Origin of the sequence: Bradyrhizobium quebecense, assembly GCF_013373795.3 — a bacterium.
Taxonomy (GTDB): domain Bacteria; phylum Pseudomonadota; class Alphaproteobacteria; order Rhizobiales; family Xanthobacteraceae; genus Bradyrhizobium; species Bradyrhizobium quebecense.
The window spans coordinates 7,202,015-7,317,094 of record NZ_CP088022.1 but is presented as its reverse complement, the minus strand read 5'-3'; the positions used below and the strand labels follow the sequence as shown (position 1 = coordinate 7,317,094).

Sequence of the window (115,080 nt, the reverse complement as noted above, 5' to 3'; positions counted from 1 at the left end):
TCGCGATGGTCAACGCAACGCCATCGTTGCGGCTCTCCAGCGCGATCACCTTGTTGCGCCAGCGCAGATCGATTTCAGGCAGCTGCTCGACCCGGTCGACCAGATAGGCCTCGGCATAGAACTGCTGCAGGTTGATGAAGGCGGGCCGCTTGTGACCTTCCTCGGGAAGCAAATTGAACTGGTAGAGCTGCGAGGCGCCGTGGAAGATCTTGCCGACGCTCCACACCACGCCCTTCTCGACCATGCGGTCGCCGACACCGAGGCGATCCCAGAATTCCAGCGAGCGTTTCGAGAAGCAGATCGCGCGGGAACCCTCGCCGATCCGGTCGGCATCGTCGAGCAGCAGCACGCGCTGGCCGCGCTGCGCGAGATCGATCGCGAGCGACAATCCCACCGGTCCGGCGCCGACCACCACGACCGGATGCTCCGCGACGTTGGTGCCCGACCGCTCCTGGTCGAGATGACGGCGATAGCCGAACTGGGTTTTGGCCTGTGCCGTATTGGCTTGTGCCATTGCGTGACCCTGATTGCGTGACCCTGGATGTTCCCTGGTGCCGTCGGCTTTTGGCTGCGGCTTGTGCAGCTGGTTTGCGACCAGGACCTTTTGCGACAAAACCTTGCGAGCCGGCCGCGACCTTGCTAAATTAGTCTCACTTGCAACTATCTTAAACTCCCAGTCGGGCCCGCCGTCAACTCAAATTGGAGGAATTTTTGGCCAGGACCTCTGCAAGCCAGCCTCCGATGCGGCCACGCGGCGCCGTGGAAGCGGACGCGCGCGACAATGTCGCGCCAACCAAGAAGCGCCTCGATCTCTTCCACTTCATGCCGTTCCGCCTGAACCGGCTGGCGGCCGAGGTGTCCTCGGCGCTGTCGAGCGAATACCAGGAGCGGTACGGCCTCGACATTCCGGAATGGCGCGTGCTCGCGACGCTGGGCTTCCGCAGCGATCCCTGCAGCGCGCAATACATCGCGCATTGCACCCGCACGCACAAATCCACCATCAGCCGCGCGGTCTCGGCGCTGATGGAGCGCGAGATCGTCGAGCGCGTCGAGAACGCCGACGACCGCCGCGAATTCCGCCTGCGCCTGACGAAGAAGGGCCAGGTACTCTACGAAGAGCTGATCCCGCGCCTGCTGCGCAAGGAGCAGGAGATCCTGTCTTGCCTGTCCGCACAGGAGCGCCGCGATCTCGCCCGCCTGCTCGGCAAGGTCGAGACCAGCCTCGAGCTGGTGCAGACCAGCGAAGAGGCCGACGCCAAGGACGTGTACTAAACCCTGCCGTCGTCCTGGCGAAAGCCAGGACCCATACGCCGCGGCCGGTGTTGTGAACGGGACTCGTCGTTCCTGCAAAGCACAACAAACGATATTTGTGGTTATGGGTCCTGGCTTTCGCCAGGACGACGCTGGGGGTTGGCTGGCGTCCCAACACGAGCACAGTCGCGTAGGGCGGATCCGCCCTACGCAGTTCATGCGGCGCGAGAGCTACGCCCGATCGATATGTTTCGCGATCACCGGGAAATAATTATCCTTCGATCCCTTGTCGATCGCCTCCTGCAGCACCGTGCCGATCAGCTCCGCGCCGCGGATCCTGATGCCGGCGTCGGCGGCGAGTTCCAGCGCGTAGGACAGATCCTTCAACGCATATTCGGTCGAGAACGCGCGCTCCGGAAACAGGCCGGGCACGATCGCCTTCATGCCGTGGTTGCGCAGCGCAAAGCTGTCGGCCGAGCCCTTCGACAGGGTTTCCAGCAACAGCTTTGGATCGACGCCATTGTGCTTCGCCACCGCGACAGCCTCGGCCAGCGCGTTCACGGTCTCGAACAGCACCATGTTGTTGAGGATCTTGGTCACCTGCCCCGCGCCGACGTCGCCGCAATTGGTGACGTCGGTGGCAAAGCAGCGGATCAAGGGCTCGATCGCGGCGTAGAGCACGGGCACCGCACCGACCATCACGCTGAGCGTGCCGTCCTGCGCCGCTTGCCGGGTGCGTGCGATCGGCGCGTCGGCCCAGGCCGCACCCTTCGCCTGCAACTGGCCGGCAAAGTCGCGGGTCTGGCTGACCGAGGACGTGCCGAGATCGACCACGACCTGGCCGCTTCTGACGTTCTTCAGAATGCCGTCGCCCTCGAACACCGCGCGCACGTGTTTGGCGCTCGGCAGGCAGAGGAACAGCACATCGCTCTGCTTGATGACGTCGGCGACCGTTTCAGCCACATCGGCGCCATCAGCGCGTAGCCGTTGCAGCGGCTCAGTCGCGAGGTCGAACACCACGACGCGCTTGCCGCTCTTCTTGACTAGGTTGCGGCAAATCGGCTCACCCATCACGCCGAGGCCGATGAATCCGAGGGTCTTGTATTCAGTCATATCGCTTCTTCTTTTTGACGTTTCTTGACGTGTTGCAGATGCGATGGCGCCAGATGCAATGCGAACGCATCGACCTTGTCGCTGGCGCGCGGATAGATCTCGCTGACGATCGGATCGTGGCCCGGGATGAAGCGGTCGGGATGACCGGCAAGCCGCTCGACGGTCTCCCAGCCCTGCGCCATGTCGCCGACATTGTAGACGATCGGGAACGGGCTCCGCTTGTGCAGGTTCGCATAATAATGCGCGGCGTCCGACGCCAGCACGACCGGGCCGCGCGCGGTCTCGACCCGCACCACCTGCAGGCCGTCGGAATGACCGCCGACGCGATGCACGGTGACGCCGGGCGCGATCTCCCCGTCGCCGGAATGGAAGGTGACGCGCTCGCCGTAGACATGGCGTACCATCTGCGTGACATGTTCAATGGAGAACGGATGGCGCAGCATGCCGTTGCACATGCAGCGGCCGGTCGCGTAGCTCATCTCGCGTTCCTGCAGATGGAATTTGGCATTCGGGAAGCGATCCAGATTGCCGGCGTGGTCATAATGCAGATGGGTGACGATGACGTCGCGGATCGCATCGGCGCTGACACCGAAGCCGGCCAGCGCATCGACCGGGTTGAGCGTCAGCTTGCGGGCGCGCGCCTTGGCCTCCTCGGCGTTGAAGCCGGTGTCGACCAGGATGTCGCGGCCGTGGCCGCGGATCAGCCAGACGAAATAATCGAGATCCTGCGCCGTGGTGTCGTGCGGATCGGGCACCAGGAAATTGAGGTGGGGCGTGCGCGGCGACATCGTCGCATAGCGCAGGGCGTAGATTTCGTAGGCGTTTCCCATCGGTATCGCTCTTGTTGGCTGTTCTTGAATGGCTCGGCGTCCCGACCACAAAGCCATCGCCTCGCGCAAAGGTCAAACCGCGCAAAGTGCGACGAGCGCATGACAGGACGGCCGCAGCCTCTGTGAATGCAATCACACTATCCAGTCGCAGGAACCTGCACCATGCCACGGAGGCGATGGCGCCATGATCGCGGCTGTTGCACTGCGGCCTCGTTACCGCCGCCGCGATTAGCGATGGTGCCGCAGGCCGTTGACGGGGGTTTGACCGTGGTTTGATAATGGATTTTCGCTAGAGTAAGGTCCCCGGGGCGCAGGCTGAAAGCGGCGCCATTTCATTGCAATGCCGCGATCTGGATTAGCCGCGATTATGAAAATCCGCCTTGCCTTGCTCGCCACGCTGATTTTTTCAATCGCGTCGCCCACCCTGTCCGTCGCTGCCGGCGATCGTTTCGCGCTGGTCATCGGCAACGCCAAATATCCCGACGCCGACGCACCGCTGAAGGAGCCGGTCAACGACGCGCGTGACGTCGCCGATGAGCTCAAGCGCGACGGCTTCACCGTCGAGGTCGGCGAGAACCTGACGGGCGACGGCATGCGGCGCGCCTTCGATCGGCTCTATGGCAAGATCAAGCCGGGCTCGGTCGCGCTGATCTTCTTCTCGGGTTACGGCATCCAGTCGAACCGGCAGAGCTACATGATCCCGATCGATGCCCAGATCTGGGCCGAGGCCGACGTCCGCCGCGACGGCTTCAGCCTCGAGACCGTGCTCGGCGAGATCAACAGCCGCGGTGCCGGGGTCAAGATCGCCCTGGTCGACGCCTCGCGGCGCAACCCGTTCGAGCGCCGTTTCCGCAGCTTCTCGGCGGGGCTCGCCCCGGTGATCGCACCCAACGGGACGTTGGTGATGTATTCGGCCGCGCTCTCGTCGGTGGTCTCGGACAATGGCAGCGACCGCAGCCTGTTCGTGCGGGAACTGCTGAAGGAGATCCGCACCCCCGACCTGATGGCTGAGGAAACGCTGAACCGCACCCGCGTCGGCGTCACCCGCGCCTCACGGCAGGAACAGGTGCCGTGGATCTCGTCGTCGCTGGCCGAGGATTTCTCGTTCAGTCCAGCCGGCGGAGCCGTTCCAGGCGGCGCAACGGGACCGTCGAACGCCGCGCCCGCGCCTGCCGCATCACCGTCGCTCGAGGTGGCAACGGCACCGCCGGTCTCGCCTCCACCGGCTCCGCCAGCCGCGCCCGTTGCAACGCCGAAGCCGACACCAACGCCCCCAGCCGCGGCGGCGCCGACGCCACCGCCGGCGCCGCCGAAGCCAGCCGTCGCGACAGCGCCCGCCGCACCCCCACCTCCCCCAAAAGCGCCCGAGATCGCGCTGCCGCCACCCGCGCCTCCGCCGCCGGTGGTGATCCAGCCCACGCCGGCCCCGAGCAATTCGCCCGTGCTCGCGGATGATCCGACGATCAAGGGCCTGAACGAAAGGCTCGACAAGAACCCGGATGACGCGGCTGCGCTGTATCGCCGCGGCCAGGTCTTTGCCAGCAAGGGCGCCTACGACCTCGCGGTGAAGGATTTCACCGATTCGCTGCGGCTGAACCCGAAGGATGTCGAGGCCTATAACAATCGCTGCTGGGTCCGCACCGTGATCGGCGACCTGCAGGCGGCCCTGAAGGACTGCAACGAGGCGCTGCGGCTGCGCCCGAATTTCGTCGATGCGCTCGACAGCCGCGGGCTGATGAACCTGAAGGGCGGGCAGAACAAGAACGCCATCGCCGATTTCGACGCCGCACTGAAGATCAACCCGCGGCTGACCTCGTCGCTGTACGGGCGCGGCCTTGCCAAGAAGCGCAATGGCGCGGTCGCGGAAGGCGATCTCGACATCGCCAACGCCAAGGCGATGGACCCGAACATCGTCAAGGAATTCGCCGACTACGGCGTACAGTGACAAAAGAACGAGGCCTGCCCGCGGCTCGAACCGCGGGCGAAATTGCGCGACTAATCAGAGGGTGCGTGCCGGGCAGCGATGCCCGCGATCAATCCGAAGAGTTGTATGGAACCGCGCCAGCCGGCGCAGGAGGGACCGAAATGTTCAAACCGTCGGCAAGGGCCGCGCTCCTTTCAATCGTGACCGTCGGCGCCGTGCTGTCGTTCGGCATGGCGGCCGCCCGCGCTGGTGACGTCACCGAGGATCAGATCATCAAGGCACTGACGCCCGAGAAGAAGCCGCTGACCCGCGGCCTCTCGGCCGGCCCGCAGACCTCGCCCGGACTGAGCGCCGACCAGGCCAAATTCGTACAGAGCGTCCGTGGCCGCGCCACCCGCTCGCTGTCTTCGACCGAGCGCGAGGAAATCGCGACCATCGTCCAGGACAAGCCGAAGATCGATCTCGAGATCAACTTCGACTACAACTCCGCCGACATCAGCGCGAAGTCGCTGGCCTCGGTGCAGGCGCTCGGCCGCGCTTTGACCAATCAGGACCTGAAGGGCTCGACCTTCGTGGTCGCCGGCCACACCGACGCCGCAGGCGGCGAGGACTACAATCAGGGCCTCTCGGAGCGCCGCGCCGACGCCATCAAACGCTATCTGGTCGACAAATATGGCATCAACGGCACCGATCTCGTCACCGTCGGCTATGGCAAGAGCAAGCTGAAGGACCCGAGCCACCCGATGGCGGACGTCAACCGGCGCGTGCAGGTTGTGAACATGGAAAACAAGGACACCGCCGCCAAGTGATCCAGAGGCGATGGGCGGTGGCGTGGCCGCTTTTTGAGGTTACAATGCGTCCCGCACCCCGGCGGGGCGCATTTGCTTTGGGGCGTACGACCAAAGCGGCCCACAGGTGACCCGCCTCACATGACGTCAGGGCACGATCCGGAACAATGGACCCCGGCCTTTCCGATGCCCACACGATACGACGGCGAGATGAGACTTCGACGAGCGCCTAAGACAATCACTGTCGATACGCGCCAAGTTCTGGATTGATCAGGCGATGAATTTCTCCCAGTACCTCAAGCCTGCGCTCGGCACGGTGGTGTTCCTCGCGCTGGCGATCGCCTATTACGCGTTCGAGCACCGCTCCCATCCGGAGGAGAAGGAGACGCCGGGCCAGGCGCTGGTCGTGGTGACGAAGTCGACCAATGCCTGCTTCTCCGACATGGTCCGCGTCACCGGCTTCATCGTGCCGCGCCGCGAGGCGCAGGTGAATGTCGACCAGGACGGCTCCAAGGTCTCCGACGTGCTGGTCCGCGAGGGTGACACCGTGACCGAGAACCAGGAACTGGCGCGGTTGACCCCGCCGCCGCAGCAGGCGGCGCAGGGCAATGCCAAGCCGATCGTGCTGCGCGCGCCGGCGGCCGGCCTCGTCACCGAGGTGCGCACCGCGCCCGGCGCTCCGGCCTCGCCGCAGGCTCCGCCGATGTTCAAGATCTCCGTCAACAACGAGATCGAGCTCGACGCCGAGGTGCCGGGCTTCCAGCTCCTAAAGCTCAATCCCGGCGCCAATGTCCGGATCAGCCGCGACGACGCGCCCGACATCGTCGGCAAGGTCCGCCAGATCTCGCCGCAGATCGATCGCGCCACCCAGCTCGGGCATGTCCGCATCACCATCAACAACAATCCGACGCTGAAGGTCGGCATGTTCGCGCGCGCCAATATCGACGCCAAGCGCTCCTGCGGCGTTGCCGTGCCGCGCACCGCGATCGACCGCCTGACCCTGCAGGTCGTGAAGGGCAACACGGTCGAGACCCGCAGGGTGCGCGTCGGGCTGACCTCCGACACTTCGACCGAAATCCTTGAAGGCCTCGACGTCGGCGAAATCGTCGTGGCCGATGCTGGCACCTCGCTGCATGACGGCGACCAGATCAAGACCATGTTCGCCGACGAACTCGATCGCACGCGATCACGCTAATTCGGGCACGCTAATGGCTTTGAACATCTCGGCATGGTCGATCCGGAACCCGCTTCCCTCGATCGTCTTCTCGATCATCCTGCTGGTCCTGGGCTGGGTCTCCTTCACCAAGCTCGCCGTGACGCGGCTGCCGAGCGCCGACATTCCGGTGATCTCGGTCGCGGTGTCGCAGTTCGGCGCCGCGCCCTCGGAACTTGAGTCGCAGGTCACCAAAACGATCGAGGACGGCGTCTCCGGCGTCGAGGGCGTGCGCCACATCTCGTCCTCCATCACCGACGGCCTGTCGGTGACCACGATCCAGTTCGCGCTGGAGACCAACACCGACCGCGCACTCAACGACGTCAAGGACGCGGTGACGCGGGTGCGCGCCAACCTGCCGCAGAACGTCACCGAGCCCTTGATCCAGCGCGTCGACGTGATCGGCCTGCCGATCGTGACGTACGCTGCGATCTCGCCCGGCAAGACGCCGGAGCAGCTCTCTTACTTCGTCGACGACGTGGTCAAGCGCGCGCTGCAGGGCGTGCGCGGCGTCGCCCAGGTCGAACGCATCGGCGGTGTCGAGCGCGAGATCCTGGTCTCGCTCGATCCCGACAAGCTGCAGGCTGTGGGGCTGACCGCGGTCAATGTCAGCCAGATCCTGCGCGGCACCAATGTCGACGTCGCCGGCGGCCGCGCCGAGATCGGCAAGAACGACCAGGCGATCCGCACCCTGGCCGGCGCCAAGACGCTGAACGAGCTCGCCGGCACCATGATTCCGCTGTTCGGCGGCGGCGAGATCCGGCTCGACGATCTCGGCACCGTCACCGACACGATCGCCGACCGGCGCACCTTCGCCCGCTTCAACGGCGAGCCGGTGGTCGCGCTCGGCATCAAGCGCTCCAAGGGCGCCAGCGACGTCGTCGTCGCGGCCGCGGTGCAGAAGCGGATCGACGCCCTGAAAGTTGCCTATCCCGACGTCGACCTCAAGCTGATCGACACCTCGGTCGAATTCACCAAGGGCAATTACGAGGCCGCGATCTCGACCTTGTTCGAGGGCGCGATCCTCGCCGTCATCATCGTGCTGCTGTTCCTGCGCGACATGCGCGCCACCATCATCGCGGCGGTTTCGCTGCCGCTGTCGATCTTCCCGGCGTTCTGGGCGATGGACCTGCTCGGCTTCTCGCTCAACCTCGTCTCCTTCCTCGCCATCACGCTGTCGACCGGCATTCTGGTCGACGACGCCATCGTCGAGATCGAGAACATCGTCCGCCACATGCGGATGGGCAAGACGCCCTACCGGGCCGCGCTTGAAGCCGCGGACGAGATCGGGCTTGCGGTGATCGCGATCTCGCTCACCATCATCGCGATCTTCGCGCCGGCGAGCTTCATGTCCGGGATCGCCGGGCAATTCTTCAAGCAGTTCGGCATTACGGTGTCGGTGCAGGTGTTCTTCTCGCTGCTCGCCGCGCGCTTCGTGACGCCGATGCTGGCCGCCTATTTTCTCAAGCATCATGACCACGACGACCCGCCGCCCGGCCGCATCCTGCGCAGCTATCACGGCCTCGTCACCTGGTCGGTGAAGCACCATTATATCACCGTGCTGATCGGCTTTGCGGTGTTCGCCGCATCGATCTGGAGCATCACGCTGCTGCCGCAGGGTTTCCTGCCGGCGCAGGACACCGCGCGCTCGCTGCTCGCGATGGAGCTGCCGCCCGGCTCGCAGCTTGCCTATACCGAGAAGGTCACCGAGGAGATCGTTGCGCGCCTGCGCAAGCGGCCCGAGGTGCGCAGCGTGTTCGTCGACGGCGGCCGCGTGCCGCCGGGTATCCAGGAAGTCCGCCGCGCCGCGCTGATCATCAACTACACGCCGAAGGCGGATCGCAGGATCACCCAGCGCGAGCTGGAGCTGTCGATCGGCAAGGAGCTCGATAACGTCCCCGATATCCGGTTCTGGTTCCTCGACGAGAACGGCCTGCGCGCCATCTCGCTGGTCGTCACCGGCACCGACAGCAACATCGTCAATAACGTCGCCAGCGAGCTGGCGACGCAGATGAAGCGGATCCCGATCATCGCCAACGTGATCTCGGAGACCGCGCTCGACCGGCCCGAACTGCGCATCCGTCCGCGCGCCGAGCTCGCGGCTCGGCTCGGCGTCTCGACCGAGAGCCTGTCGCAGACCATCCGCGTCGCCACCATCGGCGACGTCGGCCCGGCGCTGGCGAAGTTCGACGCCGGCGACCGCCAGGTCCCGATCCGCGTCCAGCTCGAGGACAATGCGCGCAGCGACCTTCAGATGCTCGAGCAACTGCGCGTGCCGCTCGGTCAGCGCGGCGAACGCGGTGGCGTGCCGCTCTCCGTCGTCGCCGACATCCAGCTCGACCAGGGCCCGACCAGCATCAACCGCTACGACCGAGAGCGGCAGGCCACCGTCGCGGCCGACCTCGTCGGCAATGCCGCGCTCGGCGATGCCACCAAGCTGATCTACGACCTCCCGGTCATGAAGAGCCTGCCGAAGGGCGTGAAGGTCAGCCCGTCCGGCGACGCCGAGAGCCTCGCTGAACTGTCCGACGGCTTCGCCACCGCGATCACCGCCGGCCTGATGATGGTCTACGCCGTGCTGGTGCTGCTGTTCGGCACCTTCCTGCAGCCGATCACCATCCTGTTCTCGCTGCCGCTCTCGATCGGAGGTGCGATCGGCGCGCTGCTTTTGACCGGCAAGCAGCTCACCACGCCGGTGTGGATCGGCATCCTGATGCTGATGGGCATCGTCACCAAGAACGCCATCATGCTGGTGGAATTCGCGGTGGAGGCGATCCGCGACGGCAAGGCGCGCGAGGAAGCCATGATCGACGCCGGAATGAAGCGCGCCCGCCCGATCGTGATGACCACGATCGCAATGGCCGCCGGCATGATGCCGTCGGCCCTAGCATTTGGCGCCGGCGGCGAATTCCGCTCGCCGATGGCGCTCGCGGTGATCGGCGGCCTGATCTTCTCGACCGTGCTGTCGCTGGTGTTCGTGCCGGCGATGTTCATGGTGATGGACGATATCGGCGGCTTGATCTGGCGCTTCGGCAAGCGGCTCGTGGTCTCGCATGCCGACCACGAGCTAACCCCGAGCGAGCGCCAGACCGACCAGACCAAGCGGCCGCCCGGCCCGCCAAGCGTGATCTCGCCTGCCGCGGAATGAACCGAGGCCTCCCAAAAGTTGTCGATCCTATCGTGTTCGCGATGTGGTAGATTACCTGCCTTTCAGACCGAAGAGAGGGGCTCCCTATGGCAGATCGGGACGCAATACATCGCTTGGTCACCCAGGCCTACGACGCTCGCGGCAAGGGTCATATTAATTCGTTGATGGACGCATTTGCTCCCGATGCCAGTTTCGAACTGGTCGGTGACAAGGAGGCCTTTCATTTGACGGGGGCCTTTGAGGGGCACGCCAACGTCAGGCAGGCGCTGGAGGAGTTTATCAAGGCCTTTGAGTTCATCGATCGCAAGATCACGAGCTTCCTCGTCGACGGCGATCGCGCTGCCGTGCATTCGACCATCACGGTCCGCTTCATTCCGAGGGATCTGACCGTCACCACGAAGGTCGTCGATCTCTTCAGGTTCGAAAATGGCAAGATCGCCGAACTCGTCGAATTCGGCGATACGGCGCTCCTGAAGCAAATCACGTCAGCCCAGCTCGGCCGTCAGTAGAGCCTGGTGCGATAGGCCTCTTCCATCGTCTTCTCGGCGACCTCGACCTCGACGGCGGCGGTCTGCTCGGCGATGATCCGGCCAAGCGTCGGAAAACTGTGGCGCTCGACCTGCGCGGCTGGATTCCAGAGCTTTGAGCGCATCAGCGCCTTGCCGCAATGGAAGTAGGTCTCATCGACATGCACCTTCATGCCGATGATCGGCGTGACGTTCTGCACCGTCAGCGGCGTCAGGAGATCCGGCTCCTGCGAGATCTCGGCTCGCCCGTTGATGCGCAACGTCTCGTTGATACCCGGCACCATGAAAATCAGGCCGACCCCGGGCGAGGCCAGGATATTGCCGAACGTATCGACCCGGTTGTTGCCGCGGCGGTCCGGGATCAGCAGCGTCTTGTCATCGAGCACCGAGACGAAGCCCGGCGCATCGCCGCGCGGACTGGCGTCGGCCTGGCCCTTGCCGTCGCTGGAGGCGATGACCAGGAACGGCGACAGCGCGATGAAGTCGCGGCAGAACTTGTCGAGATGGTTGAGCACCTTCTTCTCGGCGAGTGGGCTCAACTGCCCGAAATGCGCGCGAAGATCCTCCTGCGACTTGACCGGCGGCTTGCCGCCTGCGCCCTTGTGACCCATAGCGAACCTCCCTTTGTTGTTAGTTTATACCGCGTCGATGCCGGAATCGATCCTCGCCGTCTGGCGTGCGCCGTCCGCGGCCGCAAAGCCCGGCTGGTCGAAGAAATCGCGGCCGGGAATGGCATCGAGCAGGTCGCGGGTGTAGGCCTGACGCGGCGCGGTGAAGACCTCGGCCGTGGTGCCCTCCTCGACGATACGCCCTTTCTGCAGGACGATGACGCGGTCGGCGATCTCGGCGGCGATCCGCAAATCATGGGTGATGAAGATCATCGCAAGCCGCATTTCCTGGCGCAGCTCGGCGAGCAGTCCCAGCACCTGGGCCTGCACCGAGACGTCGAGCGCCGACACCGCCTCGTCGGCGATCAAGACCCGCGGTTTCAGCGCGAGCGCCCGCGCGATGCAGATGCGCTGGCGCTGGCCGCCGGAGAATTCGTGCGGATAGCGACCCGCGGCGGCCTCCGACAATCCGACCCGGACCAGCAATTTCCTCGCCTGCGCCATCGCCTCGGCGCGCGAGGTGCCGTAGGCCATCGGCCCGCGCGCGATGGCATCGCCGACCTTCTGGCGCGGATCGAGACTGGCAAACGGATCCTGGAACACGATCTGAAGCTGCCGCCGCGCCTGGCGCAACGCTTCACCACGCAACTGCCGGAGATCGGCGCCGCCGAAACGGATGGCGCCGGCATCCGGCTCGGTGAGCCGCATGATCATGCGCCCGAGCGTCGATTTTCCGGAACCGGATTCCCCGACGATCGCCAGCGTCTCGCCCTCGTGCAGCGTCAGCGAGATGCCCTCCGCGGCGACCACCTCACGCGGCGGCTGCAACCAGCCGCGCTTGACCCGAAAGGTCTTCTGCAGGCCGACGACGTCCAGTAGCGGCTCCGGTCGCACGATCGTGTCATGGATGTCGGCGAGCCGCGCCTTCGGCACCGCGTCGATCAATTCGCGCGTGTAGGCGGCCTGTGGATTGCGCAGCACCTCACTGGCCGTGCCCTGCTCGACCACCTTGCCATGGCGCAACACCACGACGCGGTCGGCGACGTCGGCGACGACGCCGAAATCATGGGTGATCAGCAGCACGCCCATGCCGCGCTCGCGCCGGAGATCGTCGATCAGGCGCAGGATCTGGCGCTGGGTCGTGACATCGAGCGCGGTCGTCGGCTCATCCGCGATCAGCAGCGCGGGCCGGTTGGCCATCGCCATCGCGATCATCACGCGCTGGCGCTGACCGCCGGACAGCTCGAACGGATAGCTCTTTTCCAGCAGTTGAGGACTCGGCAGCCCGACCTGCGTCAGCAGCGTCTGCACCCGCTCGCGGACTTCCGCCATCGATGGCACAGGCCGCTGGTGCGCCAGAATCATCTCCTCGATCTGCTTGCCGACGCGTTTGAGCGGATTGAGCGAGGACAATGGCTCCTGAAAGATCATCGCGGCATTGCCGCCGCGCAAGTTCCGAAGGCCACGGCCGTCGAGCTTCGACGGATCCTGCCCCGCGACCGTCACGGCGCCCGACACGATGTCGACGCCCCGCGGCAACAGCTGCAGCACCGCATGGGCGATCATCGACTTGCCGGAGCCGGATTCGCCGACCAGGCAAACGACCTCGTTCGGCTTGATCTCAAAGGAGACGTTCTCGACTGCAAGGGGCCGGTCACCGCCCTTCGGGAGCGCGATCGAGAGGCGATCGACGGCGAGAACCGGCGCGCTGGCCTGCATGGCTTCGCTCATGACCGGCGCCTCGAGACGCGCGGGTTGAGGACATCGGACAGGCCCTCGCCGAACAGGTTGATCGCCAGCACGGTGACGAGAATGGCAAGGCCGGGAAACACGCTCATCCACCACGCATTGCGGATTGCAGTGCGCCCCGCGCCGATCATGAAGCCCCACGACATCAAATTGGGATCGCCGAGCCCCATGAAGGACAGCGCGCTCTCCAACAGGATCGCGGTCGCCACCGTCAGCGACGTCACGACCAGGATCGGTGAGATCGCGTTCGGCAGGATGTGGCCGAGCACGATGCGCCAGGTGCGCTCGCCCTGGCACAACGCGGCCTCGACGAACTCACGATGGCGCAGGCGCAGGAACTCGGCGCGCGTCAACCGCGCCAGCGGCGGCCAGCTCACCGCCCCAATGGTCAGGATGATCGTCAGGAGCGACGGATTGAAGGTCGCGACCAGCAGGATGGCCAGCACGAAGGCCGGGATGGTCTGGAACAGTTCCGTCATCCGCATCAACACCAGATCGACCTTGCCGCCGAAATAGCCTGAGATCGCGCCGACCACGACGCCGATCGCCATCGCCGCGAGCGCGGACGCGATGCCGATCAGCAGCGAGACGCGCGCGCCATAGGCGACGCCGGCCGCGACATCGCGGCCGAGCGTATCGCCGCCGAGCCACAGCCCGTCCTCGCCGGGCGGCGTGAACGGCGCACCGACCATCTCCCAGGGCGAGACCGGAAACACGATCGGCGCGATGATCGCGACGACAACGACGACGAGCAGCAGGACAAGCCCGATCATGCCGCTGGGATGACGCAAGAAGGCGCGCACCGTCTCCATCACGCCGCTCCCGTGGTCATGCGCGGATCGATCAGCCGGTAGACCAGGTCGGTCAAAAGGTTGAGCGCGATCACGACGATCGAGAGGATCAGGAAGATGCCGAGCAGGACGGGATAGTCGCGTTGCAGCAGGGCCTCGAAGGTCAGGCGGCCGAGGCCGGGCCAGGCAAACACCGTCTCGATCACCACGGCGCCGCCGACCAGCGCGCCGGCCTGCATGCCGGCGACGGTGACGACCGGCACCAGCGCATTGCGCAGCATGTGGCCGACGACGATCCGCGTTCCGGACAGGCCCTTGGCGCGCGCCGTCTTGATGAAATCCTGTTGCGCGACCTCGATGATCGAGGACCGCATCAGTCGCGCATAGATCGCGAGATAAATCGCCGCCAGCGAGGTCACCGGCATGATCATGTGCTTCATGATGTCGAGCGCGTGCTCGATCGGCGAGAGCTGGACGTTGATGGTCTCGTAGCCGAACGGCGGCAGCCAGCCGAGCGTCACCGAGAACACCAGCACCAGCATCAGGCCGAGCCAGAACACCGGCGTCGCATAGAGCACGAGCGAGAGCACGGTGAACACCGTGTCGAGAACGCTGCCGGCCGCGAGCCCCGCCAGCGCGCCGAGCGCGGTGCCGATCAGGAGCGCGAGACAGAACGCCGTGACCGTCAGCAAGAGCGTCGCCGGAAGCCGTTCGAGGATCAGATCGACGACCGGACGGCGCTGGCGATAGGAATAGCCGAGATCGAGCCTGACGACGCGGCCGAGGTGGCTCACGAGTTGCACGAAGTACGGCTTGTCGAGCCCGTACTCCTTGCGCAGATCGTCGAGCAGTTTTGGATCGGACGCGCCGGACTGCCCGGCCATCACCTGGGCCGGGTCGCCGGGGGCGGCCCGCACCAACACGAAGTTGAACGTCGCGATGACGAGGATCACCGCGACGAGCTGGGCGATGCGGCTGATCGCCTGGAGCCCGATCGCCGCTGCGCTCCCGAGCCGGGTCACGATTTGTAGACCGACCCGAAGGTTTCGTGCGAGCCAATGCCCGTCGTCACGATGTTCTTGAACGCCTTGTCGTAGATGATGGGATATTCGATCTCGAGCGTCCAGGCCACCGGTACATCCTCGACCAGGATCTGCTGCACCTTGCTGTAGAGCTCCTGGCGCTTGGCTTCGTCGAGCGTGATGGCGGCCTCGTCGAACAGTTTGTCGACCTCGGGATTCGAGTAGCCTTGCGTGTTCGAGAACAGGATGCCCTTCTTGATGTTCGACGAAATATAGGTGCGTGCCACGCCGAGCGCGGGATCGCCAAGCTGGTAGAGCAGGTTCTGGGTCATCTCGTAATCCCAGTTGCCGACCTTCTCGGCCCAGCCGGCCATGTCGGTGCCGACCAGCACGAGGTCGATGCCGACGCGTGCAAAGCTCTGGCGAAAGAATTCACCGGCGCGCTGATAGGACTCGCCATAGGGCGGCACGATGTATTTGATCTCGGCCCGCTTGCCGTTGGCGCCAACCTTCAGTCCCATGTCGTCAAGCAGCGCCTTGGCCTTGTCGACCGAGAACTCGTAGCGCTTCACGTTCGGATCGTAGAACCGCGTCTTCGATGAGACCGGGCCGGTCGCAACCTTGGCATTGCCGAAATACACGCGCTTGCTGAACGCCTCGCGGTCGATCAGGTGCATCACCGCCTGCCGGAACCGCTTGTCGTTCATCGGCGCGATGCGGTTGTTCATTTCGAGCCACTGGTGCGGCGCGAAATACTCGTAGCCCTTGGTGGTGAATTCGAGGTTCTTCTGCGCCTTGAAGCGCTGCACGTCATAGAATTCGACGTCGGACCATTGCACCAGCTGCACGGTGCCGTTCTCGAGCGCGAGCGCACGCGACGCCGCATCGGGAATCACGCGGTAGACGATCTCGTCGAGATAGGGCTCGTCCTTCAGATAGTAGCCGTCGTGGCGGACGAGGTGAACATGCGAGCCGCGCACCCATTCCTTCAGCTTGAAGGGGCCGGTGCCGATCGCCTTGTCGTTCTCCGGGTTCTTGCGATAGTCGGTGCCTTCGTAGATATGCTTGGGCACGATCGGCGCGGACGTGCAGTCGAAACAGCCGATGAACGGCGCGAACGGCTGCTTCAGCTTGAACACGACGGTGAGCGGATCGGGCGCTTCGGCCGATGCCACGCGTGCGAAGTTCTGCCGCGCGCGCGGATGCGTCTCCACCAGCAGCTTCATGCAGCTGAAGACCACGTCCTCCGAGGTCATCGGCTTGCCGTCGTGGAAGGTGATCCCCGGAAACAGCTTGAATGTGTAGGTCAGGCCGTCGGGCGAGATCTCCCAGGACTGCGCCATGCCGGGCATCGGCTTGAGGTCGGCGCCGTATTTCAGCAGGCCTTCATAGATCTTGCCGCCGAGCGTCAGGGTCGGCTGCTGCTGGTTCAGCGCCGTCACCAGAACCGGCGGCTCCGGCTGGATGATGGTGTTGAGCGTTCCACCGCGGGTCTGGCCCGCCGCCCGCGTGATGCCGAACGGGATGGCTGCACCGCAGGCCAGCATCGCCTTGGTGAATTCGCGTCTGTTCATCGGACCTCTCCGTCGCCGCGCGTCAGGCATTCGATTTCGGCGAATGTCGCGGGGTGAGGCATTGTTGCCAAACGCCGTATCCCGCGCTACCTGATTGGGGACAACAACCATCGCGATCGGGCCAATTGGCCCGGAAGATGCATGAGCACCCTGCGAAAACGACGATCGATCAGGAGCTCACGACACTTGAAAGTCGCAGCGCGACGAAATGACACCGCCGGTTTGCGCGTGTGCCGCAAGCAAGCCGGTCCCGTAGCCGCCGCGCATTATGCCGGACAATTGCAACAGGTCGAACGGCCGCTCGCCGCCATGGCGGCCTCTTATCCAAACGAAAGCACGAGCGCGCGACACGCGCATCGACGCGATCAATTCATCCTGCAGACCGCAGGCGTGACCTCGATGATGACCGAGCGCGGCCATTTCGTCGTGCCGCCCGGCCATGGTCTATGGATTCCGGCCGGCGTCGCGCACCAGTCGCGAGCATGGGGCGAGGTCGAGATCCAGACCATCTATGTCACGCCGGATCGCGTGCGGAATGCGCCGGCAACCTGCCGCCTGATCAGGGTCTCCGCACTGGTCGAAGCGCTGATGGAAGAAGCGGTGCATATGCCGACCCGTTACGACCCGGAAGGGCGCGACGGCCGGCTGGTCGATTTCCTGCTCGATGAGATCGGCAGGATGCCCGAAGTGTCGCTGCATGTGCAGGTGCCGCCCGATCCACGGCTCGCCGCGATCTGCGAAGCGGTGCTGGTCGACCCGAGTTCCGATCTGACGCTCGACCAATGGGCCGATCGTAGCCAGCTCAGCCGGCGGACCTTGACGCGCCTGTTCCGCCGCGAGACCGGACAGAGCTTTGCGGCCTGGCGCCAGCGGGTGCGGCTGCTCGAAGCGCTGGCGCGGCTCGGCGCCGGCGAAGCCGTCACCTGCGTCGCGCTCGACGTCGGCTATGACAGCCCGAGTGCTTTCGCAGCGATGTTCAAGCGCGAGCTCGGCGCCGCGCCGCGCCAGTATCTGCGCTGGGCCAATCCCGAAGTGGTGATGAGGTAGGCGAATTCGCCTCACGCACCCGCGGAACGCAAAACCCCTGCGGTCAACGGGAAAGACCGCAGGGGTTTGCAGGTGGATGGCGTGAGGCCAGCAAGGCTGGGTGTCACCCCAAGGACCGGCACGCGGATGAAAGCGATACCCGCCTCGTCATGCAAGCAAGTCTTTTAGGCAGGAGTGCGTCAACATTCGCAAGCAAGGCGCGCGAGAGGACGGCGATCCTCGCGCGCGCGTTGCATGCAATCGTTTAGTCGTTGCGTGTTAGTCGTTGCGTGCGACCGCCGTCAGCTTGGTCATGTTGTGCAGCATGATCCGACCGCGCTGCAGGTCGACGATGCCGTCCTTGCGCCAGGTCTGCAGCTGCCGGTTGACGCTCTCGCGCGCCGCGCCGACGAAGATGCCGAGCTGTTCCTGCGAGATATGCACCTCGGAACCGAAATCCTCAGCCAGCGCGCACAGCCGGCGTGCGAGCCGGACCGGCAACGGTTGCAGCACGGATTCTTCCATCCGCTCGCTCTGCCAGCGGATGCGCTGGCACAGCAATTCGATCAGGCGGACCGCGACCTTCGGCTCGCGCTCGAGGAAGCCCAGGAAATCTTCCCGCCGCAGGACGAACAATTCGGTGGGCTCGCCCGCGGTCGCATCCGCGGTGCGCTCCTGACCGTCGAGGACGGCGACTTCGCCGAACAGGTCGCCGGATCCCATGAAGTTCAGGGTGAGCCGGCTGCCGTCGGAGGCACCGGTTTCGATGCGCATCTGGCCGCGGCGCACCCCAAACAGGGCGTCGCCGGGATCGCCTTTCTGGAACAGCACTTCGCCGGTGGCGAGCTGCTGGGTGTGGCAGAGGCCCGAAAGGCGCGCCAATTCGTCCGCACCGAGATCGGCGAACATCGGGTTCATTTTCAGAATGACCGCAAATTCGGCCTGTTTGCTCATTGTATTGCCTTCCAAATCCATCCGAGCGGTCCCCTCCGCCCGGTTAGCAACAATCACCCTCATAAGAGTGTGTGAGAGGTCACATAAGTTCATGCTGGTAACGGATTATTTTTCCAACCGTTGGAGCGAGGTCCCGTTTGCGGGATAATCTCCTGCGATCGGCCGTGCCTTTCCGCGGCGGAACCCTGTCTGCCCGGCTTGGAATATCGAGATGAGAGCACTGAAATTCGCCGGGGCCGCCATCGCTGCCGTGATCGTGATCATCGCGCTGGTGGCCGCGGTCGGGATCCCGTCCTCGTTCCTCACATCGGCCATCACCGAGCGGGTCGAGCGGGAGACCGGCTACACACTCAGCATCAATGGCGGCGCCAGGATTGGCCTCTGGCCGACCGCCAATCTGACGCTGCGCGAGGTCGTGTTGCAGGATCCGCGGGAGCGCGAGGCCAACAACCGGTTCGCAGCTGATCGGGTCGAGGTCGAGATGACGCTGTCGAGCCTGTGGTCGGGCCAGCCCGACATCACCGACCTCGTGATCGTCAAGCCGGTGATCAATCTGCCGCTGCAGCGCGAGCGCACCCGCGACCACAATCCGCCGGCGAAGTCTTCTGCGTCCGACAGCGGCGGCCTCACGATCCGGCATGTCAGCGTCAGCGGCGCCACCATCGTGTTCTCCAATGTGCGCGACCGGGTCGAGAACCGGATCGAGACGCTCAATGCCGATGCGACCATCGGCAACGACCGCAAGATCGTCGTCACGGGGAGTGCGAGCACCAGTGACAAGCCGCTGAAGTTCGAGATCCGCGCGACCGCGCCGCAGGCACCGCTGGAACGCCAAAACGTGCCGGCCGAATTCAACATCGACGCACCTGGCCTGTTGCCCGCGGCGATCAAGGCGAATGCGGAAGTGCGCCTGAACGGCACGGTGGTGATGTTCAACGGCGTGTCGGGCACGCTCGGCGATGGCGGCTTCACCGGTTGGGCCTCGGTCGACTTCGCCAGCAACAAGCCGCTGGTGAAGCTCGATCTCGACTTCCAGCGCATCTCGATGGCGCTGACGCCGAGCCAGCCCGATGCCGCGCAGGCGCTGGGCACCAACATTTGGAGCAACGCAACGATCGATCTTGGCGGGCTCAATTATGTGGACGCGCAGGTGCGCATCTCGACGGCGGAGCTCGTGATCGGCGACGGCCGCTTTGCGCAGGCGTCGATCGATGCATCTGTTGACAGCGGCGTGCTGAAGGCCCGCCTCGCCGATCTCGGCGCCTATGAGGGCACCGCCAATGGCGACGTCACGATCGATGCGAGAACCACCACTCCGACCTACGCGTTGCGACTCGACCTCGCCGGCGTGCGCGCGCTGCCGGTGCTGAAGAGCCTCGCCGAGTTCGACAAGCTCGACGGCACGATGCAGGCGAAGATCGCGCTGACCTCGCAGGGCAGCAGTGCACGCGCGATCGTCGGCAATCTCGGCGGCACGGCCTTCGTCGTGTTCCAGGACGGCAAGATCCTCGGCCTCAACGTCGCGCAGATGATCCGCAACCTCACCACCGGCACCTTGTCGGGCTGGCAGCAGGGCCAGGAGCTGTCGACCGATCTCAGCCAGCTCTCGGCTTCGTTCAAGCTTGACAAGGGTCAGGCCGTCACCACCGACCTCAATTTGATCGGCCCGCTGGTGAAGATGACCGGGGTCGGCACCGTCGATCTCAACACCCGCCAGATCGGGTTCCGCGTCGAGCCGCAGCTCGTGATGACCACCGAAGGCCAGGGCCGCACCGGCAATCCGGTCGGCCTCGGCATCCCCGTGATGATCGAGGGGCCCTGGGTGTCCCCGCGGATCTATCCGGAGATGCAGGGCATCCTCGACAATCCCCAGGCCGCCTATGCCAAGCTCAAGGAGATGGGCAAGGGTTTGTTCGGCGCGAACGGCCAGGGGCTGAGCCAAGGTCTGAATGGACTGACCAACCTCCTCAACGGCCTGCAGGGCGGTGGGACCGCCACACAGCCCGGCACGGGCCAGGCGCCTGGCGGTGCGACCGCCGGCCAGAACAACCCGCTCGGCGGGCAGCTCGGCGACACCATCGGTAACCTGCTGCAGCAGGGCCTCTCCACCCTGAATCAGGGCAACTCCTCCCGGCCGAGCCGCAGCCTCGCCCAACCCACTCCGGACGCGCCGCCGGCCGCCACGCCACCGCCCTCCCCTCCGCCGGCCGACACCGCCGAGCAGCACGACAATCCCGCGATGAACGACGTGCTGCGACAGCTGTTCAACCGCTGAATATTCCCGCATATCCCCCGCCGGAATGCAGGGCTAACCATGCGGCCCGAGGGGCCGCCTCGCCCCGTCGATCCGTGCTAAACAGCAGCGGATACAGTGGCGCACCCGACTGATTGGAGGGGGACGGACGAGGCTGGATGAACGGGGCACCGGACAAGGGCAAGAACTGGTTCCTGCGCGGCGGCCTGTTCGCCAAATACGTCCTCGCGCTGGTCGGCCTCGTCGTGTTCGTGCTGGCGGTCAACGGCGCCCTCGAGACCTGGATCAGCTACCGCGGCATCAAGAGCACGCTGACGGATGCGATGAGCGAGAAGGCGGACGCCACCGCCAAGCACATCGCGCAATCGATTTCCGATCTCGAGCGGCAGATCTCCTGGGTGACCCGCGCGTCTTCCAACACCATCGAGCTGCGCCGCGCCGATTATGCCCAGCTGCTCGGCCAGGTGCCGGCGGTGAACCAGCTCACCCTGATCAACGGCCAGGGCCGCGAGGTGCTGCGGCTGTCGCGCCAGACCTACACGCTGAATTCCAACGCCGACTTCTCTCGCGACCTCCGCTTCACCGAAGCTGTCGAGCGCGGCACCGCCTACGCGCCGGCGTACTTTCGCGACGAGCGGCCGTATATGTCGATCGGCGAGCAGCATTCCGGCTTCAACGCCGGCGTCACCGTCGCCGAGATCGACCTGCGCTTCCTTAACGACTATTTCGGCGATTCCCAGGTCGGCCGCACCGCCTATGCCTATCTCGTCGACGCCAAGGGCCGCGTGCTGGCGAGCTCGTCGAAGGGCCCCGAGGTCGGCAAGGACCTTGCCGCGCTGCCGCAGGTCGCGGCGGTGCTGTCGGCGAGCGGCAGACGGATCGCCTCCGGCAAGGATGTCGACGGCAACGCGGTGCTGACGACTGCGACAGCAGCGCCGGACCTCGGCTGGCACGTCTTTGTCGAGCAGCCGACCGCGCAGGCGCTCTCCCCGATCCGCGACCAGCTGGTGCGCATTGCGCTCTTGATCGCGCTCGGCCTCGTGGTCGCGATCATCGCCGGCACGATCCTCGCGCGGCGCATGCTGGTGCCGATCACCGCCCTGCGCACCGGCGCGCGGCGATTAGGGGCCGGCGATTTCGGCCACCGCATCGAGGTGAAGACCGCGGATGAGCTAGAGGAACTCGCCGGGCAATTCAACAGCATGGCCTCGCAGCTTGCCGAGACCTATTCCGACCTCGAAGGCAAGGTGAGGGAGCGCACGCGCGATCTCGCGCAATCGATCAACGAGCTGAAGGTGCTGGAGGAGGTCGGCCGCGCGGTGGCGTCCTCGCTCGACCTCAACGCCGTGCTGCCGACGATCGCCGCCCGCGCGCTCGAGATCACCCATGCCGACGCCGTGCTGATCTATGGCTATGACGCGACGAGCCGCAGCTTCAACCTGACGCAATCGATCGGCATCGACGCCGAGGCCGAGGGCCATCACCGCGCGATCGACGCCGCGAACAGCCCGCTCGCCGAGGCCGCGACGAAGGGCGAGCCGCTGGCGTTTCCCGATCTCGCCACTAGAGCGTTTTCGAGCGAAGTGGATACCGGTTCGCGTGAAGAAAACGCGTCAGAACAAGAATCCAGTGCCGATCATCCGCTGCGCGATGTCGTGGTCGGCGCCGGCTTCCACTCCGTGCTGGTGGTGCCGCTGGTCGATCAACAGGGCGTGCTCGGTTCGCTGGTGGTGCTGCGCAAGTCGGCCGGCGATTTCCCCGCGAGCCTGATCGGCCTGATGAAGACTTTTGCGCACCAGGCGGTGCTGGCGATGCGCAATGCGCGGCTGTTCACTGAAGTGGACCAGAAGAGCCACGCGCTGGAGCAGGCCAACGCCACCGTGCGCGAGCAGGCGGACAAGCTCAGGCAGCAGACCGAAGAGCTCACCGACTGGAACAAGTCGCTGGAGGCACGCGTCGAGACCCAGCTCACGGAGATCGAACGCATCCGCAAGCTCGAGCGATTCCTGGCGCCGCAGGTGGCGCAGCTGATCGCCTCCTCCGATGGCCATGAGGGGCTGCTCGACAGCCACCGCCGCGAGGTCACGGTCGTGTTCTGCGACCTGCGCGGCTTCACCGCCTTCACCGAGGCGACCGAACCGGAAGAGGCGATGAACGTGCTGCGCGAATACCACGCAGCGCTCGGCAAGCTGATCTTCAAGTACGAGGGCACGCTCGACCGCTATGCCGGCGACGGCGTGATGATCCTGTTCAACGCGCCGATCCAACTCGCCGACCATACGCTGCGCGCGGTGAAGATGGCGGTCGAGATGCGCGACACCATCGGCGCGCTGACCGAGAAGTGGCGCAACCGCGGGCACAGCCTCGGCTTCGGCATCGGCATCGCGCTCGGCTATGCCACGCTCGGCCAGGTCGGTTTCGAGCAGCGGCTGGAATATGCCGCGATCGGCAGCGTCACCAACCTCGCCTCCCGCCTGTGCGGCGAGGCCAAGGCCGGCCAGATCGTGGTGAGCCGCCGCGTCTACGGCATGGTCGAACCGCACGTCGAAGGCCGCGCCATCGACGACCTCGTGCTGAAGGGTTTCAATCACCCGATCCTCGCCGCGGAGATTTTGCGCTGGAAGGGCGAGCCGTCAGCGGAAGCGGCAGCGGAGTAGGCGACGCTTTCTCCACTCGTCGTTGCGAAGAGCGAAGCAATGACGGGCCCCGCCGGCCTCATTTTCGAGCGGGAACCCACTACCGTCGGAACCTTGCATTCGCGCGGAAAGTGTGTATAGTACCCGCCATTCGATTAGCCGTTGCGCCTTGTTGAATGGTCAGAACGGCCCTCCTCCAAAGACATCGTCAGTTGAATGGATGGCGCGCGATTCTGCGCAACACATGCGCAGATGCGCATTTTGGAGAAGAGAAGATGGCGACAGGTACTGTGAAGTGGTTCAACGGTCAGAAGGGCTTTGGTTTCATCGAGCCGAGCGATGGCAGCAAGGATGTGTTCGTTCACATCAGCGCAGTCGAGCGTGCCGGTCTGACTGGCCTGGCTGAAGGCCAGAAGGTCTCGTTCGAGCTGAAGACCGACAAGATGCGCGGCAAGACCAGCGCCGAGAATCTTCAGATCGTCTGAGCTTTTTGCTTCGGCGTGATTTCCGCGCAAACGCGTTCCGCGTTTGTCGCGATCATGCCGGTTCGTCATTCCACGGATGTACTGGGATGACGTTGCTGCCCGCTCGATCCACCCGGATTGGGCGGGTTTTAGCATGTCTTGCTGCGCGTGATCCCAAAGCACGCTGCATCGCGCCGCTCCGTGCAACAGACGCGAAGCCTTCGCAGAGGGATGATGCCTTGGAGAGAATGCCGATGACCGCCAGGAAGCCCACGCCATCGCCCGCGAGCCTCGCCAGGGCCGACCGCCAGCGCCTGGCTGCCGAGGAAGGCGCGCGCGCCATCGCCGAGGTCGAGCGCGACGCAGCCTCGATCCGCAAGAACATGGAGCGGCTGCGGGCGCTCCGCGAAGCGCGCGAGGCCAAGGCTGCGGCCGAAGCCGAGCTGGCGCCGGCACCCATCGCCAAGAAGAAAGCGCGCGTGAAGCGCATCGTGCGCTGACGCTGCGATGTTGCTGCTGCAATGACTGCCGTCATTGCGAGCGAAGCGAAGCAATCGATCCCACCTCGCACACGGAACGATGGATTGCTTCGTCGCTATCGCTCCTCGCAATGACGGTATCAATTCCGTCATCCCCGCGCAAAGGCTTCGCCTTTGTCGCTGGAGGTGCGAGCGCAGCGAGCCTCGAAGGATGCACGGCCCCGCTGGTGGCCGTCGTGCTTCGAGACGGCCGCGATACGGCCTCCTCAACATGACTGAGCGGCAGCATGACCGAATCGCATTAGGTCCCGATCAACATTGTCAAACAGCAAACAGGATATGCGTTCGCGCTCTCGCGGCGCGTTGCGCCCGAGGGATGCGATCAACTCACCCTCATTGATCGTGAGAGGGCCTAGGGAAGGCCGGGCGCCGAGTTGGGATGTCAGGGAAAATTCTGATACTCAGAATAATGTAAGCAGCTAGAAGATAGCAACTGTTGCGATATTGCTTGCATTTCCGCGAACTCCCACGAGCCTCAAATCACCATCCAGTGAATCTGGTTGTCCCCGTGATCACGATCGCGACCTCTGCCTTCGTTTCCAGGAATAACCCCTCCCCCACCTCGCTCGCGTCATGACGGGCGCGCGGAACCGCGCGTTCGCCGAGAACAAGAACACGCGAGGACTGGGTTTGATGACAGGTTTGGACGGGACGCACGCGGCGGCGTCGGTGGTGGCGTTGCACTGCTCGCTGGGATCGGGACGGCAATGGACGAAGCTTGCGGGCGCGCTCGGGGGCACGCCGTTCATGGCGCCGGATATTTCCGGCTATGGCGTCGCCGCCTGCGGGCGCGACTGGCCGCGGACGCTGGATGGCGAGATCGCGCGGCTCGAGCCCTGGCTCGCCAAGGCCAACGCGCCGATCCATCTGATCGGGCATTCCTATGGCGGGGCGATCGCGTTTCGGCTGGCGACGGCATCGCCTTATGCGCAGCGCATCCGCAGCCTGACGCTGATCGAGCCGATCCTTCCGACATTGCTGCGCGACGGCTCCGCAGACGTGCGGCTGTACGACCGCTTCGCGCGGATCGCGCAGGTGGTGTCGCAGGATATTTTCGACGGCGCGGCGCTGGAGGCGGTCGAGGCGTTCACCGCGTTCTGGGCCGGCTCCGGCCCGCGCGAGCAGTTCTCGCCGAGCGGGCGGCTGCGGATGATCGAGCAGGCCGACAAGCTGCCCTACGATTTCAACGCCGCGCTCGATCTCGACGGCGTGGCGGCGGCCGCGCGTGCCTTGCGGGTGCCGACGCTGCTGGTGTCGGGCGGGCTGTCGCCCTATGTGACGCAGCGCATCGTCGCAAAACTCGCCGCGATCATTGACGGCGCCGAGATGCGGCATCTGCCGGCGGCCGGCCACATGCTGCCGGTGACGCATGCCGAGCGGGTCAATCCGGAGATCCTGCGGCACATCTGGCGTGCCGAGGAGCTGGCGAAGCTGGAGCTGGCGGCGTGTGCCGGGCCAACTGAGGCGGCTGCCACGACGGCGCAGCCGGCTGGCTCGGCGAGGCCGCATCTGATATTCAGGAGGCCCTCATTTTGGGAATAGTTTGCAGATGAGTTTGAGGCTCGAGCGATTCATGGGTTTCGCGGAGTTTATCATCGGGCCGCGCGTTGCGCGGACCCGTTGGCTCTACCCATCCTACGGACCGTCGATTGTCGTCGCGCTGCTTCTGCTCGCGGCTTCTCCCGCGCTTGCCGCGGGCGAGGCCGACGCGGTGCCGAAGGGCGCGGCGGTGACGGTGTTGAAGGCCTCGAAATTCTGCTTCGGCAATATCGTCGAGGTCTCGGGCATCGTGCTGCCGCGCGACGAGCAGCAGATCCGGCCCGATCGGTTCGGGCTGAAGGTGGCGGAGGTGAAGGCCGATCCCGGCGACACCGTCACCGCGGGCCAGGTGCTGGCGCGGCTGACCGACGGCACCAACGCGATCAACCTCACGGCGCCGGTGGCGGGCACGATCTCGGCGTCCTCGGCGATCGTCGGCGCGCCGGCCTCCGGCAAGGACGCGCTGTTCTCGATCATCGCCAGAAACGAATACGACCTGGTCGGCATGGTGCCGACCCGCGACATCGCCAAGCTGAAGACCGAGCAGACCGCGCGGCTGAAGATCATCGGCGCCGGCGAGATGGACGGCAAGGTGCGGACGATCGCGCCGACCATCGAGCCGAACAGCCAGCTCGGACAGGTGTTCGTCGGCATCGCCTCCAACAAGCGCCTGCTGGTGAATTCGAGCGGGCGGGCGCAGATCAAGACCGGGCAGAGCTGCGGCGTCGCGGTGCCGCTGACCGCGATCCTCTATTCCACCGCCGGCACTGTGGTGCAGGTGGTGCGCGGCGGCCGCGTCGAGACGCGGCGGGTCGAGACCGGGTTGATGTCGGCCGGCCAGGTCGAGATCCGCGACGGCATCCAGGAAGGCGACATCGTCGTCGCCCGCGCCGGCGCGCTGCTGCGCGAGGGCGATCCGGTGCGGCCGGTGGGTGCCAGCGCGGACGCGAAGTAGACGAAGTAGGCGCCGCCACACTCAGTGTCGTCCCGGCCTGCGCCGGGACGACGTGGGGATAGAGCTGGGGCCTCAGCCGCCGAGCTTGATGTCTTCCAGCAGCGAGGACGATACGCTCGGCACCTGCTCGCCTTCGCTTGCGCGGGAGATCGCGACGCGGGTCTTGTTGAAGGCGGTCTCGGCGCCGGCCTGGGCGTTGAGGTTGTTGATGAGCTCGGAGACCAGCACGCTGTTCGGCGCCTTGGAATCGTCGGCGACCTTGCCCGGCGTCGCCGAAGTCAGCACGATCGTATTCTCCGGCGGGCTGATCGGGGCGAGGCCGTGCGAGAACGCACGGAAGCGGCGCTCATAGGGATTGCGGCGCGAGGCATCGAGCACGACGAGCTTGGCCTTGGCGCCACGCTCTTTCATCGCATCGAGCACGGACTCGACGCTGACGCCGGTGCGCTTGACGTCGGCTTCCTTCCAGATCGTGGCATCGACCGGGATCATGTAGCTCTCGCGGCCGACCTGCACGCCGTAGCCGCCGAAGAACAGCATCACGACGGTGTCGGGCCGGATCTTGGCCTTCATGCGCTCGACCGCGCGGAACATGTCGTCCTTGGTCGCGTCCTCGACCACGTCGACGTCAAAGCCCTCGCGGCGCAGCGCCGACGACAGGGTGCGGGCATCGTTGATCGGCTGGGCCAAAGGCGCCGCAGCGTCCGGGTAATGGCCGTTGCCGATGACCAGCGCGAGGCGGGAGGAGCCGCCCGCAATGCTGCCGGTCTGCCCGGCGGTGACGGCGCCTGCGACAGTCTCCCTGGCAACATCCGGTGTTCGCTTGTTGAGCGCGGCATGGGCGCCAATCGCCAGCGACACCGTGCCGGCCACCGCCACGCAGACGGCGATGGTGCGACGGGAAATATGAAGCTGCCTAAGGTTCATAACGTTCTAGTCCCAATCTCTATCCCGATGGCGTTCGAGCGAAATCGCGCCAGTTAGTCGCGTCAGTGACGATCAGGTTTAATGGGGTTGAGGTGTGTGTGCCGTTGAATTCAGCTCAATTTGCGGCGCCGCAACAAACACTCCCTTAACCCGGCTGGACCGCCGGAGCAACCCGGTTTGCAGCATGCTGCCGCCCGGCACAGGCCATTGACGCCGTTAAGATCCCGTTACGTGACTTCGGTCACATTTGTATTCTGTACGGATTCATGTAGCTTTCCAACGGCTTGCGAGTTTGGGGGAGGACCGGAGGAAACACCGCCGGGGGCGGCGGCGTTAACCGGTTCCTCGAGAAAGGGATTCATGAGCCTTCACGAGATCGCTGGCGCGGTATGCCGGGCGCTGACCGCCAAGAAGGACGGCCCGTCGCTTTACGACGTCTGCGACCCCGTGCTGCAGGCCTATCGCGGCGGCGATGCCCATCTCGGGAAGTTCTACCGGACCGCGCTCGGCAATCCGGCGCTGCGCGCGCTGCTCCGCCGCACCGGCCTGCCCGCCCTCAACGACGCCGACCGCCTGGCGGGCCTGCGCGCGGCGTTGACCGAGGCGCGCGACGCCGCGGCGCCTGACTGGGCCGCGATCGGCGCCCCGGTCGCCGACCTGATGGACGGCATCGGCGTGCACCACCCCGCCCCGCCGGCCGCGACGACGGCTTGCCATCCGCCGGCGACGGCCGAGATCGACCGCGTGATCCGCTTAACCGGCGCGCATCTGCTCGGCTCGTTCGGCCGATGCGGCTTCATCCCGACCTATGCCGCCTTCAACCTGATCGGCGATGCCGACATCGGAGGGCGCGAGATGCTGATGGCACTGACCGGGCTGAACGCGCGCGGCTACAAGAACTCGACCTTGCTGTTCAGCCTGGCGCGGGTCTTCATCGCGCATTCGCCGGCGCGCGGGCTGATCAACCCGCCATGGCGCGGCATCGCCGAGCCGATGTGGGAGCCGGTGCAGATCCGCCATCGCTCGGCCTATTACGATGCCTTCTTCACCGAGGCGCTGCTGAGCTATGTCGAGACCGGGCTCGCGTCACCGGATGAGGCAGGCGCGGCGCGGCGCGCGGTCGCCGAGATGGTGGAGTTCTGCCTGAAGACCAGCGCCGAGGAGGTGCCCTCGCATGACGGCTCGGTCGTGAAGGTGATCACCGCGCTGGCGCCGGGACGGCATCCGCGTTTCTCGCGCTTCTTCGCCCAGATCAAGCAGGACCTCGGCTTCGGCGTCTATGTGCCCGACTGCGACACCACGGCGTGCGCGTTCTCGGCCGCGACGCAAGCCGGCTCCGACGATCCGATCCTGCAGCAGCCGCTGCTGGATTTCTACCGCGGCTACCAGGTGCGATCGGGCGCCAACGAGCCGCGCGTCACCGTGCCGCTCAACGATAACATCGACTATGAGGGCGGTGTCGTCACCTGGATCGACAATCTCGCCGGCGAGCGGCCTTATGGCAACGACCTCGATCCGACGCTGAACCTCGACATCCTCGAGGTCTCGTTCCGCAACCTCGCCCGCTGGCGGATCATCGAGACGCCGCAACGGCTCGAGACGGTGCATCGCATCATCGCCTTCCAGAAGAGGTTGGTCGAAAGCGGCGCGTTCAGGAATCCGCGCTCGCATATCTATTATCTGCCGGAGCTCTATTCGGCCTATTTCGGCCGCTGCTACGCCGCCTTCATCGCGCTGCCGCTGGCGGCGCAGCGCGTCATCGACCCCGGCAATGTGTTCGCGCTGATCCGCGCCCGCGTGCTCGGCTACGTCCAGGGCGAGCTGATCGCGCATGAGATGAACCCGTTCGACGCCGCGCTCGCGCTGATGGCGCTGGCGCATCTTGGCGCCGAGGTCTCGACCTTCACGCCGGCGCTGCACTGCATCGTGCAAGGCCTCGGCGAAGGCGGCCGCAAGGGACCCTACAGGGCATATGAATGGAATAAGATGAAGACGCCGACGCGGATCCTGGTCGGCGGGCCCGAGGTGACGTCGGCCTTCGTGCTGATGGCCCTTGCGCTGGCCAGGAAGCGGATGCTTGCGGCGTAGGATGGTAGAGCGCAGTCGCCCGGTTCACCCTCCCCTGGAGGGGGAGGGTCGTATAGCATCGCGCGAAGCAAGATGCGATACGGGGTGGGGTGATCCCTCCACACGGGCACCGTTTCTGCGGAGAGCTGTCACCCCACCTCGGTTCGCATTGCGCTTCGCTTCATACGAACCGATCCTCCCCCTCCAGGGGAGGATGACATCGCGGAGCGGGATGACGCGAAGTTGAAACTGGCGGAAACGCAACACCACTGGCAGGGTTGCCCAATTGCCCGCACAATCCTCGCCGATCCTTTGGGCCCGGAACGCTGAACGAAAGACTGGCCGGAAACGCCGATGCTCAAGACGCTGCTCACTGCTGGCCTGCTGCTGTCGCTGCCGACGCTGGCTGTCGCCGCCGACGTCACCGGCGTGCCGAAGATCCGCGACGGCGACCAGCTCATGATCGGCAGCGTCAAGATCCGGCTCGGCGGGATCGACGCGCCGTCGACCGACCAGCTCTGCCTCAACACCAAGGGCGAGCGCTGGACCTGCGGCGTCGCCGCGCGCGACGAGCTGATCAAGCATGCCGGCAACAAGAGCTGGACCTGTCACGCGCGTTCGGTCGATCGCCGCGGCCGCACCATTGCGCGCTGCGAGGTCGACGGCGAGGACATCCAGAAATGGATGGTCAGCAATGGCTGGGCGCTGGCCTACACCCGCATCTCGCATGACTACGAGCCGGACGAGAAGGCGGCGCGCGAGGCCAAGGCAGGGATGTGGCAGGGCGCATTCATCGCGCCGTGGGACTGGCGCGTGCGCAACAAGAAGACCACCGTGCTCGGCACCGTGAAAGTGCCGGAGAGTGCACACTCGATCCTGCTCGCCTCGGCCTCCGGCCCGGTGGCGCCCTCGCCCGACTGCACCATCAAGGGCAACGTCAACCGCTCCGGCGAATGCATCTTTCACCAGCCGACCAGCCGCTGGTACGCCAAGATCGAGATGAAGATCAGCAAGGGCACGCGCTGGTTCTGCTCGGTCGAGGAAGCCGAAGCCGCCGGCTGCCGTGAGACGCGGCGCTAAGGCGCGCGACGCACTGATCCGGAAGCGTGTGCCGTGACTGACATCGAAATCAACCCGCCTGCGGCGCGCCGTCGCAAACGCGTGCGCTATCTGCAGCTGCTGCTGTTCGTCCTGGTCACCTATCTGATCGCGGCCTATCTGGTGCTGCCGGCGCTGTGGACGCATTACGAGCACCAGAAGGGCCTCGCCAATCTGCCGATGGTGACCCGCACAGCGCAGGGCATTCCCGGCGACCCCATGAATGTCGGGCTGATCGGCGACACCAAGGACGTGGTCTGCGCGATGCACGAGGCCGGCTGGTTCCCGGCCGATCCGGTCACGCTGAAATCCTCGATCGAAATCGTAGGCAGCGTGCTGCTCGACCGTCCCTACAAGGATGCGCCGGTGAGCAACCTGTTCTATCTCGGCCGCCGCGAGGACCTCGCCTTCGAACGGCCGGTCGGATCGAGCGCGGATCGCCGCAACCATGTCCGTTTCTGGCGGGTGCTCGATCAGGGTCAGGAGAAGCGCCCGGTGTGGCTTGGCGCTGCGACGCTCGACCGCAGTGTCGGCATCAGTCGCTACACCGGCGCGGTGACGCATCATATCGCCGCCGACCTCGACGCCGAGCGCGCGCTGCTCGCGACCGATCTCGAATCCGCCGGCATGGTCACCGCGAAATACCAGGTCACCGGCATCGGCCCGACCTTCGACGGGCATAATGGCGGCGGCGACCTCTATTACACCGACGGTGAAATCTGGGTGATGCGGCTGGTCGAGGCCTGCCGCAAGAACGACGGGACCGTCGAGCAGATTCCAAGCCCCGCCGCGACCGAGTTCAAGGACCAGATCTGGCGTGCTGTGGTCGAGACCATCGACAAATAAGGCTGTGTCCCGCGCTTTTGGAAACGCTGGATTGCTTCGTCCGGCTCGCAATCGCGGCCACGATGGCATATCCTCCACGCTTGACCCCTCAGACGCATGATTTGCGTAGCTTTACCCAAAAGGAACAGGACGATGACCGTTCGCGCGGGCCGGGAATTTCTGGCCATCCCCGGGCCCACCACGATGCCTGATCAGGTGCTGCAGGCGATGCATCGCCCGGCGCTCGATATCTACTCCGCCGAGATGTTCGAACTGACCGAAAGCCTGCTGCGCGATCTCTCGAAGCTGTTCGCCACCATGGGCAAATCCTACATCTACATCGCCAACGGCCACGGCGCCTGGGAGGCGACGCTCTCCAACGTGTTGTCGCGCGGCGACAAGGTGCTGGTGCTGGAGAGCGGGCGCTTCGCGATCGGCTGGGGCCAGGCGGCGGCCGCGATGGGCGCCGATGTCGAGGTGCTGAAGGGCGACTGGCGCCGCGCGATCCGCCCGGCTGAGGTCGAGGAGCGGCTGCGCCGCGACAAGGAGCACAAGATCAAGGCGATCCTCGCGGTGCAGGTCGACACCGCGTCCGGCGCCTATAACGACATCGAGGCGATCGGCAAGGCGATCAAGGCCGCGGGCCATCCCGCGCTGTTCATGGTCGATACCGTCGCCTCGCTCGGCTGCATGCCGTTCGAGATGGACAAATGGTATGTCGACGTTGCGATGTCCGGCTCGCAGAAGGGCCTGATGACGCCGCCCGGCCTCGGCTTCGTCGCCGCCAATGACCGCGCCTGGGACGCGCACAAGAAGGCCGACCTGCGCACGCCGTATTGGGACTGGACCGAACGCGAGGGCTCTGAGCACTACCGCAAATATGCCGGCACCGCGCCGGTGCATCTGTTGTTCGCGCTGCGCGAGGCGATCAACATGCTGCACGCCGAGGGCCTGGAGAATGCCTTCGAACGGCACCGGCTGCTCGGCGAAGCCGTGCGCCGCGCCGTCGCCGTCTGGGGCGAGGGCCAGGTGCTCGGCTTCAACATCGCCGAGCCCGCCGAGCGCTCCAACACGGTGACGACCGTGACCGTGAAGGGCGCCGATCCCGCCGCGATCCAGCGCTATGCCAAGGAGAAGTGCGGCGTGGTGCTCGGCACCGGCATCGGCGACCTGCAGGGTCAGGCCTTCCGCATCGCGCATATGGGCCACGTCAACGCGCCGATGATCCTCGGCACGCTCGGCGTCGTCGAAGTCGCGCTCACCGCGCTGAATATCCCGCACGGCAAGGCCGGCGCCGACGCCGCCATCCAGTGGCTCGGCGAGAACGTGAAGGCGTAACGGGCGAGCAGAAGATCGAACCGCCGCCGAATCCGTCACCCTGAGGAGCCGCGCTTCGCGCGGCGTCTCGACGGGTCGACGGCCGAGCTGCCGCCGCGAAGCTGACACAGGCGCGCGGAGATATCCGGGCCGTCGATCCTTCGAGGCTCGCTCCGCTCGCACCTCAGGATGACGGGACACTGGTCACGGGGTCATCACAATGGGCATCTACGTCTACATGCTTCGCTGCGCCGACAACTCGTACTATGTCGGCAGCGCAACGGGCGATGACCTTGCACCGCGCATCGAGCAGCACAACGCGGGCACCTTCCCCGGCTACACCTACAATCGGCGACCAGTCGTCCTCGTCTGGTCGGAGTACTTCGAGCGCATCACCGACGGCATCGCGGCAGAACGGCAGATCAAGGGCTGGGGCCGGGCGAAGAAGGAAGCGCTGATCCGATCGGATTGGGTTACGATCAGCCAACTGGCCCATCGACGCGGAGCAACTCCTTCCCCGTCATCCTGAGGAGGCCGCGCAGCGGCCGTCTCGAAGGATCGACGGCCAAGCTGCCGCCGCGCGGCAAGATGAGCGCGCCGAGAAATCCGGGCCGTCCATCCTTCGAGACGCGCGCAAGAGCGCGCTCCTCAGGATGACGGGAAGGGAATTGCGCGAGGCGCATTGCTAGAGATGCATCAACACTATTCGCCGTCATCATTTTCCGCTTTACTGCCGGCAACAGCCGGGCGCGGATCCCTGCAACTTAACAAGATGGAGGGATCGCTTGGCATCGGTGGAGCTGCGTGGCCTGGTCAAGCGGTTTGGATCGTTTGTCGCGGTTGATGATGTCTCGCTCACGATCGATCACGGCCGGCTGGTCTGCCTGCTCGGGCCGTCCGGCTGCGGCAAGACCACGACGCTGCGGCTGATCGCAGGCTTCCTCGAACCATCCGGCGGCGAGATCCGTGTCGGCGACCGCGTGGTGTCATCGAAGGCGCGCACGCTGCCGCCCGAGCAGCGCAACATGTCGATGATCTTCCAGAGCTACGCGTTGTGGCCGCATATGACGGTGGCCGAGAACATCGTCTATGGGCTGCGCTTGCGCAAAATGGATCGCGACGCCATCGCCAAGAAGCTCGCCGCGATCCTGGCGACCACCAAGCTGGAACCGCTGGCGCAGCGCTATCCGGGCGAGCTCTCCGGCGGCCAGCAGCAGCGCGTCGCGCTGGCACGCGCGCTGATCGTCGGCCCCGAGACGCTGCTGCTCGACGAGCCGCTGTCCAATCTCGACGCCAATCTGCGCGAGGAGATGCGGTTCGAAATCCGCCGCCTGCACGACGAATATCGCTACACCACCGTCTACGTCACCCACGATCAATCCGAGGCGATGACGACCGCCGACCTGATCGCGGTAATGAATGCCGGCAAGATCGACCAGCTCGGCAGCCCTGAAGACATCTATGCCCGGCCGGAATCCGAATTCGTCGCGCGCTTCATCGGCGCGGCCAACGTGATCAAGGGCACCGCGCGCGATGCGACCCATGTCGAGTTCGCCGGCGCGACGCTCGCGGTGGTCGGCGCCAGGCTCACGGCCGGCCAGAGCGCGCCGGTCGCGATCCGCCAGCACGAGATCCAGCTCTCGACGCAAGCCCCCGCCGCAGCGCAGAACACGCTCAAGGCCATCGTGACGCGACAGGTCTATCTCGGCATGAACCGCGACTACATGGTGGAAACCTCTGACGGCACCTCGCTGCGGGTGACCACGCCGACCGAGACCGCGGTCGAGAAGGGCAGCGAGGTCTGGCTGACACTGCCGGCGGAACGCTGCCGGGCCCTCAGCCGATAACGAACAAGAAACGGAGGGACGCGATGCGGAAACAAATCTCCAGACGCCACGTCCTGAAAGGCTCTGCGGCGCTTGCGCTCGGCAATGTATTCGCGTCGCCCGTGCGCGCCGCGCCACCCGAGCCGGCCGCGATCACGCCCGATCTGGTGGCGGCCGCGACCAAAGAAGGCAAGCTCGTGTTCTATTCGTCGATGGACCTGCCGGTCGGCGAAAAGCTTGGCAAGGCGTTCGAGACCGCCTATCCCGGCATCAGCGTACAGATCGAGCGTTCCGGCTCGGAGCGGCTGTTCCAGCGCGTGGCGCAGGAATTCGACGCCAACATCCACGCCGCCGACGTCGTCAACAGCGCCGATGCCTCGCACTTCATCCCGTGGAAAAAGAGCGGCTGGCTGATGCCGTTCGTCCCCGAGGACGTCGCCAGGCACTTCCCCGACGGATATCGCGACCCGGACGGCATGGCCGTGACCACGCGGCTGTGGCTGTCGTCGATCGCCTACAACACCAATCTGGTGAAGGCGGAGGATGCGCCGAAGAGCTTTGCCGATCTGCTCGACCCGAAATGGGCCGGCAAGATGGTGAAGGGCCATCCGGCCTATAGCGGGACCATCATGACCACCACGTTCCAGATCGTCCGCGAGCTCGGCTGGCCCTACCTGGAGAAGCTTTCGAAGCAGCGCGTGATGCAGGTGCAGTCCTCGACCGATCCGCCGAAGAAGCTCTCGCTCGGCGAGCGCGCCGTGATGGCCGACGGCAATGAATACGGCATCGTGCTCTTGAAGGAAGCCGGACAGCCCGTCGAGCCGGTCTACCCGACCGAGGGCACGCCGACGATCTCGGGTCCGACAGGCATCTTCGCCGGCGCGCCGCACCCGAACGCCGCAAGACTGTTCCAGGCCTGGCTGCACACCCGCGAGACCCAGCAATTCTTCGTCGACTTCACCGGGCAGTATTCGGTGCACGCGCAGGTGCAGCCGAAGGCCGGCCGGCGCAAGCTCGCCGACATCAAGCTGATGAAGGAAGGTCCGGCGGGGGTCGAGGCGATGACCGAAGAGATCAAGACGCGCTATGCGCGGCTGTTCAGGGTTTAGATGGTACGGCCCTCACAACAATCGTCATTCCGGAATGCGCCTCTTGGCGCAGGCCCGGAATCCATAACCACGATCGTGAGTATGGATTCCGGGCTCGCGCTTTGCGTGCCCTCAGGTGCGCAATTGCGCACCGCGAATGACGAGGAGAGATGTCTCGCATGATCCTCACGCCCACCATCTCCCCCACCACCCGCGCCCGCATCGACTGGACGCGCCCCGTGTTGTGGCTGTTCGCGGCGGTGCTCGTGCTGTTGATCCTGCTGCCGCTGTCGTGGCTCGCGGTCTACGCTTTCACCGACAAGAACCGCCATCCGACGCTGCAGAACTTCGTTACGCTGTTCAGCAATCCCGATTTCCTCGATCCGCTGCTGACCACCGCGATCATCGCGACAACGTCGGCGCTGATCTGCTGCATCGTCGCGGCGCCGCTCAGCTGGCTGGTGTCGCGCACCGACATGCCGGGCCGACAGACCATCCGCGCGCTGGTGACGGCCTCGTTCGTGACGCCGCCGTTCCTCGGCGCGGTCGCCTGGGAACTGCTGGCGGCGCCGAATTCCGGGCTGCTCAACCAGCTCTACCGGCTGTTCGCGGGCGAGGATGCCGACGCGCTGTTCAACATCTATTCGATGACCGGGATCATCTTCGTGATCTCCTGCTACACGTTCCCGTTCGTGTTCGTGCTGGTGGCCAATGCGCTCGACACTATGCCGGGCGAGCTGGAGGACGCCTCCGCGATCCTCGGCGGCAATGCCTGGACCACGGCGCGGCGGGTCACCATCCCGCTGGCGCTGCCCGCTTTGGTCGCGGGCGCCTTGATCGCATTCCTGCAGGCGATGACGCTGTTCGGCTCGCCGGCGATCCTGGCACTGCCGGCCGGCTTCCACACGATGACGACCAAGATCTGGAGCCTATTCTCAGTATCCGCCGAAGCTCGAGCTCGCGGCCGCCGCCGCGGTACCGCTGCTGGTGCTGACCATCCTGCTGCTGCAGGGCCAGAAGGCGCTGCTCGGTCGCCGCGGCTATTCAGTGATCGGGGGCAAATATGGCGCGCCGCGCCGGGTCGAGCTGCGCGGCTGGCGCTGGGCCGCCCTCGGCTTCTGCCTTTTGGTCTTGCTCAATCCCGTGTTCCTGCCTTACCTCGCGCTGCTCAACGCCGCGTTCTCGCCGAACGCCACCACGCTGGTGACGCCGTCGACGGCAACGTTGCACAACATCGTCTTCGTGTTCACCGAGCTGTCGTCGACCCAGCTCGCGCTCAAGAACACCGTGATCCTCGGCACCGCCACCGCGACGATCGGCACCCTCCTCGCGCTGGTCATCGCCTATGTCACGACGCGGAAGGTGATCGCGGGCCACCGCATCCTCGGGTTCCTCGCCACGGCGCCGGTGGCCGTCCCCGGCATCGTGCTCGGCGTCGGCCTTTTTCTAAGCTACACGCGGCCGCCCTTCGTGCTCTACGGCACGCTCTGGATCCTGCTGCTGGCGTTCCTCACCATCAATTTGCCGTCGGCCTATCAGCAGCTGCAGGCGGCATTCACGACCATTCATCCCGAGCTCGAGGAGGCGAGCCGCATCCTCGGCGCGACGCGGCTGCAGGCGCTGCGCCAGATCACCGCGCCGCTGCTGCGCACCGGCGTGATCGCAACCTGGTGCTTCATCTTCATCGGCGTGATGCGGGAACTGTCGGCGGCGATCGTGCTGTTCACCTCGCAGACCAAGGTGCTGTCGGTCCTGATCTACGACCTCAACGAAGGCGGCGACCTCGCCGCGATCGCCGTGCTCGGCATTGCGATGCTGGTGATCACATTCGCCGTGGTGCTGGCGGTGAACCAGATCCCGATGTCCGGCGGCAATGCAGGTGCGAAGCTGCGGAACGGGTAGCTCGACCTCTCAGCGCAATGCCGTCGGGCGCGCGGGAATGCGCGCCCCATCTGGCAATCGCCACATTCATCCCGATATAAGGCGGAACCCCGCACCATGAGGATCGTGTGACCAAATCCGCCACCACAACACCGCCCCCTGTCGCGCCGCGCCGGCCGCATTCCTTCACCACCCATGGCATCACGGTGACCGACGACTATGCCTGGATCAAGGATCCGAAATGGCAGGAGGTGCTGCGCGATCCCTCGATCCTCGATCCCGACATCCGCAGCTATCTCGAAGCCGAGAACGGCTACACCGAGAGCCTGCTCGGCCATACCGACGGCTTGCAGAAGCGGCTGGTCAAGGAGATGCGTGGGCGGATCAAGGAGGATGATTCCAGCGTGCCGTCGCCGGACGGCCCGTTCGCCTATTTCCGCAAGTTCCGCGAAGGCGGCCAGCACGAGCTGTACTGCCGGACGCCGCGCGATGGCGGCGACGCGCATGTCGTGCTCGACGGCGACGCGCTCGCGAAGGACCACGAATATTTCAAGTTCGGCGGCAGCCGGCATTCCAACGACCACCGCCTGCACGCCTGGAGCGCCGACACCAAGGGCTCCGAATATTTCTCGATCCGCATGCGCGACTGGGCAACCGGCGGCGACCTCGACGACCTCGTCGAGGAGACCGACGGCGGCGTGGTCTGGGCCGCGGATTCCAAGAGCTTCTTCTACGTCAAGCTCGACGACAATCACCGCCCGATGCAGGTGTGGCGGCACAGGCTCGGCACCCGGCAGGCCGACGACATCCTGATCTATGAGGAGCAGGATTCTGGCTGGTTCACCCATCTGCACGAGAGCGCCAGCGGCCGCTTCTGCGTGATCGCCGGTGGCGATCACGAGACTTCCGAACAGCGGCTGATCGATCTCGCCGATCCCGAAGCGCCGCCGCGGCTGGTCGCGGCGCGCGAGGAAGGCGTGCAATATTCGATCGCCGACCGCGGCGACGAGCTCTTCATCCTGACCAATGCCGACAACGCGATCGACTTCAAGGTGGTCACCGCGCCGCTCGCCGCGCCCGAGCGCGCCAACTGGCGCGACCTGATACCGTATCGCGAGGGCGTCTATGTGCTCGACGTCGAGCTTTATGCCGGCCACATGGTGCGGCTGGAGCGCGCCAACGCGCTGCCGGCGATCATCATCCGTGACCTCAAGAGCGGCGAGGAGCACGCGATCTCCTTCGACGAGGCAGCCTATTCGCTCGACACGATGGGCGGCTACGAATTCGACACCACCAATCTGCGTTTTGCCTATTCGTCGATGACGACGCCGTCGGAGGTCTATGACTACGACATGGCGACGCGGACGCGTGTCCTGCGCAAGCGGCAGGAGATTCCGTCCGGCCACAACCCGGCCGATTACGTCACCACGCGCATCATGGCGACCTCGCATGACGGCGCGCAGGTGCCGGTCTCGATCCTGCACCGCAAGGATTTTGTTCGCGACGGCAAGGCGCCGCTCTTGCTCTACGGCTACGGCTCCTACGGCATGGCGATGCCGGCGTCGTTTGCGGCGAACCGGCTGTCGCTGGTCGACCGCGGCTTCGTCTACGCGATCGCGCATATCCGCGGCGGCGCCGACAAGGGCTGGGGCTGGTACCTCGACGGCAAGCGCGAGAAGAAGACCAACACGTTCGACGATTTCGCTGCCGCCGGGCGCGCGCTGATCGAGGCGAAATACACGGGTGAAAAACGCATCGTCGGTCATGGCGGCTCGGCCGGCGGCATGCTGATGGGCGCGGTCGCCAACCGCGCCGGCGAGCTGTTCGCCGGCATCGTCGCCGAGGTGCCGTTCGTCGATGTGCTCAACACCATGCTCGACGACACGCTGCCGCTGACGCCGCCGGAATGGCCCGAATGGGGCAATCCGATCGAGAGCGAAAAGGATTTCCGCACCATCCTGTCCTATTCGCCCTACGACAATGTCGCGGCAAAGGACTATCCGGCGATCCTGGCGATGGGCGGGCTCACCGATCCGCGCGTCACTTACTGGGAGCCGGCGAAATGGATCGCCCGGCTGCGCGCCACCATGCGCGGCGGCGGCCCGGTGCTGCTGCGCACCAACATGGGCGCCGGCCACGGCGGCGCCTCCGGCCGCTTCAACCGCCTCGACGAAGTCGCGATCGTCTACGCCTTCGCGCTGTGGGCGGTGGGCATGGCAGAGAGAGCGGAGACGTAAGGTGCCGGTTGGCTTGCGCGGTCCCCTCCCCATCGTCGTCCCCGCGAAGGCCGGGACCCATACCGCGTGATCTATCGAGCAAGGAAGTCGCAGTAACCGCGGCACTGCCAGTCTTCGCCAAACTCCTCCCTGTGGTTATGGGTCCCGGCCTTCGCCGGGACGACGGCAGAGTGTGGGGTGATCGCTTATCAATGACGACGACGGAATGTTGGCGCGGACTACCGCCCCTTCGCCTTCCGCCAGGCCGCGAAATCCTTCAGCGTCTGCTCGTCGGTCGCGGGATAGAGGCCGAAGATGCCGCGGCCGTTCTGGACCTGTTCGGTGACGAAATCCTCGAACGCGGTCATCTCGAAAGTCTCGTTCGCGATCTCGTCTGCGAGATGCGCCGGGATCACGATGACGCCGTCGCTGTCGCCAAGGATCACGTCGCCGGGAAACACCGGCGCGTCGCCGCAGCCGATCGGCACGTTGATCTCGATCGCCTGATGCAGCGTCAGATTGGTCGGTGCGCTCGGGCGATGATGAAACGCCGGGAAGCCGAGCTGCGCGATCTCGGCCGAATCGCGGAAGCCGCCGTCGGTGACGACGCCGGCGCAGCCGCGCTTCATCAGCCGCGTCACCAGGATCGCGCCGGCCGACGCCGCGCGCGCATCCTTGCGGCTATCCATCACCAGCACCGCACCTGGCGGGCAATCCTCGATCGCCTTGCGCTGCGGATGCGCGCGGTCGCGGAACACCTCGATCGTGTTGAGATCCTCGCGCGCAGGCATGTAGCGCAGCGTGAAGGCCTCGCCGACCATGGTCGGCTGATCCGGGCTCAAGGGGTGAACATCCTGGATCATCTGGATGCGCAAGCCGCGCTTGAACAGCGCGGTCGCGACAGTGGCGGTGGAAACGGATTTCAGCCTGTTGCGGGTGGCGTCGCTGAGTTTTGACATGACTTGCTTGCTCTTTCCATTCGTCATTCCGGGATGCGCCGAAGGCGCAGGCCCGGAATCCATTTCACCACAGCGCATGCGGCCCGATGGATTCCGGGCTCACCGCTACGCGGTGCTCTCAGGTGCGCAATTGCGCACCGGGGAATGACAGCATCAATAGATCGACGGCTCGCCCACCGGTTTGCCAAAACCGGTCTCGAGGAAATCGAAGTCGCAGCCTTCATTGGCTTGCTTGATGTGCTTCGAGAACATCCAGCCATAGCCGCGCTCAAAGCGTTTCTCAGGCTGCTTCCATTCCGCGCGGCGCTTGGCCAGCTCCGCCTCCGGCACATCGAGATCGATGGTGCGCGCGGCGACGTCGAGCGTGATGCGATCGCCGTTCCTCACCAGCGCCAGCGGGCCGCCGATATAGGATTCCGGTGAAACATGCAGGATGCAGGCGCCGTAGCTGGTGCCGCTCATCCGCGCGTCCGACAGCCGTACCATGTCGCGCACGCCCTGCTTCACGAGCTTGGTCGGGATCGGCAGCATGCCCCATTCCGGCATGCCGGGCCCACCCTGCGGGCCGGCATTGCGCAGGATCAGCACGTGATCGGCCGTGACGTCGAGATCGGGGTCATCGACCGCCATCTTCATCGAGGGATAGTCGTCGAACACCAGCGCAGGTCCGGTGTGCTTCAGGAAACGCGGATCGCAAGCGGACGGCTTGATGACGCAGCCGTCGGGCGCGAGATTGCCTTTCAGCACCGCCAGCGCGCCCTCCTTGTAGATCGGGTTATCGACGGTGCGGATCACGTCGTCGTTGTGGACCTCCGCGCCTGCGATGTTCTCGCCGAGCGTCTTGCCCGTGACGGTCATGCAGTCGAGATGCAGATGCTGCTTGATCCGGTTCATCAGGCCGGGCAGCCCGCCGGCATAGAAGAAATCCTCCATCAGATAGAGGTCGCCGCTCGGCCGCACATTGGCGATCACAGGCACCTTGCGGCTCGCAACTTCGAAATCGTCGAGCGAGATGTCCTGGCCGGCGCGGCGCGCCTGCGCAATGAGGTGAATGATGGCGTTGGTCGAGCAGCCCATCGCCATCGCGACCGTGATCGCGTTCTCGAACGCACTTCGCGTCTGGATCTTATGCGGGGTGAGGTCCTCCCACACCATCTCGACGATGCGGCGGCCGGCTTCCGAGCTCATCCGGATATGGTTGGCGTCGGCCGCGGGAATCGACGAAGCGCCGGGCAGTGTCATGCCGATGGCTTCCGCGATCGCGGTCATGGTCGAGGCCGTGCCCATGGTCATGCAGGTGCCATAGCTGCGGGCGATGCCGGCCTCCATGTCGACCCAGTCCTTGTCGGAAATCTTGCCGGCGCGGCGCTCGTCCCAGTATTTCCAGGCATCCGAGCCGGAGCCGAGCGTCTTGCCTTTCCAATTGCCGCGCAGCATCGGTCCGGCCGGCAGATAGATCGCCGGCAGGTTCATGCTGGTGGCCCCGAGCAGCAGGCCGGGCGTGGTCTTGTCGCAACCGCCCATCAGCACCACGCCATCGACCGGATGACCGCGCAACAGCTCCTCGGCATCCATCGCGAGCATGTTGCGGTAGAGCATCGTGGTCGGTTTCAGCAGCGATTCCGACAGCGACAGCGCCGGCAGCTCGAGAGGAAAGCCGCCGGCCATCAGCACGCCGCGCTTGACGTCGTCGACCCGGCTCTTGAAGTGCATGTGGCAGGGCTGCGCATCCGACCAGGTGTTGATGATCGCGATCACCGGCCGGTCGCGCCATTCCTCCGGCGCGTAGCCCATCTGCATCGCGCGCGAGCGATGGCCGAAGGCTCTGAGATCATCTGGCGCAAACCAGCGCGCGCTGCGCAGTTGATCCGGGGTCTTGTTCTTCTTGGTCATCTTGGCGCCATATGCTTCGATATTGCGTGTTTCGATATCGCGTGTCTCGACATTGCTCGCACACGCATGGTCTCGGCACGCATGCCCTGCGCCACGCATATACAGGATTTCCGGACGTCTCGTCCCGCGCGCGGCGCAGACGTGCCGTTCGCCGCCCGTGTGCCGCACAAACCCCGCGATGTGCAAATCGGAGCGTAAACCGGGCTTGGCCGGCGCTGGCTTACTTCTGCTGCGCCGTCATCACGATGCGGACGAGATCGGCGGCGTTGCGCGCGCCGAGCTTCTTCATGATGTTGGCGCGGTGATCCTCGATCGTGCGCGGGCTGATCCCGAGGTGACGCCCGGCCTCCTTGTTGGAGGCGCCCGCGGTGAACTGCTCGAGCACCTCGCGTTCGCGGCGGGTGAGCGGCTCGCGCCCCGGAAAGTGCAGCGAGGCGATGCGCGATGCCGAGGTCTCGGCCTGGCGCCTGGTATAGGCGTCGATCGCCTCATTGAGGCGGCTGACGATCTCGTTGCCACGGAACGGCTTCTCGATGAAGTCGAGCGCGCCGTTCTTGATGGCGCTGACCGCCATCGTGATGTCGCCCTGGCCGGAGATCATGAAGATCGGCGCCGGATAATCCTCGCCGTGCAGCTCCTTCAGGATATCGAGGCCGGATTTGCCCGGGATATGCACGTCGAGCAGGATACAGGCCGGCGTCCGGCTGCGCGCCACCGCGAGCAGCGCGGCGCCGTCCGCAAAGCAGATCACCTTGTAGCCGGCGGTCGACAGGACGACGGACAGCGTCTCGCGAACGGCGGGGTCGTCGTCAACTACAAAGATTTCCCCGCGAGGAGCGCCATTCTCAACCATATGTCTCGTCCATCAGTGGTGAAGCGTGCTGCCCAGACTGCACAAGAAGTAACTCGACCATCTCGATCAATGGACCCGTATTTGTACGGGACGTCCGCTTAACGCACAAGTAGCACCGCGGTCCCTAAAAGTGGGGACAGTGGAGAAACATGCATGGAAAATGCAGCGGCGGACGGCGTTGCGGTGTGCCTGGACGAGGGCAGCGATCCCTACAGCCTGATCGTGACGGACCTGGTCGCGCTGATCGGCCATGTCCAGGCGAGCCTGCGGCTGATCGAGGCGGCGATTGCACGCGAGGCATTTCTGGCCGAGCAGGACGCCGCCGCCGACATCTTCGTGCTTGACGACGTCACCCCGCGCTATGCCGTGGCGTCCACGGCCCTGAAAGCCTGCGACGCCGGCCTCGGCACGGCGCTCGATTGGCTGCGCGATTCAGGGGCACCGGCCCGCCTCCTGAACTGACCAGCCGGACCGGCCGCCACCGAATTCGGCGCCATCACGCAGATTGTGCCGACGACGCCCCAACCCTCGAGGCGACGATCCGTTCCACGTTCGGATTGGCGGCAGGCATCGACCGTCCAGCCGGGTCAGGCCTTCTTCACGTCAGGCCTTCTTGAAATCAGGCTCTGGCCCGCTCTTCGTCGGAGCCGGACCGCCGCTTGCTCGGCTTGCCCTTGAGGAAGCTGACGTCCATTTCGGTGCCATTGACGCGGACCAGCTCGCAGCGGCGATAGGCGAGCCCGGTCGACGACAGCAAGAGGAAAAACTCCTTCAGGTTGAGCCCCTGAATGGAACCCTCGACGGTCAGCGCCGCGTCATTGTCGGAGATGGCATTGAGCTGGCAGTCGCGCCGCCAGGTGCCGTCGATAGCCATGATGCAGACATCGACGCCCCGGCTGAACGTGACACGCTCAATGGATTTGCCGTTCTCCGTCATCGCTCAATATCCGACCGCCATGGCAGGCCTCGGCATCGCAAGCGCTGGCCGCACACCGCTCGGCCGGTACAGGCCGCGCCGTTCGGGAATCGGCTTGAACGTGTCGGTCAGGCCGACCACGGTTTCGGCGGCGCCGAGCACCAGGAAGCCGTCGGCCTCCATCAACCGGGCGAGCCGATTGAAGATGTTGATCTTGGTGTCCTGATCGAAATAGATCAGCACGTTGCGGCAGAAGATCACATCGAACGTGCCGAGCTGGGCGAAATCGTGCAGCAAATTGAGCTGACGATGCTGCACCATCGCGCGCAACTCGGGATTGATCTGCCAGTATTCACCCGACTGCTTGAAATACTTCACCAGCAGCTGGATCGGCAGCCCGCGCTGCACCTCGAACTGGCTGTAGATGCCGGCCTTCGACTTCTCCAGCACCTCCTGCGACAGGTCGGTCGCTGTGACCTCGACCCGCCATCCCGCAAGCGCCGCGCCCATCTCCTTGAGGCACATCGCCAGCGAATAGGGCTCCTGACCGGTCGAGCCGGCGGCGCACCAGATCCGGATGCTGCGGCGCGCGGCACGTGCCTTCAGGACCTCGGGGATGATGGTGTCCCGGAAATGGTCGAACGGCACCTTGTCGCGGAAGAAGAACGTCTCGTTGGTGGTCATGGCCTCGACCACCTGGACGGTGTGCGTCGATGAGCCGGCCCTGATCTTGGCGATCAGGTCGGGAATGCCGGACAGACCGCATTTGCGGGCCAGCGGCAGCAGGCGGCTCTCGATCAGATATTGCTTGTCCGCGGACAGATCGAGACCGGAATGGTCCTTCAGAAGCTTACGCAAATACTCGTAGTCGGGGGGCGTCACGGGAGCCTCGCAAAGGCAAAGGGTGAAACTGGGTATTAGGCTTCGGCCGACGCATCGAGCGCCAGCAAACCCACTTCCTGGAATTTCGCGATCACGATGTCCTTGTCGAACGGCTTCATGATGTACTCGTTGGCGCCGGCATGCAGCGCCCGCGAGATGTGGTCGATGCCGTTCTCGGTGGTGCAGAACACCACCTTCGGCACGTCCCCGCCCGCCATGCGCCGGAGCTGCACGAGGAATTCGAAGCCGTCCATCACAGGCATGTTCCAGTCGAGCAGCACCGCGTCCGGCAGCGCCTGCTTGCAGGCTTCGAGCGCGACCGCGCCGTCCTCGGCTTCGATGACGGTGAATTCCATTCCTTCGAGGATGCGGCGTGCGATCTTTCGCACCACACCGGAATCGTCGACGACAAGACATGTCTTCATATGTTGGCCTCCTTGTAGAGTCCGCCGTCTCCGCGGCGGAGCGTTACGCTGCAGCGAGTGTCTTTGGCACCAGTTCGAGCACGCGATCGACATCGAGGACGACCATGAGCTGTCCGTCGAGGCGGTGAACACCGCCGGCGAGCCTGGCCATGCGGGGATCGAGGTTGACCGGATTGTCCTGGCGGCTGTCGTCGGGCAGCCGCAGCACCTCGCCGATCTGGTCGATCAGCAGGCCATAGGATTCGCCGCGCTGGTCGACGCCGACCGCCATCGGCGGCTTGCCGTCGTCGGCCTTCGGCAGGCCGAGCCGGGCCCGCATGTCAACCACGGTGACGATGCGGCCACGCAGGTTGAGCACACCGGCGATCTCGCTGGAGGCCAGCGGCACCCGCGTCAGCCGCTCCGGCATGAACACGTCCTGCACCCGCGAGATCGGCAGGCCGAACAGCTGCCCGCCGATCACGGCGGTGACGTATTCGGCCATTGCGCCTTCACTGGTCTCGGTCTTGCTGGTCATTACTCTCGTTTCCTTTAAGCGGCGCGGCGCAGCTCGGCGGTCTGCTCTTTCAGCGCCGCGATCAGCCCGGGACGATCAAACTTGGCGACATAGTCATGGAAGCCGGCCTGGCGGCCGCGCTCGATCGCCGCCGGCGACACCATCGCCGACAGCGCGATGATCGGCAGCCCGACGAGGTTGTGGTCGCTTCGGATGTTCTCGGCGAACTCAAAGCCGTTCATCTCGGGCATCTCGATGTCGGTCAGCACGACGTCGAAGGCCTGCCCCGAGCGCAACGCCGCGAGCCCTTCCTGCGCGCCTCCCGCGGTCCGCACCTTGTAGCCGGCAGCCTTCAAGACCGGGGCCAGCATGTTGCGGAAGAACGCCGAGTCGTCGACCAGCAGCACCGACTGCGCCGAGGCCGACGGGCGCATCTCCTTGCGCGAGAACCAGTCGGCGAACGCCATGGGGAGGAAGTGGCCGACGTCGATCACCTCGGTGGCCTGGCCCTTGATCACGGCCGAACCCAGAATGCCGTCCTGGCTGCCCGCGACCTCGATGTTGAGCCGCTCCTCGACGATGTCGATGATCTCGTCGACCACGAGCCCCATCGAGCGGCCGTCGTCGGCGAACACCAGGATCGGCTGCGCCCCCTGGGTCTGCACCTCGACCCCGGCCATCTGCACCAGCGGCATCAGCTGCTCGCGGTACTGCACCATGTAGCGGCCGTTCGAGAGCTCGATCTTGTCGGTTGCGATCTCCTCCAGCCGGGTGACGAGGCCGAGCGGCACCGCCTTGGGCTGGCTCGAACCGGCGCGGAACACCAGCAGCGAGGTGAGCTGCTCGCCGCTCGAGGCATGCGCGGCGGCATTGTCATCGGCCATGTCATGGGCCGCCGCGCTGGAGGCGCCGAGCGCCTTGGCAATCCCATTGGGGTCGATGATCATGATCACCGCGCCATCGCCCAGAATGGTGTTGCCGGAGAACATGTCGATGTGCCGCAGCTTGGTCGACATCGGCTTGACCACGATCTCCTCGGTGTGGAACACGCCGTCGACCACGATGCCGAAGGTCTGGCTGCCCACCTGGGTCACCACGATGAAGCCGTTCTCGGCATCGCTGGTGGCGCCGTCGTCGATCTTCAGCAGCTTCTTCAGATGGATCAGCGGCAGCAGCTTGTTGCGCAGCCGCAGCACTGCCGTATCCTTGATCCGCTCGATGCGGTGCTCGGAGTTGGCGCGCGCCCGCACCAGCTCGACCACCGAGAGCTGCGGAATGGCAAACCGGTCGCCGCCGGCTTCCACGATCAGAGCGGAGACGATCGCCAGGGTCAGCGGGATCTTGATGGTGACCGAGGCGCCCTCGCCGGCCACGCTCTTGATATCGATGGTGCCGCCGATCTGGTCGATATTGGTGCGCACCACGTCCATGCCGACGCCGCGGCCGGACACCGAGGTCACCTGCGCGGCGGTCGAGAAGCCCGGCGCGAAGATGAACTTGTGGATCTGGGCTTCGGTCATCTTCTCCAGTTCGGCCTCGGTGACGAGACCGTTCTGGAGCGCCTTGGCCTTGATCCGCTCGGTGTTGAGCCCGCGGCCATTGTCGGCGATGCAGATGATGATGTGGCCGCCCTCGTGATAGGCGCTGAGGCGAATGGTGCCCTGCTCGGGCTTGCCGCTGGCGACCCGCTCGGCGGTGGTCTCCAGGCCGTGATCGGCGGAGTTGCGCACCATGTGCGTCAACGGATCCTTGATCAGGTCGAGCACCTGGCGGTCGAGCTCGGTGTCGGCGCCGTGCATCTCCAGCTCGATCTGCTTGCCGAGTTCGCCGGAGAGATCGCGGACGATGCGCGGCAGCTTCTGCCAGGCATTGCCGATCGGCTGCATGCGCGTCTTCATGACGCCCTCCTGCAGCTCGGCGGTGACGTTGGAGAGCCGCTGCAGCGGCACCTTGAACTCGGTGTCCTCGTTGCGGCGACTGATCTCGAGCAGCTGGTTGCGGGTCAGCACCAGCTCGGAGACCATGGTCATGAGGTGTTCGAGGGTATCGACATTGACCCGGATCGACTGGTTGGCGATCTTGTCGCCTTCCTGGACATCCTCGGTGGCGGCCTTGCGGGCCGGCTTCTTTGCAGCTTCAGCCGGCTCGGCTGCGGGCGCTGCGGGCTTCGCGACCGGGACAGGCGCGGGTGCTGGGACTTCGATCTCGGTCTCGCGGAAGGCGCGCGCGAGTTCGTCGAGCGAGACCTCACCCGGGCGCAGCGGGCGCTCCAGCGTCTGCACCACCAGCGTGCCTTCGGTCATGGCCGGTTGCACCGACGGGGCGTCAACGACAGGCACCGCTTCTTCGCCAGCTGCCATAGCGGCCATGCCGTGCTCGACCATCGCTTCGAGCTGATCGATCAGGTCGCGGTCGTTGCCCTCGGGCTCGGCCTCGGTCGCCTCGAGCCCGCCAAGGATCTCCTTGATGCGGTCGATCGAGGACAGGATCAGCGTCACGGCTTCCGCCTTCACCGGCATGCCGTCACGGAATTTGCCCATCAGGGTCTCGCCGGCATGCGCCAGCGCTTCCAGCCGCGGCAGCCCGAGGAAGCCGCAGGTCCCCTTGATCGTGTGCACAAGCCGGAAAATGTTATCCAGGATCTTCGCGTTGTTCGGATCCTGCTCGAACTGCACCAGCTGGTTGTCGACCGTATCCAGGCTCTCGCTGCTCTCCGTCAGGAACTCGCGCAACAGATCGTCCATGAAACGGTCCCCTCAAGGTGCTACGGAACGCACGCCTCGCATCGATAACTTGGCCGGCTTCACGGCGACGTTAATTTCGTCGTCCGTGCAAATACGGACGATGAAGCCGTTCAAGGACGATGCATCACGACATCGCGGCCAGTTTCACAAGAACAGCCCTTACCACCCGGACGGGAAAGAGCCCGTTCCACCTGTCGTCGCAATTTGAACGAAATGAGATCGAGGGGTCGTCAAATCCAGCGAAACGCTGGCGGCCACGACATCCACCTGCATCAAGACGTGATCGCCTATGGGTTGAAACCGGTCGCATGGTTAAGCGAACCCAAAAACAAAGGCGGCGGAGTTTCCTCCGCCGCCTCGATAGTCGTTGTCTGTCGCGCCTACGCTTAGCGGAGCAGCTGCAGAACGCTCTGCTGCGACTGGTTGGCCAGAGCCAGCGCGGAGACCGCGATCGACTGGCGGGTCGACAGCGCCTGGCTGTTGGCCGCTTCCTCGTTGGTGTCGGCCAGCGTCAGGTTGGACGAGCCGGTCTGCAGCACGTTGATCAGGTTCTTCGAGAAATCCTGGCGGATCTGCACGATCGACAGGTTCGAACCGAGAGTCGAAGCCTGGGTGCGCAGCAGGCCGCTCGCGCTGTTGAGCGTCTTCAGCGTAGCGTTGGCCGAAGCGTTGTCGATGAAGTCCGTGCCGGCGGTCAGCTTGGAGAGGTTGAGACCGGCGGCATTGAAGGTCACGCCCTGGATCTTCAGCGTCGAGGAGCCCGTCTCGTTGAAGGTCAGCTTGAGCTGATCGCCGTTGAGCAGGTTGATGCCGTTGTACGACGCGTCCTGGGCGGTCGTGGTGATCTGGTCCAGGATGTTGTTGTACTGATTGACCAGGTTGGCGCGGTTCGCCAGCCCATTCGGGTCCTGCACCGGGGCGCTGCCCGCGAGGCCGTTGAACAGCTTGCCTGCGCCGGCTGCCGTGCCACCGATCGTGCCGATGGTCGCGGACGCCGCATCGTTGGTGGTGCTGATGGTGAGCGCACCGCTCGCGCTGAGCGACGCCTGCAGGTTGTTGGCCGACAGGGCGTTGTTCAGGTCGTTGAGGGACTTGACCTGGCCTGCGCCGCTACCAAACGTGATGTTGGTGGCAATGCCGTTGCCGGTCGCGCCGATCGTCAGCGTCAAGCCATCCAGCGGTGAAGGCGTTGCAACGGTGCGCGCCTTGGTTCCGGCGGTAAGGCCGAAAGCGCCCAGCGCCGAGCCGGAGATGTTGAGATCCTGGTTGGTGCCGGTGCTGATCTGGAGCGCGCCAGCCGACACGGTGGAGGCCGTGGTCGCGCCGGTGATGCCGTCGATCGCCGAGAGCAGGTCGCCGACGGTCAGGTTGCTGCCCGCGCCCGTGCCGAGGGTCACGTTGCCGGACGAATCGCTCGTCGAAGTGGTCTGCGAGGTCGAGAACGTGATCGTCTTGCCGTTGACGCTGATCGTACCGGACGGGGTCGTCGCCAGGGTATCAGAGTTGCTCGCACTGACGAGCTTGGTGGCGGCCGTGATCGGCGCCGGCACCGTGAGATTGTTGTTGACGACCGTACCGGCGAGGGTGGCGTTGCTGTAGGTGGCGGTGCCGCGGATATCGTCGGTGGTCGCGCCGGTGACCACGGCGGTCGTCACTTGCGATTTCTGGGAATAGCCGACCGCGGCCTGCAGGGCCTGGTTCGCGACCGACTTGGCGCTGTCAACGAGCTTCTGCAGCGAGGTGATGCCGGTGTTGGCGGCCTGCAGCACCTGCACGCCGTTGCCGATTCCGTCCAGCAGGTTGTTGATGTCGCTGGCGCGGTTGTCGAGCGACTGCGCCGTGAAGAAGTTGGTCGGATTGTCGAGAGCGGTGTTGACCTTCTTGCCGGTGGACAAGCGGTTCTGCGTGGTGGCGAGCAGGTCGGCCGTCGACTGCAGCGAAAGCAGGTTTTGACGGACCGATGCCGAGAGGACGATGCCGGACATACTGATACCCTTCTGGATGAACACGATTGACGCGACGCCGTAAATTTCGCACGGCGACCGATGCCACACTGGTCCGTCCGCGCTACCCGTTCGTTAAAGGGCTGCTCCGTACAAATACCCAAGATGGCTTTGCCGGTAATTCTACGGCCGCCGCGCAGACGCCCGGCTGAACGGCGCGTACCCGCCGCCGGATCAATCTCGTGACAACGAATTTGTCCTCGCATTTGCAGGGACTTGCCGCATGCTCGCGCTGCCGACGGGGGGCTTCGACATCCGCAATGGCCATCGCGACGGCGCACGCTTGGGTACGCATCAGAGTTAATGGAAATCAATAAATGCGAGACAATGTCGCAACCGTCTCATCCCGGATGCGCGGCATTCGAATCGCCGCGCACGCCGATGCGATTTGCGGACCGTCTGCCCCCTAGAGGGTATAAGGTTCGCACCACAACCCTTGTGCTATTGGACAGGCAAGCTATGTTCGCTCTCCACACGCCAAGAGTAGGTGATGCGAGACCGTAGTGCTCCCGCCCTCGGCAGGAGCTCCAATGTCTGCGGTATCGCGTCCGCCCAATCGTCTGTTGCAAGCACTTCCCTCCACGGAATACGCGCAACTTCATCCCCTTCTGGAAACCGTCGACCTGACCAAGGAAACGGTGCTCGCCGATGCCGGCGCGCCGGTGCAGCGGGTCTATTTCCCGCACGGCGGCGTGGTCTCGATGATGGTCAATCTGACCGACGGGCAATCTGTCGAGATTGCAACCATCGGTCGTGACGGCATCGTCGGCGCATCCGCCGCCCTGCATGAGCGGCCGCTGCTCGCCGACGCGATTGTCGTGGTGCCGGGCACGGCATCGATGGTGCGGGCGGAAGATTTCCGCGAGGCCGCCAATCGCAGCGCGGAGTTCCGGACCCTGGTTGCTCTCTATGAGCAGGCGCTGATGGCGCAGACCCAGCAATCCGTCGCCTGCAACGTGTCGCATCCGGTGGAGGCGCGGCTGTCGCGCTGGCTGCTGCGCGCGCGCGACCTGTGCGGCAGCGAAGCCTTGCCGCTGACCCAGGAGATGCTGGCGCAAATGATCGGTGTGCGGCGCAATGCGGTTTCGATCGTCGCGCATGGGTTTCAGCAGGCCGGTATCCTGCGCTACAGTCGCGGCCATATCGAAATCACCGATATCGACGGTCTGCGGAAGGCGGCGTGTGAATGCTATGCGACCGTCAAGGCGCACGCCGAACAATTGATCGGGCCGGAAGATTGATCGGGGCGGCGCGCACGCTCAACTGATTGCCAGGCAACACAAACGCGATCACGGGGCGATATGTATTCCTAATGGAACCAAGATATGTTTCCATTGGAACCAAGACGTGCCAGAATAAGTTGCATAACGGCTCAACTGCACGCGTCAGTCCTGATGACCAGAGACAAGCTTTGCCGGGAGGCAGGAGGTTGCTTTGGATACGGTTCCGCGATCGCCCAACGGATTTCTGTCTTCGCTCTCGGAGAGCGATTTTGGGCTGATCCGGCCCTATTTGCGGACGATCGACCTCGCCGCCGAGTCGGTCCTGATCGAGACCGACGAGATGCTCAAGCGGACATACATGCCGCACAAGGGGGTGATCTCGCTGGTGGTCAAGCTGGCAAGAGGCGTGTGCGTGCAGATCGCGATGGTCGGCCGCGGCAGCATCTATGGTGCGTTCGCGGGGCTTGGTGAAGCCCCCACGCTGGACAGCGCCGTGGTGCTGGTGCCTGGCGTCGCTTCGACGATCGAGGTCGAAGCCTTGCGGGCGGCCGCCGGCCAGAGCCCGACTCTGCGAGCGAAGCTGATTCGGCACGGTCTCGCCGTCTATGCCCAGATCCAGCAGACGGCCGGCTGCAACGCCGCGCACACCGTGGAGTCGCGGCTGGCGCGATGCCTGCTGCAGACACGCGATCTCTCCGGCAGCAACAAGATCGCCCTGACGCAGGAGGCGATGGCCCAGATGATCGGCGCACGCCGCAATAGCGTGTCGCTGGTCGCGCATACGTTGCAACAGGCGAATTTCATCCACTACAGCCGCGGCCACATCGAGATCACCAATGCGGATGGACTGATCAGGACCGCGTGCGAATGCTATGCCACGGTCAAGGCGCAGTATGCGGGGCTGCTGAGCTGCCAGGAAACCGGTGGCTAAAGCGCGATGAGATCAGGTTGAAGCGTCATCGCGCTTTAGCTCTTTGTTTGAGCATGATCTTTTCGGAAAACCGCTTCGCACTTTTCCGGATCATGCTTTAGAGCTGCCATTCTTGACGCGTCTTCTGCACGCGAACCGCGATCCGCTTTGCGCGAAAACGCTCCAGTCGGCGCACAAGCCGTACTTCTACGGCGTACGATTTTCACCGTCGGATAACGCTGCATCCGCAAAGTCGCGTGGACGCACGGGGGAGCCGATGTTCACGTACGAGACCACCGACCGGAAGGAAGCCCGGCGCTTCCGCATGGCCCAATTCAACGGCCGGACCGCCACCATCAGGTCCGCCGGCGCGACGGTCACGGGACGTGTGCGTGCGATCGTCGAAAGCAAATCCGGCGCGACGGCGGCATGGGTGGTCACGATCGTTCCGGACGAGCCGAAGACAGCCGCCTCCGCCGCGCGGCTCGCGCCGCGCCTGTGCTTCGCCGCGGAAGACGATTTCTGAGAACCGCGAACCGATTCACTGCTCAGAGCCCGCTCCAATCGAATCGGAATAGGGCTCTGGACTTTTGTTTTGACGCGTTTTCTTTGCGCGAACCGGTACCACCCCGCATCAAGTGCGAGGCAGGCTTCGCTTGAAAACGCTTTATGCGGAATGCAACAAGGCCTTGCGGACGAGATCTGCGGTGTTGCGCGCACCCAGTTTGCGCATGGCCTCGGCGCGATGGCTCTCGAACGTGCGCGGGCTGATGTTCATCCGCAACGCGCCCTGCTTGTTGGAATAGCCGTCGCTGATCAGGCTGAGCACCTCACGCTCGCGCTTGGTCAACGGCTTGCGCCCTGCCTCCGGCGTGAACATGACATCGGGTGACCGGGCGCCTGCCGGCTTGTCGTCAAGCGGTGGCCTGAGATCGGTGGCCGGTATCGCATTCGGGTAGAGATCGGAGATCTGCTTCAGCATCGCGGACACCCGTTCGGTCTGCTCGAGCGCGTTCTCGATCACCTGCCGCAGATAGACGCCGTTGCCCGGCGCATGCGCGAACTGCTGACTGTGCTGTTTGAGCTCGTTCATGTAGAGCAGCAGCGCCGTCACCGGCCCGTTGAACTGCCGGACGATCGCCGCCCCGGCGTCCGCGGTCACCTGCGGTCGCGGCACGGCGGCTCCCTGAATCTCGGGCGGATGCGCCTCGAGCGTCGCGGTTCCGCCCATCCATGGCGGAAGGCGCGCCTCGGCTCGATTGTCATGTTGCGTCATAAGTATGGTTTACCGAAGGTGAACTTGTGGCCGCGTTAACACGGGACTCCGTAAAACTACGGGTGATGCAACTGTGACCTCGGGCCCCGATCGGCCAAGCAGGCGCAGATTACCGCTGATTTGGCAACGAATCTCGCTTGTTTGAGCCGAAGGACAGTAGTCTTACGGGACATCGAGGCGCTTTAGCTCGATGGTCCCACAGGTGGATATTTACCTTCCTGACGCGCTCCCGGCAGCATTCGCTCGCCCCTGGCTTCAGGTTGAAATGGGCGGGATGCGCGCCGCCCGTCCGACATCAAGGACGCCGGAGCCGAAAGAATTTCTGCAGGAACCGTCCCGAAAGGACGAACCTGAACCACCAATACGCCATTCGCCGGGTCGTCATCGACCACCCCTCCGGGCATCGGGATCGCATCGGATTACCGGACGCCGGGCGCCGCGCGTATGAGACGGATCACATTGGCCCGAGTTCGCGTCGATCGACGTCGGGGCCAGCCGAATGTCAATTTACAGCCCCGGCATGCGCCGCGATGATCGCCGCCTCTCGATCAACAACAAAAGGGCGCGACAATGAAGCGAGGGCGGAACGGGCGGAATGGATCCTGGATGACGATTGCGGCACTCGCCGCAGCACTGTTGGTCGGTACCGGTGCGCAGGCCCAGACCACGCCCCCGACCGGCGATGCAGCGCCGACGTCAGACAGCGCGATCATGGTCACCATCTTCTTCAAGCATGATCAGTCACGCCCGCTCAGTGAGTTGAATGCGCAACTCGAGCGGCAGGGCTTCTACAAGGCGTTTCCGCCCGAAGGTGTCGAGGTCGTGAGCTGGTACGTGATGATGGGGGTCGGCCAGGTGGTGACCCTGCGGCTGCCGGCCTCGCGATTGCGCGAGGTCAACCGCGTCATCGAGAACAGTGCCTGGGGCGCCTACCACACCGAGTTCTATCCGACCTACGATTACAAGGCAGTCGGAGTCGACAAGCATGAAAAGGCAAAACAATAGCCGGTCGCGAGAGTAGAGCTGAAGCCATGCGCCGGACTTACCGCTTCTGAATCTGTCAGAACCGGCTCACCTTTGGCCCGATGCACTGCCTATGCGTGGGCCCGCGTGCGCTGGCTCAGCCGCTTCGCCAGTGTCCGCAGATCCTGGCGGCGCCCGCTGCAAAGCAGGCGGCTGAATTCGTCGGGATCGATAGAGGCAGGTGGAAGATCGGCTGGGCTGCGTGTGACGCGACGTAGCCAGGTCAATCGGAAGAGACGCTTGAGCATCTTCATGGTTGTTAGCCCCGATGAGCGTCTTTGTTAAATCGCGGCAATGAAATTTGGTTCCGCTCCCTATGGTCGCGCGGCAGAGAATTTGGTTCAATGCCGTCAGACGAGCAGTGCCTTGCGCTGTTGCACCCGCGCAATGGAGCGCTGCACCGCGGCCTGATCCAGCGATCCGTCGTGCGCTGCACCCGCGACCGCGGTGGCGATGCCGGCCATCGCCTGCTCTTGGTCGAGCAGATTGTTGCCGATGCAGATCATGTCGATGCCGGCGGCGATCGCCTGCAAGCTGGCCGCGCTGGTGCCGAGCGCCTTCTGCAGCCCCTGCATCTGCATGTCGTCGGTGATCAGCAGCGTCGCGGGCAGCCGGTGGCGCAGCCGGCCAATTCCCGCCGGCGACAGGGTCATCGGATGCTGCGCGTCCCACTGGCGGACAATGGCGTGGCTGACCAGCACCGCATCGCCGAAGATCTGCGGCGCCAGCGCGTAGAACAGCTCTTCCTGCTCCGGTCGTAGCACATCGGAGATGTCCATGAACTCCAGATGTGAATCGACGTGCGCGCCGCCGATGCCCGGATAATGCTTCAGGCAAAGACCCACGCCTGCCTGCCGCGCCGCAGCGTCGACCAGGCGCGCATTGGCCTCGACCTCACCGATCTCGGACGAATAAGACCGCTTGATCCTGCCGATGTTGGGATTGTCGGGATTGTAATCGACGTCGATGACGGGCGCGAAGTTGTAGCGGATGCCGAGCCGACGCAGTTCGCCATAGCTTGCAGCCAGGATCGCCTGCTTTTCCGCATGGCCGAGCCGGTTGAAATCCTTCGCGCTCGGCAACGGCTGGAAACCCAGCCCGTCCTTGAGCCGGCGCACCAGACCGCCCTCCTGGTCGATGAAGACCAGCGGCTGTGACGGCAGAGCCGCGATCTCGGCGCACAGCGACTGCAGCTGCACGGGCGATGCGATGTTGTTGTCGTATTGCCGGGTCTGGCACGAGTAATCGAACAGGATCACCCCGCCGAGCCCAAACTGCGCGGCAAATTCGGTCAGCCAGGGCGGGATGACCTTGCCATGGAAGCCGAGGATGAAAAGTTCGCCGACGGTCATCGCCGCTCGCTCGTTGGATACACATGGAATCAGCCCGCACCCCTACGGAATAGCACGCTGCGACGGCGGTAAGAATATGACGCAAGCCGCTGCGCGACTGCGTTCCCCGCGTTCGCATCACTATGTTAAGACACGCCGGCACGCCTCGATCGCGGCTGCCACACCACAAGATATTTCGGAAACGCCCATGACAGCACCTTACGTCCCGCAAATGGCCCTTTACCGGCAATGGCTGAAGGACACGCGCGGCCTCGCGTTTGCGGATTTCGAGGCGATGCGGCGCTGGTCGGTCACCGATATCGACGGCTTCTGGCAGAGTGTCTGGGATTATTTCGATCTGCGCTCGCCGACGCCGCATTCGGCGGTGCTGGCCGAGCGCAAGATGCCGGGCGCGGTGTGGTTTCCCGGCGCTTCGGTGAATTACGCGCGCCAGGTTTTCCGGCACGTCGCGCCGGCGCATGCCGCCGGCCTGCCGGCCCTGATCTCGAGCGGCGAGGACGGCAAGCTTTCGGAGACGAGCTGGCCGGAGCTGCAGCGCAAATCGGCGGCGCTGGCGCTGCATCTGAAGGCCAAGGGCGTCCGCGCCGGCGATCGCGTCGCGGCCTATCTGCCGAACATCCCCGAGACGATCATCGCGTTTCTTGCGACCGCGAGTATCGGTGCGATCTGGAGCGTCTGCGCGCCCGACATGGCCGCACCCGCGGTGATCGACCGCTTCAAGCAGATCGAGCCGAAGGTATTGATCGCCTGCGACGCGGTGACCTATGCCGGCAAGCGCCATGACCGGAAGTCGGTGATCGAGGAATTGCGGCGCGCGCTGCCGACAGTGCAGCATGTCATCCTGCACAGCGATGCCGCACCGTCAGAGACACGATTGTCGTCCATCCTTGCGGGCCAGAGCGCGGAGATCGACGCCTTCGAGCCGGAATGGCTCCCGTTCGATCATCCGCTCTGGATTGTCTATTCCTCGGGCACCACGGGATTGCCGAAGCCGATCCTGCACAGCCATGGCGGCGTGATCGTCGTGGCGCTCCCGCTCTCGACCCTGCACAACGACATCGGCTGCAGCTACCAGCCGAACTCGTTCGGCGAACGCTTCCACTGGTACTCGTCGACCGGCTGGATCATGTGGAACTGTCAGACCAACGGCCTGCTCAACGGCACGACCTGCTGCATCTTCGACGGCAGTCCCGGCGGCACCAAGGACAAGCCGGACTGGACCACGCTATGGCGCTTCGTCGCCGACGCCAAAGCGACCTTCTTCGGCGCGGGCGCGGCGTTCTTCGCCAATTGCACCAAGGCGGAGATCGATCTCGCAGGGGTCGGCGACCTCTCCGGCCTGCGCACGCTCGGCTCGACCGGCTCGCCGCTGAGCGCCGACACGCAAGCCTGGTTCAACGAGCGCTTCGCCGCGCTTTCGAAGCGCAACGGCAACGCAGCGCAGGCCGACATGTGGTGGGCCAATATCTCCGGCGGCACCGATTTTGCCGGCGCCTTCATCGGCGGCAATCGCGAACTGCCGCAGACCCCGGGCATCATGCAATGCCGGCTGCTCGGCTGTGCTGTGGAAGCATTCGACGAGCAGGGCCGTGCCGTGATCGACGAGGTCGGTGAGCTCGTCTGCACCGAGCCGCTGCCCTCGATGCCGTTGCGCTTCTGGAACGATCCAGGCAATGCGCGCTATCTGTCGAGCTATTTCGAGACCTATCCCGACAATTTCGACGGCACCGGCCGCGGCCCGGTGTGGCGGCATGGCGACTGGCTCAAGATCAACGCCGACGGATCCTGCGTGATCTACGGCCGCAGCGACGCCACCATCAACCGCCATGGCTTGCGGATGGGCACCAGCGAGCTCTATTCGGCGATCGAGGCGCTGCCGGAGGTGCTGGATTCGATGGTCGTCGACCTCGAATATCTCGGCCGCGACAGCTACATGCCGCTGTTCGTGGTGCTGCGCGAAGGCGTTGCGCTGGATGCCGCGATGAAGGCGAAGATCAACAAGGCCGTGGAAGCCGGCCTGTCGCGCCGCTTCCTGCCCAACGACATCTTCGTGGTAGCGGAAATTCCGCGCACGCTGTCCGGCAAGAAGCAGGAGTTGCCGGTCAAGAAGCTGTTGCTCGGCCACCCCGTCGAGAAGGTCATCAACCGCGATGCGATGGCCAATCCCGGCTGCCTCGACTGGTATCTCGACTTTGCCAGGAGCTATCTGAGCAGGCAGGCCGGCGCGGCGTAAGCGATCGCGCCGCCTGTCAGCGCGGCCTGCTGCGCCAGGGCGGCGGCGCGAGGGCGGTGCGCAGATGCTCGACGAAGGCCTGCGTGCGCCTGGCCCGGCCACCGCGGCCCGGATTGAGCAGCGCGACGATGTCGGCCGGCGGCAGGCGGAAGTTCGGCAGGACGCGCACCAGCCGACCACCGGCGAGATCCTCGGCGACATCCCACTCCGACCTGACGATCAGGCCGTGATCCGCCAGCGCCCAGGCCTTCACGACCTCGCCGTCATTGCTCGACAGCATCGGCTCGATCCTGACGACATCAGGTACCGCCGGCGCGCGCCTGCGCGAGAAGCGCCAGAGCGTCACGTCCTCCTCGTTCTCGCGCAGCGCGATGCATTGATGCCCGCGCAGCTCCTGCGGGCTCGCCGGCGTTCCCTGGCGCTTCAGATAGGCCGGCGAGGCGCAGAGAAAGCGTTCATTGGGCGCAAGGCGCAGCAAGCGAAGCGTGGAATCCTTCAACGCACCGATATGGATCATGACATCCCAGGCGCTCGCGGCGGCACGCCCCGGCCGATCGGACAGCTCGAGCTCGATCGACACGTCGGGGTGGCGGGATCGGAAGGCAGCAACGACCGGGGCGATGTAACGGCGTCCGAAGCCGAGCGGCGCAAGAATCTTCAGGTGACCTGCGATGGTTCCGCGACGCGCCTGCAGCGCTTCCGTCAGCTCCGTCGCCTCGTCGAGGAGCGTGCCGCCGCGCAGCACCAGCAGCTCGCCCTCATCAGTCAATGTCAGCCGCCGGGCCGAACGGCTGACCAGTTGAACGCCCAGGCGCTGCTCGAGACTCTGCAGCCGCTGCGAGACCGCCGATGGCGTCACGTCGAGCGCCCGGGCCGCGGCCGCGAGCGACCGGGCCGCAGCGATGGCCAGGAAGAAGCGGATGTCGTCGGTCGAGAGCATTAAGTCCAGACTTAATATAGGAATGACATTCGGTAAATTGTACTTAGCATGGAAACGGCTAGTCTCGCCGAATGTCATCAGCCCCTGCCTCGAACGCACCGCATCCGCTTGCCGGTATCGAGACGCCCTGTCTCGTGCTCGACGAGGACCGGATGCTGCACAACATCGCCCGCCTGAGGACGCGGCTGTCGCGGCTCGGCGTGCCGCTGCGCCCGCATCTGAAGACCACGAAATCCATTCCGGCGGCGCGCGCCGTGATGGACGGCCCAGGCGGCCCGGCGGCGGTCTCGACCCTGCAGGAGGCGGAGGTCTTTGCCGCGGCAGGCGTCAAGGACATCCTCTATGCCGTCGGCATCGCGCCGCAAAAGCTCGATCGCGTCGCCGCGCTGCGGCGACAGGGCGTGGACCTGTCGGTGGTGCTCGACAGCATGGAGCAGGCGGCCGCCGTCGCCACGATGGCGCGCATGACGAACGATCGCATTCCCGTGCTCATCGAGATCGATTGCGACGGCCATCGCGCCGGTGTCGGCGCGCACGATCCGCTGCTGGTCGAGATCGGCCGCGCGCTGCATCAAGGCGGTGCCGAACTGCGCGGCGTCATGGCGCATGCCGGCGAATCCTATTCCTGCCGCAGCGCGGCGGCACTCGAGCAGGCGGCCGAGCAGGAGCGCGCCGCCGCGGTCGCCTGCGCCGAGGCGTTGCGCGCGGCCGCACTGCCCTGCCCCGTGGTCAGCGTCGGCTCGACGCCGACGGCACATTTCGCGCGCCGGCTCGATGGCGTCACCGAGGTGCGCGCCGGCGTGTTCGTGATGTTCGACCTGGTGATGGCCGGGATCGGGGTCTGCGCGGTCGAAGACATCGCGCTGTCGGTGCTCGCGACGGTGATCGGCCATCGCGCCGATCGCGGCTGGACCTTTATCGACGCCGGCTGGATGGCGCTGTCGCGCGATCGCGGCACCGCGAAGCAGCCGATCGACCAGGGCTATGGCATCGTCTGCGACATCGATGGACGGCCCTATCCCGATTTGATCGTGACCGAAACCAATCAGGAGCACGGCATCATCGCCCTCCGCCCCGGCAGCACCGCGTCGCAGGTGACGTTGCCGGTCGGCACGAAGGTGCGGATCCTGCCGAACCATGCCTGCGCCACCGGAGCCCAGCACGACCGCTATCATGTCGTCGCCGCCGGCTCCGGCTCGGTCAGGCAATGGGAGCGATTTCGCGGATGGTAGCAGACGGAGCGCAGCCGATGACCCGAGCCTATGACGCCATTCTGTTCGATCTGCTGACCGCGCTGCTCGACAGCTGGACACTTTGGAACAAGGTCGCAGGCTCCGATCAAGCAGGGCTGCGCTGGCGGGCCGAGTATCTCCAGAACACCTACGCCACCGGTCGCTATCGTCCCTATGAGGATCTGGTGGGCGAGGCGGCGCGCAATGTCGGGCTGCCGTTCGAACGGGCGGCGGAGCTTGGCGCGCGCTACGCGGAGCTCGATCCCTGGCCCGAAGTTCGCGATGTTCTGCAAACGCTGCACGATGCCGGCGTCGCGCTCGGCGTCGTGACCAACTGCTCGGAGCGGCTCGGCCGCATCGCCGCCGATCGCATCGGCGTTCCCTTCACGGTGTTCGTGACGGCCGAGCGCGCCGGCTATTACAAGCCGCAGCCGCAACCCTATCAGCTCGCGCTCGATGAACTGCCGGTCCCGGCCAATCGATGCCTGTTCGTCGCGGGGTCAGCCTATGATCTGTTCGGCACGGCACGTGTGCATCTGCCGACTTGGTGGCATAATCGGGCCGCAATGAACCTGCCGGATGGGGCGCCCGCCCCGATCATGGTTCGTGACAGCCTTGCGACCTTGCCGGCTTTCATGCTCGGTCGCGACTTGTCCGGCCGGCGCGCCCCTTGAGGACCGAACTGAGATGCCATCACCCAGCTACATCGACCCGCTCAACGGCAAGCTCTATCCGCTGGATGTCCCGCGCTGGTGCTCCGACGAGGGCAAGCCGCTGCTCGTCACAGCGCTGCCCGGCATCTCCCGCGACGAGGTCGATCGCGGGACGCGCTCGCTGTGGCGCTATCGCGCGGCGCTGCCGGTCGAGATCAAGCAGCCGATCACGATGGGTGAAGGCTGCACACCCGCGGTCGAAAAGGCGTGGGGCGATCTGCGGCCGCATTTCAAGCTCGAATGGTTCAATCCGACCGCAAGTTTCAAGGATCGCGGCACCACCGTGATGCTGTCGTTCCTGCGCCAGCTCGGCGTCGACGCGGTGCTGGAGGACTCTTCCGGCAATGGCGGCGCGTCGGTCTCGGCCTATGGCGCGGCGGGCGGCATGCGGGTCAGGATCCTTGCGCCGGCGACGACATCGCCGATGAAGGTGGCGCAGATGCACGCCTTCGGCGCCGAGGTGCAGCTGGTCGAAGGCCCGCGCGAGGAGTCCGAGGCGGAGGCGATCCGCCAGTCGAAGCAGATCTTCTACTCCAGCCACAACTGGCAGCCGTTCTTCCTGCAAGGCACCAAGTCGCTGGCCTACGAGATCTGGGAAGACTTTGGCTTCACCGCGCCCGACAATGTCATCATGCCGGTCGGTGCCGGCAGCAGCCTGCTCGGCTGCTATATCGGCTTCAAGGAGCTGCTCGCGGCCGGACAGATCGCGCGGCTGCCGCGGCTGTTCGCGGCCCAGCCGCTCAACTGCTCGCCGGTCGATGCCAGCTTCGCGGCCGGCGTCGACACGCCGGTCGATCGCGCGGTCCGCAAGACCATCGCCGAGGGCACCGCGATCAAGCATCCGCTACGCCTGAAGCAGATGATCGCGGCGCTGAAGGAGAGCGGCGGCGGCACGGTCGCAATTCCCGAAGACGGCATCGTCGCCGCATTGAAGCGGCTGGCGCGTACCGGCCTGTTCGTCGAGCCGACCTCGGCCTCGGCCGCCGCCGCACTCGACGTCCTGGAGGAGCGCGGCGCGATCCGGCCGGCAGAGCGCACCGTCGTCATCATCAGCGGGACCGGAATCAAGGCAGCCGGGCTGATCACGGAGCTGCTGAGCAGCTAAAGCGTGATCCGGAAAAGTGTGAAGCGGTTTTCCGAAAACATCATGCTCAAACAAGAAGCTAAAGCGCGATGACGATTCAACCTGATCTCATCGCGCTCTAGTCAGCCCGCGGCTGCTGCGCGCGACGGCGAGGCGTGCGCCCGCCCGATATTGTCGAGGAACTGACGCACGCTTTCCTGCCAGGTGAAGGTCAGGGCCTGGGCGCGGCATTTCTCGCGCGGCACCAGCAGCGCACCGAGCGCCGCGCGACGCAGATCGTGATCGAGGCAACCGCAGCCGGACTTGCCGATCACGTCGAGCGGCCCCATCACCGGAAAGGCCGCAACCGGCAGGCCGCTGGCCAGCGCCTCGAGAATCACCATCCCGAACGTATCGGTCAGACTTGGAAATACCATGACGTCGGCGGACGCATAGACATCGGCGAGCGCGCGGCCCGTGCGCGTGCCGAGAAAATGGACGTGCGGAAACCGGACCTGCAAACTGCTGCGCAGCGGCCCGTCCCCGACCACGACCTTCGAGCCCGGCAGGTCGAGACCGAGAAAGGCATCGAGATTCTTCTCGACCGCGACGCGGCCGACATACAAAAACACCGGCTCCGGGAAGGCGAGCGGCCGCTCTGTCCGCGGGCAAAACAGCTCGGCATCGACGCCGCGCGACCATGGCATCAATTTGCGGAAGCCATGCGCCTTCAACGCCTGCTCGAGCGACGGCGAGCCGACCATGATGCCGTCTCCACCGTTATGGAAACGGCGCAACGCCGCGTAGCTCCACCGCAGCGGGACCGGCAGCCGCGCGGCGAGATATTCGGGAAAGCGCGTGTGATAGCTGGTCGTGAACGGATAGCCGCGCGTCCGGCAGACATGCCGGCTGATCCAGCCGATCGGACCTTCGGTCGCGATGTGCACCGAGTCCGGGCGCGCAGCCGCGATCGCGCGCGCGATACGCCCGACCGTCGGCAGCGCGAGCCGGATCTCCGGATAGCCGGGCAACGGCACCGTGCGGAAATCGGCCGGCGTCAAGAAGCTGATTTCCGCGCCGAGCGACGGCGCTTCACTGGCGAGATATTCGAGCGAGCGGACCACACCATTGATCTGCGGCCGCCAGGCGTCGGTTGCCACCAGCACGCGCATCAGGCGGCCGCCTGCGTGAGCGGCGCGAGGTCTGCCCTATTCAACGCCGCCCGCGCTTCCGTCCATCGGACGATTTCAAACTGCCCGTCATAGCGTTCGACCACGCCCGTGCACGACTCCACCCAATCCCCGGTGTTGATGTAGCGGACGCCGAAATCGTCGTGCAGCGCCGCGTGGTGGATGTGGCCGCAGATCACGCCTTGAACGTTGCTGCGCGCGGCTTCCGATGACAGCACCTCCTCGAACCGGCCGATGTGGTTGACCGCATTCTTGACCCGCAATTTCGCCCAGGACGAGAACGACCAATAGCCGAACCCAAATCGGCGCCTGATCCAGTTGAGCCAGACGTTGCAGGCCAGCGCCGCCCGATAGCCGACATCGCCGATCAGCGCGAGCCAGCGCGCATGCCGCACCACGAGATCGAAATGATCGCCGTGAACGACGAGGTAGTCGCGACCGTCGAGGCCACGATGGATCGCCCGTTCGGCAATCTCGACGCCGCAGAACGCCGCGCCGGCATAGTCACGCAGAAACTCGTCGTGATTGCCGGGAATGCAGACCAGGCGACGGCCCCGTTGCGCGAGCTCGATCAGCTCCCGCACAACGGCATTGTGCGCCGTGGGCCAGTACCAGCTCGACCGCAGACACCAGCCATCGACGATGTCGCCGACCAGGAACACCGTTTCGGCATCATGGTGGCGGAGGAAGTCGATCAACCGCTCAGCCTGGCATCCCCGGGTTCCGAGATGGACGTCGGAGACGAACAGGCTCCTGACCTTGACGACGTCGCGCGGCGAGACCCGCCTGCCGTCCGCGCGATCGCCAGCCCCGTGCATGCCGCCGTCCGGCCGAAACGCCGCCGCCATGGCCTCGGCCAATCCCGCGAGAACTTTCGTGACATCGCGGCTGGCGCATCGCCTGAAGATCGAGCGGTGCCAATAGATGCCTGCGATAAGCACCAGCAGCGCGAACTCAGCCGCGCGATATCTCCCGCCCGAAGCCGCGTGACCGAACTGATAGCTCGCTGCCAGGACCAGCAGCGTCGCGGCAGCGCGCTCGAGCGTATCCGAGCCCGGCCTCAGGCGGGATAACAGGGCTCTCATACGCCTTCCTCCACCGGCAAGCGAGAGGGGAGCGCGCGCGGCTTCCCGAGAGGGCGCGGCCCGAGCGAGCGCTTGTAGAAGCGAAATCCGAGGAAGAGCGCGACCTCCACAGCGATCAGGATGACCACCACCCAGAAGCCAAGGCTGATCGGATCGTGACCGCTGCCGCGCAGGACATAGCCAAGCGTGAGGAACGGCATGTTCCAGATCACGGTACCGATCGCCGTTCCCATCACGAAGGCGCGTGGCTCCAGGTGCAACACACCGGCTGGGAGAGCGAGGTAAATCCGCACGGTGGGCAGCGTCTGACCGATCAGCGTCACCCAGAAATGATTGCCGCGATAGGCGTCGGTGAGCTGTCGGTAGAGTGAAGGCCGCAGCAACACGAACTTGCCATAGCGCGCCACCAGCCCTTCGATGCGCCGCGAGCCGAGCGCGCGCCCGAGCCCATACCAGCCGATGGCACCGACGACCGACCCGGCGCTGGTCGCGAGGATGGTCATCGCAAGCATCGTGCCGTCGGAGACCGTCAAGCCGAGCAGCATCAGCAGCACGTAGGACGGCAGCAGCGGAATGAACTTCTCGGCGACGGCGAGGCAGCCGATACCCACCACGCCGAAATGCAGAAACATCGCGATCGTGCTCGACGTGTCCATAGCGCCTCGATCAAGCGTGGGAGTGGCGGCGGCTGATCCGGTACACGGATGCCGGAGGCAGGTTGAGGAACGTCTGCCCGATGCAGTTCGCCTGCAGATCGAGGCGATCCAGGATCGCGTCTGCGACAGGGCAACGCGGACCATAGGTGATCTGGTAGAACGCCACTCCGGCGCGGAGATAGCCGAAGGCGCCGTGGAGGATGGTTATGACTTTCTCCGGCGGCATCATGAGAAGCCCGAGGCCGCTCACGACCGCACCGACCGGCGCCCCGTCGAACAGCCTTTCCCTCCGCAGCCAAGCCGCGTCCATCCAGAGCACCCGCGCGCCCGGGAAGCGCCGCTGCAGCAGCGGGATGAACTCGGAGCCGTACTCCACCAGTGTCAGATCCTGCTGCCTGACGCCGCGCTTCAGCAACGCGCGGGTGAAGACGCCCGTGCCGGGGCCAATCTCGAGCACGGGGCCGGTGTCCGCGGTGATCTCCCGCGCCATGAGCGACGAGACAGCAGGCCCGGACGGCGCGACCGCGGCGACACGTAACGGATTACGTACCCAGGCACGGACGAACGGCAGGATGTCAGCGGCCGACATGCTGGAGCTCCCGCACGATAAGCGCGCAATCGGTCTCGCGCCACGGATTCATTAACAAGGCCATTCGCGTGTCTTTCGCATTGCGGGTGCCCACCATCATGTGTGGCACGCTCCCGCCGGTTGAGCAGTGTCAGTCGGTGTCGAGACGATTCGACCGTCCCGATGCACGTCTCTGTCTCATGCGAAGGTTGCGCTAGCCTGTCGCGAATGCGCGCGCGTGCGAAATTTTGGCCCGCGACGCATTCGCGCGGAGAAAACCGCAAGGTTGCCGCAATGAATCGGGCATAAAGCCGGCGGATCGAATGACGAACCGATGCAGGGATAAGGACGACGAATGCGCGTGCTGTTGGTGGAGGATCAGCCGGACATGGTCGCGGCGCTGCGTGCGGCACTCGCGCGCCACGACATGCTGGTCGATCACGCGCCGGATCTTTTGGAAGCCGAGGCGATTGCCGCAGCGGGAAGTTACGACGCGATCGTGCTGGATCGCCAGTTGCCTGACGGCGACGGGCTGTCGCTGATTCCGAAACTGCGCGCGAGCGGCAACACCGTGCCGGTGCTGGTGCTGACCGCCCGCGGCGAGCTCGCGGACCGGGTCTCGGGTCTCGACAGCGGCGCCGACGATTATCTCGGCAAGCCGTTTGCATTCGAGGAGTTGCTGGCACGGTTGCGCGCGCTGTTGCGCCGGCCCGCGAGCGTGCAGGAGCATGCCGCGCGGATCGGCCGCCTGTCGTTCGACTTCACCCATCGCGAGGCCAGCGTCGACGGACGCCCGCTGGAGATGCCGCGTCGCGAGCGGCTGGTGCTCGAGACGCTGCTGCATCGGATGGGACGCATGGTGCAGCGCTCCGCGCTGATGGAGGCGGTCTACGGCCTCGACGACGAGGTGCAGCCCAATGCGCTCGACAGTCATGTGTCGCGTTTGCGCCGCAGGCTCACCGAGGCCGACGCCGGCGTCACCATCAACGGCGTTCGTGGCCTCGGCTACGTGTTGCGGGAAACACCGTGAGCGTGCTGCGACCGCGATCCCTCACCTGGCGCCTGATCGGGCGGCTCGCGGGCCTGCAGGCCGTCACGCTGACCCTCCTGATTCTGCTGATCGGAGCCGCCGCGATCGGGCTGCTGCGGGCGGGACTGCTGATCGGCGAGTACGAAGGCAGCACGCTCGATACGCTGCGCGACACCGTCGCCCGCGATGAAGCGGGCGGACTGACGCTGCGCCAGACGCCGGAACTGGCCGCCTTGCGCGCCGAGCACGCCGATCTCTGGTTCGTCATCCGCGACGCCGAGGGACACCAGTTGGCCGAAGGCACGGTGCCCGCACAATTCGCGCCGATCGCCTCAGCGCTCGATCATGTGAGCGAGGCGCGGCTCAAATGGAATGCAGCGGAAGCCACGCGGCCCGCGGGTCTCGTCAAATGGGTCGATACCTCGGCAGGACAGATCCAGATCCTGACCGGCACTTACGGCCAGCTCTCGATGTGGCGCGCGCTGGAGAGCACACCGCTGCTATTCCTCAACATGATCCTGCCGATCGTCGTGTTGATGACGCTGGCGACGCTGGTCGCGACTCCATTCGTGGTGCGCCGGGCCATGAAGGGCCTCGCACAGGTCGCGGCGCAAGCCGAGCGTATCGACATCGACCAGCGCGGCGCGCAGTTGCCGCTCGACGAGGTGCCGATCGAGATTGCCCCGCTGGTCAAGGCCATCAATGCCGCACTCGACCGCCTCGACAAGGGTTACGAACGCCACCGCCGCTTCCTTGCCGATGCCGCGCACGAGCTGCGCACGCCGATCGCGATTCTCTCGACACGGGTCGCTTCGCTGGAGGCCGGACCGGAGAAGACCCATCTGCTCGAGGACGCGACACGCCTCAGCGTCATGGCGGGCCAACTGCTGGACCTGCAACGGCTCGATCAGCGCGCCGACACGTTCGGGCCCGTCAATCTCGTCCGCATCGCGCGGCAGGTCGTCCTCGACCTCGCGCCGCTCGCCTTCGCGGCGGGATATGAAATGTCGTTTGAGCACGACGTCGAGACGGTCATGGTGAGCGGCGACCAGACCTCACTCGAACGGGCCCTCACCAATCTCGTGCAGAACGCCGTCGACCACGGACAGCGGCGCGGCACGATCCTGGTTCGGGTGACGACAGCCGGTTGCATCGAGGTCTGCGACGACGGCGACGGCATTCCGCCCGACGAGCGCGAGCAGATCTTCGAGCCGTTCCGCCGGCTGCATCCCGGCGGACGCGGCGCCGGCCTCGGCCTCGATCTGGTGCAGAGCATCATGCGTCTGCACAGCGGCCGGATCGAGGTCGATCAGGCACCGTCCGGCGGCGCCTGCATGCGCATGGTGTTCCCGACGGCTCAGCCGGCGTGCTGATCGAGCAGAGGTGGTCGCGGCACGCCGCGACCAGAGCCGTTCCGATGGAATCGGAACGGCGCTCTCGTTTCTTGCTTTGGCGCGTTTTCTTTACGCGAAACTGCGTCCGGGCCGTTCAAAACTGTTCTAGCCCGCCTTGCACAGTTTCAGGGCCTCGTAGAATGCGGTCTCGAAATTGATGTAGCCGATGAAGGATGTAGGATCACCAAACGGCAGGATCTGCGTCGCCCAGAATCCGCCGAAACCATTCTGGCGATCGATCCAGTAGAACAGGTTGGCGAGGCCGGCCCAGCCGAGCGCGCCGGCGGGACGGCCGGTCGGAGCCTGCTCGTCATTGATCATGAAGCTGAGCGCCCATGATTTCGACTGGCCGGGGAAGAACTCGGCGTCGTTGGCGAGCGAGGTAATCACGCCGGTGATGGCGGTGACCTTGTTATTGCCGAGATGGTTCTTCTCCGCCATCCGCACAGTTTCGGCCTTCAGGACCCGGCCATGCTCGCCGGCGCCGTCGTTCAGCCACATCCGGATGAAGCGCATATAGTCGCCGATGGTGCCATAGAGCCCGTGGCCGCCCATATGGATCTCCGGATTGGCCGGCAGCTCGAAATCCATCGGCGTGAGCGAGCCGTCGGCGTTGCGGGCGTGAATGCCGGCGAGCCGGCGGCGCATCGCGTCGGTGAGTTCAAATGCCGTGTCCTGGATTCCGAGCGGCTCGAAGATCCGTGTCTTGAAGACCTCGCCGAGCCGGCGGCCGGCGATCGACTCGACGATCTGGCCGCACCAATCCAGGTTGGTGCCGTATTCCCATCGCTCGCCGGGATCGAACAGCAGCGGCGTCATCAACGAAGCCTTGGACGCCGTGATCACGCTGGGCTGCCCCTTCTCCTGCGCGAGGCGATTGTAGGTGTGATTGATGAAGTCGTAGCCCAGGCCTGCGCTGTGAACCATCAGCATACGCGTGGTGATGTCGCGCTTCGGTGCGCGCAGCCGTGGTTCGCCTTTGTCGTCGAAACCCTCGATGACCTGGAGCTTGCCGAGGTCGGGTGCGTAGGTCTTGGCCGGCGCGTCGAGATCGAGCTTGCCTTCCTCGACGAGTTGCAGGACGGCCGTCCCGGTGATCGCCTTGGTGGTCGAGAAGATGGCGAACACGCTGTCGGTCGTCATGTCCGCGGCCTGGTCGAGGCGGCGCTTGCCGGCGGCGCCTTCGTAGATGTTGCGATGGCGGTCGGTCACCATCGCAACGACGCCGGGAACGCGCGGGTTCGAGGTCACCACGCCGTCGAGAATCGCATCTGCCGTCGCACCGAAATTCGTGCTCATTGTCTTTCTCCCATAATGATTGTGATGTCGTCGATCGCAAGCGGCGCTGCCGGTTCACGAAGACCGCGGCGCCACGTCACGATCGGAGCTACTGCACGGCAAAGCCCTGATAGCCGCTCGCGGCGACCTCGTCGCATTTCTGGCGGTAGGTGCCGACGCCGCCGCAATAGGACAGCACCCGGCGCGGCTTGCCCTCGACATTCGAGCCGAGGTACCAGGAGTTGGTCTTGGCGATCAGCGTTGCGTTGGCGGTCTCGTCGTGGTGCGCGACCCACTGATCCTCGGCATCCCTGGTCGGCTCGATGACGTTGAGGTTCTTGCCGCGCAGATATTTGATGCAGTCGGCGATCCACTCGACCTGCTGCTGCAGGCAGGTGGTCATGTTGCACAGCGCGGCCGAGGGCGCGAGCGGTACCGCGGTCGTGAACAGGTTCGGATAGCCGTGGACCTGCAGGCCCATCGTGGTGCGGATGTCCCTGCCCCAATCATCCTTCAGCGATCGACCCTCGCGACCGCGGATGTCGATGCGCGTCAACGCCCCCGTTCCGGCGTCGAAGCCGGTGGCCAGGATGATGACGTCGAACGCGTGCACCGTGCCGTCGGCGGTCTGGATGCCCTCCGGCGTGATGCGGGCGATCGGATTGTTCTTGACGCTGACGATCTCGACATTGGGCCGGTGGAAGGCCTCGAGGAAATTGCTCTCCAGCGGCACCCGGTGCGTGCCGAAACCGTAGTCGGACGGAATCAGCTGCTCGCACAGCTTGGGGTCCTTGATCCGCTCACGCATCTTTTCGCGCACGAACTCGGTGATCTCGGCGTTGATGGCTTCGTCGAAGAACAATTCGGCGAAGGACGAAACCCACAGTTTGAGCGATCCGTCATTCCAGCAGTCCTCGATCACCTGGCGGCGCTGCTGCGGCGTCAGGTCAGCCCAGACGTGCTCGAAGTCGAACTCGAATCCGGTGAACGTCTTCGGCAGCCGTTCGGTAAGGAACTTGAACTTCGACTTGTAGGCCTCGGCGTCCGCCGCGTCCCATTTCGGGTTCTTCATCGGAATGATGTATTGCGGGGTGCGGATGAAGACCTTGAGATGACCGACCTCGCCGGCAATCGACTGGATCACCTGGATTCCGGTCGCGCCGTTGCCGACCACGCCGACACGTTTACCGGCGAGTTCGATCGGTCCCTTGGGCCAGCGCGCCGTGTGGAACAACTCGCCCTTGAAGGTCTCCTGTCCGGGGAAGGACACATGCGGCGCCGACAGCATGCCGCAGCAGGTGACCAGGAATTGCGCGTCGATCACATCACCCTGGTCCGTCGTCACCAGCCAGCGTTGCGTCGCCTCGTTGAAGTGCGCGCTCTTCACGGTGGTGCCGAACTGGATGTCCTTCCTGAGGTCGAGGCGGTCGGCGACGTAGTTCAGCCAACGCTCGATCTCCGGCTGGCCCGGGAACCGCTCGCTCCAGCTCCAGCCTTTGTAGAGTTCTTCGGAGAACAGGTACTGGTAGGTGTGGCCTTCGGAATCGAAGCGTGCGCCGGGATAGCGGTTCCAGTACCAGGTGCCGCCGACGCTTGAACCGGCATCGATCGCCTTCACGCTCAGCCCCTGCTCGCGCAGACGGAACAATTGATAGAGACCGGCGACGCCGGCGCCGACGACCACGGCGTCGAGCTTGGTCGTTGCACGCGCACCATTGCTTCCATTCGACCTTGTGACGGTCTCGGCCATCGTTTCCTCCTGTTGTCTTGCTTCGCACGCGCTCATACCCGCGTGTCGCCGGGTGATGGTGCGTTGCATCAATTGGGTCTCGGCCACTGGCGTTGTCGCCGAGACGCAGAGCAGGCTACGGATCGTGCGACCGAGCGGCTTGGATGAAACCGACAATCTCTGGAACGCGGCCGTTCAATCGAGCCATCGGCCGTTGGTCGGCTTGGCAAACCGCGAAAGCGGCCTATCCTGCGCTCAGACGTCCAGCCAAGAAGAAGCGCTCAACCGCGCCACGGATTCCACGGAGGAGGCTCGCGGGATGGGCCAATTGATCACGGTCGAGGAGCTGCCGCGCTATGCGCCCGGTGAGCTGAAGCTGGACAGCGCCTCAGTCGGGAGGAGCGACTTCCGGCTGCGGATTTTCCGCTATGAGCCATCGGATATCTGGGTTCCCCCGTCGGAAAACTTCCTGCTCGTGCTCTATCGCGACGGCGTGACGTCGATGAACCGCCGCGTCACCGGCGCGTGGAAGCAGGATCACGTCGGTCGCGGCGTCACGTCATTGCTGACCCGTGCCGAGCCATCAAGCTGGCACTGGAAGAACGACATCGAAGTCACCCATTTCTATATCGCTCCAGCGCTCATGATGAAGACCGCGAGCGATGCCTTCGACCGCGACGCCGAGGCGATCGAGCTTCACGACCTGCTCAAGGCCGAAGACCCGATGCTGACCTGGATCAACGACCAGATGGTTCAGGAGGTTGCCGCAGGCGGTCCGGGCGGACGCCTCTGCTATGACGCACTGGCGCTGCAGGCGAGCGTGCACATCCTGCGGAAGTATGCGGCGATCGAATTCAAGATGCCGTGCGCGCAAGGACGCTTTCGCCCGGCGCATGCTCGCTTGATCGAGGACTATATCGAGCAGAACATCTTCCGGAACATCACGCTGGAAGAGCTCGCGAATATCTGCAATTGCACGCCGATCCAGTTCGCCCGCAAGTTCCGCGTGCATTACGGCACGCGGCCGCATGCCTATGTCCTGCGGCGCAAGGTGGAGCACGCGTGCCAGCATCTGCGCAAGGACCGCGTTGCGCTGAAGGAGATCGCGCTGCTGAGCGGCTTTGCCGATCAAAGCCACCTCAATCGCGTGTTCCGGCAGCACATGAACGTCACGCCGGCGGAATATCGCCGGCAGGTCTGCAAACATTCCGCGCAAGCGTGAGACCATGACGCCCGCGGGCCCGCGGCCGGCTCACACCGGCGGCGGGTTCAGCCGCGCGAAGCCTTCTTGAATACGGTAGGGGTAGTACGGATAGGCCGGCATCACTGCGCTCGCTCGGTCGAGACGCGCGATCTGGTCCGCCGAGAGCGACCATCCGACTGCGCCGAGGTTGTCGCGAAGCTGCGCCTCATCGCGCGCGCCGATGATCACGGACGAGACACTCGGCCGCGCCAGCAGCCAGGCAATCGCGACCTGCGGCACGCTACGGCCGGTCTCTGTGGCGACGACGTCCAGCGCGTCGACGATCGCGTAAAGCTTCTCGTCGTCGACCGGCGGCCCGAACTGCGCGGTCTCATGCAGGCGGCTGTTTTTCGGCAATGGTTGCCCGCGCCTGACCTTGCCGGTGAGCCGGCCCCAGCCGAGCGGACTCCAGACCAGCGCGCCGACGCCCTGGTCGAGCGCGAGCGGCATCAGCTCGGATTCATAGTCGCGGCCGACCAGCGAATAATAGACCTGGTGCGCCACGTAGCGCGGCCAGCCGTGCCGCCCGGCGATGCCGAGCGATTTCATCAGGTGCCAGCCGGAGAAATTCGAGGCGCCGATATAGCGCAGCTTGCCGGCACGCACGAGCGCATCGAGCGTCGACAGCACCTCGTCGATCGGCGTGAAGGCGTCGAAGGCATGAAGCTGCAGGAGGTCGATGTAGTCGGTGTTGAGCCGCTTCAGCGCTGCGTCGACCGAAGCGACGAGGCGGTATCGCGACGTGCCGGCGTCGAGCGGGCCGTCGCCCATCGGCAGGCCGGTCTTGGTCGAGATCAAGACCTTGTCGCGGCGGCCCTTGAGCGCGGCGCCGAGGATCTCCTCCGATGCGCCGTTCGAATAGACATCGGCGGTGTCGAACAAATTGACGCCGGCCTCGAGGCAGATGTCGATCAGCCGCCGCGCTTCGTCGACGCCGCTGCGGCCCCAGGCCGAGAACAAAGGTCCCTGGCCGCCGAAGGTGCCGGTGCCGAAGCTGAGCACCGGGACCTTCAGGCCGGACGCACCGAGATTGCGATATTCCATGGGCATACTCCCTTGATCCGATTCATTCGGCCGGGCATTGCGTGGCGAGGACGACCGGCCGGTCGAGGCGCAGGCTCCACAGTGCGAGCAGCAGCCCGATCGCTGTGATGACGGCAGCGACCAGCGGCAGCGCGCCGAGACCAAGACCGCGATCGATGGTGACGCCGCCGGCCCAGGCGCCGAGCGCGTTGCCGAGATTGAAGGCCGCGATGTTCAGGCTGGAAGCCAGCGTCCGCCCTTCCACGCCGGCAGCTTCGAGCACACGAAGCTGCAGCGGCGCGACGGTCGCGAACGCGGCGATGCCGAGCACGAACAACAGGGCGACCGCCAATGCCTTGATCGAGACCACCGCCGCCAGCGCGACGAGCACGGCGGCAAGGCCACCGAGTGACACCAGCAACGCTCGCGCAACTCCCTTGTCCGCGAGGCGTCCGCCCGCGACATTGCCGATCGCAAGGCCGGCACCGAACACCAAGAGGATCGGCGACACCGCGGCGTCGGAAAATCCGGTGAGGCGCGTCAGGATCGGCTGCACATAGGTGAAGACCGCGAATAGGCCGCCGAAGCCGAACACCGTCATGGCAAGCCCGAGCAGGACCTGCGGGCGGCCGAGCACAGCGAGCTCGTCGCGCAGCGGCGCCGGCTTGTCCTTGGCTCCGACATGACCGGGGACCAGCACGGCCAACACGACGAAAGCGATCACGCCGATCACGGCCACCGCCCAGAACGCCGCACGCCAGCCGAGCATCAGGCCGAACCAGGCGCCGAAGGGAACGCCGAGCAAAGTCGCGACCGTCAGCCCGATGAACATCGTGGCGATCGCCGACGCGCGCTTGTCCTCGGGCACAAGGCTTGTCGCGACCACCGAACCGACGCCGAAGAAGGTGCCGTGCGCCAGTGACGTGAGAATGCGCGCCGCCATCAGCAGTTCGTAGTTCGGCGCCAGCGCGCAGGCCGCGTTGCCGAGCGTGAAGATCGCCATCAGCGCCAGCAGCACCGCCTTGCGCGGCATCCGCCGCGTGGCCAGCGTCAGGATCGGCGCGCCGACGAACACGCCGAGCGCGTAGCCGGAAATCAACAGCCCCGCCGCGGAGACCGACACGTGCATGTCGGCGGCGACCTGCAGCAACAGCCCCATGATGAGGAATTCGGTGGTGCCGATGCCGAAGGCACCGGCGGTCAAGGCAAGGACTGCAGCAGGCATGTGTCGCTCCGGAGGGAAGGATTCCGCAATGCGACATAGCGGTCCGGACGAGGAAGGATTAGAATGGCCGCAATCCAATCATTTGTGACGTGAATTCAAGATGTCCCGAACAGACGCCAACCGCTCCGGGGAGATGGACGTGTTCGTCCGCGTCGTCGATCTCGGCGGCTTCACGGCTGCCGCGAACAGCCTGCGCCTGACGCCGTCGGGCGTCAGCAAGCTGGTCTCCCGGCTCGAGACGCGGCTCGGCACGCGGCTGGTCAACCGCACCACCCGCAAGCTCCAGCTCACCGAGGAGGGCCAGGCGTTCTATCAGCGCGCCCAGCGCATCCTCGCCGATATCGACGAGGCCGAACGCGAGGCCGCCTCATGCGTGCCGCGCGGCCATCTCACCGTGAACAGCAACATCCCGTTCGGCATGCTGCAGGTGATGCCGCTGCTGCCGCGCTTCATGCGCGAGCATCCGGACATCACGCTCGACATCGTGCTGACCGACACGCTGGTCGATCTGATGCAGGCGCGCGCCGACGTCGCGATCCGGGTCGGCCCGCTCGGCGCCTCGCGGCTGATCGCGCGCAAGCTCGGCACCAGCCGCATGGTGGTGGTCGCCGCGCCGTCCTATCTCGCACGCTTCGGCACGCCAAAGAATCCGGCAGACCTCGCCGCCCATCGCGGCATCGGCTGGACTTTTCCACGCAGCATCCGCGGCTGGCCGTTCCGCCGCGCTGAACGGATCGAGGAGGCGCTGCCGCCGCCGGTCGCCCGCGTCAGCGACGGCGAAGCCGCGCGCCAACTCACGCTCGGCGGCATCGGGCTCGGACGGCTGGCGCTGTTTCACATCGGTCCTGACATCGAAGCCGGACGCCTCGTGCCGGTGCTACAAAATCTCAATCCCGGCGATCGCGAGGACATCCACGCGGTCTATGTCGGCCATGCCGGCCCGCTGCCGGCGCGGGTGCGGGCGTTCATCGATTTTCTTGCAAGCAATGTCCGCATCGGCGATCCAGCGCTGCGACGTGGTGCGGACGGGAAATGGAAAGTCGTAAGCGACAAGTGAGCATGCGATGACGGACGAGCCTCGGACCTTGCAGACTATCACCGAGTCGATCCGCATCGCCGCGGAGCCAGGGCATGTATGGGACGCGATCATGGATCCCAAAGCGGGCGAGACATGGCGCAATGCGCATTTCAACACCGATTGGCAGATCGGCGCATCGATCGAGATCGAGGCGGAGATCGGCGCGAAGCGCTACCGCGACAAGGGCCGCGTCCTCCGTGTCGAACCGGCGTCACGGCTCGAATATTCCTACTGGTCGCAGGTCTCCGGCCTGCCGGATGTTCCGCAATCCTATGCGACGATCACGATGACGCTCGCGGCTGACAGCGGAGAGACGCTGCTGACCGTCGCCCAGCAGGTGCCACCATCGCCAATTCGGCGCGGGGACGGTTGGGAAATCGGCGCCGACTCCGGCGCCAGGCATGTCGCGTTCTACTGGCGCATGGCGCTGCCGCGCCTGAAGCAGGCCGTCGAGCAAGGACGCGCCGCGCAATAGCGCGCGCTAGGTCCGCTTCAGCAAGAAGAGCTGCGTGACGTAAGGAAACACCACTTCGTCGGCATCACCGAGGCCGGCCTCACGCAGGATGGCATCGGTCTTGTCGCGAAGGACCGCCTTTTCGGCGTCGGGAAGATTGGCGACATAGCTCGTCGACACGACGCGCTCATAGACACCCTGGCGCGCCATCCGATGCGGATGGTCCTGCACGATTTCCTTCTCGAGCGCGAAGCGAGGGTCTTTCAATATCCAGCGCCAGCGTCCTGTCCGCTGCCGAGGCGTATCTCCGGCGTAGCCTTCGATCATGACGGACAAGGCGTCGACCCACGGTGCGCGGTCGTCCCTGTTGTTCCAGACCAGCGCCAGCGTCCCTCTGGGATGCAGGAGCAGCGCGATCTCGGCCACCGACGCCTCGTTGTCGAACCAATGGAACGCCTGCGCGCAGGTGACGAGATCGACGCTGCCGGTTTCGAGGCCGATCGCATCGGCGCGGGTGTTGATGACCTCCACCCGCGCTTCCTCGATCAGCTTGGCCGACATCTCGGCGACGGGTTCGACCGCGACCAGACGCGCGGTCGCGGGCAAGTGCTGAAGCAGCAGGCGGGTGAATTTACCGGTTCCGGCACCGAGATCGACGACACAGCGCGCGGCCTGCAGCGGCAGCGCGGCGACGATCTCCGCCGGATAACTGGGCCGGCCCGCCTCGTAGGCGGCGACCGCGACACGATAATTCCTGGCTGTAGGGTTCAATGTCATTCGTGCTTCTCCTGCGAGCCGGGCATCTGCGATGAGATCTGCGGAACGGTATAAAGCAGCGCTGGCGCAGAACTGGAAGAGCGCGTCGATTCAAGATTTGCTGAGGGCCCGTCACCTCTGCGTCAGCGCCAGGCGCCTGGCGTTGCTCCTTGTTGAACAAAGTGCGCGCAGTTTGAATGATCCTGCTTCGGCAAGAACTGATATCGCAACTTTGCGCGCTTGTGTTGCATCGACGCCGCAGTTCCAGGTTGCAAGTTACGACTGACTGAACGACAGTTATTGATGGCGGACGCGGTCTGTTGCGCTTGCGCGGGACAAGCCCAGTCCCGCTTCCGCACCGGAGCGACCATGCAGCGATCCAGGGCAGTCTTCATCACCGGTATTGTCTACGCCTTGATCGGCCTGGTCCTCACCGGCGGCGGCATCTGGCTCGCCGCTTTGGGCGGATCCATCTTCTACATCATCCTCGGCATCGGCATTCTCGCCACGGCTGCGCTGTTGCTGGCGCAGCGCCGTTCCGCGCTCTGGCTGTTTGCGATCGTGCTGGTCGGCACGCTGGCGTGGGCCGTCTATGAGGTGAAATTCGACTGGTGGCCGCTCGCGGCGCGCGGCGACATCATCTTCCCGATGGCGCTCTGGCTGCTGACACCCGTGATCGTTCGCGGACTGCAACGAAACGAGCCGGTATCCTACAGGCGTGCGACCGCGCCGCTCTGGGTCGGCGTCGTGGCGGCTGCGGCGGTCCTCGTGGCCGGGCTGCTGTCGAGCTATCACGACATCAACGGCACGATTGCGGAAGCCGGACCTGCCGTGCAGCAAAGCGAGGCCGATCCGCAACCGGACGGCGATTGGCGCGCCTATGGACGCACGCAATTCGGACAGCGCTATTCACCGCTGAAGCAGATCACGCCCGACAATGTCGGCAACCTCAAAGTCGCCTGGACCTTTCGCACCGGCGACGTGCCGACGCCGGAGGATTCCGGCGAGACCACGTTCGAGGTCACCCCAATCAAGGTGCGCGACACGCTCTATCTCTGCTCGCAGCACCAGGTGCTGTTCGCGCTCGATGCCAAGACCGGCACCGAGCGCTGGCGATACGACCCCAAGCTTGTGCACAACAAGACGTTCCAGCACATGACCTGCCGCGGCGTCTCCTATCACGAGACCGCGCAGGGCGCCGTCGACAGCGGCGGCAGTCCGGCGCCGGCCGAATGCACGCGTCGGATCTTCCTGCCGGTCAATGACGGCCGCATGATCGCGCTCGATGCGGACAGCGGCAAGCTCTGCGATGGCTTTGCCGATCACGGCATCCTCGACCTGCAGCAGGGGATGGGGATCAAGACCGCCGGCTTCTTCGAGCCGACGTCACCGCCTGTCGTCAGTGACAGGATCCTGGTCGTCGCCGCCGCGGTGATCGACAATTACGCCGTCGAAGTGCCTTCGGGCGTGATCCGCGGCTTCGATGTCTACACCGGCAAACTGGTCTGGGCCTGGGACTCCGCCGCGGCCGACGAGAACGCGCTGCCGTCGCCGACGCGCCACTACACCAACGGGTCGCCGAACTCCTGGATCACGGCCTCGTTCGATCCGAAACTTAATCTGGTCTACATCCCGACCGGCAACAACGGACCCGACATCTGGGGCGGCAATCGCGATGCGCTGGTCGAGCGCTATTCCAGCTCGATCGTCGCGCTGGATGTCAACACCGGCAAGCGCGCCTGGTCGTACCAGACCGTGCATCACGATCTCTGGGACATGGACGTCCCCTCGCAGCCGAGCCTAGTCGATGTGACGACGGCCAAGGGCGTCGTTCCCGCGATCATCCAGCCGACCAAGGTGGGTAATATCTTCGTGCTCGACCGCAGGACCGGCGAATTGATCGTGCCGGCGCCGGAACGTCCGGTGCCGCAGGGCGCCGCGCCCGGCGACCGCTCCGCACCGACCCAGCCGTTTTCCGAGCTGACATTCCGACCGGGGGCAAAGCTGACCGGCGCCGACATGTGGGGCGGCACGATCTTCGACCAGCTGCTGTGCCGGATCATGTTCCACCGCTTGCGCTACGAGGGTACGTTCACGCCGCCCTCGTTGCAGGGCACGCTGGTTTTCCCGGGCAATCTCGGCATGTTCGAATGGGGCGGCATCGCGGTCGATCCTGTCAGGCAGATCGCCATCGCCAATCCGATGTCGCTGCCTTTCGTCTCAAGACTCGTTCCGCGCGGCCCGCAGAATCCCCCGGCACCGACCGCCGAGAAGCCGGTCGGCAGCGAGGTCGGGACGCAGCCGATGTACGGCACGCCGTTCGGGGTGGATATCTCGAGCTTCCTCTCGCCGCTCTCCGTGCCGTGCTACCGGCCGCCATGGGGCTCGATGGCAGCGATCGATCTCAAGACGATGAAGGTCGTCTGGCAGCATCCCAACGGCACGATCCGGGACACCACGCCGCTGCCGCTTCCGTTCAAGATGGGCGTGCCGATGCTGGGCGGGCCGATCACCACCGCCGGCGGCGTCGCATTCTACACCGGCACCTACGAGTACACGATCCGCGCCTATGACGTGCGCGACGGCAAGGTGCTGTGGGAAGATCGCCTTCCTGCCGGCGCGCAATCGACGCCGATGAGCTACGAGGCCGGCGGCAAGCAATACATCGTCACCGCGGCCGGCGGACACGGCTCGTTCGGCACCAAGCGCGGCGACTACGTCATCGCCTACGCACTGAAGGATTGAAGTCATTGAGGCATTGAAACCGGGAGCGTCGTCATGCTTGCGTCATCCGGCGACCGAACGAAGTATCCGACAGCGTTCTGTCTCTGGCTGGGTCTCGCGGCGATATCGGTCTGCGTCGTCGGCCATGTCGCACAAGCTGCCGATCTGACGCTTCCCGGCACCGCGGCCGATCCGGTCCCTGCTCCAGTTCCCTGGCTGCTCGGCGATTGGGACGGCGCACGAACCCGGCTGTTGAATGCCGGCATCGATTTTCAATTCGGTTACACCAGCGAACTCGCCGGCAACGCAACGGGCGGTCAGCGACAGCAGGTCGCCTACACCGATCAATGGACCTTCGGCACCACGTTCGATCTTGCGAAGCTCGGAGTCGTGCCCGGCGGCACGATCCAGGTCACATGGACCGACCGCAACGGCAGCAATCTGAGCGATGACGCGCGCCTCGGCACGCTACAGCAGGTGCAGGAGCTATTCGGACGCGGCCAGACGCTGCGGCTCACCCAATTCTGGTACGACCAGAAGTTCGTCGACGGCCTGGTCGACTGGAAGATCGGGCGGATCACCTTCGGCGAGGATTTCGCATCGTTCGCGTGCGACTTCCAGAACCTGACCTTCTGCGGCGCGCAGCCCGGCAACCTCGTCGGCAATTACATCTACAACTGGCCAGTTAGCTACTGGGCCACCCGGCTGAAATTCAACCTGCAAGGCTTCGGCTATTTTCAGTTCGGTGTGTATGACTCCAATCCCAACTACCTGAAGGTCTCGCAGTCGGCGCTTTCGGTGTTCCACTCGGGATCCACCGGCCTGCTCATTCCGGCCGAGCTCGCTTGGCTGCCGAAGTTCGGTAATCTGCAGGGCAGCTACAAGTTCGGCGGCTGGTACGATACATCGACTGCTCCTGATGTGGTCACCGACGTCAACGGCAACCCGGCAGTCCTCAGCGGGCAACCACTGTTGCAGAGCCGCGGACGCTACGGTGCCTATGTCAGCTTCGTTCAGCAGGTGATCCGCCGATTGCAAGCCAGCTCCGCCGGCATGCTCAGCCTGTTCTTCAATGCGAGCATGGCCGACCGCCGGACCGCCACCACCGATTATCAAATCGCGGGCGGCATGATCTATACCGGACCATTCCAGTTGCGGCCCGAGGACGATATCGGATTTGCAGTCGGCACCACCCATGTCAACGGCCGTATCGCCTGGTCGGAAGAGCTGCAAAATCTGGTCGGCCTCGGTCCCGTGGCCGTCCAGGGCAATGAATACGTCATGGAACTCTACTACACCTACCGGCCACTCGCCGGCCTGCAGGTGCGACCGAACATCCAGTACGTGATCGACCCCGGTGGGACCAGCAGGAACGCAAACGCATTGGTGTTCGGCCTGAAGACGGTGGCGAATTTCTGACACCGCGCATGACGCCGTTGTCATTCGCTGGATCGTGAACTTTGCGGCGTCCGGAAGGGTTGGCAAGACCGGCCAAAGCCGCTAAAGGTCCGCGCCCCTTTCACAGACAATCCGAGCATGACATGACGAGCGCCCCGCCCGCCGTCTCGATTGGCGTCGATTTTGGCACCAGCAACACCGTGGTCGCGCTGTCCGATGGCGACGGCCGCGTCGAGGCGATCCGCTTCGACCATGGCGGCCGCACGCATAGCGTCTATGTCTCCGCGCTGTGCTTCTGGGAGGACCGGCCGGGCGCCGGCCTGCATCCGCGCGCCGAGGGTGGCCCGTGGGCGATCGAGCAGTTCCTCGAAGGCCGGACGATCCATCGCTTCATCCAGTCGTTCAAGACCTTTGCGGCAAGCTCGGCGTTCAACACCACCCAGATCTTCCGGCAGCGCTACAAGTTCGAGGATTTGCTCGCGGCATTCCTGCGCACGCTGACGCGGCACGCCGGCGAGGGCTTCGACTGGGGCGCACCGACCATCATGGTCGGTCGCCCGGTGAAGTTTGCCGGCGGCAATCCCAATGACGAGCTCGCCATGCAACGCTACCGGGCCGCGTTCGAGCGGCTCGGCGCCGGCCACGCGCGCTATGTCTACGAGCCGGTCGGCGCGGCGTTCTCCTTTGCGCGCAGCCTCGATCACGATGCGACCGTGCTGGTCGCCGATTTCGGCGGCGGCACCAGCGACTTCTCCGTGATGCGCTTCTCGCGCAAGGGCGGCGTGCTGCGCGCCGAGCCGCTGGGACATTCCGGCATCGGCATCGCCGGCGACACCTTCGACTACCGCATCGTCGACCACATCGTCTCGCCGCGGCTCGGCAAGGGCACCAACTACCGCTCGTTCGACAAGGTGCTGCCGATCCCCAATCACTATTATTCGAGCCTCGCGCGCTGGCATCAGCTCGCGATGATGAGAGGCAATGGCGACTTGCGTGAGTTGCAGCAGCTCGCGCGCACCGCGATCGATCCGGCGCCGCTGCACGATTTCATCACCATCGTCGACCACGATCTCGGCTTTGCGCTGTACCGCGCCGTGTCCGACACCAAGGTCGCGCTGTCGAGCCGCGACCGCGTCGAGTTCCGCTTTGCCCGCGAAGGCATCGATATCGGCGCAACCGTGACGCGCGACGATTTCGAATCCTGGATCGCCGACGACATCGAGCGGCTGGGCGCAACCGTCGACGAGGCGCTGGCAAAGTCGGGCATCACCGCGCGCGACGTGGAGAAGGTGTTCCTGACCGGCGGCACCTCGTTCGTGCCGGCGGTGCAGCGCCTGTTCGCCGAGCGTTTCGGCGAAGCGCGGCTGACCTCGGCGGATCAATTCGAATCGATCGCCTATGGCCTCGCGCTGATCGGCCGCACCCCTGATCCGGACCGCTGGATCTTCGCCGACGCCGCGTGACGAAGAGCGTCGTGCCTTGATCACGGCTCAATAGACGATTACATCTGTTCAATCATCAATTCGAGAGGATGCCGACAGCCATGGATTTCACCCTGATCGCAACGCCCACCAGCCTTGCCCACGGGGATATCCATGCCAGCATCCATCACGCTCTCCCATCTGACCCTGTCCGCGCCTGACGGCCGGGTTCTCCTTTCCAACATCGATCTGAACTTCGGACCCGAACGGACCGGCCTTGTCGGCCGCAACGGGTCCGGCAAGACGACCCTGCTCGGCCTGATCGCAGGCTACCGCGCGCCGCAATCCGGCACGATCTCGGTTCAGGGCCGCGTCGGGATGCTGCATCAGACGGTTCAGGTGCAGCCGGACGAATGCGTGATCGATCTGTTCGACGCGCGGCGCGCGCTGGCCGCGTTGCGCCGCGCCGAACAGGGCGTTGCCAGCACTGCAGAGCTTGCGGATATCGACTGGACGCTCGACACGCGCATCGCGTCGGCGCTGGCGCGCGTTGGACTGAACGACGTGCTGGACGCGCCGCTGGCGATGCTGTCCGGCGGACAGGCCACCAGGGCGCGCCTCGCCGCACTGACCTTCGCGCGACCTGACTTTCTGCTGCTGGATGAACCCACCAACAATCTCGACCGCGCGGGACGCCAGGTGGTCATCGACCTGCTCGCCGACTGGCGGCATGGCGCCATCATCGTCAGCCACGACCGCGAGCTGCTCGAGACCATGGATGCGATCGTCGAACTGACCTCGCTGGAAGCCCGACGCTACGGCGGCAATTGGAGCGAGTACCGTGCCCGCAAGGCCGTCGAGCTGTCGGCAGCACGCCACGATCTGGCCGATGCCGAGAAGCGAGTCGCCGAGATCGACCGCAAGGCACGGGAAACGTCCGAACGGCAGGCGCGCAAGGACGGCGCCGGCGCGAAGAAGCGCGCCAAGCGCGATCTGCCGCGCATCGCCGCCGGGCTGCGCAAGGATCGCAGCGAGGACACCGGCGGCGAGAACGCCCGCCTCGCCGAGCGGCGGCGGACACAGGCGCTCGAATTGGCCGCCGCGGCGCGCCAGCGCATCGAGGTGCTGCAACCGTTCTCGGTGCAACTGCCGTCGACGCAGCTGCCGGCGAGCCGGATGGTGCTGCGGATCGAAGCCGCCGATGCCGGCTACACGGCGGGCGCGCCGATCCTGCGTGATCTCACCTTCTCCATGTCGGGGCCGGAGCGCGTCGCGATCACAGGCCCCAACGGCGCCGGCAAGACGACGCTGCTCAAGCTCGTCAGCGGCGAGCTGGCGGCCGCGCGTGGCAGCGTCGAGGTGATGACCCGCTTTGCGATGTTCGATCAGACGGTCAGCCTGCTCGATGCGTCAGCCTCGATCCTGGATAATTTTCGGTGCATCAATCCGGATGCCAATGAGAACGCCTGTCGCGCCGCGCTGGCGCGTTTCATGTTTCGCGCCGATGCCGCCCTGCAGAGCGTCGCGAGCCTCAGCGGCGGCCAGTTGCTTCGCGCTGGCCTCGCCTGCGTTCTCGGCGGCGTGAGCCCGCCGCCGCTCCTGATCCTCGATGAGCCGACCAATCATCTCGACATCGAATCGATGGAAGCGGTCGAGGCCGGGTTGCGCGCCTATGACGGCGCGCTGCTGGTCGTCAGCCACGACGAGGCCTTCCTCGAGGCCATCGCGATCACCCGCAGGTTCGATCTCTCCTAGTGGAGGTCATGCGGCGAACCGAAGGAATTGCGTTCACGCCATTCATGTTTCGAACAGCGAAGGTTGGTCGGAAAGTGAACAGCCGAGCACGCGTCGCCCAGGGGTAGGTTGTAGGCGCGGTGCTCGGCTGTCAGGCCGCGCGGCGGTGCGGCCATCCCGCCGGCTTCGCTCGTCCCCAGAGCGAGGCCGTCGGAACTAAATCTCGCCTGTTGCTAAATCCGCGCCGTCGAATGGAGTGCGTTTCTCCAGAGGGCAAATGCGACGAAGCCTGCCAGCAGCAAAAAGCCGCCACCGGCCGCGATCAAGAAATGCGCGAACGTCATCTTGGAAATCCCAATTGAGAAGCATCATGCGGCGCGACATGCACCGCAACCTGGCAATCAAATGCACTTCAGAATTGATTTGCCCCGCCGGCCGCAGCCGGACAGCCCGAAAGGTGGCTGGCACTGCGCTCTGCCCACCCTTCGATTCCAGAGAGGTCGTCAAGCCACTCGGCTGTGCCCCTCGTCGTGCGGTTCGTCACACCGCTCAAGTGTCACCAGGATAATCGATAAAACTTTATCGACAATCGAAACGGAAAATTAAGGTTACCGGCGCGCCGGCAAGGGTCGATCGCCCCCGGCGGCCGCGGCTTCCAGCAAAATATCGAAAACAACCCCATGCAAAGTAGCCCGCGACCACCGCTCCAGCCTGAGCGGCGGTCAATTGGAGCAACGCCGCATGCCAGTTTCTCTTACTGGCAGGGCGGGAGCACGGCTGGATTATTCCATTAGAGGTCATTGGACCCACACGAGAGCCGCCTGACGTGTCCAGGAAATATCTTCACTTATCGTGCTCGCAACTAAGCTCCAATGGCTTGCTCGTAGATATCTTCCTCCTGGGCATTATGGATACGCACAAGCGCTTCAATCCCCTCAATGACGCGCTGCGCGTCCCTAATCAGGTAATGGTCCGTATCCGGGGGAGTGAGGCCATCGGTGAGCCGACGCAGAAGTCGCGCCATGTGTATGATCTCGCGGTGCGCTCGGCTCATTGCCCCTAGCCCGTGGCGATTTCCCAAAAATTTAGCGACGCGCGGATACACGACACTTTCATCGTCGCGCTCATGTTCGGCGATCTGCCTCGAAACGATATCGTCAGCTTCGGAAATCAGCGTCACCGCTCCTGCTCCCTCAACGGCATCAAGCGCATCCGCAATTTCTCTCAGCCGGTCGAGCGTCGGCTCCATTCGCTCGTGGTCCTGGCGCAGCGCTGTAGCTGCAGCCGCCGGCATTTTTTTATGACCAAACTTGTGGCCGGAAGTCAGCGCGCGCAACGCATTGAGGATCACCGCAACATCGATGGCTTCCTGCGTCAAAGCACCTGCGATTGGCGGCAACAGGCCGACGGCGGCAAAGCACATTGCCAATCCAGAGAGTGCCATTCCGCAAACTATGCTCTGCAGCGCGATGCCGCGGGTACGCCGTGCGATGGCGACGGCATCGGAAACTCGATCGAGACGATCGACGAGAATTACAACATCGGCTGCTTCCGACGAAGCACTTGCACCGCGGGCCCCCATGGCGATGCCGACGTTAGCTGCCGCCAACGCAGGCGCATCATTGATACCGTCACCGACCATCACGGTGGGGCTTTGGCGCTGCTCGGTTGCGACGGCATCGACCTTGTCGGCCGGCTCCCGTTCAGCAAGAACCGCATCGAGATCAAGCGCGGCGCCGATCGTCTCCGCGGCGTCCGCTCGATCGCCCGTCACCATGACGATCCGCGCAACTCCGGCCGCTCGCAGCGATTGTACGGCGCGCGGCGTCTCGCGTCGAAGCTCGTCAGCGAGCAATACTGCGCCGATTGTGCGTCCATCTACGGCGACAAATACACTCAGCGCGGAGCGCCATGTCGCACGTCTCAGGGCCCGAGACGCCCAGGTCTCCGGCTTGCGAGCCCCATGGACCATTTGATACGAGCCCGCTCGAACAGTCTGTCCGTCAACCACACCTTCCAAACCAGAGCCCATGGTCTCTCGGACTTCGGATGGAATAGTGAGCTTGAGCCCCTTCCCCATGGCCGCTTCGACGATCGCCGCAGCGACTACATGATGTGAGCCTTGTTCCAAGGAACCTGCGATCCGCAGAACTTCGTCAGCGCTTTGGGCGGGAGCGACCTCAATTGCAACGAGCCGCGCCCCGCCGACCGTCAGCGTACCCGTCTTATCGAACATCACCGTATGAGTGCGAGCGAGCGCTTCGAGCGGCCCACTGCCTTTGATGAGAATTCCGCGCTTTGCGGCCTGTGCGACCCCCGAGATGAAGGCGACCGGCGCCGCCAGAATAAGCGGGCATGGCGTTGCTGCGACCAGCACGGCAAGTCCGCGGACAGGATCGTCAGAGAAGAACCAGGCGCCGCCAGCAATTGCCAGCGTGATCGGCAAGAGCAGCAGCGCAAAGCGGTCTGCCAGGCGTATGAATGGCGACTTTGCCGTCTGCGCCGCACTGACCATGCGGACAATGCCCGCATAGGTACTTTCGCTTGCCGGGGCGGATGCGCGGAGTTCAAATGTATCTCCAGCGTTGAGCGAGCCGCTTCGAGCGAGTTCACCAGCTTGACGGGAAACCGGAATCGACTCCCCGGTAAGTGCCGCCTCATCGATCGTGGCCAGCTGGCTGGTTATGAACCCATCGACAGGTATGACCTCGCCCGCGCGAACGAGAATGCAATCACCTACTACGACTTGCTCGATAGGCACGTCATCGATAATCGAGTCGATGCAACGATGGGCAATTCTTGGTGCTCTATCAATTAACGACCTAAGATCACGCTCAGCCCGTGCGACCGCAAAGTCCTCAAGCAGATTTCCGCCCGCGTACATGATGGCGACGACGATGCCGGCCAAATTCTGACCGAGCACGAGCGCGCCCGACATTGAGACGAAGGCGACCGAATCCACCCCAATACGACCCGCCAAGAAGTCGCGGATCATAGAAATCAATAGACCTAATACCACCGGAAAAGTGCCGGCGCCCCAACACCAATTTGCAACATCGCTCCGCCCCTTGGCCCAGGCCACAACTCCAAAAGCGAGCCCGCCAAGCGCTATCGCAATCAATGCTCGTCGAAACATCCTTTCAGTCAGTAGCCCCGACATCCAAGTGTCCCCCGGAGGATAGAGCGAGATCGCATGCAAATATTGGCGCCAAATCAAGTACGCTGATTTGACCGAAATCAATGGTAGTGATTAGCGGAAGTGCGAATTGAGACTGTATTGCAAGCGGCGCCGGATGATAGCAAGGGTGCAACGCTCCGACGGCACCGTTATGGAGCTATTGGTGTGCGAGACGACCGCGAGCGCAGGCAAGTTCCCGTAATCCGCGCAATCCTGGAACGGAGTCGCTGCGGCATTGATCTCCGTGACTGGATGCATGGCGCGACGAACGGCGCGATAACGACTTTTGTAATCGTAGCCGGAGTCGTTGGCGCCGATCTGCCGACGATGGTGGCGCCAGCATCGCGACGGCGGCACGCAGCTATGACAACACGAAACTTGCTCGGGACAATTACGATCGCTCACGTGCAAAGGTAGTCGGAGCGGAGGATGTTGCCGCGGCGGCGGGGTACCACATAAGCTCGACCTGCCCCCTTTCATCGTCCCTCCTTTGCTCGGCCCTGCAAGATCGCGACCGCACCTGCGAGCAACACAGCGGCCGATATCACGAGCGAGGCATGCGCGCCAGCCATGAACGTGTTGTTCCCTCCGACCAGCGAACCGAACAGGGCAACGCCAAGCACGCTGCCGGTCTGCCGCGTCGCGTTCAATACACCCGCGGCGATGCCGGATCGCGATTTCTCGACACTACCGAGCAACGTCGAAGTCAAAGCCGGCACGAGCAGGCCGAGCCCGCCGCCGAGGATGATGAGCTGAGCGCCGATCGCCCAGTAGCTGGTGCCTGAGGTCATAGGCAGCAGCGCAACGCAGCCCGCGGCGGTGATCATACAAGCCAGCGCGATGGCTTGCGGCGCGCCAAGGCGCTCGCTGATCGACGCGGCGATCAGGTTGGCGGGGAGCACCATGGCCATCATGGGCACGAAGGCGAGGCCCGTTGCGAACGGCGACCAGCCATTGACGTTCTGGAAGTAGAGACTGAGCACGAAGATCAGGCCGTAGAAGGCGATGTTGAAGAGGAGCCCGACCAGAGCAGTCAGCGCGAACATGCGATGGCGGAACAGCGACAGCGGCAGCATTGGTTGCAGCGCGCGCGCCTCGCGCCATACGAACAGGAGTCCGATTACGGCCGCCCCGGCGAAGCCCGTGATGACGAGCGGATGGCTCCAGCCGAGCACGCCGCCCTCTATCAGGGCGCCGGCCAGCCCACCGAGTGCTGTGATCGCCGCGATCTGTCCCGGCAGATCGATCTCGCGCTGCGCGAGCCGCGGCGTCTCCTCGGCGTAACGCCAGGCGAGCCAGAGGCCGGCGGCGCCAATCGGCAAGTTGACAAGAAAGATCGCGCGCCAGCCGACCAGCGCGATCAGCGCGATCAGCGCGCCGCCAACTAGCGGCCCCGCAGTCAGTGCGACGCTCGCACCTGCGGCCCAGAAGCCGACCGCGCGGCCGCGCGCCTTCGGATCGGTATAGGCGTGATTGAGGAGCGTCAGCGAGTTCGGCACCAGGATTGCCGCCGCCAGGCCCTGCACGGAGCGAGCAACGATCAGGAACATCGCCGACGGAGCCAATGCGCAGGCGAGCGAAGCCAACGTGAAGATTACGAAGCCCCCTATGAATATCCGTTTGGCGCCAACGCGATCACCGAGCGCACCAGCGGTCAAAATGAAGGCAGCGAATGCGATGGTATAGGCGGTCACCACCCATTGCAGCTCGGCCACGCTGCCGCCGAGCGAGGTGCTGATGCTGCTCAGCGCTGTATTAACGATGGTGATGTCCAGCTGCACGACGCCGAGGCCGAGGCTCGTGGCGGCAAGCGCCAGCGCCGCGGGGAGAGGCGAACGGGATGACGCGCTGTCAGAGCCGGCTTGTTCCGGCTGCCTTGTGCTGAGCGAAGTTGTTTGCATTGATCACACTCGGTTGTCCGTGAGATTTTGATGGCTCAGACCAGCCCGTTTTTCGATTGTCATTCGATGCCAATCGAATACTTGGAGCCGCGAGACGATCTTTCGTCCCGTCGCGGCGATGCCTTTCGCTGGGCTTAGTGGTGTCCAGACAACCTATGTCCCGTGATTGAATCGGTCTTGCAGAAACACTACGGTCTTGGCCGAAGTATTCGTGCTTGGCACTGCGTCCTCATCGGCGTAGGAGAAAGACATGGATACGGGACCCAAAATCGCCCAAGTCGCGGCACTCATCGGCGATCCGGCGCGCGCCAACATGCTCAGTGCGCTGATGGATGGCCGAACGTTGACCGCCTCGGAGCTCGCCTATGTGTCGGGCGTGGCGCCGCAGACTGCGAGTGGCCATCTTGCGAAACTCAGCGACGCCGGACTGCTTGCGCTCGCAAAGCGGGGCCGACGACGATATTTTCGCTTGGCCTCTCCGCACGTCGCGCGCGTGCTGGAAGGTCTCATGGTCGTGGCCCAGGAAGGGCCCGCCCGGCGCGATCTCTGGCGCGGCGGAGAGACGCTCCGACATGCGCGCACGTGCTATGACCACATGGCCGGCCGCATCGCCGTCGCGATCGCCGACCGGCTTGTCCAACAGTCGTTTATTCTGCTCGACGAGGATGGCGGACAACTGACCGATGCCGGTCGGTCATTCTTCGATGAGTTCGGCTTTGATCTTCGCCTCGCCTCCAAGCGCCGAGTGTTCTGTCGCCCCTGTCTCGACTGGAGCGAGCGCCGGCCGCACCTGGCCGGGGCGCTCGGCGCTGCTATCCTTCATCACGCTCTCGAGCACGATTGGGTTGAGCATGTCCGGGATAGCCGCGCGCTCGTCGTGACGCCTGCTGGCGTTAGAGGACTTGCCACAACGTTCGGCATCGAGGGCGCCCCCTCGATGGACGGCCGCGAACGGCAGGTTGCATCACTGTCCAGAGGCCGGGTAGCAGTTATCTCGGGTTGAGTCAGCGCTCCCGGACGGACGTAGCAGTGCGATCAGTCGCTTCGACCGTGGGTACTGTCCATACTTGACCTTAAAAATTGCGGGATTAGCCTTGCCGGCGCGCGCCCGGCCCGCCGCCGGCAGGCGTGACCGCGCCTGTCCATCGCGCGCGCATTGCGGTGAAGAGCACGGTCGATCGGCGAACTCATCTGCTCACAAGCAAATAAGGGCACCCGCAACGTCGATCGCGGACTTTCCTTCGTGTGAGCCGGAGATTTACCGTCGCGGTCTGTCTGGCCGATCTGGTTTCGATATCTTCATCATCAAAGAGCGAAACCAAAGCGAGCCCCGGTCGCGCTGCGCCGTGGCCGGATAGAAGAGGAATTGCTCATCAACTCCGGGATTGAACGGCGGCTTGACGATCATCAGATTCAGACGATGAACCAGCAGGCTTGCGAGCCTGCTCGGGACAAACGCGACAAGGTCGGTTTCGGCAGCAATGTGCAGCGCCTGGAGATAGCTCGGGGCGACGATAGCAGCGACCGAGCCGCACCGCCGCCCGCCCGACTGCACGCTCGGTCAGCAGTGCGTCCAACACCCGGAGCAAGTTCAGATTGAAGTGCTCGACATTCATACCGAGAATGTAATTCCAGCACATGCATTGGAATAATTCCTGTCTCGCTGCTATTCCTTTTTCGCTTGGAGGACGGCGCATGCGAATTGAACCAGTCACGGCCCCCTACGCACCAAACGTGCAAGCGCTATTCGACCGAATGCCTGCCTCGTGGTCGCCTCCATTCAAGCTCTTTACCGTCCTTGCCCGCGATGAGCGAATGCTGTTGCGCTGGACGCGGGGAGCTGTGAGTTACCTTGAGCCCAGTCACCTAACTGTTCGGCAGCGCGAAGTATTGCTACTGCGCGTCACCGCGCGATGCCGATGTGCCTACGAGTGGGGCATGCGCGTTCATTACTTCGCCGGCCAAGCCGATCTGAGTGACGATCAGATCTACGCGACAGTCTATGGCGATCACACCGACGCAGACTGGTCAGCGACCGATATGGTGCTTATTCGTCTCGCTGACGAACTGCACGACACTGTCGACGTCAGCGACCAGCTCTGGACCGATCTGAAAGAGAGCTTTTCCGACGAGGCGATCATGCAGCTCTTGATGATGGCAGGCTACTATCGCACGGTCGCCTATGTCGCAAACGGGCTGAAGCTTCCGCTCGAACCAGTGGTCGGTCGGCCGTTCCCCGCACAGAGAAGCTAGCGATGCGAATCCAGCCCTTGATTCCCCCATATTCCGCCGAGGTTCAGGCAGAGGTCGACCTGCTGCCGCGATCATGGCAACCTCCGTTCCAGCATTACGGCCTTCTCGGCCGCGACCCGCGGCTTCTTCGCGCTTATCGCCTTGGATCAGTCGCATATCTCGATCCCGGCCACATCACTGTGCGCCAGCGCGAGGTGTTCCTTCTGCGTGTAACGGGGCGTTGTCAAAACGCCTTTGAGTGGACCCTGCGCGTTCACTATTTCGCCGACGATGCCGGGTTAACCGAGGAGCAACTCCACGCGTCGGTTCACGGCAGTGCGGACGATAGCTGTTGGCAATCCGATGACTGCAGCCTCATCCGCCTCGCCGACGAACTCCATGATACGGCGACGATCAGCGATGCACTCTGGGAAGACATGCAAGCCGTTTTCTCCGATGAAGCAATCTTGCAGTTGCTCTTGCTCGCCGGTCACTATCGAACCAATGCTTACGTCTCGAAGGGATTGCGGGTTCCGGTCGAATCTCGGGTCAAGCGCCCATTTCCGGTGGAACAAGCGGACCTCTGAACTACGTGATCGAATTCGACATCTCCGTGAGCGCAAGGCCAACCGACGCGGCCTCCGAGAAGACGTTCGACGAGGTCCCGCCTCGGGTCCAAAAGCTGTCGAATTAGACAAGGCGGCCTTTGACCCGACCGCGGGCGGATTTCTGGCGGAGAGGGAGGGATTCGAACCCCCGATAGGCTTGCACCTATGCCGCATTTCGAGTGCGGTGCATTCAACCACTCTGCCACCTCTCCGATGGCCCGGGTGATTTGCGCCACCCGCGGTCGGGGCGTGTTCTAGGCGAGGATGGCGGGCCAGACAAGGCGCTGCAATAATATTTCCGTCACCGGGGCCTCGCCCCATCGAAGCACCGGGGTGATGCAAGAAAGTGCGCGGAAACAAAGCGCTAGCGGGACGGTTCGGGTTCGATCGGCACGCGGGCGAAGCAAAAGCAGCAGGAGCGGCCCATGGAGCATGTGACGATTCGAGCCAATGGCGCGGCGTTCCACGTCGCGCGCACCGGGAGCGGCAGGCCGGTGCTGCTGCTGCACGGCTGGCCTGAGTTCTGGCTGACCTGGAAGCCTGTGATGGCGCGCCTGGCCGACCGCTACACCCTGATCGCGCCCGACCTGCGCGGCTTCGGCGACAGCGACAAGCCGCAAGGCTCATTTGGCCCCGATCAGCATACCGACGACATGCTGGCGCTGCTGGATGCGCTCGGGATCGAGAAGGCCGGCGTGGTCGGCCACGACGTCGGCGGCGCCGTTATGCAGCCGCTCGCCCGCAGGGCACCTGAGCGCATTGCCGGGCTGTTTTTCTTCGATTTCGTCTATCCCGGCATCGGGGCGCGGATGGCCGCGCCCGACCGGCTGAACCACATCTGGTACCAGTCGTTCCACCAGATGGAGATGGCGCCCGCGCTGGTCGGCGCCAGCCACGAGACCTGCCGCACCTACATCGGCCATTTCCTGCACGACTGGACGCATCGCAAGGCCGCGTTCGACGACGTCGATCGAGGACTTCGCCGACAACTTCTTCAAGCCCGGCAACCTCGTCGGCGGCTTCGCGCATTATCGCGCCTCGCATGCGGGGCGCGTGAAGATGATGCAGGGCGAAGCGCCGGCGCTGCCGCCGATCACGGTGCCGACCTGCATCCGCTGGGCCGAGCACGACCCGCTGTTTCCCTATGCCTGGACCGACCGGCTGGGCGAGACCTTCTCCAATCTGGACCTGAAGATGTTTCCCGATGTCGGGCACTTCCCGCATCGCGAGGATCCCGACCGCGCCGCCGCCGAGATCGCCGGCTTCTTCGCGCGGATCAATTGGAAGTAGAAAGTGGTGGGACCGCCAGGACGCGACAAAAACTGGCGGTCCCGTGCCGCTTCTCAATATTGCTGGCCGGGAAGTGCGGCTTCGCCGGTCGGCCGGAGCGGCACGGTCCACGGTAGCGGCCGGCGCTGGATCAGCAACGCGAACCCGATCTTAACCTAACCGATCAACCTTACCGGGCGATCGGCCAGCCCAAGAGCGGCTCAGGCGTCGGCCTTCCTGGCTTTCTTGGCCTTTTTCTCGCCGTTTTCGTCCTCGGCGTCCTTGTCCTTTTTCTCGGCCTTCTTGTCGCCCTTGCCGTTGTCTTTCTTGCGATTGGTGTAGCGGGCATTGCCGAGCCCGGTTCCGATCGTCAGCACGCCCCAGCGCGCGACATCCTGCATGAACGGCACCTCGGCCAGTCCCTGCGCCACGCCGTCATTGTGCATCACGATCGCAGTGTCATGATCGCCGATCTGCGGGATCGCCTCGACCAGGCTCGCCGGCAGGTTGAACTTGCTGCTCTCCCAATTGCCCGGCAAATTCTGTGCGCCCTTCTCGATCGAGCCGTCCTCGTTGATGACGCCGGGACAGGCGATGCCGATGAATGGCGCGAGCTTGAGGTTCTCCTTCTCGGCGGCGGCAATCAGATCCTTCAGCATCTTCACCAGCCGCTTCACCGCGCCTTCACGCGTCGGCTCGTCATTGGCGTGGCGCCACAGCTCGGATTTCCAGACCGCCGCCTTGGAGAGATCGGGCGCCTTCTTCCAGCGCGTCTCGACGATGCCGCAGCGGATATTGGTGCCGCCGATATCGACGGCGAGCACGCCGTCATGGGCCTCGAAAATCCACGACGGCGCCAGATGCAGCGTGCCGATCAGACCGGCATCATCGGGATGAAAGCGGATCGGCAGCATGTCGACCTTGAAATCCTCCGACTTCAGGATGATGTCGGCGCGCGCGATGGCGAGCTCGCCGAGCCTGGAGTCGCGAAAGCCGCCACCGACCACGATGCGCTCGGTCTTGGCCCAGGCCTTGGTGCCGAGGAAGCGCCGCGTCACATAGGCGAGCTCCTGCGCAAACTCCTCGATCGCGCTGTGCACGACCGCGGAGGCCTCGGTGTCCTCGCCGACCAGCAACTCGTCGAGCTTCTTCTTGCTGATCTGGTCCGAGGGCTCGTCGCCGAACGGATCCTCCTCCGATTTGCGCAGCGGCTTGCGCCAGCGGTCGAGGATCTTGCGGAAAGCGCCCTTGGAGGCGCGATCGCCGAGAAAACCCTCGTCGTCCTTCAGCTCGATGTTGAAGCTGTCGATCTCGACGGATGGCAGCCGCGCAGCGCCGTGGTGCGCGATTCCCGTGGTTAGTCCCGTGTCTTCGGCCATTCGCCCTGCCCGCTTGAGATTCCCTGCACTAACGACGGGGAACTCAAATGGTTGCGTCCCGCGCTCGGGCGCTCGGCCTGCGCGGAACACAATGATCACAGGGGGCGTCAGGCCGCCTTCACCCCGTAGCGCGCCGCAGGCGTGCTGCGCGACAGGTTCGGCATCAGCTTCTGGCGAGCCGCCTCATAGGCCTGCCAATCCGCGGCATCCGGCAGCGACGGCACGGTGAAGACCTCGCCCTGGTCGAGGCCGGCCAGCGCAGCGTTCACCATGTCCTCGGCCTTCATCACGATCTCGCCGGGCAGATGCTCGACCGGCGTGCCGGCGATGTCCCAGAACTCGGTGGCGGTGGCCCCCGGCAGCACGGCCTGGACGCGAATGTTCTTGTCCTTCAGCTCGTGCTGCAGCGAGTGGGTCAGCGCCAACACGAAGGCCTTGCTGCCTCCGTAGACACCGTTGAGCAGTTCCGGCTGGACGCCGACGACCGAGGCGATGTTGATGATGGTGCCGCCGCCGCGCGCGACGAATCCCGGCACCGCCGCATAGGTCAGGCGCATCAACGCGTCGACATTGAGCGCGATCATGTCGCTCATCTTGTCGACATCGGATGCGAGTAGCGGTGCAGTGGCGCCGACGCCGGCGTTGTTCACGAGCACGCTGATGCCTTCGTTGCTGCGCAGAATGGATTCGATCCGTGCGACATCGCCGCGCTTGGCGAGGTCGGCGGCGACGATCTCGATCGATCGGCCTGTCTCCGTCGCGAGACGCTTGGCGAGCCCATCGAGGCGCTCGCGGTTGCGCGCAACGAGGATCAGATCGTAGCCACGCCGTGCGAGCCGGTCCGCATAGATGGCACCGATTCCGGACGACGCACCGGTAACGAGCGCCGTTCCTTTGGCTGACTTGGTCATGTTGGTCTCCTGTTTGACCTTGGACGGCCGAATTTGGCCGCTGGTCAGGTTCTACAATCCCCCTTGTATGTCTCAAATGTCATATATACACCTTTTTAGGACATAGACTCGGTGGGAGAGCTCCATGCAGGAGATCGGCTTCGTCATCTTCCCGGACTTCCAGGTGATGGGCTTCACCGCCATCACCGCCTTCGAGGTCGCCAACCTGATCGCAGGCGCGCCCTTCTATGAGGTCACGCTGCTGTCGGAGAACGGGGGCCCGGTGCGATCCTCCGCCGGCTTCAATGTCGAAACCGAAGCCTTTGGCGAGCGCAGCTTCGACACGCTGTTCATCGGCGCCGGTCACGAGCTTCATCCGGCATCCCCGAAATTGATCGATTATATGCGACGCGCCATGACGACATCACAGCGCATCGCCGCGCCCTGCATCGGCGCCTTTTCACTGGCTGAAGCCGGCCTGCTCGACGGCCGGCGCGTCTCTACGCACTGGCAATTCGCCCCCGAATTGCAGGCACGATTTCCCGGGCTCAAGGTCGAGCAGGACCGCATCTACATCGTCGACGGGCCGATCTGGACCTCGGCCGGCATGACCGCGACGATCGATCTGGCGCTGGCGATGATCGAGCATGATTTGGGCGTCGAGGTCGCCCGTTCGGTGGCGCGCAAGCTCGTGGTCTATCATCGCCGCACTGGCGGACAGTCGCAGTTTTCAGCTCTCCTGGAACTCGACCCGAAATCCGACCGCATCCAGAACGCCCTCAACTACGCCAAGGCGCATCTGCGCAACGAGCTCTCGGTCGAGGAATTGGCTGAGGTGGCACGGCTCAGTCCGCGCCAGTTCAGCCGCGCCTTCCGCGCCGAGACCGGCCAGTCGCCGGCCAAGGCAATCGAGCAGCTCCGGGTCGAGGCCGCCAGAGAATTGATCGGCGACGGCCGCCATTCGATGGACGAGATTGCCGGTGAGACCGGCTTTGCCGATCGGGAACGGATGCGGCGGGCGTTCTTGCGGGTGCTGGGCCAGCCGCCCCAGACCATCCGCCGGCACGCGCGGGCTGCGGCAAAGACCGCGGCCTGAGGGGCAATCCAGGCCAAAATCACGCCAAACCCTTCATTTTTGGCCGGTTTTTGCCCTGCTTTACCTTGACTCCGTGTCGTCAGCAGCTATAAGTCCGCCCATCCGGCGCGGAGTTTTCTCGCGCCGATTGTTTTTGTGCGATCCAGCTTGGGAATTCATTCCCTTCGCGCGAAACACATAACCCATAGCGACTGAACAAAAAGCCGACCCGGGCTAACCGTCCGAGGCCGGAACCGAACACGAAGGAATCAAACGATGTTCGCAGTCATCAAAACCGGCGGCCGGCAGTACCGTGTCGTTCCGAATGATGTACTCGAGATTGGCAAGATCGCCGGCGATGTCGGCACGATCGTGCAGCTAGGCGAAGTTCTGGTGCTCGGCGGTGACACGCCGGTGCTGGGAACGCCCACCGTGGCAGGCGCCACCGTTGCGGCCGAAGTGCTGCAGCACAAGCGCGGCGCCAAGGTGATCGCGTTCAAGAAGCGTCGCCGCAAGAATTCACGCCGCAAGCGCGGTTATCGCGACGAGCTCACGGTGCTTCGCATCACCGAGATCCTCGCCGATAACGCCAAGCCGACTGTCGGCCCGCGGCCGAAGAAGGAAAAGGTCGCAGCGCCCGCCGATGATGGCGAGGACGCAGCACCGAAGGCGGCCAAGAAGAAGGCGCCCGCAAAGGCGCCGGCCGCGAAGAAGGCTCCGGCCAAGAAGGCCGCGGCCAAGAGCTAAGAAGAAGTGATCGTCGCGCATTCAGATTTGAAGCGTGACAAAACGTGAAATGATTCCGTCAAGGAATTGATCTAGAGATCAAAGCGAAGTCGGAGACGAGCTATGGCTCATAAAAAAGCAGGCGGTTCATCGCGCAACGGACGTGATTCCAAGGGCAAGCGCCTTGGCATCAAGGCGTTCGGTGGCGAGCGCGTGATCCCCGGAAACATTATCGCGCGTCAGCGCGGCACCACCTGGCATCCTGGCCTTAATGTCGGCATGGGCACCGATCATACTCTCTTCGCCAAGGTCGAGGGTCATGTCGAGTTCCGTGCCAAAGCCAATGGCCGCACATTCATCTCGGTTATTCCGATGGCAGAGGCGGCCGAGTAGACGGTGGACACACATGAGTCCGCCGGGTCCTGTTGAACCGGCGGAGCAGCACAAGGGCTCCAAGGGGAGGCGGGATGACCGGCCTCCCCTTTTTGTTGCGCGCGTTCGACTTCGACCGCGCGCAACGTTCCAAGCGTTGCGTACCGATTGTCGCATCACAGGAGCTCGACATGTTGCAGGACATCCCGACGCCGACCTTGCGCGAGGCAAGAGCTTGCGTCCTCGAGACCGAACGGCTGACATTGCGCAAGCCGACGCTCGCGGACGTAAAAGCCATTGCACGCCTCGCCAATGACCGCCGCATCGCGGAGAACACCCGCCGCCTGCCGCATCCCTATACCCAGGACGACGCCATCGACTTCGTGCGCGCGCTCGGCGCCGGCGGACGCGAAACCGTCTTCCTGATCGAGAACAATCACACGCCGATCGGCATGGTCGGCATCGACTGGCGCGAGGAAGCCGCGGCCGAACTCGGCTACTGGCTCGGCGTCGACCATTGGGGCCAGGGTTTCGGCACCGAGGCCGCGCGCGCGGTGATCGACTACTTCTTCGAGGAATTCGATCTCGACCAGCTGATCGCGGGCGCCCGCGTCGTCAACCCGTCGTCGCGCAACATCCTTGAGAAGTGCGGCTTTCAGTGGAGCGGCGTCGAGCTGCACCGCTTCGAGGCGCTGGGCTCATCGAGCCCGGTCGACGCCTTCCGGCTGTCGCGCGGCGTCTGGGCCTCGCTGAAGAGCTGGAACAACTCGACCCGGCGGGAGAGCTGAGTCCTCACCCTCCCTGATTTTCACCCTCCCCTGGAGGGGGAGGGTCGTTGCGCGTGGAGCGCAGCGGAAGGCGCAACGGGGTGGGGTGATCTCTCCCATCTAGCGCTGTCGGATGAGGAGAGACCTTCACCCCACCCCGCCGCTCATTGCATTCGCGTCGACCCTCCCCCTCCAGGGGAGGGTAAGAATCACGCCGGCGGATTGATCGAGGAATCCGGGCGCCCGAGCTGCTGTTCGCGCACGAAGATGTAGAGGCCGGCCGCGATGATGATGGCGGCGCCGATGATCGTGGCCCAGGACGGCACGTCGCCGAACACCACGAAGCCGAAGATCACCGCCCAGACGATCATCGAATACTGGTACGGCACCACCACGCTCGCCGGCGCAAGTTTCAGCGACCGATTCACGCACAGCAGCGCCGCGACCGAGATGATGCCGGCGGTGAAGAACAGCACGAGGCTGCCGGGGGTCGGCGTCACCCAGCCGAACGGCGAGAGCACGAGGCCCAGGACGAACGTGCCGCCGAATTGCGATGTCGCCAGCACGATATCGGGCGTCGCGCGCAGCGAGCGGGTGATCAGCATCAGCACCGCAAACGACAGGCTGCCGCCGAGCGCGATCATCGCCGGCCAGCTGATGGTCTGCGCCGATGGCCGCAGCGCAATCAGCACCCCGCAGAAGCCGACCAGGATGGCGGTCCAGCGCCGCCAGCCGATATGCTCGCCGAGCACGAGACCCGACATCGCGGTGACGAAGATCGGTCCGGCCAAATAGTAGGTGATGACGTCGGCGAGCGGCAGATAGACGGTCGCCAGGAAGAACGCCGCGACCTCCAGCGTCGACAGCGTGACGCGCAGCAATTGCAGCCACGGACGCTCCAGATGCAGGAAATCCGCGCGCCGCTGCCATACGATCGGCAGCAGCACGAGCAGCGCCGCGCAGGCGCGCAGCCATAGCAATTGCCCGACCGAATAGGTGGCGACGATGAATTTGCCCATCGCATCGCCGAACGAGAACATGAAGATCGACAGCAGCATCAGTCCGATGCCGGCGAGCCGCGCCGATCGATCGTCGTAGGAGGACAGTTTTGCGAACAGGCTCATTGTTCTCTTGTTGTCGCCGCCTCTGAGTCGGGCCGGTCCTGTCGCCGGTTTTACCGACGTCGTTGCGCAGGACAACCCCGGCGGCTGCAGATCGAACCAATTGTCGCAGTGCGGCGCCTGCGCTACCGGTAGGGCAGCCATTCAAGAAGCAGAGCAGGAAACGCCGCATGAGCGAATTCGACCCCACCCAGCATCGCATGGTCCCCGAGCAGCGGTGGTTCGAGGATTTCGTGCTCGGCGAGCGCTTCGTGATTCCGAGCCGGACCCAGACCTCGGCCGTTTTCGCGGCGTTCCAGACCGCGAGCGGCGACACCCATCCGATCCATTACGACGTCGAATATTGCCGCACGCGGGGCATGCCGGACCTGCTCGCGCACGGCTTCCAGACCCTGGTGCACACCGCGCCGGGCGCCGGACTGTTTCCCTATGTCGTGGAGGAGTCGCTGGTCGGCTTCCTGGAACAGTCGAGCAAGTTTCTGAAACCGGTCTATGCCGGCGATACCATCTACCCCGCGCTGGAGGTGGTCGAGCTCGCGCCCGGCCGGACCACGGGCGTCGTGACGCTGCGCTCGACCGTGCACAACCAGCGCCGCGAGCTGGTGCTGGACGGCATGCAGAAATTCCTGGTGCGGCGACGGCCCAGCTAGCGGAAGGGTCGTAAAAAGGCCCGAAAATTAAGGCTTTTCGCCGAAGTCGGCGCGCTTGCGGGTTGCCGCAGGGACCGGCCTGCCCTAACTAGTACGGATCATGAAATTCCTCGATGAAGCCAAGGTCTATATTCGCTCCGGCGACGGCGGCAACGGCTGCGTCGCGTTCCGGCGCGAGAAGTTCATCGAGTTCGGCGGCCCCTCCGGCGGCAATGGCGGCCGCGGCGGCGACGTCATCATCGAGGCCGTCGACGGCCTGAACACGCTGATCGACTACCGCTACCAGCAGCACTTCAAGGCGCCAAAAGGCACCAACGGCATGGGCAAGGACCGCCATGGCGCCAACGGCAAGTCGATCGTGCTGAAAGTGCCTGTCGGCACCCAGGTCTTCGACGAGGATCGCGAGACGCTACTGCATGATTTCACCGAGCTCGGCGAGAAATTCGTGCTGGCTGAGGGCGGCAATGGCGGCTTCGGCAACGCGCATTTCAAGTCTTCCACCAACCGCACGCCGCGCAACGCCAATCCCGGCGCGCCGGGCGAGGAGCGCTGGATCTGGCTGCGGCTCAAGCTGATCGCCGATGCCGGCCTGGTCGGCCTGCCCAACGCCGGCAAATCGACCTTCCTCTCGGTGGTCAGCGCGGCGCGGCCGAAGATCGCCGACTATCCCTTCACCACGCTGCATCCGCAGCTCGGCGTCGTGAATTACGGTGGCCGCGAATTCGTGCTCGCCGACATCCCCGGCCTGATCGAGGGCGCGCATGAAGGTGCCGGCCTCGGCGACCGTTTCCTCGGTCATGTCGAGCGCTGCCGCGTGCTGCTGCATCTGGTCGATGCGACCAGCGAACACGCCGGCAAGGCCTACAAGACGGTGCGCACCGAGCTCGAAGCCTATGAAGGCCAGCTTGCCGACAAGATCGAGATCGTCGCGCTCAACAAGATCGACGCGGTGGAGCCGGACCAGTTGAAGAAGCAGAAGGATCGCCTCAAGCGGGCGGCGAAGAAGACGCCGCTGTTGCTCTCCGGCGTGACCGGCGAGGGCGTGCAGGACGCGCTGCGCGCGCTGGTCGAGGTGATCGGCGAGGCGCCGGTGTCCAACAAGGCCAAGGGCCAGACGGAGCCGTGGGCTGTGCCGGTGCCGCAGGGTTGAGCGGCACATCGATCTCCCAAGCCACCTTACTTCTAGGCCACCTCGTGGCGCCTCTTGCTTCCAGCTTCCTGCCAGACCAAACCCATGAAACGCCCCTCGCTCAAGAACTTTCGCCGCATCGTCGTCAAGGTCGGCTCGTCGCTGCTGATCGACTCGCAGGCCGGCGAGGTCCGCGCATCCTGGCTCGCCGCGCTGGTCGACGATATCGCGAAGCTGCACAAGCGAGGCTGCGAGATCATGGTGGTGTCGTCGGGCTCGATCGCGCTCGGCCGCAGCCGCCTGAAGCTGCCGCGCGGCCCGCTGAAGCTCGAGGAGAGCCAGGCCGCCGCGGCAGTCGGCCAGATCGCGCTGGCGCGGATCTGGTCGGAGGTGCTCGGCCATCACGGCATCGGCGCCGGACAGATCCTCGTGACGTTGCAGGATACCGAGGAGCGCCGCCGCTATCTCAATGCGCGCTCGACCATCGCCAAGCTGCTGGAATGGCGCGCGGTGCCCGTCATCAACGAGAACGACACGGTCGCCACCACCGAAATCCGCTACGGCGACAATGATCGCCTCGCCGCCCGCGTCGCCACCATGGCGAGCGCGGACCTGTTGATCCTGCTGTCCGATATCGACGGCCTCTACACCGCGCCGCCCGCGGTCGATCCCGATGCGAAGCTGATCCCGGTGGTCGAAAGCATCACCTCGGAGATCGAGGGGATGGCGGGCTCGGCCGGCTCCGAACTGTCGCGCGGCGGCATGACCACCAAGATCGAGGCGGCGAAGATCGCGACCACCGCCGGCACCCATATGCTGATCGCCTCCGGCAAGATCGAGCATCCCTTGCAGGCGATCGCCGACGGCGGCCGCTGCACCTGGTTCCTGACCCCGGCCAATCCCGTCACCGCGCGAAAGCGCTGGATCGCGGGCTCGCTCGAGCCGAAGGGCACGCTGACGATCGATGCCGGCGCGGTGGCGGCGCTGCGCGCCGGCAAGAGCCTGCTGCCGGCCGGCGTCGTCAGGGTCGACGGCCAGTTCGCCCGCGGCGACGCCGTGGTGGTCCGTGGCCCCGACACCCATGAGATCGGCCGGGGCCTCGTCGCCTACGACGCCGAGAACGCCGAGAAGATCAAGGGCCGCTCCTCGCCGGACGTGATGGCCATCCTGGGCATCAGCGGCCGCTCCGAGATGATCCACCGCGACGACCTTGTGATCGGCCCGGCCGGCGCGATCCCGGCCAAATAGGCCCAAATAGCCGACTGGGCCGACGGCCCGGGGCGCGGCCGCCCACCTGCCATGCCGGTTCCGCGCCTCGCCACCCCTCAATAGCCATGCTAGAACATGGCCTTAATCCAAAGCCGGGACTTCCATGAGCGCGCCCCTGAAGGCGATCGACGGCAACGCCGATCTCGCCGCCCTGATGACCGACCTCGCCGCCAAGGCCCGCGCTGCCGCGCGCGTGCTGGCGCTGGCGCCGCCGGAGCAGAAGAACCGGGCGCTCGCCGCGATCGAAGCCGCGATCCGCGCCAACGCGCCGGCCATTCTCGCCGCCAATGCCGAGGATGTCGCCGAGGCGCGCGCTGCCGGCATGACCTCTGCCTTCGTCGACCGCCTGACACTGACGCAGGCGCGCGTCGACGGCATGGCCGATGGCGTGGCCACCGTGCGCGAGATCATCGATCCGGTCGGCGCCGTCACCGAAAGCTGGCAGCGCCCGAACGGCATGACCATCGAGCGCGTCCGCGTGCCGCTCGGCGTGATCGGCGTGATCTTCGAGAGCCGCCCCAACGTCGCCGCCGACGCCGGCGTGCTGTGCCTGAAGTCCGGCAACGCCGTGATCCTGCGCGGTGGCTCCGACAGCTTCCGATCCTGCCGCGCGATCCACGATTGTCTGGTGCAGGGCCTGCGTGAAGCCGGTCTGCCTGAGGCCGCGATCACCTTGGTGCCGACCCGTGACCGCGCGGCCGTCGGCCTGATGCTGACGGGATTGAACGGCGGCATCGACGTGATCGTGCCGCGCGGCGGCAAGAGCCTGGTCGCACGCGTCGAGGCGGAGGCACGTGTTCCGGTGTTCGCGCATCTGGAGGGCGTCAACCACATCTATGTCGATGCCAGCGCCAGACTCGATATGGCCAAGGAGGTCGTGCTGAACGCCAAGATGCGCCGTCCCGGTGTCTGCGGCGCCGTCGAGACCTTGCTGATCGATCGCAACGCTGCCGCGACGAAGCTGAAACCGCTGGTCGAGTTGTTGATCGATGCCGGTTGCGAGGTGCGCGGCGACGACATCGTGCAAGGCGCCGATGCCAGGGTGAAGCCCGCATCCGACGAGGACTGGAACACCGAATATGAGGACGCGATCATCTCGGCGAAGATCGTCGGCAGTCTCGATGAAGCGATTGCGCATATTCAAAATCACGGCTCGCATCACACCGATGCGATCGTGACGGAGGATGCCGCTGCCGCGCAGAGATTTCTCAACGAGGTTGATTCGGCGATCGTGCTGCACAACGCCTCGACCCAGTTCGCCGATGGCGGCGAGTTCGGCTTCGGCGCCGAGATCGGAATAGCCACCGGCAAATTCCACGCCCGTGGGCCGGTCGGCGCCGAGCAGCTGACGAGCTTCAAGTACCGCGTCCACGGCACCGGGCAGACCCGGCCGTGATCATTGTCGCACGCGCACGGTAGACCCTTGCAACAAGCTTCCACCGTGCCGTTATCCCCAGCCCAGGCGCTTCCGTTCTATACCAACGGCATGCGCATCGGGCTGCTCGGCGGCTCGTTCAATCCGCCGCACGCCGCGCATCGCGCCATCAGCCAGTTCGCGCTCAAGCGTTTGCAGCTCGACCGCGTATGGTGGCTGCTGACGCCGGGCAATCCGCTGAAGAACCATGACGGCCTGCATGCGCTCAACGAGCGCGCCGCGGCTGCGCGCCGCGTTGCCGACGATCCGCGCATCGACATCAGCTGTCTCGAAGCTGTCATCGGTGTCCGCTACACTGTCGACACGATCATCCACTTGCGCCGCCGTGTCTCCGGCGTGCACTTCGTCTGGATCATGGGCGCTGACAATCTCGCGCAATTCCATCGCTGGAAAGATTGGCGGCGCATCGCGTCCGATGTGCCGATTGCCGTGATCGACCGTCCGCCCCAGAGTTTTCGCGCCCTTGCCGCACCGGCGGCGCAGGCGCTCATGCGCTATCGCCTGCCCGAAAATCAGGCGACACGGCTGGCCGACCAGCAGGCGCCGGCCTGGGTGTTCCTGACAGGAATGAAATCCAATCTGTCTTCGACCGGACTGCGGAACCCGGACGGGAGCTGGAGAACGGCGTGAGGCGCAAAAGGGTTACTGGAATATTGAAACCATTAACCCCACATGCGTAATATGGCGCGTGGGGCCGAGGATTCGGTGCCCGCGATACAGTGAAAGGAATGGTCCCTGGCCACATCTGTATTGTCAAAGTCTGTTTTACCCAAGGTTCCCAAGACTTCAGGTCCCAAGACTGCGCGTAAAACATCGACGAAAACCGCGGCCTTGCAGGCGCAACCGGATGCCGACAAACCGGATGCCAACAAGACGCTGAGCCTGATCCTCTCTCGCCTCGACGACATGAAGGCGGAAGAGACGGTCACCATCGACCTTCGCGGCAAATCCGCATATTCCGACTACATGATCGTCACCACCGGCCGGGTTAACCGGCACGTTGGCGCGATCGCGGAAAATGTGACGAAGAGCCTCAAGGAAAACGGGGTCAAGAACATCCACGTCGAGGGCTTGCCCAATTGCGACTGGGTGCTGATCGATTCCGGCGAGGTGATCGTGCACGTGTTCAGGCCTGAGGTGCGTGAGTTCTACAACCTCGAGCGGTTGTGGACTCAGAACCCGGCGGTCGCGGCGGTCTAAGGCGTATCGAAGCCGATGCGAATCGGCTGCAGCGCATATAGTTTGCACGCGCGCTTCCAGCGCGCGAGCCGTGAATTTGACGCGTTTTCTGCGGCAAACCGGCTTCCACTTTGCCGGAAAACGCTCTTATGCGTCTCGTCGTGATCTGCATCGGCCGCCTGAAACAGGGCCCTGAACGGGAGCTCGCCGAGCGTTACCGCGAGCGCTTCGAGGATATCGGCCGCAAGCTCGGCTTTCGCGGCCTCGACATCCATGAGATTGCGGAGAGCCGCGCGCGCGATACGGCCGCGCGCATCGCCGAGGAGGCCGCGGCGATCGCGGCGCTGCTGCCGGAAAAGCACATGCTGGTCGCGCTCGACGAACGCGGCAAGAGCATCGACAGCGCAAGCTTTGCACAGCAGCTTGGCCGCTGGCGCGACGAGGGGGCAGCACATACTGTCTTCGTGATCGGCGGCGCGGACGGACTTTCGCCTGAATTGCAGCGCAACGCTTCGTTGCGTATTGCATTCGGCTCCGCGACCTGGCCGCACCAAATGGTCCGCGTCATGCTTCTGGAACAGATTTATCGGGCCGCGACCATTTTGGCCGGCCACCCCTACCATCGCGCCTGAGGCGCGGTGACGGACAGTCGAAAGCGCTGAACGCACGCGAATGCAGCACAAGCGGGACACAGCTTCGGATTCGCATCTCGGCACCGCGCGCCGCCGCTGGTTGCCTGCGTCCCTGCCTCTGTTGATCGCTATGCTCGCCGCGTATCCGCTGACCGCGGCGCATGCGCAGGCGACACCACCCGCGCAACAGTCCGCCCCGCCGGCACAGCAGGCCGCAACAGCGGAGACATCGCCCGACGCCATCAAGCAGCGCGAGCAGGAGCTCGAGGCCGCGCGCGAACAGCAGCGCAAGGCCACCGAGTTGCAGGAGAAGTTGAAGGCCGACATCGCCGCGATCGGCCAGGACCGCAGCAAGCTCAATCAGCAGCTGATCGACATTGCCGGCCAGGTGCGCGGCGTCGAGACCCGGATCGCCGACGCCGAGGCGCGCCTGCAGCCGCTCGACGGCCGCGAGCGCGAAATCCGCGGCTCGCTCGATTCACGCCGCTCCGAAGTGATCGAGGTGCTGGCCGCGTTGCAGCGCGCCGGGCGGCGCACGCCGCCGGCGCTCCTGGTGCGGCCCGAGGACGCGCTGCAATCGCTGCGCACCGCGATGCTGCTCGGCGCGGTGGTGCCGGAATTGCGCGTCCGCGCCGAAAAGCTTGCGGCCGATCTCGGCGAACTGGTGGCGCTGCGCAAGACCATCTCGACCGAACGCGATGCGCTGGCGGCCGACCGCGACAAACTCAGGGAAGACCAGACTCGCCTGGCGGCGCTGGTCGACGAACGGCAGCGGCAGCAAAGCGCGGCCGAAAAGGACATGGAGGCCGAAGGCGCCCGCGCCATCGCGCTGTCGAAGCAGGCCGCCGATCTGCAGAGCCTGATCGCCAAGATGGAGCAGGATCTCAAGAGCGCGGCCAAGGCCGCCGCCACGGCCAGCCTCCAGGGGGCCCCGGCGACCGTTAACGGCAAGCCCAATCTGGGGGCGCTCAAGGACCCCGCCCGCATGAGCCCGGCGGTCGCCTTCGCCTCGGCCAAAGGCCTGTTCTCCTATCCCGTGAATGGCACCAAGATTCGCGAATTTGGCGGTTCCGACGGCGCAGGGGGCGTACAAAAGGGCATTTCCTTGGCCGCCAAACCAGGCGCGCAGGTCACAACCCCGTGTGACGGCTGGGTTGTTTACGCTGGTCCTTTCCGCAGCTACGGACAACTCTTGATCCTCAATGCCGGGGGCGGGTATCATGTCCTGATCGCCGGGATGGAGCGTATTTCGGTAAACATCGGCCAGTTTGTGCTAACGGGGGAGCCGGTTGCGACCATGGGGTCGACGTCCCAGGTTGCATCCATTCTCGCGACCAATGCGAGCCAGCCAGTGCTCTATGTCGAGTTCCGGAAAGACGGCACTCCAATCGATCCAGGTCCATGGTGGGCCGCAAATGAAGGCGAAAAGGTTCGCGGATGATGCGCAAGACTTCGGTAATTCTCCTTAGCGCCGCCACCGGCGCGGCCCTGACGCTTTTCGTCACGCAGCCCCGCGCTGTGCTGATCGGATCGAGCGCGCGCGCCGCGACGTCGGACACCTACCGCCAGCTCAATCTGTTCGGCGACGTGTTCGAACGGGTGCGCAGCGACTATGTCGAGAAGCCGGATGACAGCAAGCTCGTCGAGTCCGCGATCTCGGGCATGCTGTCCGGTCTCGATCCGCACTCGAGCTACATGGATGCCAAGAGCTTCCGCGACATGCAGGTGCAGACCCGCGGCGAGTTCGGCGGTCTCGGCATCGAGGTCACGATGGAAGACGGCCTGATCAAGGTCGTCTCGCCGATCGACGACACCCCGGCCTCGAAGGCCGGCATCATGGCCAACGACATCATCACCAATCTCGACGACGAAGCTGTGCAGGGCCTGACGCTGAACCAGGCCGTCGAGAAGATGCGCGGTCCGGTCAACACCAAGATCAAGCTCAAGATCATCCGCAAGGGCCAGGACAATCCGATCGACGTCACGCTGGTGCGCGACAACATCCGCGTTCGCTCGGTACGGGCGCGCGTCGAGGCCGACGACATCGCCTATATCCGCATCACCACCTTCAACGAGCAGACCACCGAAGGCCTGAAGAAGGAAGTCGCCAACCTGCAGAGCCAGATCGGCGACAAGCTGAAGGGCTACATCATCGATCTCAGAAACAACCCCGGCGGCCTGCTCGAAGAGGCCGTCACGGTGTCCGACTCCTTCCTGGAGCGCGGCGAGATCGTCTCGACCCGCGGACGCAATGCCGAGGAAACCCAGCGCCGCGCCGCGCACCCCGGCGACCTGACCAAGGGCAAGCCGGTCATCGTGCTGATCAATGGCGGCTCGGCATCGGCCTCCGAAATCGTCGCCGGCGCGCTGCAGGACCACAAGCGTGCGACGCTGGTCGGCACCCGCTCGTTCGGCAAGGGTTCGGTGCAGACCATCATCCCGCTCGGCTCGGGCAACGGCGCACTGCGCCTGACCACCGCGCGCTACTACACGCCATCGGGCAAGTCGATCCAGGCCAAAGGCATCGTGCCCGACATCGAGGTGCTGCAGGACGTGCCGGAAGAGCTGAAGGCGCGCACCGACACCAAGGGCGAGGCCTCGCTGCGCGGGCATCTGAAGAACGACGGCGACGAGAAGACCGGGTCGCAGTCCTACGTCCCGCCGGACGCCAAGGACGACAAGGCGCTGAAGATGGCGGACGACCTGCTGCACGGCATCAAGTCGACCTCGAGCGCGACGCCGGCACCGGCAGCGCCCGGCGACAAGGCCGCGGTCGACAAGCCCGGCAACAAGGCCGCGAACTGATCCCATCCAATGGTTTAGGCGAACAGGGCGGCCCTCGGGCCGCCCTTTCTGCTTTCGCCGTCCACCGCCAGCCGTGCTTTGACGGGGAGCCCGGCGCGCGGGAATGCACCGCATCGTGCTATCGTTCGCGCTGTTGATTCGGGGAGGGTCATGGCAGAAGCGGCCGACGAACTGAGCACGCCGCTTGGGCAGAACACCGTGGGCAGGACGCGCCGTGTCCGCTTGCCATTCACGGCGATGCAGGCGCTCGCCGTGCTGCTGGGGCTCGCGCTGGTCGGCTTCGCCGGCGTCGCGCTGTTCAACGACAATCCGCTCGGCGGCGAACCGATTGCCCGCATCACGCTCCGCAATCCCCCGCCCGCAGCCGCCGACGATAAACACGCCCCGGCCGAACCGGTGGTCAAATCCGCCGCCAAAGCCCCGGCCGCAGGCGGCGATGCCAAGAACGACGCCAAGACCGTCACCATCATCGACGGCTCCAGCGGCAAGCGCCAGGACGTGGTGATCGGCGCCGGCGATCCGGCCGAAAAGACGACGGATGGCGACGCGCCGCCGCTCGCGATGACCGGGATCGACCCGCGCCTGCTGGAGAAGTCGCGCCACGGCATGATCCCAGCGGTCGCCGATGGCCTGAAGCCGTTCACGGTCTATGCGGCCGAAGCCGACCGCGCCAAGGCGGCCCGGATGCCTGTGGTCGCCATCGTGGTCGCCGGCCTCGGGGTCGGCGCCGCCAAGACCACTGACGCCATCATGAAGCTGCCGCCGGCCGTGACGCTGGCCTTCACGCCCTACGGCGCCGACCCCGGCAAGCTCGCGGAACGTGCTCGGACGCAGCGCCACGAGATCCTGCTGCAGATCCCGATGGAGCCGTTCGACTATCCCGACAACGATCCGGGCCCGCAGACCCTGCTGACCACATTGAGCAGCGAGCAGAACCTCGACCGTCTCTATTGGCACCTCAGCCGCCTGCAGGGATATGCCGGGATCGCCAATTTCATGGGAGCCCGGTTCGTCGCAACCGATCCCGTGATGCAGCCCATCGTGCGCGAGGCGGCCAAGCGCGGCCTGAGCTTTTTCGACGACGGTTCCACCCCGCGCAGCGTCGCACAGAGCCTCTCGGCCGGCCAATCGTTGCCGTTCGCCAAGGCCGATTTCGCCATCGACGTGGTGCCGACATCGGCGGAAATCGACCGCGCACTGGTCAAGCTGGAAACGATCGCCAAGGAACGCGGCACGGCCGTGGGCGTCGCCTCGGCGCTGCCGGTCTCGATCGAGCGGCTCGGCGCCTGGCTCAAGACACTGGACTCCAAGGGCATCATGCTTGTGCCATTGACAACGGCGATGCTGAAATCAAAATCGGGCTAGAGATCAATCTGTTGGTGCAACCTAAGACCTTGCCGGGGGGCCGGGTCGGGCGGCGCCGGGAACTGTGCGAGGTAGCGGCGGCATGGCACGTTATGAAGACCTGCCCTATCGAACCTGCGTCGGCATCATGCTGCTGAATACGGCGGGACTGGTCTTCATCGGACGCCGCGCCGGCGGCATCGAGCATGTCGACGACGCGCATGTCTGGCAGATGCCGCAAGGCGGCGTCGATCCCGGCGAAGACACGTTTCAGGCCGCACGGCGCGAGCTCTATGAAGAGACCAGCGTCAAGTCGGTGGAGAAGCTCGGCGAGGTCTCGGACTGGCTGATCTATGATATCCCGCGCACCGTCGCAGGCCGCGCCTGGAAGGGTCGCTACCGCGGCCAGCGGCAAAAGTGGTTCGCATTGCGCTTCACCGGCGACGAGAACGAGATCAACGTCGCCCACCCCGGCGGCGGCCACAAGGCCGAGTTCATCACCTGGCGCTGGGAGCCGATGAAGAATCTGCCGGAGCTGATTGTGCCGTTCAAGCGTCCGGTCTATGAGCGCGTCGTGAAGGAATTCGCCGGTCTGGCGGCCAAATAGACGGCCATATGATCGGGCAGACAAACGCGCGGCGGCACCGGTCGAGATGTCATCAGATAAGCCCTATCGCCCCAATGTGGGCATCGCGCTGTTCAACGGCGACGGACGCGTGCTGATCGGCCACCGGATCAAGAACGACGGCCCGGAGATCGTGCTGCCCGGCCTCGAATGGCAGATGCCGCAGGGCGGCATCGACGACGGCGAGGACCCGCGCCAGGCCGTGATGCGCGAATTGTGGGAAGAGACCGGGGCGGTCAACGCCAACTATCTCGGCGAGACCGACTGGATGACCTACGAATTCCCGGCCTATGACGGGCCGGCATCGCATCGGCTGGCCAAATTCCGGGGCCAGCGGCAGAAATGGTTTGCGCTGCGCTTCACCGGGCGCGACGAGGAGATCGATCCATTGACCCCGCGCAACGGCCAACCCGCCGAGTTCGATCAATGGCGCTGGGAGCGTCTCGATCGCGTCGCCGATCTCGTGGTGCCGTTCCGCCGCGAGGTCTATCGCGCAGTCGCGATCCGGTTCGCGGAATTCGCCGGCTGATCCTGCGGCGGAAGGCGCCGCGCATCGCCCGGCGTCATGCCGTAGGTCGCGCGGAACACGCGATAGAAGAAGCCGCATGAAACGGCGATCTCGTCGATGCCGCGTTCCAGCATCGCTGAGAGAAGCCGCCTCGCCTCCTTCGATCTTGTTGCCGCCAGCGTTCGCGCGAATGACAGGCCGGTCGGCTCGAACAGCGCATGCAATTGCCGGAGCGAAATGCCGAGCTCGGTGGCGACCGCGGCCGGCGTGAGCGAGGCGCGATGCAGATCGCGCAGCAGGATTTCTCGCGCGGCATGAGGGTAGCCGGCGCGCAGCGCGGCACGCCGTCCCGACCGCAACCGCAACCGCAACCGCACTCCTGCCGTCACACGCTTCCGGGCGCGACAACAATCCACCGCCCGCCGGCGTACGGCGAGCGTTGAATGCTTCGAGTCTTGGCAGACGATGACTGGAAAAGTGTGAGCGATTTCACAAAGAGAGCCGGCTCACTCGACGCTATGGCGCGATCGCTGGTCGGCAATCGCGCCTTAGTGCATAGCCGTCGCGTTGAGCTCGTGCTGGATGCTCTTGAAGTGATCGAGCCGCTCGATCTCGTGGTCGAGTTCGGAGCCTTCCTTCTCGGAGAGCTTCTCCTGCATTTCGTTGATCGTCTCGGCGAACTTCGCGCGATCGAGATCCGCAATCGTGGTGGCGACGTCGGCGAGCACAGTGAGGCCCTTGTCCGACACCTCGGCGAGGCCGCCGAGCACGATCACCTTCTCGCGCTTGCCCGCGGTCGTGATCGTCAGGATGCCCGGACGAATCGTGGCGACGACCGGAGCGTGTCCGGCGAGCACACCGAAATCACCCTCCACACCGGGGACGTCAACCTGATCCACCTCGCCGGAGAAGGCGAGCTTTTCGGGAGAGACGAGATCGAAGTGGAAGGTGGCCATGGTCTTTCCGTTCTTTGCGCTATCACCCGCGGGCTCGACCCGCGGGTCCATCAGTCAAAATACTTCTCGTTCGATGGATCGCCGGATCACGTCCGGCGATGACGACACCCCAAAGCTTAGGCCGCTTCGGCGGCGAGCTTCTTGCCCTTCTCGACGGCTTCTTCGATCGTGCCGACCATGTAGAACGCCGCTTCCGGCAGATGGTCGTACTTGCCCTGGCAGAGATCGCGGAAGCCCTTGATGGTGTCGGCGAGGTCGACGAACTTGCCCGGCGAGCCGGTGAAGACTTCGGCGACGTGGAACGGCTGCGACAGGAAGCGCTCGACCTTGCGGGCGCGGGCGACCGTCAGCTTGTCCTCTTCCGACAATTCGTCCATGCCGAGAATGGCGATGATGTCCTGCAGCGACTTGTAGCGTTGCAGGATCTGCTGGACCATACGCGCGGTGTTGTAGTGCTCCTCGCCGACGACCAGCGCCGACAGCATGCGCGAGGTCGAGTCGAGCGGGTCCACCGCCGGATAGATGCCCTTTTCCGAGATCGCGCGCGACAGCACCGTGGTGGCGTCCAAGTGCGCGAACGAGGTGGCGGGCGCCGGATCGGTCAAGTCGTCGGCCGGCACGTAGATCGCCTGCACCGAGGTGATCGAGCCCTTCTGGGTGGTGGTGATGCGCTCCTGCAGCGCGCCCATGTCGGTCGCGAGCGTCGGCTGATAACCCACCGCCGAAGGAATACGGCCGAGCAGCGCCGACACTTCCGAACCCGCCTGGGTGAAGCGGAAGATGTTGTCGACGAAGAACAGCACGTCCTGGCCCTGGTCGCGGAAGTGCTCGGCGACCGTCAGACCGGTCAGACCGACGCGGGCGCGGGCGCCCGGCGGTTCGTTCATCTGGCCGAACACCAGCGCGCACTTCGACTTCACGCTCGGATCCGGATTGTGCGGATCGGCGTTGACCTTCGATTCGATGAACTCGTGATAGAGGTCGTTGCCTTCACGGGTCCGCTCGCCGACGCCGGCGAACACGGAGTAACCACCGTGCGCCTTCGCGACGTTGTTGATCAGTTCCTGAATCAGCACGGTCTTGCCGACGCCGGCGCCGCCGAACAGGCCGATCTTGCCACCCTTGGCGTACGGGGCGAGAAGGTCGACGACCTTGATGCCGGTGACGAGAATTTCCGCTTCGGTCGACTGGTCGGTGTAGCTCGGCGCTTCCTGGTGGATGGCGCGCAGGCCTTCGGACTTGATCGGACCGGCCTCGTCGATCGGCTCGCCGATGACGTTGATGATGCGGCCGAGCGTGCCTTCGCCGACCGGCACGCGGATCGGCTCACCGGTGTCGGTGACTTCCTGGCCGCGCACCAGACCTTCGGTGATATCCATCGCGATGGTGCGGACGGTCGATTCACCGAGATGCTGCGCGACTTCGAGCACCAGGCGGTTGCCGCCGTTCTTGGTCTCGAGCGCATTCAGAATCGCCGGAAGGTGGCCTTCGAACTGCACGTCGACCACGGCGCCCGTGACCTGGGTAACGCGACCGATCTGATTGGCTGCTGTAGCCATGGACTATTCTCCTTCGAAAATCTGCCTTAGACCGCCTCAGCGCCGGAGATGATCTCGATCAGCTCCTTCGTGATCTGGGCCTGACGGGTTCGGTTGTAAATCAGGGTTTGCTTACGGATCATCTCGCCGGCGTTGCGCGTCGCGCTGTCCATCGCGCTCATCTGCGCGCCGTAGAACGAGGCGTTGTTCTCCAGCAGCG

At 64.9% G+C, this 115,080-nt stretch carries 102 protein-coding genes, 1 tRNA gene and 3 pseudogenes (2 of these 106 only partly in view); 62 read left to right on the top strand and 44 right to left on the bottom strand.

Annotated features, from left to right (window positions below; genetic code table 11):
* On the bottom strand, window positions 1–514 hold the 5' portion of the coding sequence (locus tag HU230_RS35120; protein WP_176534261.1) for an FAD-dependent oxidoreductase. It extends 1,112 nt beyond the left edge of the window; the window shows 514 of its 1,626 coding nt (coding positions 1–514); it begins with the start codon at window positions 512–514; its stop codon lies beyond the left edge, outside the window.
* Window positions 515–711: 197 nt separating this feature from the next.
* Between HU230_RS35120 and HU230_RS35115 the strand changes: the two genes are divergently transcribed.
* A complete protein-coding gene (locus HU230_RS35115) occupies window positions 712–1,272 on the top strand; it encodes a MarR family winged helix-turn-helix transcriptional regulator (RefSeq protein ID WP_176534262.1) in 561 nt (186 codons plus the stop codon).
* A gap of 210 nt (window positions 1,273–1,482) precedes the next feature.
* Here HU230_RS35115 and HU230_RS35110 read toward each other — a convergent pair whose 3' ends face one another.
* Window positions 1,483–2,364 carry an NAD(P)-dependent oxidoreductase gene (locus tag HU230_RS35110; protein WP_176534263.1) on the bottom strand — a complete coding sequence of 294 codons (882 nt, stop codon included), beginning with the start codon at window positions 2,362–2,364 and terminating at the stop codon, window positions 1,483–1,485.
* Window positions 2,361–3,194 carry an N-acyl homoserine lactonase family protein gene (locus HU230_RS35105; protein WP_176534264.1) on the bottom strand — a complete coding sequence of 278 codons (834 nt, stop codon included), beginning with the start codon at window positions 3,192–3,194 and terminating at the stop codon, window positions 2,361–2,363. The genes HU230_RS35110 and HU230_RS35105 overlap by 4 nt, the downstream gene beginning before the upstream one ends.
* Window positions 3,195–3,561: 367 nt before the next feature.
* Here HU230_RS35105 and HU230_RS35100 point away from each other — a divergent pair, with 367 nt between their 5' ends.
* The 5 genes from HU230_RS35100 (at window position 3,562) to HU230_RS35080 (ending at window position 10,776) form a co-directional block, all read left to right on the top strand.
* Entirely contained in the window at window positions 3,562–5,139 is a 1,578-nt protein-coding gene (locus HU230_RS35100; protein ID WP_176534265.1) for a caspase family protein, read from the top strand.
* A 140-nt stretch (window positions 5,140–5,279) separates the two neighbouring features.
* A complete protein-coding gene (locus HU230_RS35095; RefSeq protein WP_176534266.1) occupies window positions 5,280–5,927 on the top strand; it encodes an OmpA family protein in 648 nt (215 codons plus the stop codon).
* 256 nt (window positions 5,928–6,183) lie between these two features.
* Entirely contained in the window at window positions 6,184–7,101 is a 918-nt protein-coding gene (locus HU230_RS35090) for an efflux RND transporter periplasmic adaptor subunit (RefSeq protein ID WP_176534267.1), read from the top strand.
* Window positions 7,102–7,114: 13 nt separating this feature from the next.
* A complete protein-coding gene (locus tag HU230_RS35085; protein WP_176534268.1) occupies window positions 7,115–10,267 on the top strand; it encodes an efflux RND transporter permease subunit in 3,153 nt (1,050 codons plus the stop codon).
* 113 nt (window positions 10,268–10,380) lie between these two features.
* On the top strand, window positions 10,381–10,776 hold the full coding sequence (locus HU230_RS35080; protein ID WP_176534269.1) for a nuclear transport factor 2 family protein: 396 nt from the start codon (window positions 10,381–10,383) through the stop codon (window positions 10,774–10,776).
* Here the strand turns inward: HU230_RS35080 and HU230_RS35075 are convergent.
* From HU230_RS35075 to HU230_RS35050, 6 genes are all read right to left on the bottom strand, one after another.
* On the bottom strand, window positions 10,770–11,405 hold the full coding sequence (locus HU230_RS35075) for a pyridoxamine 5'-phosphate oxidase family protein (RefSeq protein WP_176534270.1): 636 nt from the start codon (window positions 11,403–11,405) through the stop codon (window positions 10,770–10,772). The genes HU230_RS35080 and HU230_RS35075 overlap by 7 nt on opposite strands.
* Window positions 11,406–11,429: 24 nt before the next feature.
* Window positions 11,430–13,133, bottom strand: a complete 1,704-nt coding sequence (locus tag HU230_RS35070) for a dipeptide ABC transporter ATP-binding protein (protein WP_176534271.1) — start codon at window positions 13,131–13,133, stop codon at window positions 11,430–11,432.
* Window positions 13,130–13,963: an ABC transporter permease gene (locus tag HU230_RS35065; RefSeq protein WP_176534272.1), complete on the bottom strand. Its 834-nt coding sequence runs from the start codon at window positions 13,961–13,963 to the stop codon at window positions 13,130–13,132. The genes HU230_RS35070 and HU230_RS35065 overlap by 4 nt, the downstream gene beginning before the upstream one ends.
* Window positions 13,963–14,964 carry an ABC transporter permease gene (locus HU230_RS35060; protein ID WP_176534273.1) on the bottom strand — a complete coding sequence of 334 codons (1,002 nt, stop codon included), beginning with the start codon at window positions 14,962–14,964 and terminating at the stop codon, window positions 13,963–13,965. The genes HU230_RS35065 and HU230_RS35060 overlap by 1 nt, the downstream gene beginning before the upstream one ends.
* Window positions 14,961–16,538: an ABC transporter substrate-binding protein gene (locus tag HU230_RS35055; RefSeq protein ID WP_176534274.1), complete on the bottom strand. Its 1,578-nt coding sequence runs from the start codon at window positions 16,536–16,538 to the stop codon at window positions 14,961–14,963. The genes HU230_RS35060 and HU230_RS35055 overlap by 4 nt, the downstream gene beginning before the upstream one ends.
* Before the next feature lie 177 nt (window positions 16,539–16,715).
* Complete coding sequence (locus HU230_RS35050) at window positions 16,716–16,958, bottom strand: hypothetical protein (RefSeq protein ID WP_224944343.1); 243 nt, start codon at window positions 16,956–16,958, stop codon at window positions 16,716–16,718.
* On the opposite strand from HU230_RS35050, the gene HU230_RS35045 reads away from it, so the two are divergent.
* On the top strand, window positions 16,848–17,585 hold the full coding sequence (locus HU230_RS35045; RefSeq protein WP_224944256.1) for an AraC family transcriptional regulator: 738 nt from the start codon (window positions 16,848–16,850) through the stop codon (window positions 17,583–17,585). The two genes, HU230_RS35050 and HU230_RS35045, sit on opposite strands and share 111 nt — an antisense overlap.
* Window positions 17,586–17,843: 258 nt before the next feature.
* Here HU230_RS35045 and HU230_RS35040 read toward each other — a convergent pair whose 3' ends face one another.
* Window positions 17,844–18,518 (bottom strand): Crp/Fnr family transcriptional regulator, encoded by a 675-nt coding sequence (locus HU230_RS35040; protein ID WP_176534276.1) that lies wholly within the window; start codon window positions 18,516–18,518, stop codon window positions 17,844–17,846.
* 211 nt (window positions 18,519–18,729) lie between these two features.
* On the opposite strand from HU230_RS35040, the gene HU230_RS35035 reads away from it, so the two are divergent.
* The 6 genes from HU230_RS35035 (at window position 18,730) to HU230_RS35010 (ending at window position 26,905) form a co-directional block, all read left to right on the top strand.
* Window positions 18,730–20,793: an AsmA family protein gene (locus tag HU230_RS35035; protein WP_176534277.1), complete on the top strand. Its 2,064-nt coding sequence runs from the start codon at window positions 18,730–18,732 to the stop codon at window positions 20,791–20,793.
* Window positions 20,794–20,930: 137 nt separating this feature from the next.
* The gene (locus HU230_RS35030) at window positions 20,931–23,429 is read left to right on the top strand and encodes an adenylate/guanylate cyclase domain-containing protein (RefSeq protein WP_176534278.1); all 2,499 of its coding nucleotides are present in this window, start codon (window positions 20,931–20,933) and stop codon (window positions 23,427–23,429) included.
* A 254-nt stretch (window positions 23,430–23,683) separates the two neighbouring features.
* Window positions 23,684–23,893, top strand: a complete 210-nt coding sequence (locus tag HU230_RS35025; RefSeq protein ID WP_029084280.1) for a cold-shock protein — start codon at window positions 23,684–23,686, stop codon at window positions 23,891–23,893.
* Window positions 23,894–24,126: 233 nt separating this feature from the next.
* Window positions 24,127–24,372: a hypothetical protein gene (locus tag HU230_RS35020; protein ID WP_176534279.1), complete on the top strand. Its 246-nt coding sequence runs from the start codon at window positions 24,127–24,129 to the stop codon at window positions 24,370–24,372.
* Window positions 24,373–25,044: 672 nt separating this feature from the next.
* On the top strand, window positions 25,045–25,953 hold the full coding sequence (locus tag HU230_RS35015; protein WP_176534280.1) for an alpha/beta fold hydrolase: 909 nt from the start codon (window positions 25,045–25,047) through the stop codon (window positions 25,951–25,953).
* Window positions 25,954–25,960: 7 nt separating this feature from the next.
* Entirely contained in the window at window positions 25,961–26,905 is a 945-nt protein-coding gene (locus HU230_RS35010; RefSeq protein WP_224943896.1) for an efflux RND transporter periplasmic adaptor subunit, read from the top strand.
* 72 nt (window positions 26,906–26,977) lie between these two features.
* Here the strand turns inward: HU230_RS35010 and HU230_RS35005 are convergent, their stop codons facing one another.
* Window positions 26,978–27,832, bottom strand: a complete 855-nt coding sequence (locus HU230_RS35005) for a caspase family protein (RefSeq protein WP_176534281.1) — start codon at window positions 27,830–27,832, stop codon at window positions 26,978–26,980.
* A 360-nt stretch (window positions 27,833–28,192) separates the two neighbouring features.
* On the opposite strand from HU230_RS35005, the gene HU230_RS35000 reads away from it, so the two are divergent.
* The 7 genes from HU230_RS35000 to HU230_RS34970 all read left to right on the top strand — a co-directional run bounded on the left by HU230_RS35000 (window position 28,193) and on the right by HU230_RS34970 (window position 36,074).
* The gene (locus HU230_RS35000) at window positions 28,193–29,920 is read left to right on the top strand and encodes a hypothetical protein (RefSeq protein ID WP_176534282.1); all 1,728 of its coding nucleotides are present in this window, start codon (window positions 28,193–28,195) and stop codon (window positions 29,918–29,920) included.
* Between the two features lie 333 nt (window positions 29,921–30,253).
* Entirely contained in the window at window positions 30,254–30,979 is a 726-nt protein-coding gene (locus HU230_RS34995) for a thermonuclease family protein (RefSeq protein WP_176534283.1), read from the top strand.
* A gap of 33 nt (window positions 30,980–31,012) precedes the next feature.
* The gene (locus tag HU230_RS34990; protein ID WP_224943895.1) at window positions 31,013–31,843 is read left to right on the top strand and encodes an LssY C-terminal domain-containing protein; all 831 of its coding nucleotides are present in this window, start codon (window positions 31,013–31,015) and stop codon (window positions 31,841–31,843) included.
* 132 nt (window positions 31,844–31,975) lie between these two features.
* Window positions 31,976–33,160, top strand: a complete 1,185-nt coding sequence (locus HU230_RS34985; RefSeq protein WP_176534284.1) for a pyridoxal-phosphate-dependent aminotransferase family protein — start codon at window positions 31,976–31,978, stop codon at window positions 33,158–33,160.
* Between the two features lie 199 nt (window positions 33,161–33,359).
* Window positions 33,360–33,668 carry a GIY-YIG nuclease family protein gene (locus tag HU230_RS34980; RefSeq protein WP_176534285.1) on the top strand — a complete coding sequence of 103 codons (309 nt, stop codon included), beginning with the start codon at window positions 33,360–33,362 and terminating at the stop codon, window positions 33,666–33,668.
* Between the two features lie 265 nt (window positions 33,669–33,933).
* A complete protein-coding gene (locus HU230_RS34975) occupies window positions 33,934–34,986 on the top strand; it encodes an ABC transporter ATP-binding protein (RefSeq protein ID WP_224944253.1) in 1,053 nt (350 codons plus the stop codon).
* Between the two features lie 23 nt (window positions 34,987–35,009).
* Entirely contained in the window at window positions 35,010–36,074 is a 1,065-nt protein-coding gene (locus HU230_RS34970; protein ID WP_176534287.1) for an ABC transporter substrate-binding protein, read from the top strand.
* 283 nt (window positions 36,075–36,357) lie between these two features.
* On the opposite strand, the gene HU230_RS34965 is transcribed toward HU230_RS34970, so the two are convergent.
* Window positions 36,358–36,642 (bottom strand): hypothetical protein, encoded by a 285-nt coding sequence (locus tag HU230_RS34965; RefSeq protein WP_224943892.1) that lies wholly within the window; start codon window positions 36,640–36,642, stop codon window positions 36,358–36,360.
* On the opposite strand from HU230_RS34965, the pseudogene HU230_RS34960 reads away from it, so the two are divergent.
* From HU230_RS34960 to HU230_RS34950, 3 genes and pseudogenes are all read left to right on the top strand, one after another.
* Window positions 36,530–36,910 (top strand): annotated as a pseudogene (locus HU230_RS34960) (ABC transporter permease subunit); the annotation flags it as partial. The gene HU230_RS34965 and the pseudogene HU230_RS34960 overlap by 113 nt on opposite strands.
* A 130-nt stretch (window positions 36,911–37,040) precedes the next feature.
* Complete coding sequence (locus HU230_RS34955; RefSeq protein WP_224943890.1) at window positions 37,041–37,955, top strand: ABC transporter permease; 915 nt, start codon at window positions 37,041–37,043, stop codon at window positions 37,953–37,955.
* Between the two features lie 107 nt (window positions 37,956–38,062).
* On the top strand, window positions 38,063–40,171 hold the full coding sequence (locus HU230_RS34950; RefSeq protein WP_176534288.1) for a S9 family peptidase: 2,109 nt from the start codon (window positions 38,063–38,065) through the stop codon (window positions 40,169–40,171).
* A gap of 218 nt (window positions 40,172–40,389) precedes the next feature.
* On the opposite strand, the gene HU230_RS34945 is transcribed toward HU230_RS34950, so the two are convergent.
* From HU230_RS34945 to HU230_RS34935, 3 genes are all read right to left on the bottom strand, one after another.
* Window positions 40,390–41,109 (bottom strand): ribonuclease activity regulator RraA, encoded by a 720-nt coding sequence (locus tag HU230_RS34945; protein WP_176534289.1) that lies wholly within the window; start codon window positions 41,107–41,109, stop codon window positions 40,390–40,392.
* A gap of 153 nt (window positions 41,110–41,262) precedes the next feature.
* On the bottom strand, window positions 41,263–43,002 hold the full coding sequence (araD, locus tag HU230_RS34940) for an L-arabinonate dehydratase (protein WP_176534290.1): 1,740 nt from the start codon (window positions 43,000–43,002) through the stop codon (window positions 41,263–41,265).
* Window positions 43,003–43,222: 220 nt separating this feature from the next.
* Window positions 43,223–43,855 carry a response regulator transcription factor gene (locus HU230_RS34935; protein ID WP_173639567.1) on the bottom strand — a complete coding sequence of 211 codons (633 nt, stop codon included), beginning with the start codon at window positions 43,853–43,855 and terminating at the stop codon, window positions 43,223–43,225.
* Between the two features lie 153 nt (window positions 43,856–44,008).
* Between HU230_RS34935 and HU230_RS34930 the strand changes: the two genes are divergently transcribed.
* Window positions 44,009–44,317, top strand: coding sequence for a hypothetical protein (locus tag HU230_RS34930; protein ID WP_176534291.1), 309 nt, complete (start codon window positions 44,009–44,011; stop codon window positions 44,315–44,317).
* Window positions 44,318–44,474: 157 nt separating this feature from the next.
* Here the strand turns inward: HU230_RS34930 and HU230_RS34925 are convergent, their stop codons facing one another.
* The 6 genes from HU230_RS34925 to HU230_RS34900 form a co-directional block, all read right to left on the bottom strand.
* Window positions 44,475–44,792: a PilZ domain-containing protein gene (locus tag HU230_RS34925; protein WP_176534292.1), complete on the bottom strand. Its 318-nt coding sequence runs from the start codon at window positions 44,790–44,792 to the stop codon at window positions 44,475–44,477.
* A gap of 3 nt (window positions 44,793–44,795) precedes the next feature.
* Window positions 44,796–45,653: a CheR family methyltransferase gene (locus HU230_RS34920; RefSeq protein WP_176534293.1), complete on the bottom strand. Its 858-nt coding sequence runs from the start codon at window positions 45,651–45,653 to the stop codon at window positions 44,796–44,798.
* Window positions 45,654–45,688: 35 nt separating this feature from the next.
* Entirely contained in the window at window positions 45,689–46,078 is a 390-nt protein-coding gene (locus tag HU230_RS34915; protein ID WP_176534294.1) for a response regulator, read from the bottom strand.
* Window positions 46,079–46,121: 43 nt separating this feature from the next.
* The gene (locus HU230_RS34910; RefSeq protein WP_176534295.1) at window positions 46,122–46,595 is read right to left on the bottom strand and encodes a chemotaxis protein CheW; all 474 of its coding nucleotides are present in this window, start codon (window positions 46,593–46,595) and stop codon (window positions 46,122–46,124) included.
* A gap of 14 nt (window positions 46,596–46,609) precedes the next feature.
* Window positions 46,610–49,318, bottom strand: a complete 2,709-nt coding sequence (locus HU230_RS34905) for a hybrid sensor histidine kinase/response regulator (RefSeq protein ID WP_176534296.1) — start codon at window positions 49,316–49,318, stop codon at window positions 46,610–46,612.
* Between the two features lie 386 nt (window positions 49,319–49,704).
* Window positions 49,705–51,303 carry a flagellin N-terminal helical domain-containing protein gene (locus HU230_RS34900; protein WP_176534297.1) on the bottom strand — a complete coding sequence of 533 codons (1,599 nt, stop codon included), beginning with the start codon at window positions 51,301–51,303 and terminating at the stop codon, window positions 49,705–49,707.
* Window positions 51,304–51,851: 548 nt separating this feature from the next.
* On the opposite strand from HU230_RS34900, the gene HU230_RS34895 reads away from it, so the two are divergent.
* From HU230_RS34895 to HU230_RS34885, 3 genes are all read left to right on the top strand, one after another.
* Entirely contained in the window at window positions 51,852–52,562 is a 711-nt protein-coding gene (locus tag HU230_RS34895) for a Crp/Fnr family transcriptional regulator (RefSeq protein WP_224943887.1), read from the top strand.
* Between the two features lie 193 nt (window positions 52,563–52,755).
* On the top strand, window positions 52,756–53,475 hold the full coding sequence (locus HU230_RS34890) for a Crp/Fnr family transcriptional regulator (RefSeq protein WP_176534298.1): 720 nt from the start codon (window positions 52,756–52,758) through the stop codon (window positions 53,473–53,475).
* Between the two features lie 112 nt (window positions 53,476–53,587).
* The gene (locus tag HU230_RS34885) at window positions 53,588–53,980 is read left to right on the top strand and encodes a hypothetical protein (protein WP_224943884.1); all 393 of its coding nucleotides are present in this window, start codon (window positions 53,588–53,590) and stop codon (window positions 53,978–53,980) included.
* Between the two features lie 141 nt (window positions 53,981–54,121).
* Here the strand turns inward: HU230_RS34885 and HU230_RS34880 are convergent, their stop codons facing one another.
* A complete protein-coding gene (locus tag HU230_RS34880; RefSeq protein ID WP_224943881.1) occupies window positions 54,122–54,685 on the bottom strand; it encodes a helix-turn-helix domain-containing protein in 564 nt (187 codons plus the stop codon).
* A 651-nt stretch (window positions 54,686–55,336) separates the two neighbouring features.
* Here HU230_RS34880 and HU230_RS34875 point away from each other — a divergent pair.
* Window positions 55,337–55,735 carry a hypothetical protein gene (locus HU230_RS34875; RefSeq protein ID WP_224943878.1) on the top strand — a complete coding sequence of 133 codons (399 nt, stop codon included), beginning with the start codon at window positions 55,337–55,339 and terminating at the stop codon, window positions 55,733–55,735.
* A 368-nt stretch (window positions 55,736–56,103) separates the two neighbouring features.
* On the opposite strand, the gene HU230_RS34870 is transcribed toward HU230_RS34875, so the two are convergent.
* Window positions 56,104–57,105: a glycoside hydrolase family 3 protein gene (locus HU230_RS34870; protein WP_176534301.1), complete on the bottom strand. Its 1,002-nt coding sequence runs from the start codon at window positions 57,103–57,105 to the stop codon at window positions 56,104–56,106.
* Between the two features lie 187 nt (window positions 57,106–57,292).
* Between HU230_RS34870 and HU230_RS34865 the strand changes: the two genes are divergently transcribed.
* Window positions 57,293–59,338 carry an acetoacetate--CoA ligase gene (locus HU230_RS34865; protein WP_176534302.1) on the top strand — a complete coding sequence of 682 codons (2,046 nt, stop codon included), beginning with the start codon at window positions 57,293–57,295 and terminating at the stop codon, window positions 59,336–59,338.
* Between the two features lie 16 nt (window positions 59,339–59,354).
* Here the strand turns inward: HU230_RS34865 and HU230_RS34860 are convergent, their stop codons facing one another.
* Entirely contained in the window at window positions 59,355–60,278 is a 924-nt protein-coding gene (locus tag HU230_RS34860) for a LysR substrate-binding domain-containing protein (protein WP_176534303.1), read from the bottom strand.
* A 71-nt stretch (window positions 60,279–60,349) separates the two neighbouring features.
* Between HU230_RS34860 and HU230_RS34855 the strand changes: the two genes are divergently transcribed.
* Genes HU230_RS34855 through HU230_RS34845 form a run of 3 tightly spaced genes read left to right on the top strand, consistent with a single transcriptional unit; the run spans window position 60,350 to window position 63,328 of the window.
* Window positions 60,350–61,510: a DSD1 family PLP-dependent enzyme gene (locus HU230_RS34855; protein WP_176534304.1), complete on the top strand. Its 1,161-nt coding sequence runs from the start codon at window positions 60,350–60,352 to the stop codon at window positions 61,508–61,510.
* A gap of 17 nt (window positions 61,511–61,527) precedes the next feature.
* Complete coding sequence (locus tag HU230_RS34850) at window positions 61,528–62,184, top strand: HAD-IA family hydrolase (protein WP_176534305.1); 657 nt, start codon at window positions 61,528–61,530, stop codon at window positions 62,182–62,184.
* Window positions 62,185–62,197: 13 nt separating this feature from the next.
* The gene (locus HU230_RS34845) at window positions 62,198–63,328 is read left to right on the top strand and encodes a threonine synthase (protein WP_176534306.1); all 1,131 of its coding nucleotides are present in this window, start codon (window positions 62,198–62,200) and stop codon (window positions 63,326–63,328) included.
* 101 nt (window positions 63,329–63,429) lie between these two features.
* Here HU230_RS34845 and HU230_RS34840 read toward each other — a convergent pair whose 3' ends face one another.
* The 4 genes from HU230_RS34840 to HU230_RS34825 all read right to left on the bottom strand — a co-directional run bounded on the left by HU230_RS34840 (window position 63,430) and on the right by HU230_RS34825 (window position 66,806).
* On the bottom strand, window positions 63,430–64,458 hold the full coding sequence (locus HU230_RS34840; protein WP_176534307.1) for a glycosyltransferase family 4 protein: 1,029 nt from the start codon (window positions 64,456–64,458) through the stop codon (window positions 63,430–63,432).
* On the bottom strand, window positions 64,458–65,294 hold the full coding sequence (locus HU230_RS34835; RefSeq protein ID WP_176535285.1) for a UDP-2,3-diacylglucosamine diphosphatase: 837 nt from the start codon (window positions 65,292–65,294) through the stop codon (window positions 64,458–64,460). The genes HU230_RS34840 and HU230_RS34835 overlap by 1 nt, the downstream gene beginning before the upstream one ends.
* A gap of 263 nt (window positions 65,295–65,557) precedes the next feature.
* The gene (locus HU230_RS34830; protein WP_176534308.1) at window positions 65,558–66,217 is read right to left on the bottom strand and encodes a DedA family protein; all 660 of its coding nucleotides are present in this window, start codon (window positions 66,215–66,217) and stop codon (window positions 65,558–65,560) included.
* Window positions 66,218–66,227: 10 nt separating this feature from the next.
* Window positions 66,228–66,806, bottom strand: coding sequence for a class I SAM-dependent methyltransferase (locus HU230_RS34825; RefSeq protein WP_176534309.1), 579 nt, complete (start codon window positions 66,804–66,806; stop codon window positions 66,228–66,230).
* Window positions 66,807–67,140: 334 nt separating this feature from the next.
* Here HU230_RS34825 and HU230_RS34820 point away from each other — a divergent pair, with 334 nt between their 5' ends.
* Window positions 67,141–67,815: a response regulator transcription factor gene (locus HU230_RS34820; protein WP_092121741.1), complete on the top strand. Its 675-nt coding sequence runs from the start codon at window positions 67,141–67,143 to the stop codon at window positions 67,813–67,815.
* 5 nt (window positions 67,816–67,820) lie between these two features.
* Window positions 67,821–69,188: a sensor histidine kinase gene (locus HU230_RS34815; protein WP_176535286.1), complete on the top strand. Its 1,368-nt coding sequence runs from the start codon at window positions 67,821–67,823 to the stop codon at window positions 69,186–69,188.
* A gap of 126 nt (window positions 69,189–69,314) precedes the next feature.
* Here the strand turns inward: HU230_RS34815 and acmB are convergent, their stop codons facing one another.
* Together acmB and HU230_RS34805 are read right to left on the bottom strand one after the other, a co-directional pair.
* Entirely contained in the window at window positions 69,315–70,508 is a 1,194-nt protein-coding gene (gene acmB / locus HU230_RS34810) for a methyl acetate hydrolase AcmB (RefSeq protein ID WP_176534310.1), read from the bottom strand.
* Window positions 70,509–70,596: 88 nt separating this feature from the next.
* Window positions 70,597–72,237, bottom strand: coding sequence for a flavin-containing monooxygenase (locus HU230_RS34805; RefSeq protein ID WP_176534311.1), 1,641 nt, complete (start codon window positions 72,235–72,237; stop codon window positions 70,597–70,599).
* Window positions 72,238–72,535: 298 nt separating this feature from the next.
* Between HU230_RS34805 and HU230_RS34800 the strand changes: the two genes are divergently transcribed.
* On the top strand, window positions 72,536–73,438 hold the full coding sequence (locus HU230_RS34800) for a helix-turn-helix transcriptional regulator (protein WP_176534312.1): 903 nt from the start codon (window positions 72,536–72,538) through the stop codon (window positions 73,436–73,438).
* Window positions 73,439–73,468: 30 nt separating this feature from the next.
* Here HU230_RS34800 and HU230_RS34795 read toward each other — a convergent pair whose 3' ends face one another.
* Both HU230_RS34795 and HU230_RS34790 read right to left on the bottom strand, forming a co-directional pair.
* Complete coding sequence (locus HU230_RS34795) at window positions 73,469–74,503, bottom strand: aldo/keto reductase (protein WP_176534313.1); 1,035 nt, start codon at window positions 74,501–74,503, stop codon at window positions 73,469–73,471.
* Window positions 74,504–74,525: 22 nt separating this feature from the next.
* Window positions 74,526–75,707, bottom strand: coding sequence for an MFS transporter (locus HU230_RS34790; RefSeq protein WP_176534314.1), 1,182 nt, complete (start codon window positions 75,705–75,707; stop codon window positions 74,526–74,528).
* A gap of 100 nt (window positions 75,708–75,807) precedes the next feature.
* Between HU230_RS34790 and HU230_RS34785 the strand changes: the two genes are divergently transcribed.
* Complete coding sequence (locus tag HU230_RS34785) at window positions 75,808–76,764, top strand: LysR family transcriptional regulator (RefSeq protein WP_176534315.1); 957 nt, start codon at window positions 75,808–75,810, stop codon at window positions 76,762–76,764.
* Between the two features lie 91 nt (window positions 76,765–76,855).
* A complete protein-coding gene (locus HU230_RS34780; protein ID WP_234600278.1) occupies window positions 76,856–77,260 on the top strand; it encodes an SRPBCC family protein in 405 nt (134 codons plus the stop codon).
* Window positions 77,261–77,266: 6 nt separating this feature from the next.
* Here the strand turns inward: HU230_RS34780 and HU230_RS34775 are convergent, their stop codons facing one another.
* Window positions 77,267–78,016, bottom strand: coding sequence for a class I SAM-dependent methyltransferase (locus tag HU230_RS34775; RefSeq protein WP_176534317.1), 750 nt, complete (start codon window positions 78,014–78,016; stop codon window positions 77,267–77,269).
* Between the two features lie 348 nt (window positions 78,017–78,364).
* Between HU230_RS34775 and HU230_RS34770 the strand changes: the two genes are divergently transcribed.
* The 4 genes from HU230_RS34770 to HU230_RS34755 all read left to right on the top strand — a co-directional run bounded on the left by HU230_RS34770 (window position 78,365) and on the right by HU230_RS34755 (window position 85,293).
* Window positions 78,365–80,740, top strand: a complete 2,376-nt coding sequence (locus HU230_RS34770; RefSeq protein WP_176534318.1) for a glucose/quinate/shikimate family membrane-bound PQQ-dependent dehydrogenase — start codon at window positions 78,365–78,367, stop codon at window positions 80,738–80,740.
* A gap of 33 nt (window positions 80,741–80,773) precedes the next feature.
* Entirely contained in the window at window positions 80,774–82,138 is a 1,365-nt protein-coding gene (locus HU230_RS34765; RefSeq protein WP_210284340.1) for a carbohydrate porin, read from the top strand.
* A 122-nt stretch (window positions 82,139–82,260) separates the two neighbouring features.
* Window positions 82,261–83,580 (top strand): Hsp70 family protein, encoded by a 1,320-nt coding sequence (locus HU230_RS34760; protein ID WP_176534319.1) that lies wholly within the window; start codon window positions 82,261–82,263, stop codon window positions 83,578–83,580.
* A 132-nt stretch (window positions 83,581–83,712) separates the two neighbouring features.
* Window positions 83,713–85,293 carry an ABC-F family ATP-binding cassette domain-containing protein gene (locus HU230_RS34755; protein ID WP_176534320.1) on the top strand — a complete coding sequence of 527 codons (1,581 nt, stop codon included), beginning with the start codon at window positions 83,713–83,715 and terminating at the stop codon, window positions 85,291–85,293.
* Between the two features lie 841 nt (window positions 85,294–86,134).
* Here the strand turns inward: HU230_RS34755 and HU230_RS34750 are convergent.
* Both HU230_RS34750 and HU230_RS34745 read right to left on the bottom strand, forming a co-directional pair.
* The gene (locus HU230_RS34750; RefSeq protein ID WP_176534321.1) at window positions 86,135–88,432 is read right to left on the bottom strand and encodes a heavy metal translocating P-type ATPase; all 2,298 of its coding nucleotides are present in this window, start codon (window positions 88,430–88,432) and stop codon (window positions 86,135–86,137) included.
* Between the two features lie 494 nt (window positions 88,433–88,926).
* Window positions 88,927–90,351 (bottom strand): MFS transporter, encoded by a 1,425-nt coding sequence (locus tag HU230_RS34745; RefSeq protein WP_176534322.1) that lies wholly within the window; start codon window positions 90,349–90,351, stop codon window positions 88,927–88,929.
* 250 nt (window positions 90,352–90,601) lie between these two features.
* Between HU230_RS34745 and HU230_RS34740 the strand changes: the two genes are divergently transcribed.
* On the top strand, window positions 90,602–91,354 hold the full coding sequence (locus HU230_RS34740) for an ArsR/SmtB family transcription factor (protein WP_176534323.1): 753 nt from the start codon (window positions 90,602–90,604) through the stop codon (window positions 91,352–91,354).
* 255 nt (window positions 91,355–91,609) lie between these two features.
* Here the strand turns inward: HU230_RS34740 and HU230_RS34735 are convergent, their stop codons facing one another.
* On the bottom strand, window positions 91,610–91,906 hold the full coding sequence (locus HU230_RS34735) for a type 2 periplasmic-binding domain-containing protein (protein ID WP_176534324.1): 297 nt from the start codon (window positions 91,904–91,906) through the stop codon (window positions 91,610–91,612).
* Between the two features lie 383 nt (window positions 91,907–92,289).
* On the opposite strand from HU230_RS34735, the gene HU230_RS34730 reads away from it, so the two are divergent.
* On the top strand, window positions 92,290–92,604 hold the full coding sequence (locus HU230_RS34730) for a carboxymuconolactone decarboxylase family protein (protein WP_176534325.1): 315 nt from the start codon (window positions 92,290–92,292) through the stop codon (window positions 92,602–92,604).
* A 2-nt stretch (window positions 92,605–92,606) separates the two neighbouring features.
* A complete protein-coding gene (locus HU230_RS34725; RefSeq protein WP_176534326.1) occupies window positions 92,607–93,170 on the top strand; it encodes a carboxymuconolactone decarboxylase family protein in 564 nt (187 codons plus the stop codon).
* A 143-nt stretch (window positions 93,171–93,313) separates the two neighbouring features.
* On the opposite strand, the gene HU230_RS34720 is transcribed toward HU230_RS34725, so the two are convergent.
* Window positions 93,314–93,403: transfer RNA gene (locus HU230_RS34720), tRNA-Ser, on the bottom strand.
* Window positions 93,404–93,616: 213 nt separating this feature from the next.
* Here HU230_RS34720 and HU230_RS44195 point away from each other — a divergent pair.
* A pseudogene (locus HU230_RS44195) lies at window positions 93,617–94,171 on the top strand (alpha/beta fold hydrolase); the annotation flags it as partial.
* 73 nt (window positions 94,172–94,244) lie between these two features.
* Window positions 94,245–94,481, top strand: coding sequence for an alpha/beta fold hydrolase (locus HU230_RS44190; protein ID WP_224944340.1), 237 nt, complete (start codon window positions 94,245–94,247; stop codon window positions 94,479–94,481).
* 200 nt (window positions 94,482–94,681) lie between these two features.
* Here HU230_RS44190 and HU230_RS34710 read toward each other — a convergent pair whose 3' ends face one another.
* Together HU230_RS34710 and HU230_RS34705 are read right to left on the bottom strand one after the other, a co-directional pair.
* A complete protein-coding gene (locus HU230_RS34710) occupies window positions 94,682–95,839 on the bottom strand; it encodes an ROK family protein (protein ID WP_176534327.1) in 1,158 nt (385 codons plus the stop codon).
* A gap of 107 nt (window positions 95,840–95,946) precedes the next feature.
* Window positions 95,947–96,750, bottom strand: a complete 804-nt coding sequence (locus HU230_RS34705) for an SDR family NAD(P)-dependent oxidoreductase (RefSeq protein ID WP_176534328.1) — start codon at window positions 96,748–96,750, stop codon at window positions 95,947–95,949.
* Window positions 96,751–96,874: 124 nt separating this feature from the next.
* Between HU230_RS34705 and HU230_RS34700 the strand changes: the two genes are divergently transcribed.
* From HU230_RS34700 to HU230_RS34685, 4 genes are all read left to right on the top strand, one after another.
* Entirely contained in the window at window positions 96,875–97,825 is a 951-nt protein-coding gene (locus HU230_RS34700) for a GlxA family transcriptional regulator (RefSeq protein ID WP_176534329.1), read from the top strand.
* 255 nt (window positions 97,826–98,080) lie between these two features.
* Window positions 98,081–98,551, top strand: a complete 471-nt coding sequence (gene rplU / locus HU230_RS34695; protein ID WP_092121674.1) for a 50S ribosomal protein L21 — start codon at window positions 98,081–98,083, stop codon at window positions 98,549–98,551.
* 102 nt (window positions 98,552–98,653) lie between these two features.
* Window positions 98,654–98,923, top strand: a complete 270-nt coding sequence (gene rpmA / locus HU230_RS34690) for a 50S ribosomal protein L27 (RefSeq protein ID WP_024583287.1) — start codon at window positions 98,654–98,656, stop codon at window positions 98,921–98,923.
* Window positions 98,924–99,093: 170 nt separating this feature from the next.
* Window positions 99,094–99,690: a GNAT family N-acetyltransferase gene (locus tag HU230_RS34685; RefSeq protein ID WP_176535288.1), complete on the top strand. Its 597-nt coding sequence runs from the start codon at window positions 99,094–99,096 to the stop codon at window positions 99,688–99,690.
* A gap of 188 nt (window positions 99,691–99,878) precedes the next feature.
* Here the strand turns inward: HU230_RS34685 and HU230_RS34680 are convergent, their stop codons facing one another.
* Window positions 99,879–100,793: a DMT family transporter gene (locus HU230_RS34680; RefSeq protein ID WP_176534330.1), complete on the bottom strand. Its 915-nt coding sequence runs from the start codon at window positions 100,791–100,793 to the stop codon at window positions 99,879–99,881.
* A gap of 167 nt (window positions 100,794–100,960) precedes the next feature.
* Between HU230_RS34680 and HU230_RS34675 the strand changes: the two genes are divergently transcribed.
* The 12 genes from HU230_RS34675 (at window position 100,961) to HU230_RS34620 (ending at window position 112,387) form a co-directional block, all read left to right on the top strand.
* Window positions 100,961–101,440, top strand: a complete 480-nt coding sequence (locus HU230_RS34675) for a MaoC family dehydratase (RefSeq protein WP_176534331.1) — start codon at window positions 100,961–100,963, stop codon at window positions 101,438–101,440.
* 100 nt (window positions 101,441–101,540) lie between these two features.
* The gene (gene obgE, locus HU230_RS34670; protein WP_176534332.1) at window positions 101,541–102,590 is read left to right on the top strand and encodes a GTPase ObgE; all 1,050 of its coding nucleotides are present in this window, start codon (window positions 101,541–101,543) and stop codon (window positions 102,588–102,590) included.
* 84 nt (window positions 102,591–102,674) lie between these two features.
* Entirely contained in the window at window positions 102,675–103,817 is a 1,143-nt protein-coding gene (gene proB / locus HU230_RS34665) for a glutamate 5-kinase (RefSeq protein ID WP_176534333.1), read from the top strand.
* Between the two features lie 124 nt (window positions 103,818–103,941).
* Window positions 103,942–105,234: a glutamate-5-semialdehyde dehydrogenase gene (locus HU230_RS34660; RefSeq protein ID WP_176534334.1), complete on the top strand. Its 1,293-nt coding sequence runs from the start codon at window positions 103,942–103,944 to the stop codon at window positions 105,232–105,234.
* 90 nt (window positions 105,235–105,324) lie between these two features.
* On the top strand, window positions 105,325–105,903 hold the full coding sequence (locus HU230_RS34655; RefSeq protein ID WP_229165810.1) for a nicotinate-nucleotide adenylyltransferase: 579 nt from the start codon (window positions 105,325–105,327) through the stop codon (window positions 105,901–105,903).
* 201 nt (window positions 105,904–106,104) lie between these two features.
* Window positions 106,105–106,473, top strand: coding sequence for a ribosome silencing factor (gene rsfS, locus HU230_RS34650; RefSeq protein WP_173640701.1), 369 nt, complete (start codon window positions 106,105–106,107; stop codon window positions 106,471–106,473).
* 128 nt (window positions 106,474–106,601) lie between these two features.
* Window positions 106,602–107,084, top strand: coding sequence for a 23S rRNA (pseudouridine(1915)-N(3))-methyltransferase RlmH (gene rlmH / locus HU230_RS34645; protein ID WP_176534336.1), 483 nt, complete (start codon window positions 106,602–106,604; stop codon window positions 107,082–107,084).
* Window positions 107,085–107,124: 40 nt separating this feature from the next.
* Window positions 107,125–108,525: a murein hydrolase activator EnvC family protein gene (locus HU230_RS34640; RefSeq protein ID WP_176534337.1), complete on the top strand. Its 1,401-nt coding sequence runs from the start codon at window positions 107,125–107,127 to the stop codon at window positions 108,523–108,525.
* Window positions 108,522–109,889 (top strand): S41 family peptidase, encoded by a 1,368-nt coding sequence (locus HU230_RS34635; RefSeq protein ID WP_176534338.1) that lies wholly within the window; start codon window positions 108,522–108,524, stop codon window positions 109,887–109,889. The genes HU230_RS34640 and HU230_RS34635 overlap by 4 nt, the downstream gene beginning before the upstream one ends.
* A 150-nt stretch (window positions 109,890–110,039) precedes the next feature.
* Window positions 110,040–111,254: a divergent polysaccharide deacetylase family protein gene (locus HU230_RS34630; RefSeq protein ID WP_176534339.1), complete on the top strand. Its 1,215-nt coding sequence runs from the start codon at window positions 110,040–110,042 to the stop codon at window positions 111,252–111,254.
* Window positions 111,255–111,336: 82 nt separating this feature from the next.
* Window positions 111,337–111,840: an RNA pyrophosphohydrolase gene (locus tag HU230_RS34625; RefSeq protein ID WP_092121642.1), complete on the top strand. Its 504-nt coding sequence runs from the start codon at window positions 111,337–111,339 to the stop codon at window positions 111,838–111,840.
* 46 nt (window positions 111,841–111,886) lie between these two features.
* On the top strand, window positions 111,887–112,387 hold the full coding sequence (locus HU230_RS34620) for an RNA pyrophosphohydrolase (RefSeq protein ID WP_176534340.1): 501 nt from the start codon (window positions 111,887–111,889) through the stop codon (window positions 112,385–112,387).
* Here HU230_RS34620 and HU230_RS34615 read toward each other — a convergent pair.
* The 4 genes and pseudogenes from HU230_RS34615 to HU230_RS34600 all read right to left on the bottom strand — a co-directional run.
* Window positions 112,345–112,728 (bottom strand): annotated as a pseudogene (locus HU230_RS34615) (helix-turn-helix domain-containing protein); the annotation flags it as partial. The gene HU230_RS34620 and the pseudogene HU230_RS34615 overlap by 43 nt on opposite strands.
* A gap of 186 nt (window positions 112,729–112,914) precedes the next feature.
* Window positions 112,915–113,322 (bottom strand): F0F1 ATP synthase subunit epsilon, encoded by a 408-nt coding sequence (locus HU230_RS34610; RefSeq protein WP_173639622.1) that lies wholly within the window; start codon window positions 113,320–113,322, stop codon window positions 112,915–112,917.
* A gap of 116 nt (window positions 113,323–113,438) precedes the next feature.
* Window positions 113,439–114,881 carry a F0F1 ATP synthase subunit beta gene (atpD, locus tag HU230_RS34605; RefSeq protein ID WP_092121637.1) on the bottom strand — a complete coding sequence of 481 codons (1,443 nt, stop codon included), beginning with the start codon at window positions 114,879–114,881 and terminating at the stop codon, window positions 113,439–113,441.
* Window positions 114,882–114,907: 26 nt separating this feature from the next.
* Window positions 114,908–115,080, bottom strand: the 3' portion of a protein-coding gene (locus HU230_RS34600; RefSeq protein ID WP_176534341.1) for a F0F1 ATP synthase subunit gamma. The gene runs 706 nt beyond the window's last position; only the last 173 of its 879 coding nucleotides appear in the window; its start codon lies beyond the right edge, outside the window; it ends in the stop codon at window positions 114,908–114,910.

Bases quoted from the DNA above. Each gene is read 5' to 3' on its own strand.
- HU230_RS35110 (WP_176534263.1), bottom strand. From the start codon at position 2,364: ATGACTGAATACAAGACCCTCGGATTCATCGGCCTCGGCGTGATGGGT.
- HU230_RS35105 (WP_176534264.1), bottom strand. From the start codon at position 3,194: ATGGGAAACGCCTACGAAATCTACGCCCTGCGCTATGCGACGATGTCG.
- HU230_RS35100 (WP_176534265.1), top strand. From the start codon at position 3,562: ATGAAAATCCGCCTTGCCTTGCTCGCCACGCTGATTTTTTCAATCGCG.
- HU230_RS35095 (WP_176534266.1), top strand. From the start codon at position 5,280: ATGTTCAAACCGTCGGCAAGGGCCGCGCTCCTTTCAATCGTGACCGTC.
- HU230_RS35090 (WP_176534267.1), top strand. From the start codon at position 6,184: ATGAATTTCTCCCAGTACCTCAAGCCTGCGCTCGGCACGGTGGTGTTC.
- HU230_RS35085 (WP_176534268.1), top strand. From the start codon at position 7,115: ATGGCTTTGAACATCTCGGCATGGTCGATCCGGAACCCGCTTCCCTCG.
- HU230_RS35075 (WP_176534270.1), bottom strand. From the start codon at position 11,405: ATGGGTCACAAGGGCGCAGGCGGCAAGCCGCCGGTCAAGTCGCAGGAG.
- HU230_RS35070 (WP_176534271.1), bottom strand. From the start codon at position 13,133: ATGAGCGAAGCCATGCAGGCCAGCGCGCCGGTTCTCGCCGTCGATCGC.
- HU230_RS35065 (WP_176534272.1), bottom strand. From the start codon at position 13,963: ATGGAGACGGTGCGCGCCTTCTTGCGTCATCCCAGCGGCATGATCGGG.
- HU230_RS35055 (WP_176534274.1), bottom strand. From the start codon at position 16,538: ATGAACAGACGCGAATTCACCAAGGCGATGCTGGCCTGCGGTGCAGCC.
- HU230_RS35045 (WP_224944256.1), top strand. From the start codon at position 16,848: ATGGCGGCCTCTTATCCAAACGAAAGCACGAGCGCGCGACACGCGCAT.
- HU230_RS35050 (WP_224944343.1), bottom strand. From the start codon at position 16,958: ATGGCCGCGCTCGGTCATCATCGAGGTCACGCCTGCGGTCTGCAGGAT.
- HU230_RS35040 (WP_176534276.1), bottom strand. From the start codon at position 18,518: ATGAGCAAACAGGCCGAATTTGCGGTCATTCTGAAAATGAACCCGATG.
- HU230_RS35035 (WP_176534277.1), top strand. From the start codon at position 18,730: ATGAGAGCACTGAAATTCGCCGGGGCCGCCATCGCTGCCGTGATCGTG.
- HU230_RS35030 (WP_176534278.1), top strand. From the start codon at position 20,931: ATGAACGGGGCACCGGACAAGGGCAAGAACTGGTTCCTGCGCGGCGGC.
- HU230_RS35025 (WP_029084280.1), top strand. From the start codon at position 23,684: ATGGCGACAGGTACTGTGAAGTGGTTCAACGGTCAGAAGGGCTTTGGT.
- HU230_RS35020 (WP_176534279.1), top strand. From the start codon at position 24,127: ATGACCGCCAGGAAGCCCACGCCATCGCCCGCGAGCCTCGCCAGGGCC.
- HU230_RS35015 (WP_176534280.1), top strand. From the start codon at position 25,045: ATGACAGGTTTGGACGGGACGCACGCGGCGGCGTCGGTGGTGGCGTTG.
- HU230_RS35010 (WP_224943896.1), top strand. From the start codon at position 25,961: ATGAGTTTGAGGCTCGAGCGATTCATGGGTTTCGCGGAGTTTATCATC.
- HU230_RS35005 (WP_176534281.1), bottom strand. From the start codon at position 27,832: ATGAACCTTAGGCAGCTTCATATTTCCCGTCGCACCATCGCCGTCTGC.
- HU230_RS35000 (WP_176534282.1), top strand. From the start codon at position 28,193: ATGAGCCTTCACGAGATCGCTGGCGCGGTATGCCGGGCGCTGACCGCC.
- HU230_RS34995 (WP_176534283.1), top strand. From the start codon at position 30,254: ATGCTCAAGACGCTGCTCACTGCTGGCCTGCTGCTGTCGCTGCCGACG.
- HU230_RS34985 (WP_176534284.1), top strand. From the start codon at position 31,976: ATGACCGTTCGCGCGGGCCGGGAATTTCTGGCCATCCCCGGGCCCACC.
- HU230_RS34980 (WP_176534285.1), top strand. From the start codon at position 33,360: ATGGGCATCTACGTCTACATGCTTCGCTGCGCCGACAACTCGTACTAT.
- HU230_RS34970 (WP_176534287.1), top strand. From the start codon at position 35,010: ATGCGGAAACAAATCTCCAGACGCCACGTCCTGAAAGGCTCTGCGGCG.
- HU230_RS34945 (WP_176534289.1), bottom strand. From the start codon at position 41,109: ATGTCAAAACTCAGCGACGCCACCCGCAACAGGCTGAAATCCGTTTCC.
- araD (WP_176534290.1), bottom strand. From the start codon at position 43,002: ATGACCAAGAAGAACAAGACCCCGGATCAACTGCGCAGCGCGCGCTGG.
- HU230_RS34935 (WP_173639567.1), bottom strand. From the start codon at position 43,855: ATGGTTGAGAATGGCGCTCCTCGCGGGGAAATCTTTGTAGTTGACGAC.
- HU230_RS34930 (WP_176534291.1), top strand. From the start codon at position 44,009: ATGGAAAATGCAGCGGCGGACGGCGTTGCGGTGTGCCTGGACGAGGGC.
- HU230_RS34925 (WP_176534292.1), bottom strand. From the start codon at position 44,792: ATGACGGAGAACGGCAAATCCATTGAGCGTGTCACGTTCAGCCGGGGC.
- HU230_RS34915 (WP_176534294.1), bottom strand. From the start codon at position 46,078: ATGAAGACATGTCTTGTCGTCGACGATTCCGGTGTGGTGCGAAAGATC.
- HU230_RS34910 (WP_176534295.1), bottom strand. From the start codon at position 46,595: ATGACCAGCAAGACCGAGACCAGTGAAGGCGCAATGGCCGAATACGTC.
- HU230_RS34905 (WP_176534296.1), bottom strand. From the start codon at position 49,318: ATGGACGATCTGTTGCGCGAGTTCCTGACGGAGAGCAGCGAGAGCCTG.
- HU230_RS34900 (WP_176534297.1), bottom strand. From the start codon at position 51,303: ATGTCCGGCATCGTCCTCTCGGCATCGGTCCGTCAAAACCTGCTTTCG.
- HU230_RS34895 (WP_224943887.1), top strand. From the start codon at position 51,852: ATGTCTGCGGTATCGCGTCCGCCCAATCGTCTGTTGCAAGCACTTCCC.
- HU230_RS34880 (WP_224943881.1), bottom strand. From the start codon at position 54,685: ATGGGCGGAACCGCGACGCTCGAGGCGCATCCGCCCGAGATTCAGGGA.
- HU230_RS34875 (WP_224943878.1), top strand. From the start codon at position 55,337: ATGACGATTGCGGCACTCGCCGCAGCACTGTTGGTCGGTACCGGTGCG.
- HU230_RS34870 (WP_176534301.1), bottom strand. From the start codon at position 57,105: ATGACCGTCGGCGAACTTTTCATCCTCGGCTTCCATGGCAAGGTCATC.
- HU230_RS34865 (WP_176534302.1), top strand. From the start codon at position 57,293: ATGACAGCACCTTACGTCCCGCAAATGGCCCTTTACCGGCAATGGCTG.
- HU230_RS34860 (WP_176534303.1), bottom strand. From the start codon at position 60,278: ATGCTCTCGACCGACGACATCCGCTTCTTCCTGGCCATCGCTGCGGCC.
- HU230_RS34855 (WP_176534304.1), top strand. From the start codon at position 60,350: ATGTCATCAGCCCCTGCCTCGAACGCACCGCATCCGCTTGCCGGTATC.
- HU230_RS34850 (WP_176534305.1), top strand. From the start codon at position 61,528: ATGACCCGAGCCTATGACGCCATTCTGTTCGATCTGCTGACCGCGCTG.
- HU230_RS34845 (WP_176534306.1), top strand. From the start codon at position 62,198: ATGCCATCACCCAGCTACATCGACCCGCTCAACGGCAAGCTCTATCCG.
- HU230_RS34840 (WP_176534307.1), bottom strand. From the start codon at position 64,458: ATGCGCGTGCTGGTGGCAACCGACGCCTGGCGGCCGCAGATCAATGGT.
- HU230_RS34835 (WP_176535285.1), bottom strand. From the start codon at position 65,294: ATGCACGGGGCTGGCGATCGCGCGGACGGCAGGCGGGTCTCGCCGCGC.
- HU230_RS34830 (WP_176534308.1), bottom strand. From the start codon at position 66,217: ATGGACACGTCGAGCACGATCGCGATGTTTCTGCATTTCGGCGTGGTG.
- HU230_RS34825 (WP_176534309.1), bottom strand. From the start codon at position 66,806: ATGTCGGCCGCTGACATCCTGCCGTTCGTCCGTGCCTGGGTACGTAAT.
- HU230_RS34820 (WP_092121741.1), top strand. From the start codon at position 67,141: ATGCGCGTGCTGTTGGTGGAGGATCAGCCGGACATGGTCGCGGCGCTG.
- acmB (WP_176534310.1), bottom strand. From the start codon at position 70,508: ATGAGCACGAATTTCGGTGCGACGGCAGATGCGATTCTCGACGGCGTG.
- HU230_RS34805 (WP_176534311.1), bottom strand. From the start codon at position 72,237: ATGGCCGAGACCGTCACAAGGTCGAATGGAAGCAATGGTGCGCGTGCA.
- HU230_RS34800 (WP_176534312.1), top strand. From the start codon at position 72,536: ATGGGCCAATTGATCACGGTCGAGGAGCTGCCGCGCTATGCGCCCGGT.
- HU230_RS34795 (WP_176534313.1), bottom strand. From the start codon at position 74,503: ATGGAATATCGCAATCTCGGTGCGTCCGGCCTGAAGGTCCCGGTGCTC.
- HU230_RS34790 (WP_176534314.1), bottom strand. From the start codon at position 75,707: ATGCCTGCTGCAGTCCTTGCCTTGACCGCCGGTGCCTTCGGCATCGGC.
- HU230_RS34785 (WP_176534315.1), top strand. From the start codon at position 75,808: ATGTCCCGAACAGACGCCAACCGCTCCGGGGAGATGGACGTGTTCGTC.
- HU230_RS34780 (WP_234600278.1), top strand. From the start codon at position 76,856: ATGGATCCCAAAGCGGGCGAGACATGGCGCAATGCGCATTTCAACACC.
- HU230_RS34775 (WP_176534317.1), bottom strand. From the start codon at position 78,016: ATGACATTGAACCCTACAGCCAGGAATTATCGTGTCGCGGTCGCCGCC.
- HU230_RS34770 (WP_176534318.1), top strand. From the start codon at position 78,365: ATGCAGCGATCCAGGGCAGTCTTCATCACCGGTATTGTCTACGCCTTG.
- HU230_RS34765 (WP_210284340.1), top strand. From the start codon at position 80,774: ATGCTTGCGTCATCCGGCGACCGAACGAAGTATCCGACAGCGTTCTGT.
- HU230_RS34760 (WP_176534319.1), top strand. From the start codon at position 82,261: ATGACGAGCGCCCCGCCCGCCGTCTCGATTGGCGTCGATTTTGGCACC.
- HU230_RS34755 (WP_176534320.1), top strand. From the start codon at position 83,713: ATGCCAGCATCCATCACGCTCTCCCATCTGACCCTGTCCGCGCCTGAC.
- HU230_RS34750 (WP_176534321.1), bottom strand. From the start codon at position 88,432: ATGTCGGGGCTACTGACTGAAAGGATGTTTCGACGAGCATTGATTGCG.
- HU230_RS34745 (WP_176534322.1), bottom strand. From the start codon at position 90,351: ATGCAAACAACTTCGCTCAGCACAAGGCAGCCGGAACAAGCCGGCTCT.
- HU230_RS34740 (WP_176534323.1), top strand. From the start codon at position 90,602: ATGGATACGGGACCCAAAATCGCCCAAGTCGCGGCACTCATCGGCGAT.
- HU230_RS34730 (WP_176534325.1), top strand. From the start codon at position 92,290: ATGCGCGTTCATTACTTCGCCGGCCAAGCCGATCTGAGTGACGATCAG.
- HU230_RS34725 (WP_176534326.1), top strand. From the start codon at position 92,607: ATGCGAATCCAGCCCTTGATTCCCCCATATTCCGCCGAGGTTCAGGCA.
- HU230_RS34710 (WP_176534327.1), bottom strand. From the start codon at position 95,839: ATGGCCGAAGACACGGGACTAACCACGGGAATCGCGCACCACGGCGCT.
- HU230_RS34705 (WP_176534328.1), bottom strand. From the start codon at position 96,750: ATGACCAAGTCAGCCAAAGGAACGGCGCTCGTTACCGGTGCGTCGTCC.
- HU230_RS34700 (WP_176534329.1), top strand. From the start codon at position 96,875: ATGCAGGAGATCGGCTTCGTCATCTTCCCGGACTTCCAGGTGATGGGC.
- rplU (WP_092121674.1), top strand. From the start codon at position 98,081: ATGTTCGCAGTCATCAAAACCGGCGGCCGGCAGTACCGTGTCGTTCCG.
- rpmA (WP_024583287.1), top strand. From the start codon at position 98,654: ATGGCTCATAAAAAAGCAGGCGGTTCATCGCGCAACGGACGTGATTCC.
- HU230_RS34685 (WP_176535288.1), top strand. From the start codon at position 99,094: ATGTTGCAGGACATCCCGACGCCGACCTTGCGCGAGGCAAGAGCTTGC.
- HU230_RS34680 (WP_176534330.1), bottom strand. From the start codon at position 100,793: ATGAGCCTGTTCGCAAAACTGTCCTCCTACGACGATCGATCGGCGCGG.
- HU230_RS34675 (WP_176534331.1), top strand. From the start codon at position 100,961: ATGAGCGAATTCGACCCCACCCAGCATCGCATGGTCCCCGAGCAGCGG.
- obgE (WP_176534332.1), top strand. From the start codon at position 101,541: ATGAAATTCCTCGATGAAGCCAAGGTCTATATTCGCTCCGGCGACGGC.
- proB (WP_176534333.1), top strand. From the start codon at position 102,675: ATGAAACGCCCCTCGCTCAAGAACTTTCGCCGCATCGTCGTCAAGGTC.
- HU230_RS34660 (WP_176534334.1), top strand. From the start codon at position 103,942: ATGAGCGCGCCCCTGAAGGCGATCGACGGCAACGCCGATCTCGCCGCC.
- HU230_RS34655 (WP_229165810.1), top strand. From the start codon at position 105,325: ATGCGCATCGGGCTGCTCGGCGGCTCGTTCAATCCGCCGCACGCCGCG.
- rlmH (WP_176534336.1), top strand. From the start codon at position 106,602: ATGCGTCTCGTCGTGATCTGCATCGGCCGCCTGAAACAGGGCCCTGAA.
- HU230_RS34640 (WP_176534337.1), top strand. From the start codon at position 107,125: ATGCAGCACAAGCGGGACACAGCTTCGGATTCGCATCTCGGCACCGCG.
- HU230_RS34635 (WP_176534338.1), top strand. From the start codon at position 108,522: ATGATGCGCAAGACTTCGGTAATTCTCCTTAGCGCCGCCACCGGCGCG.
- HU230_RS34630 (WP_176534339.1), top strand. From the start codon at position 110,040: ATGGCAGAAGCGGCCGACGAACTGAGCACGCCGCTTGGGCAGAACACC.
- HU230_RS34625 (WP_092121642.1), top strand. From the start codon at position 111,337: ATGGCACGTTATGAAGACCTGCCCTATCGAACCTGCGTCGGCATCATG.
- HU230_RS34620 (WP_176534340.1), top strand. From the start codon at position 111,887: ATGTCATCAGATAAGCCCTATCGCCCCAATGTGGGCATCGCGCTGTTC.
- HU230_RS34610 (WP_173639622.1), bottom strand. From the start codon at position 113,322: ATGGCCACCTTCCACTTCGATCTCGTCTCTCCCGAAAAGCTCGCCTTC.
- atpD (WP_092121637.1), bottom strand. From the start codon at position 114,881: ATGGCTACAGCAGCCAATCAGATCGGTCGCGTTACCCAGGTCACGGGC.